Origin of the sequence: Nocardioides islandensis, assembly GCF_015352455.1 — a bacterium.
GTDB classification, from domain to species: domain Bacteria; phylum Actinomycetota; class Actinomycetes; order Propionibacteriales; family Nocardioidaceae; genus Nocardioides; species Nocardioides islandensis.
Genome location: NZ_JADKPN010000012.1, coordinates 57,672 through 173,014 on the forward strand (window position 1 = coordinate 57,672; position 115,343 = coordinate 173,014).

Sequence of the window (115,343 nt, forward strand, 5' to 3'; positions counted from 1 at the left end):
GGTGGCGGACATCGGACTCCCTCCGGATGTCTTACTACAGTAAGTCAATAGACGTTGTACCGTAGTTCGACACGCCGGCGGAACCGTCCAGGGTTTGGCGTCGTTCCTGCCGCTTTGGCGTCGCAGCAACGACGCCGAACGTCAGGGATACCCGCTCGAGCGGGTATCCCTGCCCATCACGCGACCGGCAGCCCGTGGGCCCTCCGGATGACGTCGACGATGCCGCCCATGATCGCGGTCAGCCCGAAGTCCTTGGGCGTGTAGACGGCGGCCACGCCGAGGTCCAGCAGCGCCCGGGCATCGGCGGACGGGATGATCCCGCCGACCACCACCGGGACGTCGTCCAGGCCGGCAGCGCGCAGGCCGTCGAGGACCGACGGCACCAGCTCCATGTGCGAGCCGGACAGGATCGACAGGCCCACGCAGTGCACGTCCTCGGCAACGGCCGCGGCCACGATCTCCTCCGGCGTCAGCCGGATGCCCTGGTACACCACCTCGAACCCGGCGTCCCGAGCCCGCACCGCCACCTGCTCGGCGCCGTTCGAGTGCCCGTCGAGGCCGGGCTTGCCGACGAGCAGGCGCAGCCGGCCGCCGAGCTCGTCGCCGGTACGGCGCACCCGCTCGCGCACCGACGCCAGCTCCTCGCCGGCCTCGGCGACACCCACCGCACCCGTGACGCCCGTCGGCGCGCGGAACTCGCCGAACACCTCGCGCAGCGTCCCGGCCCATTCCCCCGTCGTCGCGCCCGCACGGGCGGCGGCCAGGGTCGCGGCCATCAGGTTGGTGTCGGTCTTGGCGTCGGCGGCCAGCCGCTCGAGAGCGGACCTGACGGCGTCCTCGTCACGCTCGGCCTTCCACGCCCGCACGGACTCCATCGCGGCCGCCTCGGCCTCGGGGTCGGGGGCCTGGATGGCGGCGTCGAGGTCCGCGGTCAGCGGGGAGGGCTCGGTGGTCTCGAAGACGTTCACGCCCACGACCTTCTCGGCACCGGACTCGATGCGGGCCCGGCGCGCGGCGTGCGAGGCCACGAGCTGTTCCTTCATGTACCCGGACTCGACCGCCGCGATCGCCCCGCCCAGCGCCTGCACGCGGTCCATCTCCTCCCGGGCGCCGGAGACCAGCTCGGCGACCTTGGCCGCCACCACGGGCGAGCCGTCGAAGATGTCGTCGTACTCGAGGAGGTCCGACTCGAACGCCAGCACCTGCTGGAGCCGCAGCGACCACTGCTGGTCCCACGGCCGGGGCAGGCCGAGCGCTTCGTTCCACGCGGGCAGCTGGACGGCCCGGGCCCGCGCGTTCTTGCTCAGGGTGACGCCGAGCATCTCCAGGACGATCCGCTGGACGTTGTTCTCGGGCTGGGCCTCGGTGAGACCGAGGGAGTTGACCTGCACGCCGTACCGGAAGCGGCGCATCTTCGGGTCGGTGACGCCGTACCGCTGCTCGGTCAGCTCGTCCCACAGCTGCACGAACGCGCGCATCTTGCACATCTCCTCCACGAAGCGTACGCCGGCGTTGACGAAGAACGAGATGCGGCCGACGACCGTGCCGAAGTCCTCCTCCGAGACCTGCCCGGACGCCCGCACGGTGTCGAGCACGGCGATCGCGGTGCACAGGGCGTACGCCAGCTCCTGCTGCGGCGTCGCGCCGGCCTCCTGCAGGTGGTAGCTGCAGATGTTGATCGGGTTCCACGTCGGCATCTCGTGGACGGTGTAGGCGATCACGTCGCCGATCAGCCGCAGCGAGTGCTCGGGCGGGAAGACGTACGTCCCGCGCGACAGGTACTCCTTGATGATGTCGTTCTGCGTCGTCCCGGCGAGGTCGGCGGCGACGGCGCCCTGCTCCTCGGCCACCACCTGGTAGAGCGCCAGCAGCCACATCGCGGTGGCGTTGATGGTCATCGAGGTGTTCATCTCCGACAGCGGGATGCCGTCGAAGAGCTTGCGCATCTCGCCGAGGTGCGGGACCGGTACGCCGACCTTGCCGACCTCGCCGCGCGCGAGCGGCGAGTCGGGGTCGTACCCCGTCTGGGTCGGCAGGTCGAAGGCGACGGAGAGGCCGGTCTGCCCCTTGGCCAGGTTGGTGCGGTAGAGCGCGTTGGACGCCGCGGCCGTCGAGTGGCCGGCGTACGTGCGCATCACCCAGGGCCGATCCTTGCGCCTGTCCTTCTCGGGCATGTGCCCACGGTAGGACCGCGGCTACCGCGGGGTAACCGGCTCCGCGTGTGGGGTATCCGACCGTGAGGAACCGGTCACAGCGCACCCGTTGGTCGAGGAGGTTGCGCTAGCAACCGTCACGAGACCCGGTGAGAGATCCGCGGTCCGGTCACCGGGTCTCGTGACGGGACTTCGTCCCTCCTCGACCAGCGGTGCGGGTCAGGCGGAGGCGGCGGCGCGCTCGACGTCGACGAAGCGCATCAGGCGGGAGAGGTGCAGCATCCGGCGGACGGCCGGGCCGCAGCCGCGGAGCGTGACGTGGTTGCCGGAGAGGGAGGCCTCGCGGCTGGCGTAGGCCAGGACGCGGGTGGCGGTGACGTCCATCGACGTGACGGCCGTGAGGTCGACGACGACGTCCAGTTCGGTGCCGTGGAGCCGCTCGCGCAAGGCGTTGCGGACCTCCCACGTGCTGCGCGCGTCGAAGTCCCCGCTGAGGACCAACGTAGGTCCGTCGGTGACGATCTCCATCTGCCTACCCCGCTCTCCGGAACCCGAGATGTCCGGTGTTGGCGGGAGGCTCCCCCGTGGCGCCTCCCAGCACGGATCCGCGCGCGCGGGTCCGTACACCCACTATGACGCGCGACACGTCAAAACGGTTGCTCCTTTTCCGCCGCGAATTCTCACCGCGGAGCTCCCCACTAGAGTCCGACAGCATGGAGCGGCCATGGTGAACCTGACCCGCATCTACACACGCACGGGTGACGGCGGCCAGACCCGGCTCGGCGACATGAGCGTCACGTCGAAGAACGACACCCGCCTGCATGCCTACGCCGACGTCGACGAGGCCAACGCGCAGGTCGGGGTGGCTCTGGCGGTCGGAGGGGCGCACGACCTGGAGGAGTCGGTCCGCGCGGTCCTGATACACGTGCAGAACGACCTCTTCGACGTGGGCGCCGACCTGTGCACCCCGGTCGTGGAGAACCCCGAGTTCCCGCCGCTGCGGATCGAGCAGGAGTACGTCGACCGGCTCGAGGGCTGGTGCGACGAGTACAACGAGCACCTCCCGAACCTGCGCTCGTTCATCCTCAACGGCGGCACGCCCGCGGCGGCGCAGCTGCACGTCGCGCGCACCGTCGTACGCCGCGCCGAGCGCGCTGCGTGGGCGGCGTACGACGAGCACGGCGCGTCGATGAACCCGCTGGCCATCACCTACCTGAACCGGCTCTCGGACCTCCTGTTCATCCTGGCCAGGTACGTCAACCGGGAGCAGGGCGACGTGTTGTGGGTGCCCGGCGGCCAACGAGACGACCAACGAGACGACCAGCAGGCTGGAGAGGAGCTCGGGAGTGACTGACGACCAGCACCACGACCGCCACGGTCATCACCACGACAAGCGCCCCGAGCCCGTCGACGACCTCGTCGTCACCCACCACACGCTGCGGACGACCAGCGGCGAGATCACCTACACCGCGCGCACGGGCCGCATCGTGCTGCGCGAGGAGGAGGTGAAGAAGGACAAGTTCACCGGCTGGAAGGCCCGCGCGGAGCTTTCTATTACGGCCTACACGCTCGACGCGGACAAGGTGGGGGACGTCACCGAGCGGCCGATCTCGTTCGTGTTCAACGGCGGCCCGGGCTCGGCCTCGGTCTGGCTGCACATGGGCCTGCTCGGACCACGCCGGGTCGACGTCGGGGACGTCGAGGACCGCAACCCACCGCCGTACCAGCTGGTCGACAACCCCGAGACCCTGCTGGCGGTCAGCGACCTGGTCTTCATCGACCCGATGTCCACCGGGCACAGCCGGGCCGTCGCGGGCGGCAAGGCGGGCGAGTACCACGGCTTCGGCAAGGACGTCGAGCAGGTCACCGAGCTGATCCGGCTGTGGTGCACGCGCGAGGACCGGTGGATGTCGCCGAAGTACGTCATCGGCGAGTCCTACGGCACCACCCGCGCCGTCGCGGTCGCCGAGCGACTCGCACGGGTGCACGCGATGGGTCTCAACGGGCTGGTGCTGGTGTCCAGCGTCGTCGACTTCGGCAGCCAGGACTTCCAGTACCTCCGCGCCGACGAGGCCTGCCTCAACTTCCTCCCGACGTACGCCGCCATCGCCCACTACCACGGGCTGCACGAGGGACGGACGCTCGAGGAGGTCCGCGCCGAGGCCGAGGAGTTCGCGGCGGGGCCCTACCGGCTCGCACTCGCCCGCGGACACCGGCTGCCGGCCGAGGAGCGGGCCGAGATCGTCTCGACGCTGGCCCGGCTGGCCGGCGTCAGCGAGGAGTACGTCGACCGCTCCGAGCTGCGCATCGAGCACTGGCGCTGGTGCACCGAGCTGCTGCGCGACCGCGGACTGACCGTCGGCCGGATCGACGGGCGCTTCACCGGCCCGCTCTACTCCCGCATCGCCGAGAACATGGACGCCGACCCGTCCATCGACGCCATCGACGCGCCGTTCACCGCCGCCATCCACCACTACCTGCGCGGCGAGCTCGGGTCGAACCAGGACCTCCCCTACGAGGTCTTCGCCAACGCCATCAAGCAGTGGTCGTTCAAGGAGTTCGAGGGCAAGCCGATCAACGTCGCCGACAAGCTGGAGCGGCTGATGCGGGTCAACCCGCACCTGCGGGTGCGCATCGAGTACGGCTACTACGACCTCGCCACGCCGTACCACGCGGCCGAGGACATGGTCGCCCACCTCCGCATCCCCGCCGAGGCCTTCGACCGCATCGAGCACGCGTACTTCCCGACCGGCCACATGCCGTACATCCACGAGGAGTCCCGCATCCGCGAGGCCGAGGGCATCACGGCGTTCGTCACCGCCCACACCTGACCGATCAGCTGCGGGGCTCGTTCATGACCTCGGGCGGAAGTGCGTAGATGAGCCCCGAGCAGTGGACGATCACGGCTTGGTGGATGAGCACGCGCAGGTAGTGCTCCTCGATCGGGGGCGCGACGAGGGTCAGCTCGCCCGAGGCGATCCGGTCGCGGATGTGCGCGAGGATCGGCAGCCCGGCGATGGTGCGGTCCTTCATCCCGTTGCACACCGCCGTGAGCATCCGGCCGTACTGGTCGAACTGGGGCTCCGGGGTGATCGTCATGAGGGCGGACAGGTTGGTGCGGTAGACGTCCACGTGCTTGTCCAGGTCGGTCCGGTAGCCGAGGTCGTACTCGGGGCACAGGGCCGCCAGGGCGGACCGGACGACGGCCTGCGGGCCTGACCCGACGTAGCCCATCTCGGAGGCCAGCCGGCCCTCCGCCACGTCGGCGGTGAACCCCTGCGACTTCCACACGCAGACCCCGTACCCCGCGGGGAGGTCCCGATCGGCCCCCTGGCTGCTCCCCTCGGCCTCGTAGTCCATCCAGAGCAGGAACGTCTGCTGGGCCTCGGTGCTGGTGTCCACGAGGGACGGCAGGTCCGGGGGCACGTCGACGTCGGCCACCGAGACCAGGATGCCGGTCGCACTCGGTGCCTCGGACGGCGCCTCGGACGACGCGCCCGTTGCCGCCTCCGTCGGCGACGAGCTCTCCGCCGCCGGCTGCTCGGCAGCCGTGCTGCTGGACTCCGTACCGCACCCGCTCAGTGCCACCAGCATGATCGCCGCCAGCAGGCTGCCGCTCCCCCGTGCCATGGTCCCCCCGTTCGACGCTGCCCTGGTCGCGCCCCAGGGTCGCGGCTCGGGGGGTGTGACGCCTCATCCGTTCGGTTGGACTTCACCACCCCGGGGTCGTCAGGGGTCGCCGCCGTCGGAGGAAGCCCGCACGAACACGTCGGGGTCGAGGTCGAAGCGCAGGATCGTGCCCGCGCACACCAGCCCCGCGGCCTCGAGCGTGGCGCGCGAGGACCAGTTCTTCCACCAGCACCCCGCGACCGGGGTGAGGCCCGCGTCGCGCACCGCCCGGGCAGTCAGGGACAGGATCGAGGAACCGACGCCGTGGCGGCGCAGCACGGGGTCGACGTACATCCCGATGTCCACGACCCCGCTGTCCAGGGCGTGCCGCTCGTGGACGGCGATGCCCACCTCGCGGCCCTCGAGCCGGGCGATGCTCATCGCGCTCTTCTCGACGTACGACGCGAAGTCCGACTGCCAGCCCGTCGAATGGAGGTAGTCGAGGTCGGCGTGCGTGGCCAGCGTGATCTCCAGCCCGGGGACCGGCTCGCGCAGGTCGCCCGGATCGGGCAGGCGGAACTGGTAGGCCTGCGACCCGACACCGGTCGCATAGGCGCCAAAGGTGGTGACGTGGTGGGCGTCCCAGGACGCGAGGTACGCCGTGCGCGCACCACTCTCGTCGAGCACCACCTCCATGACCTGCCGGTCCAGCGCGATGGCGCGCCGGTCCAGGGTGAGCAGGCTGAGGTACGGCGACTCGTCGGCGGTCCAGCCGGCGACGCCCACGGGTTCGCCGTCGACGCAGATCGTGCGATGGGTGGCGTCCAGCCAGAGGTGAGCCATGAACGAGTCGCCACTCCAGTCCAGCGAGAGCTGGTGCGCATCGATCGCGGCGCGCGCCTCCTCGGGGGAGGTGGCCTCGAGGCTGATCGAGACATCCCTCCTGATCACGAGTCGAAGCCCAGGCCGGCGCGGTCCAGGGTCCGGAGCCAGAGGTTGCGCCTGCCGCCGTGACGGTCGGCGGCGGCCAGCGACCACCGGGTGAGCTGGACGCCGGCGTAGGCGAAGGGCTCGGGCGGGAACGGCAGAGGCTTGCTGCGCACCATCTCCAGCGACGTGCGCTCGGTCTGGCGACCGTCGAGCAGGTCGAGCATCACGTTGGCGCCGAAGCGCGTGGCGCCGACGCCGAGGCCGGTGTAGCCGAGGGCGTACGCCGCGCGGCCGGCGTACGCCGTGCCGAAGAACGCGAAGAAGCGCGTGCACGTGTCGATGGCGCCGCCCCACTGGTGGCTGAACCTGAGCCCCTCCAGCTGCGGGAACGTCTCGAAGAACTGGCGCGCGAGCAGGTCGAAGGTCTTCGGGCGCTGGTCGAGGTGGTCGTCGATCTTCCGGGCGAAGTGGTAGATCGCGTCGTACCCGCCCCAGAGGATCCGGTTGTCCGCGGTCAGCCGGTAGTAGTGGAACTGGTTGCCGCAGTCGTCGATGCCCTGCCGGTGCCGCCAGCCGATGGAGTCGAGCTGCTCGGCCGACAGCGGCTCGGTCATCAGCGCGTAGTCGTAGACGGGTACGGTGTGCCAGCGCACCCGCTTCACCAGCGCGGGGAAGGCGTTGGTGCCAAGGGCCACGCGCGCGGTGCGGACGCTGGCGCCGCCGGCGGTCCGGACCCGCATCCCCACGCCGTCCTTCTCGAGTGCGGTCACCTCGGTGTGCTCGTGGATGCGCACGCCGAGCCGCTCGGCGGCGTCGGCCAGCCCCCACGCCAGCCGGGCCGGGTCCACGAGCGCGTTGTCGTCACGGGTCCAGAGCCCGGCGAGGTACGTCGGGGACGCGACCTCGGCACGGACGGCGTCCCGGTCCAGGTAGGTGCCCTCGTCGGCGTCGCGCAGCCACGCGACCTGGTGCGGCTCGGTGGCCACCGACAGCGAACCGGTGAGCTCCCACGCGCAGTCGATGCCGTACCTGCCGACCGACGACTCGATCTCCGCGAGGTTCTGCAGTCCCATCCGCTCGAGGGTGTCGATCTCGCGCGGGAAGCGCTGCTCGCCGTTGTCCCTGCCGTGGGTCAGCGACGCCGAGCAGAAGCCGCCGTTGCGGCCGGACGCCGCCCAGCCAATGCGCTGCCCCTCGAGGAGGACGACCTCGCGGCCAGGGTCGCGCTCCTTGGCCAGCACGGCGGTCCAGAGCCCGGAGTACCCGCCGCCGACGACCACCAGGTCCGCCGTGGAGTCCGCGGACAGTGCTGGCCGGGCCTCGGGCCGGGCGGGAGTGTCCAGCCACGCCGAGGTCGGCTCGGCACCGGCGAGCGAGGGATGCACACCTCACCGTATTGGCCGGGTACGACGGCGTACCACCGGGTCCGCGGAGCGGCGAGGTCTGGTCCGCCGTTGTCCGAACGGTTGCGTTTTCCTCGATTCGCCCACAAACCTGTCAACGGGATGTCAACCTCCGAACAACCGACGGGCACACTCGGCGTGCCTGCCATCCCCCGAAGGACAGGCCCCCCATGTCCCAGTACCTCCGCCGTGTCGCGCCCGTGCTCACCGCCGCCCTCGTGGTCGCCGGCGCGCCGCTGCTGGCACCCGCACCCGCCACCGCGATCCCGTCCGTGCCCTCGCTCGGCTGCGTGACAAACCTGCCGGTGACGTCCCAGAACCTCACCGACGTCCCGATCCCGGACAACAACGTGGTGCTGCTGCTGAACAAGGCGACCAGCGTCATCAACGTGCCGGCCGGCGGCAGCCTCTCCTGGCTTCGGGTGCGGACGGACGTCCTGCACACCAACCCCGGCGACCTGCTGATGACCCTGACCTCGCCCCAGGGCGACGTGGTGACGCTGACCGACGGCTTCGGCGGGGCCAGCGACAACGTCTTCAACGGCACGTGGTGGGACGACGACGCGGGCGAGTCGATCGCGACCCCCGGCTCGGTCACCGAGGCCGTCTTCGCCAACAACGTGGTGCAGCCGCTGCTCGCCCCCGAGACCGCGCTGTCCTCGCTGCGTGGGCACGACGTCCAGGGCAACTGGGTGCTCACCGTGGGCGACCGGCTCATCGGGAACTCCGGCACCATCACCGGCTGGGCCATCGAGTACGCCACGCGCGGCGCCGACGGACCCAACGTCCGGACGGTCAGCAGTGGCCCCATCGGCGGTGGCACGGTGGCACCCGGGTCGCAGCAGTCCTTCACCTACGCGGCGCCCGTCAGCGGTCCCGGGGCCCTGCAGGACGTCGTCGCGAACCTCGACGTGGCCGGCCAGGCCGGATCCGTCCTGGCCACGCTGACCTCCCCCGCCGGCACGGTGATCACGCTGACCAACGGCAACGGCGGCCTCAACAGCCTGCTGGGCGGCACCACCTTCTCCGACCTGGGTGGCCTGGGCCTCGGCCCCATCACCTCGCTGCTCACCTCGCTCGCCGGCCGGATTCCGCTGTCCGGTCCGCAGGAGCCGCTCGGTGCGCTGACCGGTGAGGGCCTGGCCGGGGTGTGGACGCTGAACGTCACCAACCTCGGCGGGCTGCCGATCACCCTGAACGACTGGGGCTTGGACCTCACCGGCTCCACCTGCGGCCTGGACGGCGTGGTCACCTCGCTGACCCAGCTCCCGACGACCCTGCCGCTCGGCAGCACCGTCGCGTACGCCGTGTCGGTGACCAACAACCGGCTGGCGCCGCTGGACCTCAGCACGCTCAACCTCGCGCTCCCCAACGGCCTCGACCTGGTGTCGGTGACCAGCACGCTCGGGTCGTGCGCGGGCCTGACCTGCGTGCTCGGCACCCTGCTGCCGGGTGCCCAGGCGGTCGTGGTCTACCTGCTGAAGGCGGTCACCGACGGCGTCAAGAACGTCTCGGTCCTGCTCACCAGCGGCGGCACGGACGCCGTGCCGCTCAACAACGTGCTCAACATCGCGACCACCGTGCCGGCCGGCTCCGGCCCGGGCACGTCCGGCAACGACACCACCGCGCCGGGCCTGGTCCTGGTGCTCGGCAAGGACAAGCTGAAGACGGTGACCACCAAGGGCCTGCTGTCGGCGGCCGGCTGGACCGAGGCCGGCAAGCTCGTGCTGACCGTGAAGCTGCCGGGCAAGGTGGCCAAGAAGCTGAAGCTGCCCCGCGTCATCGGCAAGCGCACCATCGTCACCTCGAAGGCCGGCACCGCGAAGGTCCGGGTCAAGATCAGCAAGAAGGCCGCGAAGAAGCTGCTGAAGGCGCACAAGCAGGTGCGCCTGGTCGTCAAGGGCCAGATCCGCGACGCGGCCGGCAACCTGGGCAAGGCGTCGGCCGGAGGGACGTACAAGCCCTGACCCCGTACCACCCCCTGGAGCACCACTCCCCACGACGGGGCGCGACCGTCAGGTCGCGCCCCGTCGCGGTCTCCGCACCGCGGTGACGAGGAGGGCGGCGGGCACCATCGCGCCCATCACGACGTACAGCGAGTCCAGGGTGCCGACGTGGTTGCCGACGAAGCCCAGCAGCGGCGGGCCGGTGAGGAACGCGCCGTACCCGACCGTGGAGACGACCGAGACGCGGCGGGCGGCGCGCCTCGGGTCGTCGGCCGCGGCGCTCATGCCGACCGGGAAGCCGAGAGCGGCGCCGAGGCCCCAGATCGCGATGCCGACGGCGGCCAGCGCCGGCTGACCGCTGGTGATCACGAGCAGCAGACCGACGAACGCCGCGCCGGCCGACGCCAGCAGCACCGGCACCCGCCCGAACCGGTCCAGCAGCACCGGGCCGACGAGGCGGCCGGTGGTCATCGCGGTCACGAACAGCCCGAACCCGGCGACCCCGACGAAGTGCCGCGCGTCGTACCCGTCGACCAGCGCCAGGGCCAGCCAGTCGCCGGCGGCGCCCTCGGCCAGCGTGAAGGCCAGCACCATCGCACCGATCGCGACCGTGCGCGGCTCCAGCCACGGGGACCAACCCGGCGTCTCGGGCTCCTCCGCGTCGTCGTGCGGCGCGGCGGGGAGGAACGCGGCGGTCGCGACGACGACCACCGCGACCGCGGCGAGGGTGACGACGACGTGGACGGGCAGGGGTACGCCGACCCCGGTGGCGCCCGCGCCGATGCCCGCGCCGCCGATGGCCCCAAGGCTGAAGCCCGCGTGGAAGCGGGGCATGACCGTGTAACCGAGGCGGCGCTCGACCTCGGCACCCTCGACGTTCATGGCGACGTCCCACACCGCCGTACCGAAGCCGTAGCCGGCCAGCCCGACGGCCACGGTGGGAACGTTCTCGATCCCGGACACCCCGAAGGACGCCAACGCCAGGCCGACCAGCGTGAGGAAGGCTCCCCCGCGCACCACGCCGGTCGCGCCGATCTGCTCGATCAGCCGGCCGCTCGCCGGCAGGCCGAGCAGCGAGCCGATGGAGATGGACAGGAGCAGGAGCCCGAGGCGTCCGTTGCTGAGGTCCAGGTGCTCGCGGATGTCCGGCACGCGCGAGAACAACGTCGCGAAGAGCAGCCCGTTGAGGACGAACACCGTCGCGACGGCGTTGCGGGCACGCGCGTTCACAGGTGCTGGTGGGCGCTCGGCGGGGCGGCCTCCAGCCAGGCCTGGAAGCCCATCAGCGCCTCCTGGCTGAGGGCCAGCTCGATCTCGCCGTCCCGGCTGGTGCAGCGGATCACCACGTGGTCGGGGTACAGGGAGAGCTGCTCGACGCCGCCGGGGTCACGCCGGCCGGTGTACTCGAGGTCGCGGCGGTCCCAGACCCGCTTGGGACGGGGCGAGAGCGAGAAGATCCGGAACCACTCGAGGGTCTCGGCGGTGTAGCGGCCGAGCCCGAGAACCCAACCGCGCCCGACCTTGTCGGTCCGGGCGCGGTGGCTGAGCTCGAAGGTACCTCCGTGCCTGGCCAGCAGGCGACGGCGCACGATCAGGGCGATGCCGTAGACCAGGACGGCGACGAACGCGACTCCGGCGGCGTCGAGCAGCCACTGCCAGACCGGCATCGTCCACCTTTCCTGGACCGAACCGGCCCGTCATGAGCCTGGGTCAGCCCTGGGCGCTGCTCTCGTCGCGGGCCTTGCGCTCGTCGAGAAGGCGCTTGGCCTCCTCGTAGTCACTCTCGTGGGAGAGCTCGGCGTACTCGCAGAGGAGACGTACCTGGTTGTTGGCGACCGAGATGAACCCGCCGTCGACGGCGGCCACCCAGTGGCCGTCGTCGACCGTGCGGACGTCCACCTGGCCCGGGGCCAGCACCGACATGATCGGCTGGTGGTTGGCCATGATCCCGATCTCGCCGGCCAGGGTCCGGGCGTTGACCACGGTCGCCTCGCCGGACCAGACCTCACGGTCGGCCGCGACGAGGGACACCTGCATCGTGTTGGGCATCGGTCAGAGGCTCTTCTGGATCTCGTCCCACCGACGCTCGACGTCGTCCAGACCGCCGCACATGAAGAACGCCTGCTCCGCCACGTGGTCGTAGTCGCCGTCGGCGATCTTGTTGAACGCCTCCACCGTCTCCGACACCGGGACGGTCGAGCCCTCGATGCCGGTGAACTGCTTGGCGACGTAGGTGTTCTGCGAGAGGAACCGCTGGATGCGGCGCGCCCGCGACACGATGATCTTGTCCTCCTCGGAGAGCTCGTCGACACCGAGGATCGCGATGATGTCCTGGAGCTCCTTGTTGCGCTGGAGGATCTGCTTGATGCGGATCGCGCAGTTGTAGTGGTCCTGGCCGATGTACTGGGCGTCCAGGATCCGCGACGTCGAGGTCAGCGGGTCCACGGCCGGGTAGATGCCGAGCGACGCGATCTCGCGGGAGAGCTCGGTCGTGGCGTCCAGGTGCGCGAACGTCGTGGCCGGTGCCGGGTCGGTGTAGTCGTCGGCCGGCACGTAGATCGCCTGCAGCGAGGTGATCGAGTGACCACGCGTCGAGGTGATCCGCTCCTGGAGCGTGCCCATCTCGTCGGCGAGGTTCGGCTGGTAGCCCACCGCGGACGGCATGCGGCCGAGCAGCGTGGACACCTCGGAGCCGGCCTGGGTGAACCGGAAGATGTTGTCGATGAAGAGCAGCACGTCCTGGTTCTGCACGTCGCGGAAGTACTCCGCCATCGTCAGCGCCGACAGCGCCACACGTAGGCGGGTGCCCGGCGGCTCGTCCATCTGGCCGAACACCAGGGCGGTCTGCCCGATGACGCCGGCCTCCTCCATCTCCGCGATGAGGTCGTTGCCCTCGCGGGTGCGCTCGCCGACGCCGGCGAACACCGACACACCACCGTGGTCACGGGCGACGCGCGCGATCATCTCCTGGATCAGCACGGTCTTGCCCACGCCCGCGCCGCCGAACAGGCCGATCTTGCCGCCCTGGACGTACGGCGTGAGCAGGTCGATGACCTTGATGCCGGTCTCGAACATCTCGGTCTTCGACTCGAGCTGGTCGAACGCCGGCGCCTTGCGGTGGATGCCCCAGCGCTCCTTGACCTCGAGCTTCTCGCCCTCCTCGAGGTTGAGGCACTCGCCGAGGGTGTTGAAGACGCGGCCGAGGGTCGCGTCGCCGACCGGCACCGTGATCGGGCCGCCGGTGTCGACGACCTGCGCCCCGCGGACCAGGCCGTCGGTGGGCTGCAGCGAGATCGCGCGGACCATGCCGTCGCCGATGTGCTGGGCGACCTCGAGCGAGAGCGTCTTGGTCTCGTCGAGGATCGTCAGCTCGGTCTCGAGCAGGTTGTACATCTCCGGCATCGAGTCGACCGGGAACTCGATGTCGACGACCGGGCCGATGACCCGGGCGATGCGGCCCGTGCTCCCCTGGCCCGACTGGGTCTGGGTGTCTTCAACAGTGGCAGTCATGTCTTCTCACTCATTCCTGGGTGTCACTCGGCGGCGGCGTTGGCGTCGGCCAGCGCGTTCACGCCGCCGACGATCTCGGAGATCTCCTGGGTGATGCCGGCCTGGCGGGCCTGGTTGGCGATCTGGGTGTACTTCTTGATGAGCTCTTCGGCGTTGTCCGTCGCGGACTTCATCGCCTTCTGCCGGGCGGCGAGCTCGGAGGCCGAGGCCTGGAGCAGCGCGAAGAAGATGCGGCTCTGGACGTACTTCGGCAGCAGCTCGTCGAGGACGGTCTGCGGCGACGGCTCGAACTCGTAGAGCGGCAGCACCTCGTCCGCGTCCGGCTTCTCCTCGCCCTCGACGACCTCGAGCGGCAGCATCCGCACGCTGTGGGGCTCCTGCACCAGCATCGACCGGAACATCGTGTAGACGAGGTGGACCTCGTCGACGCCGTCCTCGGAGTCGGTGTCGGCCACGAACGCGCCGATCAGGGCCTCGCCGATGGCCCGCGCGTTCTCGTACCGCGGCTGGTCGGAGAAGCCCGTCCAGGTCTCGCGGACCGGCCGGCTGCGGAACCGGTAGTAGCCCTCGCCCTTGCGGCCGGCGATGAAGGTGACGACCTCCTTGCCCTCCGAGCGCAGCCGCTCGGCCAGCCGCTCGGCCTCCTTGAGCACGCTCGAGGAGTAGGCGCCCGCGAGACCGCGGTCGCTGGTCACGATCAGCACGGCGGCCCGGCGCGGGTTCTCCGGCTCCGTGGTCAGCGGGTGCTTGACGTTGGAGTAGGTCACCAGCGCCGAGACCGCCCGGGTGAGCTCGCGGGCGTACGGCGCGGCCTGCTGGGCCCGCTGCTGCGCCTTGATGATGCGGGACGCAGCGATGAGCTCCATGGCGCGCGTGATCTTCTTGGTGGACTCCACCGACTTGATCCGCGCGCGGTACTCACGCAGCGATACAGCCACAGGTACTAACCCCGCTTCTGCTTGACGATGGTCTCCTGCTCGAGCTCCTCGTCGGGCAGGGCCTCGGCGGGCGCTTCGTGACCGACCTTGATCGACTCGCCCTCCGAGGTCTCGAACTGGTCGAGGAACTTGTCGTAGGCCGCCTCCGCCGCGGAGGCCGTGTCGTCCTCGAACTTCTGCGACTCGCGGATGGTGTCGAGCAGGTCGGCGTGCGAGCGGCGCAGGAAGTCGAGGAACTCGTTCTCGAAGCGCAGCACGTCCGCGGTGGGCACCCGGTCGAGCCGGCCCGTCGTACCGATCCAGAGGGAGATCACCATCTCCTCGAGCGGGTACGGCGAGTACTGCGGCTGCTTGAGCAGCGCCATCAGGCGCTGGCCGCGGTCCAGCTGCTGGCGCGAGGCGGCGTCGAGGTCGGAGGCGAACATCGCGAACGCCTCCATCGCGCGGAACTGCGCGAGGTCGACCTTCAGCGAGCCGGTGACCGACTTCATGGCCTTGGTCATCGCGTTGCCGCCGACCCGCGACACCGACACACCGACGTCGATCGCCGGGCGCTGGTTGGCCGCGAAGAGGTCCGACTGCAGGAAGATCTGGCCGTCGGTGATCGAGATGACGTTGGTCGGAATGTACGCCGACACGTCGTTCGCCTTGGTCTCGATGATCGGCAGGCCGGTCATCGAGCCCGCACCGAGGTCGTCGGACAGCTTCGCGCAGCGCTCCAGCAGGCGGCTGTGCAGGTAGAACACGTCGCCCGGGTAGGCCTCGCGGCCCGGCGGGCGGCGCAGCAGCAGCGACACGGCCCGGTAGGCCTCGGCCTGCTTGGTGAGGTCGTCGAAGATGATCAGCACGTGCTTGCCGTCGTACATCCAGTGCTGGCCGATGGCCGAGCCGGTGTAGGGGGCGAGGTACTTGAAGCCCGCGCTGTCGGAGGCCGGTGAGGCCACGATCGTGGTGTACTCCAGCGCGCCGGCCTCCTCGAGGGCGCCACGCACCGAGGCGATGGTCGAGCCCTTCTGGCCGATCGCGACGTAGATGCAGCGGACCTGCTTGGCCGGGTCGCCGGTCTCCCAGTTCTGCTTCTGGTTGATGATCGTGTCGATCGCGATCGTGGTCTTGCCGGTCGAGCGGTCGCCGATGATCAGCTGGCGCTGGCCGCGGCCGATCGGGGTCATCGAGTCGATGGCCTTGATGCCGGTCGCCAGCGGCTCGTGCACCGACTTGCGCATCATCACGCCGGGAGCCTGGAGCTCCAGGGCGCGGCGCTCGTCGGACGCGATCTCGCCGAGACCGTCGATGGGAGTGCCGAGCGGGTCGATCACCCGGCCCATGAAGGCGTCGCCCACGGGGACCGAGAGGATCTCGCCGGTGCGGCGGACCGTCTGGCCCTCCTCGATCTTGTCGAAGTCACCGAGGACCACGACACCGATCTCGCGGGTGTCGAGGTTCAGGGCGATGCCGAGCGTGCCGTCCTCGAACTCGAGCAGCTCGTTGGCCATCGCCGAGGGCAGGCCGGCCACGCGTGCGATGCCGTCGGCACACTCGGCGACGGTGCCGACCTCTTCGCGGCTGGCCGCCGACGGCTTGTAGTCGTCGACGTACTTCTGGAGCGCGTCGCGGATCTCCTCCGGACGAATGGACAGCTCCGTCATGTCTGTTGCCTCTTCCCTGTTCTCTGCGGGACTCGGTGGTCTGGGTGCTAGCCGGCGATACGACGGCGGGCGGTGTCGAGCTTGGTGGAGACGCTGCCGTCGATGACGTCGTCGCCGATCTCGACCCGGAGGCCGCCGATCAGCGAGGGGTCCTCGACGACGTGCAGGTGCACGGTCGCGCCGTAGGTCTTGCCCAGGGCCTGCGTCAGCCGGCTGGTCTCCTGGTCGCTCAGCGGCTTGGCGGTGTGGACGGTGGCGATCAGCTCGTCCTGCACGGAGGCTGCGACGTGCTGGTAGTCCACCAGCGAGCGGACGACGGTGCCGCCGCTGCGTACGGCCTGGGTCACCAGCCGCAGCGTGGCCGGCAGCACCTTGCCGTCGAGCAGCCCGGTCAGCAGCCCGGCCTTGTCCTCGTCGCTGCGAGCGGGGTCCGAGAGGGCACCGCGCAGGCCGTCGGCGTGGTCGACCATCTGGACGATGGCGAACAGCTCGTCGCTGATCCGCCGGCCCTGGGCGCCGGCCGACCGGACGACCGCCTCGATGCCGAGGGTCTCCAGCACGTCGGGCAGGTCGCGCGAGCTGGTCCAGCGCTGCTGGACCGCCTCGGTGACCACGCCGAGCGTCGTGTCGCCGATCTTGCCCGAGAACACCTGCTGCGCGAGGCCGGCCTTGGCCTCGGTCGCGACCGACGCGTCGGTCGTGATCCGTCGCAGGGCCGGCTCGGCCCGCAGCACGCCGGCGACGGCCAGCAGCTGGTCGCCGAGGGTGGCGTTCTCGTCGAGGGTCCGCTGCGCGCCGACCTTGCCGGTCAGCACGGAACGGGCCTCGGCCGAGGCACCTCGGAGCATCAGCGGGTCCCGTCCGTCGCGGCGGCCTTGCTCGTCTCGAGCGCGTCCAGGTCGGCCAGGAAGCGGTCGACCACGCGGGTGCTGCGCTCGTCGTCCTCGAGGCTCTCGCCGACGATCCGGCCCGCCAGCGTGGTGGCCAGCGTGCCGACCTCGGCGCGCAGCGAGGCCACGGCCTGCTGCCGCTCCGCGGCGATCTGGGCGTGCCCGTTGTCGACGATGCGGGCCTTCTCGACCTCACCCTGCTGGCGCATCTCCGCGACGATCTGGGCCCCCTGCTCGCGCGCCTCCTCGCGGATGCGTGCGGCCTCGTGACGGGCGTCGGCGATCTGCGCCTTGAACTCCGCCTCGGCGGCGTTCGCGTCCGCACGGGCCGACTCGAGGTCGGCGAACTGCTTGCGGATCGCGTCCTGACGCCCCGTCATCGCCTTGTTGATCGGCGGGACGACGTACTTCGCCAGGATGTAGAACATCAGCGCGAAGGCGAACAGCTCCACGAAGAAGGTCCCGTTGGGGACCAGGAAGTTGCTCTCCATGGCCCTGGGGGCCAACACCTGGGTGGCGAGCTGAGCTGCCATCAGTCGGTTCCTTTGCTGAGTCTGGGCTGGTGAGCGGGCCGGTCTCCGGGCTGGGCCCGGATCAGCCCAGGACGAAGACGAACAGGGCCATGAACGCCAGGTTGATGAAGAACACGGCCTCACACAGACCGACCGTCAGGAAGAAGATCGTCTGGAGACGGCCCTGCGCCTCGGGCTGGCGCGCGACGCCCTGGATGTAGGACGAACCGGCCAGACCGTCACCGATACCGGCACCGATCGCGCCACCGGCCAGGGCGATACCGCCACCGACGAACGCACCGGCGAGCTTGACGGCCTCATCGCTTACTGCCATGGGTTTGCCTCTCCACTTCTTGGATCACTTGTGTTGGGTCGAGCTGGGTGGAACCTGTACCGCCGAGCGCGCTCAGTGCGCGAGAGCGGGAGTCTGTGCGGGGTCGTGCCCCTCGTCGTGCCGGTCCTCGTGGGCGTCCTCGTGGGCGTCCTCGTGCTCGTCTTCGTGCTCGCCGTGCCCGGCGCCGGCCATCGCGAAGTACAGGACGGTCAGCAACGCGAAGATGAAGGCCTGGATACCGCCGATGAACATGTCGAACAGCTTCCAGACGAGGTTGGGCGCCCAGAGGATGTAGGCGGGGATCAGCCCGATCAGCGCCAGCATGATGCCGCCGGCGAAGATGTTGCCGAAGAGTCGCAGCGCCAGCGTGAGCGGCTTGATCAGCTCTTCGAGGATGTTCAGCGGGAGCAGCACCGGGAACGGCTCGACGAAGTGCTTGAGGTAGCCCTTCAGGCCCTTCTGCCGAACGCCGTAGACCCAGACGCTCACCATCACCAGCAGCGCCATGGCGTAGGTGAGGTTGGTGTCAGCGGTCGGCGCCGGCGTCAGGTGCAGGTCGTGGTTGATCTCGGTGGGCAGCAGCTCGAGCCAGTTCGCGAAGAGGATGAAGAAGAACAGCGAGACGGCCAGCGGGGCGACGTACGGGTGCACCTTGCCGAGGTTGTCCTCGACCTGGGTGTTGACCTCGCCGACGACGGCCTCCCAGATCAGCTGCACCTTGGTCGGCACGTGGTCGTGGGTGTCCTTGGTCAGGGCGCGGCGGGCGATGAAGCCCAGCAGCAGCACCAGGCCGCCCGCGATCGCCGTCGTCCAGATCGTGTCCAGGTTGAAGCTGATGCCGCCGATCTTGCGGACGACGTGCTCACCGATGCTGATGTCGGACTCGAGGGGCAGGAACGAGGCGATCATGGGTTCTTCAGCTCCTTCAGCAGCACGAGGCTGGTCATCATCAGGGCGATCAGACGGAAGATGGCCAGGCCGAGCAGGAGGCCGATGCCGTCGGGCCAGAAGGCCACCGCGATCGCGACGGCCACCGCCGTCAGCACCGTCAGGCGCACCAGGGTCGAGGCGATCATCTGGTTGCGGGTCGGCTGCGCGCCGGACGTGATGATCCTGAGCAGCCACAGCTCGGTGGCCACGTGGTTGGCGAGACCGAGCGCGACGCCGCCGGCGATGCACGCCGCGAGGCCCCAGCGGTCGAGCTGGCCGCAGATCCAGAACGACGCGGCCGCCAGGGCCACGGCCACCAGCACCGTCTTGCGCTGGTCGCGCAGGACGCGGAGCAGGGACGCCTTCTGGGGTACGCCGCCGGGCGCGGTGTCAGTCGTGATCTCGGTCACGCCCTCGGTCATGTTCAGAGGCTGGTGCATGCGACCACCTCATGACGAGTCCGGGTCTCGGAGTGCGGAGCGCACGCGCAGCCAGAAGGCCCAGGCGCCGCCGACCATGCCGAGCGCGAGACCGGCGAGCGTGAAGGCCGGCATCGTGCCGGCGGCCTGGTCGACGAGGTAGCCGACGACCATCCCGCCGACGACGGCGCCGACGAGCAGACCGCCGAGTCCCAGGAGGTCGCGGCCCCGCAGACCGGTCGTGCCGTTGCGCGAGCCGTCATCGGCCATCCACCCAGATCACTTCCGTCGGGGACGTCGGTGCCACCGGCACGCGTTCCCCCTGCGGTCGTCACGACCGGCGACGGCGCGAAAGTACCACAGCGCGAGAGACCCCCATTTCGCGTCCGGACTCGGCCCGCGAGGGGGCCGGAGAGGTGTCCGGGGTGGAGGTTCGACATCATCGGTCGGCGGCCAATCTGGTCGTCGGTCGGGGTGCTTGTGAAAACTAGCACAAAGTCCCGATCGCGGTGAACGCGGGGGTGGTCCCCCACCCTATTCAGGCGGCTCTCAGGTTCTTCTCAGGGGGTGCTCGCCTCGTCGCGGTCCTCGCGGTCGAGCATCGCCGGCTTGCGGACGATCGGCAGCAGGAACGTCAGCGCGACCGTCACCACCGACATGGTGCCGAGCGAGAGCCACATCCACGGGCCGGTGTAGAGGCTGGCCAGCACCATGCCGAACGCGATCAGCGCCGCCCACATCCACATGATCAGCACCGCGCGACGCTGCGAGTGCCCGATCTCCAGCAGCCGGTGGTGGAGGTGCTGCTTGTCCGGCGAGAACGGCGAGCGGCCCGCGCGGGTACGGCGGACGACGGCCAGCACCAGGTCGGCCAGCGGGACCACCAGGATCGCGAGCGGGAGGAGCACGGGCAGCAGGGTGACCAGCAGGTTGGCCTGGCTGCCCATCGCGCCCTTGCTGATGTCCTGGGGCTGGAACTGGCCGGTGAGCGTGATCGCGCTGGCCGAGAGCACCAGGCCGATGAGCATCGAGCCGCTGTCGCCCATGAACAGTCGCGCGGGGTGGATGTTGTGGGGCAGGAAGCCGACGCAGGCGCCGGCGAGCATCGCGCACAGCAGCGCGCCGGTGGTCGCGACCGACTGGTCGTTGAAGCGGGCCAGCTGGTAGCAGAAGGCGAAGAACGCCAGCGCCCCGATGCAGACGACGCCGGCGGCCAGCCCGTCGAGGCCGTCGACGAAGTTCACGGCGTTCACCGTCGCCACCACGATGAACACGGTCAGCAGCGCCCCCTGCGCGGGGTCGACGGAGAACTGCACGTCGTTGCTGCCGAAGAAGTAGATGTACTGCACGTTCTGGGTCACCAGGAACGCCGCCGCGGCGATCTGCCCGCCCAGCTTGGTGAGGGCGTCCAGCTCGAAGAGGTCGTCGAGGGTGCCGATCGCGCAGATGAACGCGCCGGCGATCAGCACGATGCCCGCGTCGCGGAACACGAACGGACCGCTCCGGGTCGACAGGAAGGGCAGCTCACGGGCGATGAGGTACGCCGCCAGCAGCCCGCCCAGCATCGCCAGCCCGCCCAGGTACGGGATGGGCTCGGCGTGCACGTCCCGGTCCCGGACCTTCGCCACGGCCCCGGTGCGCAGCGCGATCTCGCGGGCGACGACGGTCAGCAGGTAGGTGACGGCGGCCGCCACCAGGAAGACGAGGGCGTACTCCCTCACTCGGTGCTAGTCCTCGTCCTCGATCGTGGCGTCGAGGCCCTCGAGCGCCTCGTTGAGCTCGTCGAGGGAGATCGCGCCGGTGCGGAGCACCTTGCCGCTCGCCCCGCGCACGTCGACGATCGTCGAGGCCGACCCCCCGGGCGACGGCCCGTCGTCGATGATCACGGCGACCGCGCCGCTGAGCATCTCCTCGGCCTGGTCGGCGTCGGTGGCGGCGGGGTGGCCGGTGAGGTTGGCCGAGCTGACGGCCATCGGGCCGGTGCGCTCGAGCAGCTCGAGGGCGACACGGTGGTCGGGCATCCGCACCGCGACCGTGCCCCGGGTCTCGCCGAGGTCCCACTGGAGCGAGCGCTGCTGGTTGCACACGATGGTGAGGGGTCCGGGCCAGAAGCGGTCGACCAGCTTCCTGGCGTACTCGGTCACGCCGGTCGCCAGCGCGTCCAGCGTCGTGGCCGAGCTGATCAGGACCGGCGGCGGCATCTCGCGCCCGCGGCCCTTGGCGTCCAGCAGCGCCTGCACGGCCTTCGGGTCGAAGGCGTCCGCCCCGATGCCGTACACCGTGTCGGTCGGCAGCACCACGAGCTCGCCGCGCTGGACGGCCGAGCTGGCCGCCGAGATGGCCTCCTCGCGGGCCTCGTCGCCGTCGGTGTGCAGCCGCCTCGTGCCTACGGGCTGCTCGGCCTCGGGCTCGGCGTCGGGCTCGGCCTCGGGCTCGGCCTCGGGCTCGGCCTCGGGCTGGACCTCGGGCTCGTCCGCTTGCTCCTGCTCCTCGGCGAGCTCCTCGGGTTCCTCGACTGGCCCATTCATTGGCACGGGGCTCATCGTGCCAGCCGGGCGGTGACAAATCGCGGACGGCCTGCCAGGTCGGGGTGGTCACGGACGTCCGTCCAGTGGCCGGTGCTCGCGAACACGGCTTGCGCCGACTCGCCCTGGATGTCCGCGTGCTCGACGCCCACCACTCCCCCGACCTTCAGCAGCAGGGCGGCGCGCCGCTCGACGACGCGGATCGCGTCCAGGCCGTCCTCGCCGCTCCAGAGCGCCAGGGCGGGGTCGTGGTCACGTACCTCGGCCGTCACCGACTCCCAGGCGTCCATCGGGATGTACGGCGGGTTGCTGACGATCACGTCCACCGTGCCGGCCAGGTCGTCGAACGCCGCGCCGAGGTCCCCGAGCCGCAGGTCGACGCCGGTGCCCTCGAGGTTGCGGGTCGCGTACGCGTGGGCGGACTCGTCCAGCTCGACGGCGTGCACCTGGGCGCCAGGTACCTCGTGGGCGATGCTCTTGGCCATCGCCCCGGAGCCGGTGCCGAGGTCGACGACGACCGGGTGCTCGATCTCGAGGGCGTGGTCGACGGCCCAGCCGGCGAGCACCTCGGTCTCGGGGCGGGGTACGAAGACGCCCGGGCCGACGGCCAGCTCGACGTGGCGGAAGTACGCCGTGCCGGTCAGGTGCTGCAGCGGCTCGCGGCCGGCGCGGCGCGCCACCAGCGCGTCGTACTCCTCCGACTGCTGCGACGAGACCTCGTCGACGAGGAGGAGCCGGTTCCGGTCGGTTCGGAGCACGTGGGCCAGCAGCGTCTCGGCGTCGGCGACCGGGCTGGCGACGCCGGCGTCGGTCAGGCGGCGTACGGCGTCCGCCAGGAGCGCACGCCGGTCCACTCCGTTCACTCCGGGGCCACGGCCGCCAGCCGCGCCTCGAGGTCGGCCTCGACCGCGGAGTCGAGCACCGGCTGGAGGTCGCCGTCGAGCACCTGGTCGAGGTTGTAGGCCTTGTAGCCGGTGCGGTGGTCGGAGATGCGGTTCTCGGGGTAGTTGTAGGTGCGGATCCGCTCGGAGCGGTCGACCGTCCGCACCTGGCTGCGGCGGGCCGCGCCGGCGGCGGCGTCGGCCTCCTCCTGGGCGGCCGCGAGCAGCCGGGCACGCAGGATGCGCATCGCCTGCTCCTTGTTCTGGAGCTGGCTCTTCTCGTTCTGGCAGCTGACGACGATGCCGGTCGGCACGTGCGTGATCCGCACGGCCGAGTCGGTGGTGTTGACGCTCTGGCCGCCGGGCCCGCTGGAGCGGAACACGTCGATGCGCAGGTCGTTCTCGTCGAGCTGGACCTCGATGGCCTCGGCCTCCGGCATCACGAGCACGCCGGCCGCGCTGGTGTGCACGCGGCCCTGGCTCTCGGTGACCGGCACCCGCTGCACGCGGTGCACGCCGCCCTCGAACTTGAGCAGCCCGTACGGCGCCTGGCCGGGCTCCATGGCGCCCTTGGCCTTGACCGCGACGGTGACCGACTTGAACCCGCCGAGGTCGGACTCGGTGGCGTCCAGCACCTCGGTCGTCCAGCCCTTGCGCTCGGCGTACCGCTGGTACATGCGCAGCAGGTCCCCGGCGAACAGCGCCGACTCCTCGCCGCCCTCGCCGGACTTCACCTCGACGATCGCGTCCTTGTCGTCGGCCGGGTCGCGCGGCGCGAGCAGGCGCTGCAGCTTCTCGGCCAGCTCGTCGCGGTGCGTCTGCAGCCGGTCGGCCTCCGCGTTGAGGTCCGGGTCGTCGAGCTCGCGCGCGGCCTGGATGTCCTCGCCCGCCTGCGTCCACTCCTGCCACGTGGTCACGATCGAGGTCAGCTCGGCGTACCGCTGGTTGAGCTTCTTGGCCAGCCGCGCGTCGGCGTGCGTCTCGGGCAGCGCGAGCTGGCGCTCGAGGTCGGCGTGCTCGTCGACGAGCGTGGCGACGGCCTCGAACATGCTGGCTCCTGTGGATTGCGGGCGGCGGGGCGATGGCGTTTGGGACCAAACGCCATGAAAACGGCCCGAACTGGTGGCGTTTGTGCCCAATGGCGTGCGGTCGGGCTGTGGAAAACGAACGACGCCGGCCCCGCGAGTCGCGGGAGCCGGCGTCGTGGGACAGCTACTTGGAGCTGCTGTCGGCCGTCTTCTTGGCGTAGCGGGCCTCGAAGCGGGCGACGCGGCCGCCGGTGTCGAGGATCTTCTGCTTGCCGGTGTAGAACGGGTGGCAGTTGGAGCACACGTCGGCGTGGATCACGCCGTTCTTCGCGGTGCTGTAGGTCTGGAACGTGTTGCCGCAGGTGCACGTGACCTCGGTCAACAGGTAGTCCGGGTGGATGTCCTTCTTCATGGGTGTCCTTTCAAGGGGCGCCGGGTCGTCCGCCTCGGACGAGAGGGACGTGAACCGGTACCGAACAGGCAGAGTTTGCCATCCGTGCCAACGCTCGGGCCAATCGTGGGATTCCCTCCGCAATCGGTGGTTGAGGTGCGAGAAGTCCCAGCGACGACCCTCGACCTCTGGATCGGTGGTTGAGGTGCGAGGAGCGCCAGCGACGAGCCTCGAAACCTCTTATCCGTTGACGTCACCCGTCGAGCCCACGACCCTGAGCCATGGCCGAGGCGTACGTCGTCCCTCCCGGAGGCGGTCGGCTGCTCGACCTCGGCAACTTCCGCGCCGAGGTGCTGGCCGGCGCCGAGCAGACCGACGGCGCGTTCAGCCTGTTGAGGACGCAGCAGGAGCCGACGGGGTTCGGGCCGCCGCTGCACAAGCACCACGACGCCGCCGAGGCCTTCTACGTCCTCGAGGGCGAGTACCTGATGTACCTCGAGGACCGGCAGCAGCGATGCCCCGCGGGCAGCTTCGTCTACGTACCTCGCGGCGTCGCGCACACCTTCCGGGTCACGTCGGCCACGCCGGGCACGAAGCTCAACCTGTTCTCGCCGAGCGGGATGGTCGGGTTCTTCGAGGAGCTGGCCCGTGCCGAGGCAGACGGTACGGCGACGCCCGAGCTGCTCGACGCGATCGCGGACCGGCACCACATGGAGATCGTGGGGCCGGTCCCCGACAGCTATCTGTAGGCCAGTCGAACGATCAGCCCTGCTGGACCTTGCGCAGCAGCTCGATGTTGGTCTGAGTGTTGCGGACCCGGCCGAGCAGCGACTCGAGCGCCTGGTGGGGCGGGAGGTCGGCGAGCTCCCGGCGGAGCTTCCAGACGATCTCGAGCTCCTCCTTGCCCATCAGCTCCTCCTCGTGACGGGTGCCGCTCTGCACCGCGTCGATCGCCGGGAAGAGACGACGGTCGGCCAGCTCGCGCCGCAGGCGCAGCTCCATCGTGGCGGTGCCGGCGAGGTCCTCGAAGATGACCTCGTCCATCGCCGAGCCGGTCTCGACGAGCGCGGTGGCCACGATGGTCAGCGAGCCGCCGTTCTCGATGTTGCGCGCGGCGCCGAAGAACCTCTTGGGCGGGTACAGCGCGGCCGAGTCGACGCCACCGGCCAGCAGGCGGCCGGACGGCTGCGGTCCCGCCAGGTTGTACGCGCGGCCCAGCCGGGTCAGCCCGTCCAGGAGCACGACGACGTCGTGGCCCAGCTCCACCAGCCGCTTGGCGCGCTCGATCGCGAGCTCCGCGATGGTGGTGTGGTCCGACGGCGGCTGGTCGAAGGTGGAGGAGATGACCTCGCCCTTCACGGAGCGCTCGAACTCGGTGACCTCCTCGGGCCGCTCGTCGATGAGAACGACCATGAGGTGCACCTCGGGGTTGTTCTGCGTGATCGAGGTGGCGATCGACCGGAGCACCATCGTCTTGCCCGCGTTCGCCGGGGCCACGATGAGGCCGCGCTGGCCCTTGCCGATCGGCGCGGCGACGTCGATCGCGCGGCCGGTCACGTTGTCCGCACCGGTCTCGAGCCGCAGTCGCTCGGTCGGCGACAGCGGGACCAGCTTCCCGAACTCCGGCCGGTGCTTGGCCGCCTCCGGGTCGGCGCCGTTCACGGCGTCGATGCGGACCATCGGGTTGAACTTCTCCTTGCGCTCGCCCTCGCGGGGCTGGCGCACCTGGCCGACGATGGCGTCGCCGCGGCGCAGGCCGTACTTGCGGACCATCGAGAGCGAGACGTACACGTCCTCCGAACCCGGGAGGTACCCGCTGGTGCGCACGAACGCGTAGTTGTCGAGCACGTCGAGGATGCCGGCCGCCGGCACCAGCACGTCGTCGTCGAGGATCGTGGTGTCGGGCTCGTTGCGCGGGCCGCGGCCGCTCTGCTGGCCCTGGCCCTGCTGGCTCGGCTGGGGCTGCGGCTGGCCGCCGCCCTGCTGCACCGGCTGCCGGTCCCGGTCACGACCGCGGCGACGCCGGTTGCGGCGGCTGCCGCCCTCGCCGTCGACCGGCTGCTGGCCCTGGTTCTGGCTCTGGGTCTGGGTCTGGGTCTGGGTCTGGGTCTGGTTGCCCTGCTGGTTCTGCTGCCGGTTCTGACCCTGGTCGGGCTGCGTCGTCGGCTGCTGGACGGGCTCCGGGGCCTGTTGCTCCCGCTGCTTGTCCTTCTTCTTCTCCGACTTCGGCTCGCCCGACTGGTCGCCGGAGCCCTTGTCCTTCTTCTTGCCGCCCGCCTGGGCGGCCTTGATCGCCTCGACCAGCTGCGGCTTCTTCATCGAGCCGGCACCGCTGATGCCGAGACCGTTCGCCATCGACTTCAGGTCGGCGACGAGCATGGTGCTGAGCCCGCCGGCGCGCTTCTTCGGCGCGGCCTGCTCGGCCTGGGGGGCTTCGGGTGTTTCGGTCACGTGAGTTCCTTCACGGATCAGTGCCGTCGGCAGACGCCGTCCGGCTGCGCCGATGACCGGCGGGAAGAGATGAGATACGCGACGGATCCGGGTCAGGGAAGACCGGGTCGCTGGTCGCGCAACAGACCCTAGCACCTAGCCGACGACGCGTACGCCGTCCCCGTCGATGTCCAGCCCGCGCGCCGTCCAGCCCTCCGGACACCGGTCCGCGACGTCCGCTATGTCCGGCCCGTCGGTCACGAACGCCAGCACGGTCGGCCCGGCGCCGGACACCACGGCGGCCACGCCGTCGGCGCGCAGCTGGTCCACGAGGGCCAGCGAGTCCGGCATCGCCGGCCGTCGGTAGGACTGGTGGAGGTAGTCCCGGGTCGCGGTGAGCAGGTGCTCGGGCGCACCGGCGAGGGCCGCGACCAGCAGTGCGGCGCGGCCCGCATCCGCCGCGGCGTCGGCGTGCGGCACGGTCTCGGGGATCAGCCCGCGGGCCAGCTCGGTGGACAGCGAGAAGGGCGGGACGAAGACGACCACCCGCACGCGCGGGTCGACGGGTGCGCGGACGGCGTACCACCGCTCCCCCTCACGTCCGGCGATCGTGAAGCCGCCGAGCGCCGCGGGCGCGACGTTGTCCGGATGGCCCTCGAGATCAGCCGCCAGGGCGACGAGCTCGGCGTCCGGGAGCTTGCGGTCCCCGTCGGCCACCAACGCTCTCGCCAGCGCGAGGCCGCCGACGATCGCGGCGGAGGACGACCCGAGTCCGCGGGCGTGCGGGATCGCGTTGCGGCAGTGCAGGCGGACGCCGGGCGGCGTGACACCCATCGCCGCGTACCCGGCCCACATCGACCGGACGACGAGGTGGGTCTCGTCGAGCGCCAGCGTGCCGGCGCCCTCCCCCTCGACGGTCACCTCGAGGTCGCCGTCGGTCACCTCGGCGGTCAGCTCGTCGTGGAGGTCCAGGGCGAGGCCGAGCGCGTCGTACCCGGGTCCGAGGTTCGCGGACGTGGCCGGCACGACGACGCGGACCGGCATCAGCTCGAGATCCTCTCGAGCCCGGCGGCCTCGGCCGCGGCGGTCACCTCGGCGTCGATCACCGTGTCGACGAGCGGCCCGAAGCCCTCGAGCGCGGTGGCGGTGTCCTTGAGCCCGTGGCCGGTGACGGTGACGACGACGGTGGCGCCGACGTACGTCTCCCGGCGGCTCAGGTCCTGGAGCAGCCCGGCGACACCGGCCGCGGACGCGGGCTCGACGAAGACGCCGTCGCGGGAGGCCAGCTCCTTCTGCGCGGCCAGGATCTGCGCATCTGAGACCGACTCGAACCGTCCCCCGGACTCGTCGCGCGCCTCCTCGGCCAGCTTCCACGACGCGGGGTTGCCGATCCGGATCGCGGTGGCCTTGGTCTCGGGGTCGGGGAACGGCTCGCCGGTGACCAGCGGCGCCGCACCCTCGGCCTGGAACCCGCGCATCACGGGCAGCTTGGTGGCGCGGCCGAGCTCCTTGTACTGGCGGTAGCCGAGCCAGTACGCCGAGATGTTGCCCGCGTTGCCGACCGGCAGCAGGTGGTAGTCAGGGGCGTCGCCGAGGAAGTCGACGATCTCGAACGCCGCGGTCTTCTGGCCCTCGAGGCGGACCGGGTTGACGGAGTTCACCAGCGCGACGGGGTAGTGCCAGGCCATCTCGCGCGCGATCCGCAGGCAGTCGTCGAAGTTGCCGCGGACCATGATCACCTGGGCGCCGTGCATGACGGCCTGCGCCATCTTGCCGGCGGCGATCTTGCCCTCGGGCACCAGCACCAGCGGCTTGAGGCCGGCGCGCGCGGCGTACGCCGCCATCGACGCGCTGGTGTTGCCGGTGCTGGCGCAGACGACGGCCTTCGCCCCTTCGGCCAGCGCGCAGGAGATCGCGGTGGTCATGCCGCGGTCCTTGAACGAGCCGGTCGGGTTGTCGCCCTCGACCTTCAGCCACACGTCGCCGCCGGACAGGCCGGAGAGCCAGGACGACGGCACCAGCGGCGTACCGCCCTCGCGCAGCGTGATCGCTGGGACGCCGGGCGGGAGGTCGAGCAGCTCGCGGTACTCCTCGATGACGCCCCGCCACTGGTGCGGTGCCGGCCTCACTCCTCGCCGCCCTCGACGCGCATGACGGAGGTGACCTCGCGGACGATGTCCATCTCGCGCAGCGCCGCGACGGTGGCCGAGAGCTGGGCGTCGGTGGCGGCGTGGCTGACCACGACGAGCTGCGCGTCCGCGCCGCGGCCCTCCTGGCGCACGGTCTGGATGGAGACGCCGTGGTCGGCGAAGGCCGTGGCGACGGCGGCGAGCACGCCCGCGCGGTCGTCGACGTCGATGGCCACGTGGTAGCGGGTGACGGTCTCCCCCATCGGCAGCAGGCGACGGTCGGCGTACGCCGACTCGCCCGCGCCGCGCGTGCCGGCCAGGCGGTTGCGGGCCACCGTGACCAGGTCGCCGAGCACGGCGCTCGCGGTCGGGGCGCCGCCGGCGCCGGGGCCGTAGAACATCAGCTGCCCGGCGGCCTCGGACTCCACGAACACCGCGTTGTACGCCTCGCGAACACTGGCCAGCGGGTGGCTCCTCGGGATCATCGCCGGGTGCACGCGCACGGCGACCGCGTCGTCGCGGAGCTCGGCGATCGCGAGGAGCTTGACGACGCTGTCCATGTCGCGGGCGCTGGCGACGTCGGCCGCGGTGACCTCGGAGATGCCCTCGCGGTGCACGTCGGCGGCGGTGACCCGGGTGTGGAAGGCCAGGCTGGCCAGGATCGCGGCCTTGGCCGCGGCGTCGAAGCCCTCGACGTCGGCGGTCGGGTCGGCCTCGGCGTACCCGAGCTCCTGCGCCTCCTCCAGCGCCTCGTTGAACCCGGCGCCGGAGCTGTCCATCTTGTCGAGGATGAAGTTCGTGGTGCCGTTGACGATGCCGAGCACGCGGGTCACCCGGTCGCCGGCGAGGCTCTCGCGGAGCGGTCGGAGGATCGGGATGGCGCCGGCGACGGCGGCCTCGTAGTAGAGGTCGCGTTCGTTCTTGTCCGCCGCCTCGAAGAGCGTCGGCCCGTCCTCGGCCAGCAGCGCCTTGTTCGCCGTGACGACGGACTTGCCGTGCTCGAGCGCGGAGAGGATGAGTGCCCGGGCGGGCTCGATGCCGCCGATCACCTCGACGACCAGGTCCACGTCGTCGCGGGCGACCAGCCCGGCGGCGTCGGTGGTCAGCAGCCCGGGAGGTACGTCGACGTCGCGCGGCGCGTCGATGCGGCGTACCGCGACGCCCGCCAGCTCCACGCGCGCGCCGGTGCGGGCCTCGAGGTCGTCGGCCTGCTCGAGCAGCAGGCGTACCACCTGCGAGCCCACGGAGCCGCAGCCGAGGACGGCCACCTTCATCGTCGTTTCCTCATCCCATGTCGGTTGCGAGGAGATCATCCTCGGTCTCGCGGCGCAGCAGCACCTGCGTCCCACCATCCCGGACGGCGATGATCGGCGGCCGCAGGGCGTGGTTGTAGTTGCTCGCCATCGAGCGACAGTAGGCGCCGGTGCCCGGCACCGCGATCAGATCACCCGGTTGCACGTCCGCGGGGAGGAACTCGTCCATCACCACGATGTCCCCCGCCTCGCAGTGCTTGCCGACGACGCGGGCGATGGTCGGCGGTGCCTCGCTGCGGCGGTTGGCGATCGTGCACGAGTAGTCCGCGCCGTACAGCGCCGTCCTGATGTTGTCGGACATGCCGCCGTCGACGGACACGTAGGTCCTGACCGCGCCGCCGTCGAGGGCGACCTGCTTGACCGTGCCGACGGTGTAGACGGTGCAGACGCTGGGGCCGACGATCGCGCGGCCGGGCTCGATGGAGAGGTGCGGCTCGGGGATCCCCAGCGCGCGGCACTCGTGCTCGACGATCTTGGACATCTCGGTGGCCAGCTGCGCGGGGTCGCTGGGGTCGTCCTGGGTGGTGTACGCGATGCCGAACCCGCCCCCCAGGTCGAGCTCGGGGAGGGTGACGCCGAGCTCCTCGGAGACGCGGTGGTGCAATGCCAGGACTCGTCGCGCCGCGACCTCGAAGCCGCTGCTGTCGAAGATCTGGGAGCCGATGTGGGAGTGGAGGCCCAGCAGCGTCAGTCCCTCGGCCTCCTGGACCTTCTGGATGGCCTGCCACGCGTCCCCGTTGGTGATCGAGAACCCGAACTTCTGGTCCTCGTGCGCCGTGGCGATGTACTCGTGGGTGTGCGCCTCGACCCCCGCGGTCACCCGGATCATCACGGCCTGCTCGCCGCCGATCTCGACCAGCCGGTCGATCTCCTGGAACGAGTCCACGATGATCCGGCCAACTCCGGCGTGGACGGCCCGTCGCAGCTCGGGGTACGTCTTGTTGTTGCCGTGGTAGCCGATCCGCTTCGGGTCCACGCCCGCTCGCAGCGCGACGGTGAGCTCGCCGCTCGAACAGACGTCGAGGTTGAGGCCCTCCTCCTGAACCCAGCGGGCGACCGAGGTACAGAGGAACGCCTTGCCGGCGTAGAAGACGTCGTAGTCCTTGAACGCGTCCCGGAACGCCCTGGCTCTCGCTCTGAAGTCGGCCTCGTCCAGCACGTACGCCGGGGAGTTGTGCTCCGCCAGCAGGTCGCGCAGGTCCACCCCGCCGACCTCGACTCCCCCGTCGTCGGCACGCCGCGCCGTACCGCTCCACAGCAGCGGGTGCAGCGCGTTGACGTCCTCGGGCGGCCGCAGCCACGACGGTCCCGCCAGCGCGCCGGCGGCGTGCGCCCACCCGGCCTCGTGCGTGGTCACATCCGCTCCGGCGCGGAGACGCCGAGCAGGGTGAGCCCGTTGGCGAGGACGATGCGCGTCGCGTCGACCAGCGTCAGCCGAGCCCGGTGCAGGTCCGTCGCCTCCTCGTCCCCCATCGGCAGGACCCGGCACGAGTCGTAGAACCGGTGGTACGACGCCGCCGTCTCCTCCAGGTACCGCGCCACCCGGTGCGGCTCGCGGAGGGTGGCTGCCGCCTGCACGACCCGCGGGAACTCGGCGAGCTGCGTCACCAGCGAGGATTCGGTGGTCGAGCCGCCGAATCCGCTGGTCGAGGAAGGCGCGCTAGCGCCTGTCACGAGACCAAGGTCCGCCGCATTCCGCAGGATCGACGACACCCGAGCGTGCGCGTACTGCACGTAGAAGACCGGGTTGTCGCTGGCCTGCCGCGTCATCTCCGCCGCGTCGAGCGTCAGCGGTGAGTCGGCGGGGTACCTCGCGAGCGTGTACCGCAGCGCGTCCACCCCGATCAGGTCCATCAGCTCGCGCAGGCTGACGATCGTCCCCGCGCGTTTCGACAGCTTGAGCTGCTCGCCGTTCTCGAGGATCGTCACCAGCTGCCCGATCAGCACCTCGATGTTCGCGTCCGGGTCGTCGCCGGCACACGCCGCCATCGCCCGCAGCCGCCCGACGTACCCGTGGTGGTCCGCCCCCAGCAGGTAGATGCACCGGTCGAACCCCCGGGTCCGCTTGTCCAGGTAGTACGCCGTGTCGCTGGCGAAGTACGTCAGCTCGCCGTTCGAGCGGATCAGCACCCGGTCCTTGTCATCCCCGAAGTCGGTCGTGCGCATCCACAGCGCCCCGTCCGCGTCGTACAGGTGCCCCTCTCCCCGCAGCTTCTCCAGCGTCTCCACCACGTCATTCGGTGGTTGAGGTGCGAGGCCGTCGTCTTTCGGTGGTTGAGGTGCGAGGGCCCCCCGGGCCCGAGCCTCGAAACCACCATGCAGATCCCGCTCGCTGAACCAGGTGTCGAACACCGTGTGGAACTCCGCCAGCTCCGCCTGCTGATTCGCCAGCTGGATCCGGTACCCCTCCTCCCGGAACCGCTCCCGCTGCTCGGCCTCCGGCAGCTCCAGGATCCCGGGGTTCGCCTCGAGCACCTGCTGAGCGAGGTCGTGCACGTACTCCCCGAGGTACCCGTCCTCCGGCGGCTCTGTTCCCGTTGCCCGCGCCAGGATCGAGTCCCCGAACTTGTCCATCTGCGACCCACGGTCGTTGATGTAGAACTCCCGGCTCACCTCCGCCCCGGCGGCCTCGAGCACCCGCGCCAGCGCATCCCCCACCGCCGCCCATCGCGTGTGCCCCAGATGCAGCGGCCCCGTCGGGTTCGCCGAGATGAACTCGACGTTGATCCGCTCCCCGTTCAGCGCGTCCGAGGTCCCGTACGCCGCCACGGCCGCCACGATGTCCGCCGCGATCCGCCCCAGCGCCCCGGCATCGACCGTGATGTTCAGAAACCCCGGCCCCGCGACCTCGACACCAGCGATCCCGTCGGCGCCCTCGAGCTCAGCAGCGATCTTCGCGGCCAGCTCTCGCGGGTTGGCCCCAGCCTTCTTGCCGAGCTGCAGGGCCACGTTCGTCGCATAGTCCCCATGCCCCTGCTGGCGCGGCCTCTCCACCGTCACTGCGGCAGGCACGCCGTCCGGCAGCGTCAGCTCACGTCGCTCGACGAGCGCCCTCAGGGCGTCGACGATCGCGTTCGAGATCTGCTCCGGAGTCACCGACGAAGGCTATCTGCGCTGGCAGGGACGCCTCGCATCAATACCGTCGGCCGGACTCGATGCGCCGAGTCCCTACCGAGCCTGCCAGGTCACCGTCTTGAATATTCGTCGAGCCAGAGGCGCAAGCGCGTCCAAACCGTGCATCGGATCTCCACCGGCGGTCAGGAACACGGTGATCGTGGTGCCGTCCCCCGCCGGTACGGCGAACACCTCGAGGCGAGAGGCCTCGTTCGTGTGGAAGCCGCTGTCCCCGAACATCACGGCCGCATCCGACCCGGCGCTGAAACCCTTGCCCCTCCGGAGGCCGATCACCACATCCCTGACCGGACCAGCCGTCAAGCCGGCGGTGGCCGTGAGACGCCGCACGGCGTGGGCCACGGACTCCTTGTGCCGGTAGGTGTGGTCGAACGTGATCTCGTACTCCTCGTTGCCGGCGTACACCTGGAAGGCCGACACGTCGCGCAGGACGGACTTCCACCGGGCAGGAATCCGTAGGGAGAAGGGCGGGTCGAATCCGGCATCCACTGGCTGCGTCAGCGGGGCACGAGGGCTGATCACCAGAGGTGGGTCGGCGGGTTCGGTCTCGGCGGCGAGCGGAGACGGCACGGAAGAGACAGTCGAGCTCGTCGGTCGCTTCGAGGTCGCCGCCGCTTCCGAACCACCTCCACAGGCGGTCGTGACCGCCCCCACGATCACGAGGAGGCCTGCTAGCCCAAGCCGTCCGGCGGACGTGAGAAGAGTCCCTTGTTTGTCTTGGCTGGTGGTCATGACCGTCGCTCCCTCGCGCTCTCACGGCGGACGCTCCGCCATTGCCTCAACGTGGCGGGGCGTGGTCGCACGGTGGTCGCAGCACGGTCGCAGCTCTCGGGAGCGAAATCCCGCCGGGCCTGCCGTGGGAGTGTTGCCGACCTCCGTCGCTGGCCGCCGGTTTCAAGCCCGACTGACGGGGCCGGTAAGGTCGTCCTCGCACCTGAGCCCCCGTAGCTCAGGGGATAGAGCACCGCCCTCCGGAGGCGGGAGCGTAGGTTCGAATCCTACCGGGGGCGCCGTCCGAATTTGGCTCTGACCTGCGGTTATGCCTCTCGTGCGATACACGGCCAGGTCGATGGCAGTTTGGCATCTACTTGCCTGGGCGTTTCGGCTGGTGTGCGGTTTCGGCTCATGCTTGACCATCTGATCCGGCAGGTGCTTTCCAGTTCCGGGGACCAGGACTCCAATTCTGTCGGACCCCTGCTCGAGGCTGTGCCATCGAGCAACAGACTTCACCGAACATCAAGGACACAGTGTGTTGAGAACGTCTTCGAGTGCGCGGTCTCGATGCGCCTCAGGCTGATAAAGCGGATACTGGCACGCGCGTGAGTGTGCTGGGGTCAGCATCGAGCCTCTGGCTCGGCCGAACCATCCCGAAGCGCACTGGTGCACGCTCCGTAACTGCATCCATTCGGTCGGAATTCGCCATTCGCCATTGACTAATGGCATCCGTTTGGTAGACCAGAGCGAGCACAGTTCAAGAGGTTCGACCCACCGGTGCTTGGGCACCGTCAACGGGCGAAATGGGGGACCCGGATGTCGTTTCTGAACGACGCAGGCAGCGCTGCGCTCGTGACGCCCGATTCACGGGTTCGAGCCGCTACCTGGCCCGGTTATACGGCAGTCATCACAGGATGCTGCTCAGCAGCGATGGCGTTCCTCGGCCACGCGAACTTGCTGATGCTCGGCCTTGGCTACGTTCTTGGCGCTGTGATCACCCCGGTGCTGGCGGTTTTCTACCGCGTCATTTTTGAGAATCGGCGGAAGGACCCTTGGTTCGTGCGGAGTACCAGGCCCGGTCGAGTGATGACACTCGGGGTCCTGTTTGGCGTGGCCGCGGGGATGGTCAACGCCTGGCTGTTGGCGACGGAGTTTGCGAAACGGTGAGGCTCCGGAGCTGGCTCAGCATCCTGGCGATGCTTGTGCTGTCATGCGCGGTCACGGCCATCGCAGGTCCGGCAAGCGCCGACGGCACGCGCGGATTCAGCGAGATAGCTGGTTGCCTCTCCCGAGGCGATCACCTGCTCGTATCAGTCGTCGTCGACGAGTCAGCGAGCCTCCAACAGACCGACCCACAAGCCCAACGTGTCCAAGGCATCCAGGCTGCGGTCGATTCGCTGCAACAACTCGCTCAGCTCTCACCACGACTAGACGTGGAGCTCGCACTCTCGACGTTTGCCCGTGGCTACGAGCTGGTCGTGCCATGGCAACAGCTCAGCACCACGACGGCCGACAACTTACGCGAGGCAGCAGCCGCGCAACTACCGCAGCGAAATAGCGGTGACGCGACCGACTACCGCCAGGCGCTGCTGGGTGCCAGGGCGCAGCTCGACGCTCGGGCCGAGTCGCTGGGCGACGCGAAGGCCTGCAAGGCGATCCTGCTCTTCACCGACGGCGCGCTGGATGTCGACTCTGCGACGTCTGTCGCCCAGACACAGTTGTGCCAGCCCGGTGGCATCCTCGACTCGATCCGCCAGGACAACATTTCATTGATCGCACTGGCCTTGTTCACGCCCGGCGGGGGCGTCACCCCGGCCCAACGCGACCTGCTCCAGGCGATGGCCGAGGGTCGAGGCTCCACCACCACCACCTGCGGTACGGTCCCAATCGCGGCGACCGACTCGCAAGGGGTCTACCTGCCGGCGAGCGACCCTGCCGCCCTTCAGTTCCTGTTCGCGCGATCGGGGGCCCAGGTCGCCGGTGGCTCACCGGCCCCAGAGGTAACGTGCCCTGGGCCCCAATGCCCGGGAGGCCGATACGCACTCCGCGTCGACCCTGGCGTGATCGGCGCACGCGTCATCGTCCGGACATCGGGGTCGCTCCAGGTGAGCAGCCCGGCGGGCAGGGCTGTACCACTGACCCAGGACCCCCGGCCGGTAGACGGAGCGCGGGTCAGCGCCCTTACGCGAGGGGCGTTGACCACGATCAACCTCACCTACGACGCGACGACCACTCAGGCTGACACGTGGACGATCACCACGCACGGTCGCAGCATCGTCCAGACCTACTGGTTCTGGGGTGCGAGCCTCCGCCAGGTCAGTCGCTCGGTAGCCGCCGGCCAGAACAACGAGGTGCAGCTGCAACTGGTCGACGGTCAGGGACACGCGTTGAGCCCGGAGCAATACGACTCCGTGACCCCGGTCATCGTCATTGGAGGAAATCCGGTCCCGGCATCCATGAACGACGAGGGCGCGATCACCGCTCGCTACCCGCTCGGCGTCGACCACCTCGCCCCGTCGTTTCTGCTATCGGCCACCCTCACTGCCCGCACCAGCCCCACGCACCACAACCTGGGACCTATACATCTCACGGGGAACATCGCTGTCACCCTTCCCCCAGCGTTCCCAACCGTCGTCCCGGCCCAGCTCGACTTCGGTCACCTGACGGGGGCCGGGTCCAAGAGCGCTCAGGTGACCATCACTGGCAGTGAGCTCGGCGCCACCAAGGTCTGCTTGAAGTCCTCGGAGATCTCCCTTCCGGGACAGACCAAGGGCGTCGACGCCGTCGCCAGCGAACACGACTGCGTGCAGGTGCCGAGGGCCGCCAAACGAACCCTGGACCTCACGATGACGCCGAAGGTTTCCGCCGACGGCATCGCGCGCGGGAACGTCGTTCTCGAGCTGCAGTCGTCCGATGGCCAGACACTTCTGTCATCGCTGCCGGCGTCGATGGAGATGTCGCGTCCGGTCGATCAGGGCAAGCGCTGGGAGATCGTGGTGGGGTTGCTACTCGTCGCGCTCTTGTTCCCCCTCCTGTTGTTGATCGGCAGCAACTACTTCATCCTGGGTCGATACTCGATGGCCTCGGGTACCCGCACTGCTCGACGCCCCGTAATCGTTGGTCCCGACGGACTACGGGCCGAGGACGGTGACCGCGTAGCCCTCGAGGCATCGGAGCTGCACAACGTCGCCATCTCGGGGATCGAGCGCGGCGTCCGCATACGAGTACCCGGGACCCCCATCACCCTTGTAGCGCGCCGTGTCCTCTCCTTGAGAGCACCCCGCGGCATCGCGGTGAACAACGCCCACACCAGGCTCTTCTCCGGCACGGAACCGCACACGGTGGCATCGCCCCGGTACGAGGCGCCGGTGACCCTGGGGCGGGTGGACGCCGTCTTTGTGAGTCTCGGCTCCGCCGGGGCCAACGATGAGCCACGCCGCGGCGAGCTCTTCGTTGTGGTGCCTCCAGGGGTGGACCTGGCTGACGCTCAGGAACGCATCGATTCGCTCTCGCGTCGGGTCGACTGGTCGGCACTCGTGGAAGAACTGCCGGAGGCCCCTGCTCTGACCGATCCCTCAGGGAGGATGGATCGCGACGACATCGATGCTCACGCGAGCCCGACACGCGAAGCGGCTTCAACCCCGTCATGGCTGGAGGACGGCGAGCCGGCCACCCCGGCGACCGGCGTTCGGCGTGACCCCCGCGGTCGCCGTGGGACCTCCTCGGGTACAGCGACACCGACCCCCGCCGTCCCAACGTCGCCGCCACCAGAACCGCCCGACGACCGACCCCGGCTGCCCGACTTCCTACGAGACGAGGACTAAGACATGTTGCGACCATTCTTATTGATCGGCGTCGGTGGATCGGGTGGAAAGACGCTTCGCATCGTCCACCACGAGCTCGAGCGTCTACTCGGGGAGATCGGCTGGGACGAGCCCTTTCCCGCGGGCTGGCAGTTCCTCCACGTCGACGTGCCCAGCGTGGCAGACGGTAACGACCCAGACCTGCCGGCCCAGCTCCAGCAGGGCGAATATGCCGGACTCGTCACCGCCGGCATCAACTACCGAACCATCGACACGGCATTGGCAGGCACAGGCCGCACGCGAGAGGGCGACTCGATCGCCGGCTGGCGCCCGCTTCCCGAGCACGTCAAAGTGCCGGTCGAGCGAGGTGCTGGGCAGTTCCGAGCACTTGGCCGGATCATCACCCTGGCGAACATGCGAAGTGTGAAGTCACGGCTCGACGATGCAATGCGCAACATCAGCGGCCGCGAGGTAACCGGCCAGCTCATGGAACTCACCCGACTGCTCGGTGGAACGCCTTCGAACGTGCAGAAGCCCCCGGTGGCCGTGGTCGTCTCGTCGATCGCCGGTGGGTCTGGGGCCGGGGCCGCGATCGACGTTTGCGATCTCCTCCGCGCTAGCGGCCCCGGGGTGTGGCCAAGCGAGTCCGTCGGCATCCTCTACTCCCCCGACGTGTTCGACTACCTCGACCCGGCGCGACGCCGCGGGGTGCGCCCCAACGCCCTCGCCACCCTTGCCGAGCTGGTCGCTGGCTACTGGAACAACAAGGGGCCTTCACAAGAGACCATCGGCATCCTGAACCGTCAGGGCGTTGCCGTCGGGGATGTCGACCGCCTCGGTCCCCGATACAGCTTTATCGTCGGCGCCAAGAACGACTACATCACGTTTCGGACGCAGAACGACATCTACGCTGCGATGGGACGTTCGCTTGCCTCGTGGGTCAGCAGCCCTGTGCTGCAGGACCGCATGGATGCCTACGTGTCGGGCAACTGGTCCGCGTCAGCGATCTCTGTGCCCGACGAACTCGGCATGAAGACCAATGAGATGGAGACCCCTTTCACAGCAATGGGCTCGGCACGCGTGGGTCTGGGGCGCGATCGGTTTCGCGACTACGCCGCCCAACGTCTGGCTCGTGGTGCTGTTGAGCTGTTGCTCAACCGTCACGAGCAGCGCCGAGCTCGCGGAGATGAGCGGCCTCCTTACGTGATCGCCCAAGAGATTGCGGACAACGCCTTCGCTGGATTCTTGGAGAACTCCAACCTCAACGAACGTACCGAGGAGAAGAACGAGATCCTTGACGCATTTCGGCCAACCGACCGGGAGGTCAAGATGCGGCAGCTGATGGACAGCATCTACGACCAGGTCACGTCCAACTCCCCGCCGAAGGGCCTCACGGTGTCCGAGTGGCGGGACCGCATTTCGCAGCGTGTCCGCGAGGTCATTGACCGGACGCTGGACGAGTTCGACGTTGAGAACCGGGCTCGCGGTCGTGTTTGGGTAACGGCGATGCAGCCCGACTTCCGCCGCCTTTCCGCCCGTACCCTGTCGCAGGAAGGCACGGTCGTCACCGCGCTGCTCTTGAGGAAGCTCGCCGACGAGCTGCGGGCCGTGCGAACCGAGCTAGAGCAGGAGGCCAGCAAGTATCTCCGCTCGGGGGAGAACTTCGAGGGCGAGATCGACAGTGCTCTGCGCAGCGCCGATGGTGACCTTCTGCCCAGGGAGCACCCGAGCGTGCGAACTGCGGTCCGTCGCGGGATAGCTGCAGTCCACTACCGCGCGGAGGCGAGGCTGCGACAGCTGGTCGTCGGCATCATTCCCGACCTGGTCAACAACGTCGTCATCAAGATGGCCGAGGAGATCGAGCGTGCAGGTCAGGGCCTACTGGCGGAGCGGAGCCCTGCCAACGCACAGCCTTCCGCGATCTCCTCCTGGCCCGAAGGCGAGGAGGTGCCGAAGGTACTGCGTCCGGCGGCCAACGAGTTCCTCCTCGAAGATCCCGACACCTTCGCGCAGTCGCTCAACCGTCTCATCCTTCGCAGCACAGAGGCCCAGGACCTGAACGGCGCATACCGGCGCACCCTCCGGGCGATCATCGAGGGCAGCGATGACGCATCAACCGAGGATCAGAGGGTCGTCAGGCAACCGTCGGCCTGGACTCCGGCTGCGAGCGAGCTACACGTGGAGCTGTCGTCGGCTCAGCGCGCCGACTTCGACGTCCGGATCTCGGCCGGAGAGCTCCTCGCGCGCGCCACAGCCTGGCTCACCCGACCCGGAACACCTGCCGGGAGCTTCGTCGCCGAGAGTCTGAACCACTATCTCTCCGACTCAGGGGCCGAGGCAGCCGAAGTTTCAGAGCGTCTTGCGCGCTTCGAGCAGCGACTCAACGGTGCTGTCGATGCGGCCCAGCCGTTGATCGGCATCAAGAAGTCGGTGCTGGTCGCGGTCCATGGCCGACACGAGATCAAGAGTGAGACCTTCTTTTCAGAGATCCCCGTCGCCTCAAGCTCCAATGCGGCAAAGGTCGTCCAAAAGGTCTTGGAGAGCAAAGGTCTCTGGTCAGCAGAGACGAGTAAGAACTTCGCCGAGTCCGAGCGCAGCTTCATCGATGCCTTCACGGTGCTTGTCGAACCATACGAACCCGTTGTCTTCGACTCGCTGATGAAACCTATCGCCGAAGAGTGGGGAGACCGGAGCAAGACTGCCGACGGACGTGAGGAATTCTGGCGATGGCGGCGGGCACGGGCACTTCCGGAGTTTGTTCCGGCGGCCCCGGCAGTCACAAAGGCGATGGTCCGTGGCTGGTTCACGGCTAACCTCTTCGGGCAGGTACGCCTGGAGGACTCAAGCGCCTCCATCTTCGTACCCAATCCCGTCGGAGGGAACGGCGCTTGGCGGTCGTTCCCCAAGCCGATGCTGGCTAGCGGCATCACTGCCAACCATGAATACCTACCTCTAGCCCTTGAGTCGTTGCCGCTGGCCTGGGTGGAGCTCAGCACGACAGCGGACCTGAATGTGATGGCCCCCTACAAGCGGCTACGCGATCTGGGTACCAGTGGGAGCGGCGGACTTGACGTCTACGAGGCACTTAATCCCGAGCTCTCCAGGTGGATCGCCGAAGCCAGGCTTCCTCAAGGAGCTCCCGAGCCGAACTCCGAATTTGCTGGAGCGGCGAACGACAAGGCCGAGGGGCGTCAGGCGGCCATCCTCGGGCGTCTCGAGACTCTCGCAGGCACCTATCGAACACTGTTTGACCAAGTTGAGCGTCGCAGTGAGCTGCTTGTCCCTCGAGCCGACGAGCTGCGAGACGAGATCACGACCGCCCTCGAGGAACTGCAGCGCGTGGTACGAGAGACCGACCCAAGTTCCTCAAGGACTGACGTATGGAATTGACCGCACCTCCTGCGCTCACCGTCCTGATCCTTGAGGACGATCCGGAAGGTGAGGCGGTCCTGGACATCGCCGAGGAGTGGTACGCCCAGCGGGTGCTCACTGACGTCGCAGTCGTCACGCCAGGGTGGGTCACAACCACCGGGCCCGGGCCAGCGACAGTGTCCACGCACCTGCTCGGCGGGGACCAACCGAACGATCTGATGACCTACCTCGGCTCACGGCCCCTGGGCCTGGTGCGACTCATCGTGCTCAATGTCTTGACCCACCAGGAGAAGAACAGCGATCGGTTGGTGAGTGCCTGCGACGAGGTTGCCACGCTGATCAGGCGCGCCATGCCTCTAGCGGTCGACGACAAGGGCTTGACCACTGGCGTCCGCCTCGTACGAGTCAACTTGATGGTGCCCGAGTCGAGCGTGGCTCTCCAGCAGCGCAGCCTGATCCAGCCCGGCTGGGAAGTAAACGCGGTGGTGTCTCCCGAGGATCGACCAGATCTGGACCGGATGAACGTCTTCGTGCGATCGGGTGTCAATCTCGCCGGACATGCGCTCACAGCCGCAGCGACCATAGGCGGACTGTGGGTGGGGATGGGGAAGGCGGCATTCGACGACATCGAGGTCGACTCGACGTACGGCGGTCTCGAGGTGCACGTGGTCCGCTGCCAGGCCAAGATGATCGTTGGTGATGACCGGGTCGAGCTTCTTGCGGGTGATGCGATCTCGCGCATCACCAGGACTCCGGACGGGGCGGTGCACTTCATCCGGTGGGGCTACGAGACCGACAGGCCGGATCAATGGGTCACGTCGACGTTGGGACGCTTGGTCGAACTTCCCGAGTGGAAGGCCGAGCAGCGACGGTCGGCTCCTCTGTCACGAGCTGAGATCCCACTAGGCACGCTGATTCGCGACTGGTTCCGATTCCAGGCCGCCCTACCGCTGGTCGCTTTGGGTCTGCTCGGCGCCAAGGCACGCGACACTCTGGAGCGAAGCGTCACGGGCGCTCTGGTCGGCGGTGATGCAGGCGTGGTCGGCCGTATCTACCCGGTGACTCCCGATCTCGCTGGCAAGGCCGCCGAAATTCGACTGGGCGAGCTCGCCCTCTCCTTGGAGCCACTTCGGCTCGAAGAGCACGCCGCCTCCTGGGGTCAGACGACGCCAACGGCCTGGCGTCGGATCAGAGACCTGGCCATCGGACTTGTCGACGGCTCAGACCTTCCTGATCCCTTTAACCGGCAATCCAAGGCCGAGCTCGTCGAGGTGCTCGCACCGAGCAGGGTCGTCGCCCCTCAGCGGCCAACGCGTTCGGAGCAGTCCCTCGAGGAGCCGCAGCAGAGCGGCGCGTCCGCCGAGGCCCCGCAGCTCGAACAGCCCTCCCAGACAGACACCCCTTCGACCGAACCTGCGTACGGGGTCTCAGGTCTCCTGGATCGCCTCGCGGAACATGTCCAGAGTTCAGAGGATCACGAGGCGAAGGCAGCTCAAGCGGCAAGCGAGGACATCGAGAGATACGGGTCAGCTCCTCCGACCAAGTCACTCCAACGAGCGCGCACCCTGTGCTTGGTTGCCTGGATCGCCGCCCTGGTGGTGTTGGTGATTGTCGGTGTCCGGCTGTGGTTGAGCATCCGTAACGGTCATGCCTTCGCCGACACCGAGGTGTGGAGCCGAGCGTTGTCGGGCCTGATTCTGGGCGCGGCAATATTCCTGATCGGTGGGCACCTTTATTACCGGGCCCTTCGGCAGTACGAGTGGCAGGTTCGACAGCGCATGCACGCGCTCAGGGTGGCCACCGACGAGTACGTCTCTGCACGTCAACAGCAGAAGCGTTGGGCCGTTATGGGACACGGCCTCAGCGACTGGATCAGAATCCTCCGTCAGCTCCTGCACGCACCCCTCTCAACCCGGCAGAACCCCGCACGGGCCGCTGTGCTCGAGTTCCGAGGGTTGCCCGCAGCCGTTGCGGTCGCAGTCGCCCGCGAACGCGTCAACGACACCGGTGCAGACCTGGGTCGTAGTGCAGCCGAAGCTCTCTGTACCCGGGGTTGGCTCCGCGAGGAGTTCGCACGCCTGGTCGCAGCGAGCCCGTCCAACAACCGCGAAGCGGGGGTCGTCGTCTCAGGCGACCTGCCAGCGGACCTCGATCTCGGCCTGAGACAACACGGTCCTCGGAGCGAGCTGGTCGACGTCGCCATCGGCGAACGCGTGAAGCGGGCGGCCACTGACGCCGCGGTGCACAAAGTGCACGAGATGGTCATTGAAGGACGCGTTCAAGTTCCGGATCTCACTGTCACGCGGACAGGCCCGTACTCCTCGGGACTGGTCGAAGACAACGTCAGCTTCTTGTCGTCATCTGTGATGCTGAGGGCTTCCTTCGCAGGGGAGATCTTCAGCGATCAGGCTCTGGTCGAAGGCCTGCAGATGCCGGAGCTGACAGTATTTAGTCTTCCGCCGGGCGTTCACGGCCGAGCGGGCGCGGACACGCGCATCGAACGCTCCGGGCTGTCGTTGATGACCAGGGTCGACGTCTCCAAGACACTCCGACTTGAGGACCTAACTCTGTTCGTCCGCAGGGCATCGCAAAGTCCTGTGGCTGAGCCCTCAGGGGCTGACGACTTCAATTAGATCTCGCAGGCAACCCCGTCGCCATCGCCGTCGAGGTCACGCCGGTAGCCAGGCTGTCCACGGTAGAGCGGGGCCACGCCGGCGGCCTCAGCCTCCGTGCAGTTGGCATACCACCTTCTGGGGACCATCAGTGGACGAGGCGTGGTCGCTCTGCTCCGTGGATTCGGCCGCATCTCTTGAGGCGTCTCCTGGTCAGGACATGTGCTGAGGATGCGGGCCATCGCGTCGTGTTCGGCGCGGGTCACCCACAGGCCGTAGCGGGCCTTCACGGCTACTTGCCGCAAGACATAAGCGCAGCGGAATGCTTTGTTCGGCGGCAGCCAAGTTGCGGCATCGCCAGCGCCCTTAGCCATATTGGTCGGGCCGTCAACCGCTAGCAGGTTCAAGGGGTCGTTGGCAAAGTCAGTACGGACGGCAAAGGACAATCTCTGAGCTCCTGTCTGCCAGGAGTTGCCCAGCGCCACCACGTGGTCGATCTCGACATCCGCCGACGTTGTCTCGCCTCGCACGAAGGGGATGACCTGCGCGGTGTAGGGGTCGACCAACAGACCTCCACGAACGACGCACCCGTGGGTGCCCCGGTCGATCACTTTGGCGACGAGATCGCGTCGGAGGACGTCATTGCGCGTATCGCACCCGTTGTGCCCCAACGGCGCGCGATTATCGTCGGTCCACGCGGGCCCGAACTGCTCTCGGCTATAAGACGTCATGGGGGCTCGCCCTCGGATCGGTAGCGTCGCGAGTACGGAGAGAGCCGGCGAGCCAGCGTCGTGCTCTTGCGCCCCAGCCGGTGCGGTCGAACCTCCGGTTGGCTCGCGGGATGGGTGATTCTGCGACGACGCGGTCCCGGATGACCTGCCTCCTGGGAAGGCCGATGACGTCGAGGGACTCGACTGCTCAGTGCTCGTGGCATCGGAACCCGCGACCACCAGGCCTCCGATGAGCACCACCGAAGCAGCGAGCGTGACGGACACCCCGGGGTGGCGCCGCACCCAACCACGTCCGGCTTTGCTGCCGGAATCGACGGGGGCCGTATGGCCGGGCCACGGCTCGACATCGGCGGCATCGGTCGAGGATGGCCGAAGCGCGAGCCATTCCTGCGGGTCGTCCGGATGTCCAGGATCATCCGGACGTACATTCTCCAGCTGGTGTGGGACTAAGCCGTGCGGTCTGTCTTCGGAAGGCTTGTCCCACATCAAGTCCAGCTCATCACCGGATGGAGGCGGCCGGTCAATCTCACCTCCGTGGCCACCTCTCCGGAGCGGTCCGGGCCGCCAGCTGAGCGAGGACCACCGCGCGCCCATGTCAACCTTTCGTCATCACCGGACGCGCCATGCGACCACGAGCGATCAAGATTGCCTGCACCGTCGTCGACCGGAACGACGTCCATTGCTTCATTCTCAGCGATGCTCGGACAGCAAATAGTAAGTCCGGAAGCGAGCCTGACACCCAACCTTGGGCGAATGTTCTTTGGCTGATTGGTTCCGCTCATCATTGGCCAACCGGGTCGCAGGGCAGGAGAAGTTGGTGACACTCGTCGGGTGAACCCTTTGCGCTGTCGGAGTAACGCCGCATGACAGAGATTGGGCGAGCCGGATGCGGCCGACACTGAGATGCCAAAGCCGATTGCACCGTCCCGGTCAGTCAGACACCGTGGAATGCTGGTCGCATGGTGAGCAGCACGTCGCCCTCGGTGTGGGAGCTGCTCCAGAACTTTGCTGCAACGCAGCGAGGAAGCTTCACAACTCAGGATGTCGTGTCGTGGTTTCGCCGCCACGCCCCTGCGAAGGCGAACGATCAGACGGTGCGCACGCACGTACGCGGTGCATGCTGGAACGTCGGAGATCGATCACAGTTCTCGCACCGGGAGCCGTTCCTGACACGGCTCGACCGCGGTGTCTTTCGTCGGGCGACGCTGGAGGAGATCGAGCGCTGGGCAGCCGACGAAAGCCACGACGGCGACCGCGCAACGTCACGGGTCGTTGCACCGCACCACCTTCAGGGCGCTGCCAGTGATACGTCTGGACTGTCGGACGAATGGCACACGGATGCCAACATCCAATCGGCACTGGTGACCGCGCTGGCCGTTGACGGCTGGCGCATCGTGTCCGTCGCCAACACTGCGACCAAGGAACACGGGATCGACGTCATCGCTGATCACGAGGGACAAACCGTCGGCATCGAAGTCAAAGGATTTCCCAGCCGCCAGTACGCCGACCCGGCACGGCGGATCGAGACCAAGCGCACCAACCCAAGCACCCAGGCTGCGCACTGGTACGCACAGGCGGTTCTGGCTGCCATGCGGCTTCGCGGCAAGGAGCCCACCTGGCGCAGCGTCATCGCGCTGCCCGACTTCCGCCGCTATCGCGACCTTCACGCCGAGACCGTGGGTTCGCTCTCTGCTGCACAGATCGACGTCTGGTGGGTCAACCAGGTCGGCGAGGTCGACCGCAACTGACCCTGCGAGCCTGGCAGAATTAGCTTTCGTTCCAGACGCCGCGCTGGAACGCGCCAAGGATCCGCTGGTGAGTCTGACGAGGTAAAGCACGGGTTCCTGGTTCTCCGAACGGCGTGCCAGGGCGGGCGGCGGCGTCGTCCAGCAGCTGGTCGAGCCCGGCCCGCGCCAATAGCAAAAGCCCGTGCGTTGCCCGGGTGCAGGTGACAGCCAGCCGGCCGAACGCGGAGTTGAAGTCATCCAGCCGATCGGCACCGGACAGCGGGTGCAGGGCGACAGTGATCCGGTTGGTCTGTCCCTGCCATGAGTCCACGGTCGAGGCAAGCAACACCCCGGACGGCAGGTCGAGCTCCTCGGTCAGGCGCTCGACGATCGCGGTCGCGTCGTCCACGGCCTGGTTGCGAGTCGCTAGTACGACGACGAGCGGGTCACCGTGCGGAGCCGACGACTCAACCCGGAGCTCATCGTCAGGGTCGCCTGCATCGTCATAGGTGCGCTCGACCGTCGCGAACCCTCCTTCGAGCAGGGGGCGCAGCAGCCGCTCCAGCACGTCGAGCAGGGGTTGGTCGATGTCCGGCGCCTCGGGATCGGGCAGTCCGGCTACCTCGAGGAGAGTGGGTCGGCCGCTGGCGACCGCGGCCCACACATCTGACGCCACGCCCGCCAAGGTGGGCAGCTCGATCGAGCGGTCGCCCGGGGCAGCCACACAGTCGAGCTGGTCCCAGTCGCCGTAGAAGGCACGCCACAGGGGCAGCTGCTCAGCCGTGGGTCGCCACACCGCGGGGAGGTCGCGCGAGAACGTCGACTCCTGACGCTCGTAAGCCGTAGGCCAGGCCCGGTACGGGTTGTACCCGGGGTCGCCGCGCCACGGGTTCTCGCTGGGGTCGATCGGGGGCAGCTGGCCGACGTCACCGACGCCGACCGCGACAGGCGCATAGCCTTCGACCCCGGTGAACAGGTGCAAGGGCAGCTGCCACGCCTCGTCGACGAAGAGCACGTCGAAGATCCGCTCACCGTTGGCACCGGCCCCGAGCCGGGCGAGCATGCGGTCGCGCTCGCCGAACACCCGGAACTTGTGCGACACCCCCAAGACCACGCGCACGTCCTCGGGGATGTCGCGAGACTTGGTGACCACCGTGAGGTCGTCGTCGATCCCGTCCGGGAGCTTGGGCCGCCACTTCTCGGACACGAACAGGCAGACCTGGCCCTTTCCGTAGACGGCTCCGAGCCGTTGCGCCAGGGGGATCACCTGCTTGTTGGCGAAGGCGGTCACCGCCACCCGGAGACAGTTTGGGTTGGCCAGGGCCTGGCCGACCATGGCCACCAGCGCGTACGACTTCCCAGCTCCGGCCGCCGCGCGCAGCAGGACCTTCTCGTACGGCGCCGTGCCGTGCAGCACCGCCATCAGCGCGTTGGTCGCCTCGGCCGCGGCGACGACGTTCTCCGCGGCGGCCTGGGAGTGGTGGCGCACATCCCCGAGCTCAGCCTCCGGCAACGTGAACTCGAGCCGGGTCACTCGACGTCGTCCATCGTCAGCCCGTCAGGTATCGGTCCGGGGTCCATGGTCGCGGTCTGGTCGGTGCTCTCGTCGAGGTCGAACCGCTCCTCGTCCACCACGGGCGGCCAGACCTCCGGGTTCAGCTCGCCCCGAGCACGACGCGCCGCGATCTCGTCGCTCCACTCCGCCTCGGCGACGGCGTGCGGTCGACAGCACCACTGGTGCGTCTCCGGGTCGGCGGCGTACGACGTGGGCGTGCACGTGGCCTTGGGCGCGGCGAGGCCGTCGAGCCCGGGTCGGGTCACGGCGAGCTCGTGACCAGACTTGTAGGGGTTGCCGAACCACTCGATCTCCGCGACCACCACGACATCTCCGACCGAGAGGGCGGGGTCGACGAGCGGCTCCCACAGCAGCCCGGGACCCTGTCCGTCGTCCGTCAGCGGTCCGAGTGGCACCTGGCCCAGCTTGAAGCTGGTCGCTTGTACGGTGAGCGTCACGGTCGGCTGCTCGACCGTCGCGCCCGAAGGAGAGTGCAAGAGCGCGACCCGAACGCCGTCGCCGAGTCGTCGCGATCCCACGTCGAGTCGCAGCGGCGCCGTCGCGGTTACCGTGGCCAGCGCCAGTTCCCGGACGCCGGCGACGGCGGCCCGGTCGCGGGCGACCTGTCCGTCTACGAGCGTCGCCAGCTGGTCCCGACACTTCCGGTCGGCGTCGAGCATGTCCACCTGGGCGTTGCGCCAGTACCGGTAGGTGCGCGAGAAGCGCACTAGATCGGAAGCCTGGAGGGCCAGTCTGCGACCCCACACGACCTGGGCATCGCTCTCGAGCGCGCGGTGGGCATCGCGGAGTCGCGACCGTGGGAACCGCTCCATGGCTGCGACCGCTCGGAGCAGGATGTCGATCCGGTACTCGAGTGCCTCGGTCACCATCCGCTCGTACGCGACCGGGTCACCCTTTTCTGGCCGTCCGGCCTCGTGGATCTCGTCCGAGGCGGCGTTGGACAGCCGAGCCCCGGGCGTGTGGCGCCGGTCCGCAATGTCGTCCGCCACGGCGCGGTGGTCCAGCGGCTCGGTTGCCTCCGCCCACGCCACGAGGAGGTCGAGACGACCCGCGTCGTACGCCGGTCCGCCCGCCACCAGGTGAGTCGCGAGCACAGCGCGTGCATCGACCACGGGCTGGCGCAGGTTGAAGGCCCGCGCTCGGTCCTCCTCGAGCAGGAGGCTGACTGCGATCCGTGCGTCCTCACCGAGCGCCATCGGCATGGTCGCGGGCTCACCGTCGAAGGTGAGGATCTCGCGTCCCTCGTCGAGGTCGCGCTGCCAGCGCAGCCGGCTCAGCTCCACCCCGGCCAGCGAGTCGGCCATCGACACGAGCAGGTCGGCCGTCGGCTTGTCGGGCACCACGAGGTGCACCGGCCCGTGGCCGAGCTCAAGCACTTCCCGGATCTCACGACCCAGGAGCGTCATGAGGTCGTGCCGGGTCTCGGTCGCGTTGGTGCGGTCGTACACACGGTGCTGCCACGGCTCGGCGCCCGATCCGTCCAGACGCTGGACCGCGACACCGTGCACACCCAGGGCGGCGGCATCGGACTTCACCAGCGCGACGTGGATGCTGCCCGGCAGGCCGATTGGGTCGATGCGACGTCGCCCGGTGGGCTGCCCCTCTCCGCTCGCCGTGGCGACCACCTGGGCGACCAGCGACTGTGGTGTGGAGGCCGGAGGCGCCACACCCGTGCCGCCGACCAACCCACGAAGCGCCGCTCTCTCCGCAGGCCGGACCCCGATCTCGGTCAGGACCGCCGCCGGGTCCTCCGAGGCGCGGAGTACTCCTCGGCAGTAGCGGAACAGGGAGCACGTCGGACAGGTGGCGGGGTCGAAGGTCGCCTCGACGTGCGCCACGTGCTCGCGCAGCTCGTCGTCAGTGGCGGCCTCGAGACGCGCCTCGTGGAGGGCGGCGATTCGCTCCCGCACCCGGACCCGTACCTCGCGCCGGTGGTCGGCGAGGTCCTCAACGGTGGCTTCGGGTCGTAGGTAGGCGTTGCGCGGGACGGCGAGGACGCCGTACCGGTGCACCTCCATGCCGTCGGGCCGCTGGTCCCAGCTGGCGGCGGACTCGGCACCGAGCGCGACCTGCAGGAAGCCCTTGAGCATCCGGCCGTCGTCGATCCGGGCACGTACCCGCTCGTAGTCCTTCGCGTCACCCACCACAAGCCAGGAGCCGACGACTTTCTCCTCGACCACCCGCGGGGCGACGATGGCGAAGTCGGGACGTACGTCGGTCGCTCGCTCCTCTCCCTCCAGCTCGAGGAAGGGGACGCGGAGGCCGAACAGCATGGTGGCCTCGCCAGCGTGCCGAGCCTTGAGATGCGCGCCGGCCAGCTCGCTGGCGGTGCCGGCGACCGAGTCGTGACCCGACCGCACCCGCACCCGCTCCGGCCGGTCGAGCTCCAGCAGCCCGACCGCACGGGTGAGGAGCTCGGACACGAACGCTTGGTCGTGGACCAGCCGCTCGAAGGCCATCGCTCGCACCCAGCGGGCCACGGGGATGCCCCCGCCGATGTCCGGGGCCTCCAGGGTCGTCGCCAGGGCTCGACGGGTCCGACCGGTGATCAGAGGGTCCGTGGCCCGGAACCGTGGGCAGCCAGCGTGCGCCGACGACGCCACGGCGCCGCTGCCGCCACCCGCGATGAGCGAACCCATGTCTCACCTCCCCCGTTACCTGAGCCTGCGCCGATGAGGTTAGGTGAGGGTCCGACACAAATCCGCCTGTTCGTCGGATGTAGGTGCGAATTCTCGCTCAACAGCGGCAATAGGCGGTTTATCACGGATGGGTGAGGTATTAACGAGGCCGTGACGTCCATCTACGAGGTTCTCGACCATCTGCGTGGCTCCGCACTGTCGGAGTACGACAAGGGCGCCAAGTTCGAGCGGTTGGTGCAGGCCTATCTGCGGGTGGACCCGGTGTACGGCGACCAGTTCTCGGACGTCTGGCTGTGGGGTGAATGGCCGGGCAACCAGGGCAAGCACGACACGGGGATCGACCTGGTGGCCAGGGACCGGGTCAGCGGCGGTCTCACGGCGATCCAGTGCAAGTTCTTCGCGCCCACCACCACAGTCTCCAAGCCGATGATCGACAGCTTCCTGTCCGCCTCGGGCACGCAGGCCTTCACCGACCGGATCATCATCTCGACCACCGAGAAGTGGGGCAGCAACGCCGAGCAGGCGATCAGGGACCAAAGCAAGCCCGTACGGCGTGTGGGCCTCAGCGACCTCGAGCACTCCCGGGTGGACTGGCAGTTCCTGGACCCCACCCAGGTGCGGATCGAGCTGGAGCTGCGCACCCGCAAGAAGCCCCGCGACTACCAGCGGGTCGCGATCGAGAAGGTGACCGCCGGGTTCGGTGAGCACGACCGCGGCAAGCTGATCATGGCGTGCGGCACCGGCAAGACCTTCACGTCGCTCCGACTGGCCGAGCAGAACGTCGGCCCGGGCGGCCGGGTGCTCTTCCTGATCCCCTCGATCTCCCTGCTCTCCCAAACCGTCCGCGAGTGGGTCTCGGAGGCCGAGATCCCGATCCGGCCGCTGGCGGTCTGCTCAGACGCCAAGTCCACCAAGCGCTCCTCGAACGACGAGGACATCAGCGCCATCGATCTCGCGTTGCCCGCCACCACGGACGTCGCCGTACTGCGCCAGCGGCTGTCCGCGGCCGCCACCGACACCGAGGCGATGACCGTCGTCTTCTCGACCTACCAGTCCATCGACGTGGTCGCTCAGGCCCAGCAGGACGCTTTCGACCTGGTCATCTGCGATGAGGCCCACAGGACCACGGGGATCACGCTCGCCGGGTCTGACGAGTCGGCCTTCGTCCGGGTGCACGACAACTCGTACCTGCCCGCCGTACGCCGCCTCTACATGACGGCGACCCCGCGGATCTACACCGACGCTTCGCGCACCAAGGCCGGCGACGCAAACGCGGTGCTCGCCTCGATGGACGACGAGGAGACCTACGGCCCGGAGTTCCACCGACTCGGCTTCGGGGAGGCCGTGGGCCTGGGTCTGCTGACCGACTACAAGGTACTGGTCCTGGCCGTGGACGAGGAGTCCGTGGCGCGCACCCTCCAGCACCAGCTCTCAGACGCGAACAACGAGCTCAACCTCGACGACGCGGCCAAGCTGGTCGGCTGCTGGAACGGGCTGGCCAAGATCGGCCGGGCCGAGCACAGCTTCGAGCCCGACATCGCGCCGATGAAGCGCGCCGTGGCGTTCGCCGGCAACATCAAGGACTCCAAGCGGGTCGCGGACCTGTTCAGCCAGATCACCGAGCACTACGCACGATCGGCCGGCCTCGAGGAAGACGGCGAGCTGCCGCTCACCTGCTCGGTGCAGCACGTCGACGGCACCTACAACGCTCTGGAGCGCAACAAGCTCTTGGACTGGCTCCAGGAGGAGCCCGCCGAGAACTCGTGCCGGGTGCTCACCAATGCCCGCTGCCTCTCCGAGGGTGTCGACGTGCCCGCCCTCGACGCGGTGATGTTCCTGTCACCCCGGAAGTCGGTCGTCGACATCGTCCAGTCGGTCGGCCGGGTGATGCGGCTGTCCGAGGGCAAGCAGTTCGGCTACATCATCCTGCCGGTCGGCATCCCGGCCGGGATGAGCGCCGAGTCGGCGCTCGCGGACAACAAGCGGTACGCCGTGGTGTGGGAGGTGCTCCAGGCGCTCCGCGCCCACGACGAGCGCTTCGACGCGATGGTCAACCGCATCGAGCTGACCACCGGCCGCGACTCGCGCATCAACGTCATCGGCGTCCACGGCGGGGGCGGCGAGACCGAACAGTTGGCGCTCCCGCTGGCCTTCCAGGACCTCGACCTGCTCCGCGACACGATGTACGCCAAGATCGTCGCCAAGGTCGGCAGCCGCCGCTACTGGACAGACTGGGCCAAGTCGGTTGCTGAGATCGCCACCCGGCAGACCACCCGGATCCACGCACTATTGAGCGACCCCGGCACCACCAATGTCCGTGAGGAGTTCGACCGGTTCCTGGCCGGCCTGAGGGGAAACCTCAACGACGGTATCTCCGAGTCCGACGCCATCGACATGCTGGCCCAGCACCTGATCACCCGGCCGGTCTTCGACGCGCTGTTCGCCGGATCGCAGTTCCTCGAGCACAACCCGGTGGCTCGACAGATGGAACGCATGCTGGCCACCCTCGACCAGCACAACGTCGACGACGAGAACCGCACCCTCGAGAAGTTCTACGAGTCGGTCCGGATGCGCGTCGACGGCATCAACAATGCTGAGGGTCGGCAGCGCATCATCACCGAGCTGTACGACACCTTCTTCTCCACTGCTTTTAAGAGGACCGTCGACAAGCTCGGCATCGTCTACACTCCGGTCGAGATCGTCGACTTCATCCTGCGCTCGGCCGACGTCGTGCTCCGCCAGGAGTTCGGCCAAGGCCTCACCGACGAGGGCGTCCATATCCTCGACCCGTTCACCGGCACGGGCACGTTCATGGTCCGCCTGCTCCAGCTCGGGCTGATCGAACCGCACGACCTGGCCCGTAAGTACGCCGAGGAGCTGCACGCCAACGAGATCCTGCTGCTGGCCTACTACATCGCCGCCGTCAACATCGAGACCACCTACTACGACGTCATGACCTCCGCCGCCGCCCCCGGCGGCGGGAAGCGCGCCGCCGACCCCGGCCACGAGTACGTCGAATTCCCAGGCCTCGTCCTCACCGACACCTTCCAGTCGTGGGAGGACGACGACACGCCCGACCTCGACGTCTTTCCGGAGAACAACGAGCGGCTTGAGCGGCTCAAGAGGCTCCCGATCACAGTGATCGTCGGCAACCCGCCCTACTCCGTGGGTCAGGACTCCGCGAACGACGACAATGCGAATGAGAAGTACATCTCACTCGATGCGGCAATCGAAGATACGTACGTAGCCCGTTCGTCCGCTACCTCCCGCCGCACGCTCTACGACTCCTATATCAGAGCCATCAAATGGGCCACGCTGCGGATTAGAGACCGAGGGGTCGTCGCCTACGTCACTAACGGTGGCTGGCTGGACTCCAACACGGCAGACGGAATGCGGCAATCGCTGGCCGAGGAATTCTCCTCCATTCACGTGCTCAACTTACGCGGCAACCAGCGCACCGCCGGTGAGCAGTCACGCAGGGAAGGCGGAAAGGTCTTTGGCGGAGGGAGCAGGGCGACCGTCGCGATCACCCTGCTGGTCAAGAATCCGGACGTGACCGGGCCTGCGATAATTCACTACACCGACATCGGCGACTACCTATCCGCTGAACAGAAACTGGCGAGGACCGCCGCCGCAGGCGACGTCACGGGGCTCGACTCCGTCGTGGACATCGTGCCGAATGAGTTCGGCGATTGGCTTGAGCAGCGTCGGGACGATTTCGACAAGTTCCTCGCGATCAGTGACAAGAGCGGTGGACTCGCGATCTTTCGACGAAGCACTCTGGGACTTGCGACAGGCCGTGATGCCTGGGTCTACGGATCGTCCAGGAGCCAGGTCGCGAAGCAAGTCACAGGCATGATCGGCTACTTCAACGCCGAGATTGCACGGGCCGAGGGCGAGCTTGGCTACCTGCCGAGTCGTGATCCAAAGCGTGTGAGTTGGAACCGGAACTTTGATCAGGCATTCGCCAAATTACGACGGTTGTCATTCACGGACCGCGTGATTCGAAGGGCCGCCTACCGTCCGTTCCTTCGACAATGGGTCGCGTTCGACCGCGACGTAAATGCGATGACGTACAGGCTGCCTCAGGTATTCGCATCGCCGATTGCACAAAGCCCTGGCATCTGCGTGACCGGACCATCCTCTCACTTCGATTTCTGCGCACTTGTTGCGGACGAGCTCCCCGACCTGCACCTACTAGACACGGGTCAGTTCTTCGCGCGTTGGCGTTTCGAGCCGCTCGACAAGGCGGAGGCACTCGACTTCGGCGGCGATGGCGAGGTCGTCGACGGCTACCGCCGAATCGACAACATCACCGACGAGGCGCTGCGGCGGTTCGTCGCGGCGTACGGGGATCGCACCACCAAGGACGACATCTTCCTTTACGTCTACGGGCTTCTGCACAGCCCGGAGTACCGGGTGACCTATGCGGCCGACCTGAAGAAGATGCTGCCCCGGATCCCTCTCGTCGAGGACCCGTGGCCGCTCGTCGAGGCCGGCCGGAGACTCTCCGAGCTGCACCTGGGCTACGAGTCCATGACGCCGTACCCGCTAGACGGCCTCGACGCCGAGCCGACAGCGGACGAGGATCCGTACGACTTCTTCCGGGTGCAGAAGATGGCCTTCGCGAAGATGCGAGACCCCGAGAGCAGCAAGCTCGTCGCCGACCGCACCCGCGTCGTCTACAACTCACGGATCACGTTGGGCGGGATCCCAGAGGACGCCTACCGCTACCAGCTCGGCTCGCGGTCGGCGATCGAGTGGATTCTCGACCGCTACCAGGTGAAGACCGACAAGGCCTCCGGCATCGTCAACGACCCCAACGACTGGTCCAAGGAAGTGTCGGACCCTCGCTACATCATTGACCTGCTGGCCCGCATGGTGACGGTCAGCCTCGAGACCATGGCGATCGTCGATGACCTCCCGGCTCTCGCGATCCGGGATCAGCAGAACCCCACGTAATCCACGTCCAGCCAGAGCACGTTCGACATTCCGCAGACGAGGAGTAACCGATGGACGACATCTCGAGGATGTCTCCCTACGAAAGGCGAGCCTGGACAGAGGCCATCGAGAGGCTAAACCGGCGGGACGAGAGCGCTGCAAGGCGTTTGGCATCCCGAGTCTCCGCTCCCGTCAAGTCGACAGCGGTGAAGGTCTGGGCCAAGGTGCCGCTGCACGGGGATGTAGAGGGCCTGGTGACTCAGTCACTCCAAGGTCTCTTCACGGTCACGTTCGGCCCCGCGATGAACTCCGTCAACCCCGCTAAGGTGGCCAAACGCGTCGGTTCGCCGTTTGAGCAGTTCCACACCTTGGACCTGCAGATGCTGGACAAGGCGGTGCCGCGGACGCGGTGGTATTACACGCTGGGCGCGATGGCCGAGGGAGGAACCACGGCAATCGTCGTCACTGGCGCTGAGGTTTCGAGCACCGTCTCCGGTGGCACGACCGCCGCTGTGGCGGTTGCTGCCGTCGCGACCGACATCGCCGCGTCCATCGGGATCATGGGCCGCATCGTGGCGAAGGTTGCCGCCCACTACGGGTATGACACCAGCCTCCCCGAGGAAGAACTGTTCGTGCTGGGGGTTATCTCGCTAGGGACTGCCGGCTCGCCAGCCTCAAAGACTCAAGCGCTGTCCTCGTTGTCGCGATTGACCCAACAGATGATGCGTCAGCCCACCTGGGCCCAGCTGAACAAGAACGCCTGGGTGCAATTGGTCCAGAAGGTTTTCGATGCCCTCGGACTCAAGCTCACACAGCAGAAGCTTGGCCAGGCCATCCCATTCCTCGGAGTCCTGGTCAACGGCGGCCTGTCGGCTGAGATGGCCGACCGCACCTTCCGGCGCGCCCGAGACGCATATCGGCTTCGGTTCTTGGCGGACAAGTACGGCATCGACCCCGCCGAGTGGCTGGTCGAGCCAAACGAACCCCCACCCGACGATGTCCTCTCGGCAGCCCTGGAAAGTCTGGAGACTAGGCAAGGCTACGACGACGAGAAGAACGCGCCAACGTCCGAAACGTCGTCAGCCGAGACCGAACGGTGACTAACGCACGTGAACACTGAACTCCCTAGCGCTGCTGACTACGACCGGTCGTCCGAGGTGAGGGCGATCCTCGACGAGGACGACACCCTGTTGGGTCAGGTGTACCGCCACGATCTCGCCGGCCTCACCCCGGCGCAGATGGCGGAGGCTGAGGGCAACGAGGGTGTCGGCTTCGTCTACACCTACCGAACCCAGATCCGAGCGCTCGTCGAGGGCGAGATCCCCACCAGCCCCACGATTGCGCAGCAGGCTGCTCGGCGGGTCCGCAAGTGGCTGAAGACCATCGCGATGAGCGCTGAGCTCAAGGCGGATCTGGAGGATCTCGAGTCGAAGCTCACCAGCCGCGCCGAGGACGTATCGGCGCAGAGCAAGGAGATCGAGTCTGCGGTAACCGCCACCGCCAAAGCAGAAGCGGTGGGGGCTCCCGGGATCTACGTCTACACGCTTCCGCACTACCTGAAGCACCCCGTCGACCCCGACACGGGCAAGACGCTGCTGAAGGTCGGCCACTCCGCCAGGGACGCCTACTACCGCGCGGGATCCGCCGGTCGGCTGACTGCGCTCCCTGAGGATCCGATCCTGCTGCGCATCTATCCCGTCGAGGAGTCGGCCGCGCGCGAGAAGGACTTCCACGGGTGGCTCCGCGACGCGGACCATAACGCGGGCAGGACGAAGCGAGGCGGCTCCGAGTGGTTCGTCACCTCGACCAAGTTCCTCGACCGCGTCGCCAAGTCGCTCGGACTGGAGATCCGCGTGGTCAACGACTTCGAGGCGGGCGAGGACTGAGGTCGATCAGCAGGTCCTCCATCGCCTGGGCGTCCTCGCCCAGGTAACGGAGCAGGTCCTCCTGACGCGGCTGTCCCAGGACGAGCCTGTAGGCACCTACCGTCCGCCTGAGTCGTCGGTAGGCATGCGCCTCGCGGCTCAGCGGCAGGGCCGGGACGTAGCGCTCGATGGCGTGACCCTTGGGGTCGGGGAACACCCAGTAGGGATGGATCATCGTCTGGTCGGGATCACGATCGGCTAGGGCCAGGTCGAACATCGCCTTCCAGGGGTCGTCGGCGGTGAGCACCTCGGACCGACGCCCGTAGGCGCGGGCGATGTTGCGGCGTACGGCGTGTCCCTTGTAACGGTGTACCCGGCCCTCACGCTGCTCGAGGTCGACCGGGTTGCTGGGCAGGTTCCAGTGGACGATGGCGTGGCTGTAGGGGTGGAAGTCCAGGCCCTCCTGGCCGACGCTGGTCGAGGAGAGAACGAACGGCCAGAACGGTGAGTTGAACGCCTGCCGGACGGAGCCTTCTCGCGCCAGGGACTGGTCCTCGGTGACGCCACGGCCGAACCTGACCGCGAAGTGGTGCCGGAGCGTGAACGGCTCCATCACGAGCTCACCGTCTCGCAGCGAGAGGTCTGTCGCCTTGTTGACGCTGGCGCGGATGCCGAGAGCCTCGCTCATCTCGCGGGCGATGGCTTCGGACTTCTCCGCGTCGCTCTTCTGGGCGACGCCGAGCGACTCATTGAGGACGTGGGCGTACTCGTCGAGCACGGCGCCCAGACCGCCGTCGACGCAGTGGCCCAGCACCCGTTGCCAGTACGCCGTCTCACGATCCGCGCCGCGGACCAGCGCCATCACCTCGGGCTGGTTGAAGGGGCTGCGGAGCGCCCAGGCGATCGTCGAGGCCCGGTCCCGGACCTTAATGTCACGAAGGTCCTCCAGGCTCACCGCGACGCGCCCGGCGGTCTCCTGACCGACCGTCACCCGGCTGAGCGCACGAAGGGCGCAGACGCCCAGCCCGCCGATCGCCATCGATGTCAGCACGTCCACCAGGTCGTCCGGACGGCGGCCGAGCTGCCCGGCGTCCACCCCGGCGGCACGTTGCAGGTGCTCGTCAAACGCCGACCTACTCCCCCGGCGATCACCGTCGGTGTCGTCCTGGCCACCGCCGTAGGTGAGCTCGACGGCTTCGTCTGGGGCGAGATCGAGGCGGAGCTGGTCAAAGAGAACCGGCGCGGCCCAGTACCAGGCGTCGTCGACCGTTCCCGACTCCGGACCTCGTGGCAGCTCGTCGAGCAGCTCCACTACCTGGGCACGCACGTGCTCCTCCAGAGTCGCGCGCCCGAGCGGGAGCTTGTGGCTGGTCGCCTGAGCGACGTACAACGGGTCGCCGACCATGGCTAGGGCAGCGCAGGGGTAGAGCAGGGCCAGGACCGGCATGCCGGTGAGGCGTTCCTGGTCGCGCGAGAAGGCGAGAAGCCCCCGTTGGCGGGTGTCCGAGTAGCGGCGGCCGCGTTGCTCGGCCAGCTCCTGAAGGCGGCGCTCGGCCTCGAAGCTGAGGACCGTCGAGATCGCCTTGGGGACCACGTTCCAGGCCGAGAAGACAAGCCGCTTCGTGAAGTGCCGCAGCGCCTCCTCGCCGTACGCCCCGGACAGCTCGTAGTACGGGAGTGACGGCGGGATCCACGCGAGTCGCCAGGCTCCGCTGTCGAGCACGTCGGCGGCGAGGGCGCGCATCTTGGCGTTCCCTGGGTCGAGCGCCTCGTAAGCGTCCACCTGGTCGCGGGACAGCAGTCGGGACGCCTGCTTGACCGCTGAGCGGACCTCGTCGCTGGCCGAGCCCGCTCGCTCCAGCTCCTTCTTCACGACGTACCCGTCCATGAGCTCGAGCACGTACGGCGAGCTGCGCCAGTACTCGAGCATGTCGGGCTGACCGAGCGCCTTGGCCACCCGCGAGACGAATCGGTAGTCGTGGAGGTCCTGCTCGACGAGCCTGAGCCCCGGCATCGGCTGCTCGCGGAGCATCCCGTCGCGGTCGGGGGTCGCCGCTAGTCGTTCGGTCCGGACGATGACGCGACGCAGCTCCGCCTCGACGTCGTTGCGCGCCTTCTCGGCGAGCGGACGATCGCCGGCCATCAGGCCACGCCGCAGGTCGGCCAGCCTGTCCTTGACCGTCTCGACACGGTCAGGCCCGGCGAGGAAGTCGACGGTCTCCAGGAAGCTGGAGTAGTGGTCCTCGCCCTCGGCGTCATCGGGCAGCGTGTACATCTTGAACGGCGTCGCGGACAGCAGCAGGAGCCGCGCCTCCCCGTGGTCGAAGAGCGCGCGCGCGAGCTCGGCACCAGGGGTGTCGTCCTGGAGCAGCGAGGTGAACCTCTGGAACTCGTCCAGGATGATGATGTCCGGCTCCAGGGCCGAGACGGCCGCGCGAGCCAGCTGTTGGCGCATCCGACCGATGAGGTTGTAACGCCAGCTGCGCAGGTGCCGGTCAGGAGCCCAGCCCTTGCGCTTGTACTTGAACTCCTCGACGCACGCGAACAGCTCTTCCAGCATGGAGGCGTAGCCGTGTTGTCCACCGGCCGAGTCCAGATCAGAGACCAGGGCCGCCGACATGGACTCGGGAATCGTGCTCTGGTCGAACCAGTCAACTTGGTTGCGGAAGTTCCTAAGTGAGGTACCGCCTTGGAAGAACTTCAGCCAGTAGCTTGCGGAAAGCTCGGGCAGCTGGGAACGCAGCATCCAGTACAGGAGCACTCTCTCGGCAGACTTTCCCCCACTCTCACCGACGTTGAAGGAGGTGCCGGGACTGAACGACACGAAGTTGAGCTTACGACCCTGGAGCTGGTCGATCCGGCTGGCCAAGAGAGTCAGGCGATCGGCGAAGTCCTGGCCCGTCTCGTCGCCGACGCGAAGGCGAGCGAGGTTCTGCCGCGCGATCTGAGCGTTTGAGCAGATGTAGACGACGTCGATCCGCTCGACGTCGTCCCACAGCCGGTCGATGGCCTTGGCGATGACGCCGCGGGCCACCAGCGTCTTGCCCAAGCCGACCTCGTCAGCCACCAAGAAGCGGCGGACCGGGTCGTCGCCCCACAGTCGCTCGTCGACGTACTCCACCGTGCGACGTTGGAAGTCCTTGAGCCCCTCGAGCTCTCGTTCGACGTCTGGCCGCTTCATCGAACCCCCCGAGCGTTCGAGACGGTCCGCCACAGATCGTCGAACTCCTCGCCCAGCTCCGGCAGACGACCATCGTCGTCACGCAGGTCGTCCAGCAGTCGCTCGACCCGGTCGAGAGAACCGTCCTCGCGCGCGAACGCCCGCACCAGGGGCTCGACCAGCACCAGGTCGTCGAACCAGCTCCAGCGCGAGGACCCGTCGCCGGCCGGGTCGTCGTTGCTGGCTTGCAGCAGGGTGCTGGCCACGTCGTCGAGGCCAGGATCCTTGAGGAGCAGCGCCAGGTAGCGAAGGACGTCCTCGATCTTGCTCAGGAGCTCGCGCAGGACTCGCTTGTCGCGGTCCTGCGGAGCGCCGACCAACGAGGCTCGCACCACGCTCGACCGCTCGACGGTGACTCCGTCACGCTCCAGCCGGGTGCGCACGGCCAGGAAGACGGTGATGTCGGAGAGCCCGAGCCCTTTCCACTGCCCGCCACTATCCAGCCGTCGTTCGAGCTCGACCTTGAGAGTGATCGGACGGGCCCAGCTCTCACCACCGAACGAGTCCGGTGTCGTCGCCCACGACAACCGCACTTCGAAGGCCTCTCCGTCCTGAGCGACGTGGAGCTCGGGTCCGCAGGTGGCCAGGTGCACGTGGAAGGCCTCGATCTCGCGCTCGAGCTCGTACTCGACGTCGGGCTGGGCCTCGGCCGACGGGGTGTGCGGCTGCAGGAGACGGACGAACCCGGTCTGCTTGTCGTCGTCCTTCATGAGCGCAGCGGCACCACATCGAGCCACAGGTCCACTAAGCAGGACGCCGAACTCCACGTTGCCACCGAACGCCGCCGACGTCGCGTTCGCGGAACCGGTGAGCAGGTTGCCCGTCGACCCGATGTCCCACGCCAGCACCTTGGCGTGCAGGCCGGACTTGACCTCCAGGGTCGGTTGAGCCTGGCGCCCGTCAGCCTCGGACTCCTCAAACGTCTCGGGCGGCGCATCGGCGTACGGCTGGAGCACCCGTAGGTCGAGTCCGCTGAGGGCCGCCGCGCCCAAGCGGTCGAACGACTCCGGGCGAGAGACGACCAGACTCCTCGTGGGCAACCGTCGAACGGTGGTCACGTCCAGGAACGGGGAGATCACCACGGCGCGGTCGGCTGACGCCGGCATCGGCCACTCGCCACCTCCGGGCGTGCCCATGGGGTGCAGCGAGCCGCTCGTGAATGGTCCCGGCACGGTCAGTGACACCTCCCGCAACGTGGTGGCGATGTCGTCGACCAGAACCCGCCGTTGGCCAGCGACCGGTCGCACGCTCATGCCCACCAAAGCCTGGATGAAGTCGGCGGCCGGGGCTGCAGGCATGTGGTTGTCGTCGGTCGTGCTCTCATCGGCAGCCAGGACCGTGTCCCAGGACCGGTCGCCGGTGAGGTTGCGGCTGAGGCACAACAGGCGATGGTTGAAGGCACCCGTCGCATTGGTGAACCTCAACACCCAGATCTTCGGGTGGAAGGTCCTCCCGGGTGGTGGCGCGACCTCGACGATGGACTGTTCAGCAAAGACCACCAGCTTGCGGTAGGTGCTCGGCACGTGGATCCCGCCCGCCTGGCAGAACACGGTCGTGCGCTCGGCGTACCGGCGGATCGCCTCGAGCAGCTCGTGCGGCGCCGCCTGATCGATTCCTTCCTCGGCGTGGTCGTACGCGGCCAGGGAGAGTGGGGCTAGCAGCAGGCTCGTGAGGTCGAGGGTGTACGTCGTGGCGACAGCGGCGTCCAGGCGCCATCCCGTCGGTGGGCGCAGGGCGTCCGTCAGCAGGTGTCGGGCATCCGGGTTCAGCACGTCAGTCCTCCAACCCGGCGGCGATGTCGTTCAGGTGTCCGCGCGCGATCTCCCAGCGATAGCTCAGGAGTCCGGTTCCCGCACCCGCGCTCCAGGTCGACCGGGCGTCCGGATAGGTGATCCGCGCACGACTGCGCTTGAGCATGAGCTCGCGCCGTTCCACGAGGTCTCTCGCCTCCTGGCTCTGATGCCGGCCCTGCTCCGCGAGCCGCCACCACTCGTCCAGGAACAGCCTGGTGGCGGGTCGGATCCTCGGGTTCAGGGCGAGCATCCGTGCCCAGAGTTGCTGACGGTCCCAGTCCTTGAAGACCTGGGTGCTCTCCACGGTGTCCGCCCAGTCCTGGAGGTGGTCGCGGTACTCGTCACGCACGTCGTCGTTGCCCGTGAGCTCGGCGAGCATCAGGTTGTAGAGGACCGCCGGGCCGGTCGCCGTCAGATGGACCCGCTCCGCCTCGTCGACCAGCGCACCGAGATCGGGAGGAAACGAGTCTCGCGCCTCGTGTTCCCAGATCCAGGTAGCGGAAGAGTCCGGGTGGTTCACCACCAGCCAGGCAAGCAGCGAGTCGCGCTGCGCTTCGGCGATCCGCGACTTCAGGAACTCGGCCTCGTCCGAGTCGAGGGAGAAAGTCGCGGTGTCGAGCAGGTCCGACGGCATCTTCGGAAGTGTGACCATGCCCAGGTGCTCGACGCGGCTGTCGTCGATGTCCGGATCGTCGCCGCGACGACCGTGCTGGATGGCATTGCGGAAGTAGCCCGCGGCGGACGTGCGCCAGCGTCGTACGCCGAGGTGCTCGAGGCTGGCCCAGTAAAGCGCGCTCGGCATCGTCTTGAGCGTGCTCCTGGCGTCCCGTCCGATCACGCCCTGGGTCTCACCGCCCGCGAGCAGGGCGTCGATGAGCTTGCTCTCGCGTGCTCGTAGCTCCGCCAGGGAACGCTCGACTGGCCAGCGGTGGCGAGCCACGTCGTTGACCAGCCAGGGGATGAAGAGGAAGTACTTGACGCGGGTGTGCAGCGTCGACGTACCGGGGAAGAGTGCGTTGGAGAACGTGTCCCGCACGCTCCCGATGCCCAGCTCATCGACGGTCGAGGTGTCCTCGAAGAGCTTGACGACCTCGAGCATGGCACTTCTTTGTGAATCGTCCCCGTCGAGCCATCCGAAGTAGCTCATGTCGATGCATGCAATCGGCCCTCAAAGGCTCCCGTCAAGCCCGTCATGCCGCCTGGGCCATCGACGTGACGTGAAAGCCGTGGCAAAGGACGCACTCATAGCAGCGCACGACCCGGAGCTTCGTCTTTCCGCCGTTCCGCTCGGCGGCGGACCGCGCGTTCTCAGCGTGGTGGAGAAAAGCCACCGCGTCACGGTGATCCCGGAATCGCTTCTTTCCAGTGGGACACCCATGTGCTTTTCGAGGGTAAGTCCGGCTCTTCATCATTCTTCTTCTCCTTCGGCTCGATGTGAGCCGACCTTGCATCGGACCTCCGAATCAATGGACGCCGCGACATCCGGTCGCGGGGCACTTAGGGTGTGGATTCCCTCAGGACGGAGGTGCCATGCCACCCGGACGCGACCCGCTCAAGGCGATGACGCGGCTCGTGCGCCTCATGGCAAAGCTGCACAACGCGGCCCCCGCCGGGGTGTTTCGCGACGAGCTGATCAGCATCGCGGGTTACGGCGAGTCAGACCCTGGCACCCAGCTGACCAAGGACCTGAACCACCTGCGACAACAGGGATGGCAGATCGACAACATCAGTCCCGCAGGGACCGATGCCTGCTATCGCATGGTCAGCCGCGACAACCGGTTGTGGCTCCGCCTCACCGCCGCCCAGCGTGACGCATTGCAGCGCGCCATCATCCTCGCCAACCGAACGGACATCGCCCAGCGACTCGGCGTCACAACCGCTTCACTGCCCGAGGGGCTGGGCAGCGCCGTGATCCCCACCGAGGAGACCGCTGAGCTCACCCTGGCTCTCCAGTCCCTTCGACTGCAGAGTCCCGTCCGGTTTCGCTACAAGGGCACGATGCGGACGGTTCACCCGGTCGCAGTCCGGTTCCAGCACGTGCAGTGGTACCTCAGCGGCGTCGAGGCGGGAGGTGTAGACGTCAAGCACTTCGCGATCGGCCGGATGAGCGACGTCTCCTTGGGGCCGCCTGGGGAGGGTCGGGCCGACGCCGAAGTCAGGAGGCTCCAGCTGCACCCACTGCTCTGGGAGGTGGACGAACCCCGCGAGGTCACCCTAGCCACCGCGCCCGACCACGTCCCGGACGTGGTCCGGTGGCTTCAGGAGCCCGCGAGCAGATTCGAACGCGGCGGCCTGGTCGAGATGACGTACGTCGTCACCAACCATCGCGCGTTCCGCGCGCGGGTGTACGTCCTCGGGACGCGTGTGCGAGTCGTCGCCCCAGACGAGTTTCGCGAGGAGCTGCTGGCCGAGCTTCGAGACCTGGTGGGCGCCTGATGGCCGCACCGAAGTTCGTCGAGCGCCTCGCTCGCCTCCCCGAGGTCTTCAGCGTGCTGGCAGCCTTCCCCGAAGGCCTCTCCTTGGAGGTGTTAGGCAAGCAGTTTGAGGTGAGCGCTGATGTGATGCGAGAAGACCTCGTCACGTTCATGGACGCGGAGTCCTGGGGTTGGATGCACCAGATCTTCAGGCCTCCCGTGCTGGAGTTCCTCGGCGCCGACGACGATGAAGACGGCAGCGGCGAAGACGTGGCATCAACGGTTCGGCTGGTCCACGACGCCCCTGCAGCGTCGCTCGGGGTGGAGCACTTGGCGGCGGGCGATCTCGCTGTGATCTACACGGCGGGGCTCGCTCTGCTCGACGTCGACGGGACCGACGCAGAGCTGCGCGGTGCGTTGGACGTCATCACCGAGACCATGTTCGGGCAGAAGAGTGAGCCGCCCGCACCAGCCGAGTGGAACCGCCTGCTCCCCGTGCTGCAGGAAGCACAAGCGACCCGGCGACGCGTCGACATCATGTACTCGCGCCAGTGGCAGGTCGGAATCGGAGAGCGCACCATCGAACCTCTGCGGCTGGTGCAGACCCAGCGAGGGTGGGAGGTCGACGCAGGGCCACCCGATGCGGAGGGCCGGTTGCGCACCTTCCTTCTCGCGAACATGCGGTCCGCTCACGTGCGTGAGGACCAATTCGAGCTGCCATCGCACCTCGAGTCGCGGCTGGCGCACCAGCGCGACACGTCCCTGGTGCGCATGGCCCTTGCCCAGGACGCTCGTTGGGCACCTGACATGTTTGCTGAGAAAGTGACTGTCATCGGGGACGACGAGGACGAGTTCATCGCCGACCTGGAGCTGCTCCCGCCCGTTGCTGAGCGCGTCGCGCTGTTGCTGCTCGCCAGCGGAGGCTCGTCGAGGGTCCTCGAGTCAGAGGGAGTCCTGGCCCCCGCACTCGAGTACGTCGAAGCCCTGCTCGCTCACCACGAAGCCCGCTGACTCGTCGCCACGCGAATCGACAGTGTCTTCGCTCCTTGTCGCGAAACACGTGATTGTTTCGGTGCCTGCCATTACCGTGTGGCCACTTGCAGACCAGTCAGCAGCGCGTGCTCGGGATGAGCATCTCCGCGTCCAGACCAGAAGGTTTCTCGATCACATGGCATCTCAGCTGGGCAAATGGGTGGTCCGCGCCCTCACCCTCATTCTCGTGTTCTGTCTTGCCGTCGGTGCGCTGTTTGTGGCCGGCACCGTGGGATGGCTCTCGGGCTTTGGTATCAAGACAGAGACTCATGACTCTCAGGTGATCCAAGCCATCGAGCGGACCCAAGAGGTCGCACTCCTGAGCCTGGGCATCCAGGGGATCAAGAACTCCGAAAGGTGTCGAGAGGCCTTCGGAAAGTGTGTGCCCGGGACGGGTGAGACCGTATTTCTCCAGTACAACTTCGCCGCGAAGCTGGGCATCGATGGCGCCAAGGTGTCAGTAACGAAGACAGGGGAGAACTCGTACCGCATCGCGGTTCCTGACTTCATCTTCATCGGTTACGACGAGCCGACCTTCAAGGTGGCCGTCGAGGACGGCAGCCTGCTCAGCTGGACCACGCCAGACATCGACAAGGTCGAGATGGTCAACGAGATCCTCGACGGCGACGCCCGCGCCAGTTACCTCGAATCCAACCGGGACCTCCTCCAGGACCAGACCAAGGTCTTCTACAACAGCCTGGTCACCAGCGTCGACCCCGCGGCCAAGACGACATTCGAGTTCCGCTCCTGACACCGATCGACACGCCGAGCCACCGAGCTTCCGCCCCGAACGAAACAGAGAGTGTGAGCGCCATCATGGGGTGACCATCCCCCGTAGTCAGGCCCGGCCGGCTCCTGGCTGCACCTCCTCCTCGAGGACGCGCCCGAGGCGGCGTACGTGGAGCTGGTGCACCTGATCCGGTGCCGGCTGGCGCTGCTCAAGCGCAGCGCCGAGGAGACGATGGTGCTCAACGACCTGGCGCGGCGGCTGGCGTCGCTGCGCTGGTCGTTGCCAGGACGCTAGGTGACCGCCGTCACCAGACCCATGGTGAATACCTCCGCCATCAAGGCAGTCTTATGGAGAGATCCTCCAATTTGGGCAGTCGCGGAACGTGTCGCCGATCGACGGACCATGAGGCGGTCGTCGGGTTAGGGTCGCCGCGTCAAGCGCGCGCATCTCGGGAGGAACTCGTGAAGAGGTTCGTCGTCGCCCTGGCTACGACTTCCGTCGTGCTGGGCGCAACACAGGCCACGGCGCACGCGGTTGCGACTGCGCCGCCGCACGCTCGGGCCACAGAGGCGGTGCGCGTTCGCGTTCCCAACTCCGTAGTCGAGGGCGAGCGGTTCAAGGTGGTCGTCAGGCTCGACCGGCCGGCGGCAGCGAAGATCGTCACGCTCGAACGGCAGGACGCGGACATCCTGGGAGACAAGGTGTGGACCGCGCTCAAGTCGGTGCGAGCCAAGGGACGGGCCAAGCAGGTGTTCACAGTGATCGCCGAGGAGACCAGCACCGGAAGGTTCCGAGCCCACGTGACCTTCCGCGACGCGAAGCCGGCCACCTCGAAGCCGGGGCGGACGACCGTCTGGCGGTGGACCTACCTCTACGCGTTCGAGTCGTACTACGCGACGACGGGCGTGTGGGGGAGGTACAGCGACGACTTTGCGATGAACGGGACCCAGTACAACGGCTGGCACACGTACGGCGACCAGCCCAGCTGGGAGGAGCGGTTCACACTGGGTCGGCACTGCAAGGCGATCCGGGGCGACTTCGGTGTCACGGACGACTCGAGTGACAGCACGTCGGCTCTGATCGCTCTGACCGCGGACGACGAACGGGCATTCACCTCGGGACCCTTGACGCCCGGGATGGTGCAGCGGGCCGAGGTGAAGCTGGACATGCCGTACCGGCTGTCGATCACGGCGGCCGAGACGTCGAGCAGCGACCTCAGGGTCTATCCGGCGATCGGCACGCCCGAGCTGCTCTGCACCGGCCTCTAGCTCTGGGCGAGTCTCACCACAAGCCGACCAACTGCGGCTCGTCAAGGGCGCGCCAGGACCGCCGGCGGGGATGCGTAGTAGAGGGAGGGGTCGGGCGGCACCGGGACGTCCCAGATCGGGCTGGCACGCTCGCAGTTGCCGTCGATGTCGCAGCGCACGATGGCGGACTTCCCGGCGTCGCTCTGGGCTGCGGTCAGGAAGTGCTGGTCGTCCTCCCACACCGCGTCCCAGTCGAGCCGCCCGGCGACCTTCGCCTGCCGGGCCGCCGTACGTCCGTCGATGACCCACCAGCGAGCGGTTCCTGCGGCGTCGAAGTAGGAGCACGTGGCGATCGCTCGCGTCCCGTCGGGAGACCACTGGTGCGGGTAGATCCGGCAGGTGCGCCACAGGGTTCGCCCGGGTCGCGACAAGATTGCGACACGGGTGCAGAACTCGCCGGCCGGGTTGTTGTCGAAGACGACCCGGTCGTTCCGGACGTCCGCGCCGATCGCGGCCTCGTCGTACACCCGTCTCCACGAGCCGCGTTCGAAGTTCCACCACACGGTCGCGGGGTCGTGCCAGCGGGCGCGCCGCCCGATGAGGACCTTGGTGTCCGTCACGGCGGCGAGCTGCGCATGCTCGAGGTGGCGGTGGGCGACGAGCCGTCCACTGCGCGCTCGCGAGACGTCCAGCCTCGTAGCGATCCCCACGGGGAACATGACCTGGGTCGCCACCGTCCTGCCGGTCGGCGACACCTGCACGTCGATCCATGCGTGGGTCCGGGCCACGGGTCGCCGCTCGCCCGTACGGCTGACGTAGGTCACCTTGGTCCATCCCGGCCGCCCGACGTCGAGGTCGCGCAGCAGGTAGCCACCGTCGACGACCCAGATGGCGTCGTGCTGGCCCCGTTCCGTCGCGGGCACCCTCAGGTCGCCGTCCCTGATCGTGTTGCGCACCAGGTACACGACTCCCGGGTTGTCTCCGCGAGCCAGCGCGGCCGGATCCAGGTGCGGCACGTCGCCCCCCGCCCCGGGCGAGGCCAGGGCGACGGGCAGGGCGACGGGCAGGGCGACCGGCAGGACGCCGGCCACGAGGGCCGTCGCCGCGAGGTGCGCGAGCCGCCGCGGTCCTCGCCGATGCCGTGCGAACACGCTCATGTCTCCCCCTTCCGCGGGGTCCGTGCGTCCAGCATGTGCCCGGCGGCCACCCGGGGTCAGGGCTCAAGGTCCCGGTCCGACAGGTCTTCGGTCGCGGGGCGGTGACAGGGCAGCCCCGCCCGCCTAGCGTGGAGGCTCCTTCTCGGTCAGGAGCACGCCATGTCGCCACTCCCCCTCGTCACCGCACGTCGTCGGCTCGCATCGGGGCTGGTGGCGGCCACCACGGTCGCGGCGTCGCTGACGGCGACACCCGTGGCGGCGGCGCCACCGACGACCGCTCGCGCGGCCGAGGCCGGGGAGGCACCCGAGAGCGGCGCTGACGTGGGCTCCGTGCCCGCGATCGAGTGGAAGACCTGCCCGGACGACGAGATCCTGCAGTGCGCGACGTACTCCGTCCCGCTCGACTACCAGCACCCGGACCGCGGCACGGTCGAGCTCGCGGTGAACCGGCTGCCGGCCAGCGGGCCCGACCGCATCGGGTCGCTCTTCCTCAACCCGGGTGGGCCGGGCGGGTCGGGGGTGGACGTCGTGGCCGGCGTGACGGGCATCCCGCAGACCAAGGAGCTGCGCCGCCACTTCGACCTGGTCGGCTTCGACCCGCGCGGCACGAACCGGAGCACGCCCAGCATCGAGTGCGAGCCGGTCGCCCGGTCGGTACGCCGGTTCGACCAGGCCCTGGGTCAGCCCGGCGGGGAGCGCACGACGGCGGACGCGCTGCAGGAGGCGCGGGAGTACGTCGCGAGCTGCCAGCAGCGCAGCGGCGACCTGCTGCCGTTCATGGGCACCGAGTACGCCGCCCGCGACATGGACCTGCTGCGCGCGGCCGTCGGCGACGACCAGCTCACGTACCTCGGGCTGTCCTACGGCACGTACCTCGGCGCGGTGTACGCCGACATGTTCCCGGGTCGCGTGCGCGCGGTTGCCCTCGACGGGTCGATCGACCCGTTCCAGTACGGCGACGACTACCTCGGGATCCTCGGGGCGAACTACCGGGCGAGCGAGCGGTCGGTCGACGCGTTCCTCGCCTGGTGCGACCGCCACGCGACGACCTGCAAGTTCGGCCACGGTGCGGCGGGCGATGCGCTGGACGCCCTCGTCGCGCGCCTGGACGACCACCCCCTGACGCGGGGCAAGGGCGCCGACCGGGTGACGACCAACGGCTACACCGTCCTCTACCTCCTCTACCTGCTCACGGGGTCGGGCCGCCAGGCCTGGCCGCAGACCGGCAAGCTCCTCGGCCGGATCGCGTCCGGGCTGCCGGACATCAGCAACCGCGACCTGCTCGGTGCCGCGGGCGGCGCGACCAACATCGTCATCGAGTGCACCGACGCCGCGGGCAGCGTGACGCAGGGCGGCTTCGTCCGCTTCGCCCGCCGCAGCGCCGCGATGGCGCGGCGGCTGGGCCCGGCCCTGGCCTACGGGCCGCCCAGCTACGACGGTGCGAACGCCGCCGCGTGCAGCGTCTGGCCCCTCAAGAACCCACCGAGCGACTGGCGCGGCGACTTCCGCGCCCAGGGCTCCGACCCGGTGCTGGTGGTGGGGTCGGTGGGCGACCCGTCCACGCCGTACTCCGGCGCGGTCTCCCTGGCTGCCACCCTCGACCACGCGCGTCTGCTCACCGAGGGCGGCGGACCGGGCGCCACGCACACGTCGTTCTTCGACAACACCTGCATCCAGGGCAAGGTCACCGAGTACCTGGTGTCGCTGGAGCTCCCGAGGGCTGGCACGAGGTGCCCCGAGGAGTAGGTCGGGTCAGGTACGACGCCAGCGCGCGTGCATGCCCTGCATGACGGGGACGTCGGGCAGGACGCGCTTCGGCACCTTGGCGACGACCGTGTAGTTGGTGTCGACCACGTTGGCGACCGGCGTCAGCGCGGTCTGGCTGACCAGCTGGTAGGCGTCCATGTCGGAGAGGCCGGCCAGCTCCTGGACCCAGCGGACCATCTCGGTGTGCGCGATGCGGAAGGCGTCCTCGAGGGGGCGGGCAGAGCCGGTGGTCATGATGAACGTGTCGTCCTCGAGGCGCGGCCACGGCGTCGGCGTACCGCCCTTCACCAGGTCGACGACAAGCACGGTGTCCATCGCACACTCGACCGCGACGCCGCAGGTCTCGCCCTCGCCCTGGCGGGCGTGGCCGTCGCCGAGGCTGAACAGGGCACCGGGGACGTTGACGCCCAGGTAACAGGTGGTGCCGGCGCGCATCTCGGGGGTGTCCATGTTGCCGCCCCAGCTGCCCGGGGTCAGCGACGAGCGCACCTCGCCGAGCGCGGGCGCGACGCCGACCGTCCCGTGCATCGGGTCGAGGGGGAGGTCGACCTGGTACGGCGAGTCGAGGGCGTCGTAGCGCACCACCCCCGCCGCGGTGTCGATCGCGTAGACCCAGGTCCGCTCCGGCAGCGGCGGGTGCAGCATCGCCGTGAACCCGGTGGCCGTCAGCGAGCCGAAGAGCGGGACCGTGGTGCTGACGCCCTGCGCCTCCCGGGGCGTGATGGAGCGGAAGTGCACGACGAGGGTGTCCCCCGGCTCCGCGCCCTCGACGAAGAACGGGCCCGTCTGCGGGTTGAGGAACCGGGGGTCGCACACCTCGGAGACCAGGTCGGACGTCGAGCGCACCCGGCCGGCGAAGCAGTCCATCGTCCACGTGGACACGGTGGTGCCGGGACGGACGCTGACCAGCGGCTCGAACCCGCCGAAGGTGTACGCCAGCTTCGTGGGGTCACCTTCGGCGTCGGGCTCGAACCTGAGGACGCCCGTGGGTTGGTCGGTCACGAGCGCGTGTGGGACTCCTCGAACACGGTGCGGCCGATGGCGTTGTAGACCTCCGGCTTGCGGGCCCGCAGGTACAGCACGCCGAGCAGCCCGACGACCGCCGTCAGCACCACCAGCCACGGGATCAGGTCGAAGAACGTCGACCCGGCCGCCAGGCCGCCCGCGAACTTGATGTTGTCGATCAGCAGCCACACCACGTAGACCATCCCCAGGCCGCCGAGCGCCGGGATGAGCCCGGTGGTCAGCATGTTGCCCGGCTGCACCTTCTTCACGTGGAAGTACCAGATGACGGCCAGGCAGGTGATCGCCTGGACGATGAGGATCGCCATCGTGCCGAGGATGGCCAGCAGGCCGTACTGGAAGATGTAGGCGCCGGTGAACGGGTCGTCGCCGTTCGTGGTCAGCACGTAGAAGCCGAGGGTGAAGGCCAGCGTGATGATGCTCTGCACGACCGAGGCGACGTGCGGCGTGTGGTGCACACCGTGGGTCCGGCCCAGCGAGTTCTTCGTCAGCGGGACCTCGCGCCCGATCGCGTAGAGGTAGCGGCTGGCGGCGGTGTGGAAGGCCAGCCCGCAGGCGAACGACCCGACCACGATCAGGAACAGGTAGATGTCGCCGATGAAGGCGCCGCCCAGCTTCTTCTCGGCCAGGTCGACCCACAGGCCGATCGAGTCGGTGTTCGACTTCGAGATCGCCACGTCCTTGCCGTTGCCAGCGATCATCATCCAGGACACGAACGTGTAGAACGTGCCCAGCCCGATCACCGCGATGAGGGTGGCGCGGGGCACGATGTGCCGCGGGTTGCGCGACTCCTCGCCGTAGACCGCCGTGGTCTCGAAGCCGACCCAGGACCAGAACGCGAAGAACACGCCGATGGCCGCGCTGCCGGCGGCGATCTGGGTGCCGCCGATGGTCGTGGCGTCGAGTGACTTGAACGCGTTGACGGGGTTGATGGCCTCGGGGACCAGCCCGTCGGGGCCACCACCGGAGAACAGCACCGAGAAGGCCAGGGCGAGCAGCAGCACGACCTCGCACACCAGCGTGACGCCGAGGAACGCCGCGGCGATGTTGATGTCGTAGTAGCCGAACAGGCCGATGACCGCGATCCCGACGATCGCGATGAGCAGCCAGTTGACGTCGATGCTGAACCAGTTGTTGAGGGCGTTGTTGGTGAAGTAGGCGAAGATGCCGATCAGCGAGCCCTCGAAGACGACGTAGGCCATCGTCGCGAGCGCACCGGAGACCATGCCCCACACCTGGCCGAGGCCGTGGGTGATGAAGCCGTAGAACGCGCCGGCCGTGGTGATGTGGCGCGCCATCGCGATGAAGCCGACCGTGAACAGCGTCAGCACGATGGTGGCGACGAGGAAGCCGGCCGGCGCCCCGATGCCGTTGCCGTAGCCCAGGGCGATCGGGGTGTTGCCGGTCATCGCCGTGATCGGTGCGGCGTTCGCGACGGCGATGAAGAGGACCCCGCCGAGTCCGATCGCGCCGGGCTTCAAAGCGTTCGAGTGTGGCACCGGGGCCAGATCAAGTTCCTTCTCGCTGCTCGACACGTGGTACTCCGTCCTATCGGGCCCCCAGGGGCAGACCGCAGCAAACCGAAGAGCCCCCAGCAGCGGACCCATTCGCCGTGTCCCAAGCCACCTTGCGGCATGGTGCCAGCGCCGGGTCTGCGCTGACAAGAGCCACACCCGCCACCCGTTCGTTCCGGAGACGTCCCGAAGGTGTTGACCGGACCATTCGCGCGCTGGTACAAACCGTAAAGCAGACCATTAACACAATTGGTATGCCCAGCGCTGGATCGGCGGACAGGGAGGCCATGGGCTTCGACTACGGCGAGTTCTCCTTCGACTCCAAGCAGGAGATGCTCGAGAAGTCCCGGGAGTACTGGAACCCCGGCAAGACCGACTTCTGGGTCGAGTCGGGCGTCCCCCTGGTCATCGACCGGCGCGAGGAGTACTACATCTACGACATGTCGGGCAAGCGGCTGCTCGACGTGCACCTCAACGGCGGCACCTACAACCTCGGGCACCGCAATCCCGAGGTCGCCTCGGCCGTCGCGTCGGCGATGTCGCACTTCGACATCGGCAACCACCACTTCCCCGCCCTGACGCGGACGGCGCTCGCCGAGGCGCTGGTCAGCACGGCGCCCCCCGGCATCACCAAGGTGGTCTACGGCAGTGGGGGCGGCGAGGCGATCGACATCGCGCTGAAGACCGCCCGCCACACCACCCAGCGGCGCGTGATCGTCTCGGTCGTGAAGGCCTACCACGGACACACCGGCCTCGCGGTCGCCACCGGCGACGAGCGGTTCAGCAAGCTCTTCCTCTCCGACCGGCCCGACGAGTTCGTGCACGTCCCCTTCAACGACCTCGCGGCCATGGAGGAGGCGCTGCGCGGGAACGACGTCGCCGCGGTGATCATGGAGACCATCCCGGCGACGTACGGCTTCCCGCTGCCCGACCCCGGGTACCTCGAGACCGTCAAGCGGCTCTGCGAGAAGCACGGCACCCTCTACATCGCCGACGAGGTGCAGACCGGGTTGATGCGCACCGGCGAGCTGTGGGGGATCACCAAGCACGGGATCTCCCCCGACATCCTGGTCGCGGGCAAGGGCCTGTCCGGGGGCATGTACCCGATCTCCGCGGTGCTGCTCGCCGAGCACGCCGCCGGCTGGCTGACCGAGGACGGCTTCGGCCACATCTCGACGTTCGGCGGCGCGGAGCTGGGCTGCATCGCCGCGCTGAAGACGCTGGAGATCTGCACCCGGCCCGAGACCCGCTCGATGGTGCACTACATCAGCGACCTGGTCGGCCGCGGGCTGCGCGAGATCCAGGCCGACTACCCCGACTGGTTCGTGGGCATCCGCCAGAACGGCGTGGTGATGGGGCTGGAGTTCGCGCACCCGCAGGGCGCCAAGTACGTCATGCGGCACCTCTACGAGAACGGCGTCTGGGCGATCTTCTCCACCCTCGACCCGCGCGTCCTGCAGTACAAGCCGGGCATCCTGCTGCGGCCCGAGCTCTGCGAGGAGCTGCTCGACCGCACCGAGGTGGCGATCCGCAAGTCGTGGGCCGAGGTCCGCGCATCCGGGTGGCGCGCAGCATGACCATCGAGTACGACCTGCCGCCGATCGAGGCCGCCGGCGTGCCGCGCGCCCGGCAGATGCTCGAGCGCGCTCGCTGGGCGACGCGCGCCTTCGCGACCTACGACCGCGACTCCGTGCTCCGGATCGTGGAGGCGGTGACGCGGGCCGCGGAGGAGAACGCGGAGAAGTACGCCGAGTGGGCGGTGCGCGAGACCGGCTTCGGCGTGGTGGCCGACAAGGTCGTCAAGAACCGGCTCTGCTCGCGCGGCATTCTCGAGGCCTACCGCGACCACGACTACGTCACGCCGCGCATCGACGCCGACCGCAAGATCGTCGAGGTGCCGCGGCCGGCGGGCGTGGTGTTCGCGCTGACGCCGTCGACGAACCCCGTGTCGACCGTCTACTTCAAGGTCATCCTGTCGCTGCTGACCCGCAACGCCGTCGTGGTGAGCCCGCACCCGGCGGCCAAGGAGTGCTGCTCCGACGCGGCCCGGGTGCTCGGCGAGGCGGCCGTGGCCGCGGGCGCGCCGGACGGCGTGGTCCAGTGGGTCGAGGAGCCCTCGGTCCCGCTGATCGACGCGCTGATGACCGACCCGCGCACCGACGTCATCCTGGCGACCGGAGGCGTGGCGGTGGTCCGGGCGGCGTACTCGTCGGGCAACCCGGCCATCGGCGTCGGGCCGGGCAACGTGCCCGTCCTGGTCGACGCGACCGCCGACCTGCCGCGCGCGGCGAGGAAGCTGGTGGACAGCAAGGCGTTCGACAACTCCGTGCTGTGCACCAACGAGAGCGTGCTCGTCGTCGAGGACGCGGTCGCGGACCGGCTGCTGCGCGAGATGGCCAAGCACGGCGCGCACCTGCTCGACGACGCCGAGCGCGACCGGGTGCGCGACGCGGTCTTCCCCGGCGGCCGGTTCGACACCTCGATGGTCGGGCGTGACGCGGCCACCATCGCCGAGCGGGCCGGCGTCCGGGTGCCGCCCAAAACGCGTGTGCTGCTCGCGCCGTTCGACCTGGCCGTCAAGGAGGAGCCGCTCGCGCACGAGAAGCTCTGCCCCGTGCTCGGCGTGACGCGGGTCCCGAACGCCCGGCGCGGGATCCGCACCGCGGAGGCGCTGCTGCGGATCGGCGGTGCCGGCCACTCCGCGGTGATCCACAGCAACGACCCGCGCACGGTCATGGAGTACGCCGCCGCGGTCGACGTCCTGCGGGTCACCGTCAACGAGGGCGGCAGCACCGGCAGCGCGGGCTTCACCACCAACCTCGCCCCGTCGATGACGATCGGCACCGGCTTCGTGGGCCGCAGCTCGCTCAGCGAGAACCTCGAGCCCAAGCACCTGGTCAACCTCACCCGGATCGCCTACAGCACGGACCCGAGCGAGGTGCTGCCGTCGTTCGCCGGGGTGCAGCCGTGGGCCGCGCCGACCGGCCCGGTGCCGGCGTACCCGCTGGCGAGCAACCTGGCCGACCACCAGGCCCCCACACCCACCCGTGCTCCGAGCGAGGGGACGGAGGAGATCCGCGAGGAGCTCCGCCGGCTCATCATCGAAGAGCTGACCAGCATCATCAAGGGCTGACATGGGCGACGCCGAGCTGCGGTCCTTCATCTTCCTGGACCAGCTGCAGCCCCAGACCATGTGCTACCTCGGCACCTGGATCAAGGGCAGCCTGCCGCGCTCCGACATGGCCGCGCAGGTCATCGAGGTGGCGCCCGGGCTCGACATCGAGCCGCTCACCGACGTGGCGCTCAAGCACACCGAGGTGCAGGCCGGGATCCTCGTGGTCGAGCGCCAGTTCGGCTACCTCGAGATCCACTCCCGCTCCACCGAGGCGGTCCGGTCGGCCGGCGCCGCGGTCCTCGAGGCGCTCGACGCCAAGGCCTCCGACGCCACCCGGCCGACCATCCTGGCCTCGCGCATCGTCTCCCGCCTCGACGCGCAGCACGCCTTCCTCATCAACCGCAACAAGATCGGCTCGATGGCGCTCAAGGGCGAGTCGCTGTTCGTGCTGGAGATGCAGCCGGCGTCGTACGCCATCCTCGCCACCAACGAGGCCGAGAAGGCCGCCGCGATCAAGGTCGTCGACTACCGGATGGTCGGCGCGACCGGCCGCGTGTACCTCAGCGGCACGGAGTCCGACGTCCGCGCGGCCGCCGACGCCGCCGAGCGCTCGCTGGGGTCGGCGTGAGCGGCCTGTCCGGCCTCAGCGCCGAGGAGCTGCGTGCCGCCGTACGGGCGGTGCTGCGCGAGGTGCTGCCGGCCGACGTGGTCGCCGACCCGGGGACGCGCTCCCACGACGTCACCATCGCCTCGGACGCCGACCTGACCGCGTTCGTACGACGGGTGGCGGCGCTGTGCGAGGACGACCGGGTGCGAGCGGCGATGCAGGCGGGCGAGCACGGGTTCCGGCTCGCGGGTACCTCACCGGGTCTCGTGACGGTCGCTGCGCAACCTCCTCGACCAGCGGAGTTGCGGGTCGAGCGGGGGGCCGTCACCGAGCGCACCGTCATCAAGGCGGCGGCCGAGGGCGCGCGGCTGGTGCTGGGGCGGGGTGCGGTGCTGACCCCGCTGGCCCGCGACAAGGCCCGCTCGTTGGGCGTCGAGATCGAGAAGGAGCGCTGATGCTGAAGGCGAAGGTGGTCGGCAGCGTGTGGTCGACCAAGAGGGTCGAGGGGCTCCCGAACGGGGCCTTCCTCGAGGTGGAGGTCGACGGGGACGGCCAAGGAAATGCCCAGCGGCTCGTCGCCTTCGACGTGCTCGGCAGCGGGATCGGCGAGCGGGTGCTCGTCGCGACGGGGTCGGTGGCCGCGGCGTACTTCCCGGACCCGCATCCCCCGGTGGATGCACTGATCATCGGTTCCATTGATGAGGAATGAGGAGAAGACAATGGCGGGACAACAGGGCCAAGCCATCGGCATGATCGAGACCAAGGGGTACGTCGCGGCACTCGCCGCCGCGGACGCCATGGTCAAGGCGGCCAACGTGACCATCGTGGGCCGAGAGGAGGTCGGCGACGGCCTCGTCGCGGTGACGATCGTCGGCGACGTCGGGGCGGTCAAGGCCGCCACCGAGGCCGGCGCGGAGACCGCCGGCCAGGTGGGCGAGCTCGTGTCGGTGCACGTGATCCCGCGGCCGCACCCCGAGCTCGGACGGCACTTCGAGACCTCGTCCTCGGAGTGATCCGGCCCGAGCTGCGGGTCTACCTCCTGCTGGAGGACCTGCAGCGCCAGTTCGCGGCCTACATGGGCACGCCCTCGCGCGCCCGCGGCTACCCGCCGTTCGAGGGGCAGCACTCCCTCATCGTCGAGGTCGCACCCGGGCTCGCGATCGAGCGCGTCACCGACCTGGCGCTGCGCGCGGTACCGGCGGTGGAGCCCGGCATCCTGTTCGTGGAGCGGCAGTTCGGCGTGCTGGAGGTGCACGCCGCCGACCCGGACGACGTACGCCGTGCGGGTGAGGCGATCCTGGAGGGGCTCGGGGCGTCGGCGGCCGACCAGCTCCGTCCCCAGGTGCTCTTCCACGACGTTATCGAGGACGTCACCGACCAGCACGCCGTGATCATCAACCGCACCCGGCAGGCCTCGATGCTGATGCCCGGCACGACGCTGCTGGTCTACGAGATGACCCCGGCGCTCTTCGCGACGGTCGCGGCCAACGCCGCGGAGAAGGTCGCCCCGGACGTCACCCTCGTCGACGTCTCCATGATCGGCGCCGCCGGAAGGGTCTACATGAGCGGCAGCACCCCCGATATCCTCCGCGCACGCGACGAGATCACGCGCGTGCTCCAGGAGGTGGAGGGTCGCGAGCATTGAGCACCCATGACCTGTCCGCCGAGGGCTCTGCCGCTCGGCTCGAGACAGTGGCGCGGCGCGCCCTCGCCGAGTACGACGTGTCGCCGGACGCGGCGCTGACCCTGCTCAACGTCAGCGAGAACGCGACGTACGCCGTCGACGACCCCGCCACCGGCGAGCGCACCGTGCTCCGCGTGCACCGCCACGGCTACCACGACGGCCCGGCCATCGAGTCGGAGCTCGCGTGGCTCGACGCCTTGCGTGAGGACACCGGCGTGCGCACGCCGCGGGTGCTGCCCACGCGCGACGGCCGGCGGCTGCTCGCGATGCCTGAAGAGGGACAGCCCGACCCCCGCCACGTCGTACGTTTCGAGTTCCTGCCCGGCGTCGAGCCCGAGGAGGCCGGCGAGAGCCTGCCCGACTCGTTCGAGCTGCTCGGCGGCATCACGGCCCGGATGCACGACCACGCGCTGACCTGGCAGCGGCCGCCGGGCTTCACCCGCTTCGCGTGGGACTACGACGGCGCGTTCGGCACCGTGGCCCGGTGGGGACGCTGGCAGGACGGCATGGCCGTCGGCCCCGCCGAACTCGAGGTGCTCGGCCGGCTCGACGACGTGCTCGAGGCCCGGCTCGCGCGCTTCGGCAGCGGACCGCACCGGTACGGCCTGGTGCACGCCGACCTCCGGCTGGCCAACCTGCTGGAGGACGGGGACCAGCGCTACGTCATCGACTTCGACGACTGCGGGTTCGGCTGGTTCCTCTACGACTTCGGCACGGCGGTGAGCTTCTTCGAGGACGACCCGCGCGTCCCCGAGCTGACCGACGCGTGGGTCCGCGGCTACCGCGCGGTGCGCGACCTGCCGGCCGAGGACGAGGCCGAGATCCCGACGTTCGTGCTGATGCGGCGGCTGCTGCTCGTGGCCTGGATCGGGTCGCACTCCGGCACCGACCTCGCCCGGTCGATGGGCGCCGACTACACCGCCGCCAGCTGCGACCTGGCGGAGAGCTACCTCTCCCGCTTCGGCTGAGTCCATGTCATCTGCAGAGCACCCGAGGAGACACTGATGTTCACATCGCTGAAGGGCCGGTCGGTGATCGTCACCGGTGGGAGCAAGGGGATCGGCAAGGGCATCGCCCGCACGTTCGCGCGCGAGGGGGCCGACGTCCTCATCGCCGGTCGCGACGAGGCCTCGCTGAGCGCCGCGGCCGCAGATCTCGCCGCCGACACGGAGGGCCGGGTCGAGACCGCGGTGTGCGACGTCTCGAAGGTCGACGACTGCCGGGCGCTGGCCGCGACCGCACTGGAACGGTTCGGCCGGATCGACGTGCTGTGCGCCAACGCCGGCATCTTCCCGGACAAGCCGCTGGCCGAGCTGACCGAGGCCGACATCGACCTGGTGCTCGGCTGCAACCTCAAGGGCACCATGTTCTCGGTGCAGGCGTGCCTCGACGCCCTCGAGGCGAGCGGTCACGGGCGGGTGGTCGTCACGTCCTCGATCACCGGCCCGATCACCGGCTACCCGGGGTGGTCGCACTACGGCGCCAGCAAGGCCGCCCAGCTCGGGTTCCTGCGCACCGCCGCGATCGAGCTCGCGCCGAAGCGGATCACCATCAATGCGATCATGCCCGGGAACATCGCGACGGAGGGGCTGGCCGACATGGGCGAGGAGTACATCCGCGGCATGGAGGCGGTCATCCCGCAGCACCGCCTGGGCACCGTCGAGGACATCGGCCACGCCGCGCTCTTCTTCGCCAGCGACGAGGCGGGGTACATCACCGGGCAGACCCTGGTGGTCGACGGCGGTCAGGTGCTGCCGGAGTCGCCGGCGGCCCTGGAAGGGATCTGAGCTTGGCCGACTCCGTGGTCTCGATCGGCCCGGCAGCCGAGCGGGTACGCCGCCAGCTGCTGGACCAGATCCAGCACGGGCTGCTGCGTCCCGGCGAGCGGCTGGGGGCCGAGCGCAGCCTGGCCGAGAAGATGGGCGTGAGCCGCTCCACCATGCGGCAGGCGCTCGGGGCGCTCGAGAGCGCGGGCGCCGTACGACGGGTCCCCGGACGTGGCGGAGGTACGTTCGTGCGCGCCCAGAAGGTGGAGCGCGACCTGTCCCGCGTGGTGGGCGTGCCGGCGCTGCTGCGCGCGCAGGGGATGACCTCGGGATCGCGGATCATCAACACCGCGATCACCGAGGCCGACGAGGAGACTCTTGCCGCCTTGGAGCTCGGGGATGGGGCCTACGTCGTCGACGTGGTCCGGATCCGGCTGGCCGACGGCCTGCCGATCTCGCTCGAGCACGTCCGGCTGCCGGCCGAGAGGTTCCCCCAGCTGCTCGACCTGCCCCTCGGCGGGTCGCTCTACGACCTGCTGGAGAAGCACTACGCGACCGTCCCGGGTGAGGCCGAGGAGCACATCGAGGTGGTCGCCGCCAGCGACGACGAGGCCTCGATCCTGGGCACCGACCCGGGGGCACCGCTGCTCTCCATCACCCGCACCACGAAGGACGCCGACGGCGTGGTGTTCGAGTACTCCCACGACCTCTTCCGCGCCGACCGCACCGTCATCAGCGTCCGGACGCCGGCCACGCCCCGCAGCACCCAGGACGGCGCCGGTCGGGTGGTCGCTCTCCGCCACCGCGTGAAGTCCTGATCCGGAGCCGGTCTCCGCGGCCCCAGAACGCTTGTAACGCGGTGTTAGGTGTACTTCCCACGCGTTGCAACGCGTGGGAAGACGGCATAACACCGCGTTACATGGAGCTGGCGGCCTCGAGCAGGGCGAGGCCGTAGGCGACGGCGTACCGGTGGCCGAGGGTGCCGGCGACGTCGCCACGGCCGACCGCGGTGCCGGGCGGGAGGGCGCCGGAGACGGCGGCGAGGATCTCGTCGTCGCCGGCGAGCCCGCCCACGACGACGACCGAGCGCGGCTGCTCGCCGAGGGTGCGCAGGCCGCGGGCGACGTTGCCGCCGACCAGCTCGACCTTCAGCCGGATGCGCAGGGCGCGCCACTCCCCCGGCGCCATGGTCCGCGAGAACGGCAGCAGCCCGGCCGGGCCGGGCACGACCAGCCGGCCCACCGACTCGGCCGGGGCCGGACGCTCCTGGAAGGCCCGGGTGCCGTCCTCGGCGAGCAGCACCTGGGGCGCCTCGACCCGGTACGCCGGGGCGCGCTTGACCCACTCCGCGGCGGCCGACGTGATCCCGGTGAGGGCCGCCACCGCCTCGGTGAGCTGGTCCCCGGCCCCCGCCGCCACCACGTCACCCGAGGACGAGACGGTGTCGACCGTCCCGCCGCCGAGGTCCACGACCAGCGACCCGGACCCCGCTCCGGGGGTGGACATCGCCCCGCTCCACGCCGCGCGGGCCTCCGCACCGGCCGCGTGCACCGGCACGTCGAGGAGGTCGGCGAGGGCGTCCGACGGGTCGGCGTACGGCGCCGCGGAGCGCAGGGCGGCCAGCGTGACGGGCCGGTGGCTGGCCGCGCCGACCCGGGCCTGCACCGACGCGGCGACCGCGGCCAGGTCGACGGTCCACAGGTCGTCGACCTCCTGCCGCGAGCAGTCCGGCGGCACGCCGTAGGCCCGAGCCACGCCCACCACCGCGCCCCGCACCAGCTCGTGCCCCTCCAGGAACGGCACCGACCCGCCGTCCGCGACCTCGATCCACCCGGCGCACTCGGTCTCGGTGGCGCGCACCGGCCCGCCGACGGTGACCACCGCGTTGCCCGAGTCCTGCAGCAGCCGGGCCAGCTGGGCCGCGTCGGCGAGCTCCGGCTCGGCGAGACCGAGCGCGGTGCGCAGCTTGAGCGGGTCGGTGAGCACCTGCATCGGCTGCCCGGCCGCGGCCACCTCCAGGGCTACCCGCTCCGCGGCGAGGACGACCGCGACGTCCACCTCGTCCACGACCGGTACGCCGGCCGGCAGCCGGTTGGCCAGCAGCACCGCTTCGTCGTCCTCGACCAGCACGGCGGCCACCCGCCCGGCCGCGACCAGGGGCGCCAGGCGGGCCGCGACGGACTCGAAGCCCGAACCCGACGGCACCACCACCACGACCGGTTCGCCCTCCGCAGGTACGTCGTCCAGCAGCACGGGCGGCCCGGCGCCGAACCCGCGGCCGGCGGCGGTCGCCGAGCCCACCGCGACCAGGGCGAGCCGGCCGGTGTCCGGCACGTCCTCCGGCAGCAACGCCCGGCTGGTCAGCACCGGACGCAGCGGTGCGGCCACCGCGCGGTCGGCCCGCACGCCGTACTGCCGCTCCAGGCGCCGAACCAGCGCGGCGGCTCCTGCGAGGCTCTCGGGCGAGCCCTTGGCCCGGCGGGTCGGCGACCGGCCGACGCCGACGACCTCGACCCGGCCGCCACCGACGTGCGCGAGCAGCACCTCCGTGGTGGAGTTGCCGACATCGATACAGGCCAGCAGGGTCAACGCAGCAGCCCGCGACGGGCGTAGACGTCGCCGGCCTCGCGCACCAGCGCGGCACACAGCGGCGCCGGCACTCCCTCGAGCCGGGTCGCCAGCGCCTCGAGCTCCTCGGCGGTCGCCCGGTGTGGCCGGAGCGCCTCGTAGAGAGCGAGCACGTCCGCCTCCGACATCAGCGCCAGCTCGGCGGCCCGCCGGAAGTTCGCCGCCAGCTGCGGGTTGTCGTGCTGCTCGGCGACCGCGGCCTGGTGCTCGAGCGTGTCGGGGTGGATGCGTACGTCGTCGGCCTCGAGCTCCTCACGCGCCAGCCGGTCGAGGGTCAGCTCCTCGGAGTCGCGGCCCGAGAACGCCCGCGTCATCGGGTCACCTCGATGTCCTCGTTGCCCAGCGACCGGTCGACGCAGGACCGCTCGAGCGCCACCAGGGCGATGACGCTGGTGTGGTACCTCGCCTCGATCGCCTCGTCGGTGTACGGGTTGCGCGCCGGCACCGGGGTCGCGCCCTTGGCGTGCCGGCCGGCGTTGGTGCCGAGCAGCCGGTACAGGTCGGGGGTGATGATCGGGGCCATGGAGTAGAGCTCCAGGTTCGCCAGCGGTGGCAGGTCGCGGCGGTGGATGAGCGCGGTCCCCTTCCCCTGGAGGCCGATGCCGATCCCGGACCCGGCCAGCCGGGCGGCGGTCAGCCCCACCATGCCGAGGTCGAGGGTCCCGTTGACGCGTACCACGCGGGCGAGGCAGCCCTCCTCCTCCAGGCCGGCGAGCAGCTCGCGGAGCGTGTCCACGACCGAGAGCCCCGACAGCGTCTGCCACACGGTGCGGCCGATGCCGGGCGAGAGCCCGATCACCACCTCGCGCGGGTCGCTCCCGGCGGCCGCCGGACCCACCACCCGGAACGAGTCGTCGGCGAGCAGCGCTTGGTCCTTGCGGAGGTCCTCCACGCCACGGGCCTGGCGGATCCCGTCGATCTCCGCCTGTCGCGCCGCGCTCGGCTCGTAACCGGTCCCCGGTCCCGCGTAGTCGTTGGGATCGGTGACCAGGCTCAGGACGTTCATCGACTCGTCGAAGATGGCGGCGGTCTGGAGGTGGTCGCCGTGCACCCGCGCGGCGAGCATGTCGAGCACCCGTCCCGCGGCCGCCTCGTAGCCGCACTCCTGCAAGGCCCGGGCAACCTCGAGCGAGCCGAGGCCCGAGCTGCGGATCGCCTGCGCGGCACCCAGCACGACCATCGCGTCGGGCTCGACCCCGTCGACGACGAGGTCCTTGGAGCCGACCGCGTCGACGGCCCGGTCGACGTGGTCGTCGGTGAAGTCGGCCAGGCCGAGGTAGCGGTAGACGTCCCGGCAGGCCTCGGCCGCCTCCCGCCGCAGCCGCCCCACCTCGGCCGGCGCCGCGGTGCGCAGCCCACCGTCGACGCCCCAGTCGCGCTGCATGGCCAGCCAGTCGTCGAAGTCCTCGGCGTTCCACTGCGACGGGCCGAACATGTTGTCGTAGCGCTGGATGCTCCCGAAGCCGCTGCACACGTAGTCGCTGCCGGCGAGCAGGATCGGCAGCGTGCGCGAGGTGCGGCGTACGTCGGATTCCGACATCAGCGCGTCGTTCCCGGTGCAGGCCTCGAGGTTGCGGGCCATCACCATGACGTTCTCGGCCATCAGCTCACGTACCCCCCGGGGTACGGAGGCCGCCACGCTGGCGCCGTCGATGCCGCCGTTCTGCACGCCCTGCACGCCCATCGCTCGCGCCAGGGAGACGCAGCGGGACTCGAGGTAGAGCATCGAGCACTGCTCGGCGCCACCCATCAGCACCTCGGCTCCCGCGCCCGAGGAGACCCGCATCTTCACGCCGCGGCTGGCGTACGCCGCGGCGAGGATCGCCTTGCTGTACGGCGTGTCGTCGCCGTCGACGAAGACCGGCTCGGTGCCGTAGAGGCTGACGGTCTCGGCGTAGGAGACCAGGCCGCGGATGCCCATCTCGAGCTCCATCGCCTCCTCGACCGAGCACTGGACGAGCACGCCGGGCGAGGCGATCGCCGCACCGACGGTGACGGCCACGGCGTTCGACGGGGCGTCGGCCAGCACGGGCACGGTCGTCTCCACCTCGCGGAAGCCGTACGCCGCCGCGGTCGCCGCGTCGGCGGCGAGGAGCAGCGGGTCGTCGAGGCGGTTGGTGACGTGCGCCTGGTTGCTCGGCGTGCGCCGGGCCCGCATCTTCGTCATCGCCATCGTCAGCTCGGCGGGGCGCAGGAGGGCGATGACCTGGGCGAGCTTGGCCGGCGTGGTCCCGGACACCAGCCGGACGACCTCGGCGCGCGGGACGGCGGGGTCGACGAACAGCCGCGCGAAGGCCACGTCGTCCAGGGCCATCGCCTCCTCGGCGACCGACAGGTCGATGCCGTGGCCGGCGATCAGCGCGTCGAGAGCGTCGAAGTCCTCGGCGCTCCGGCCGTCCATCTCGGCGACGCGGCCGTCTCGCAGGACCAGCGAGGGCTTCGGGTCGTGCGGACTGGCCATGGCGACGAGGCCCAGCCCGACGTCCTCGTGGGCGAACCCGTCGAGGTTGACCCGCTGCTGGTCCATGAACCGGATGCGGCCCACCGGCTGATCGGACATGCGCCGAATCTAGGGGGCTGACTGGTCACTCAGGAAGGACTCGTACACCGCGTGGCCGGCCCGGGCGCACTCCACGTCCTCGGCGGCCGTCCCGCCGCTGACGCCGACGGCCCCGACCACGAGCCCGTCGTGCCAGCACGGGATGCCGCCGCCGAACACGACGTACCGTCCTCCGCCGTTGGCCGGCAGCCCCCAGAGGTCCCCTCCGGGTTGGGTGAGCGGGCCGAGCTCGGCGGTCTCGATGCGGTGCGCCACCGCGGTGTACGCCTTGTCGACGGCCAGGGTCGGACCGGCGATCTCGGCCTTGTCCATCCGCTGGAAGTGGACCAGGTGGCCGCCCTGGTCCACGACGGCCGCCGACACCAGCGCGCCGATCTCGGCGGCGCGGTCGACCGCTGCCTGCGTCATCCGGGCGGCCAGGGCGAGGGTGATCACGAACGCACGCTAGGGCACGCCTTCAGGCCGGCGGGAGCCCGGCGACTGCTAGGCCGTGCAGCGGACCGCCTTCTTCACCAGCGAGCAGGTGACCGTGCGGAACGCCGAGGGGAGCGACGACCGGCTGTCGCTCAGGGTGACGCTGTAGCTGCCGGCGGCCTTGTACGTGACCGACACCGGCGAGCCCGTACCTTCCGAGCCGTTGCCGAACGACCAGTGCAAGGTCCCGGTGCCCGTGCCCCGGAACGTGCACTTGGCGCCGCTGCACGAGGCCGCGGTGATCGCCGCCGGCGTGGGAGGGGCTGCGACGGTGACCGGGCCGGTGCCGGCGGCGACGCCACAACCGACGCTGTTGCAGGCGCGGACGGCGTAGTAGTACGTGCCAGGAGCAGGCTGGTCGGTGGAGCCCGGAGCCGCACCGCGGTAGAGCGGAGCACCGGACGTGGGGACAGGTGTCGACGTGCCCCTGAAGAGCTCGTACGTCGTCACCGGAGCGCCGCCGTCGGAGGCCGGCGCCGACCACGTCAGCGACACCGTCGACCCGGAGACCGACGACGAGAAGGCTGCGGGAGCCGACGGGGCCGTGGGCGCGCCGGTCATCCGGGCGGCCACCTGGGTGCGGATCCCGGGGAGCTGGGCGTAGAGGTTGCCACCGGGGCAGGCGGTGGCCTCCCAGTCGCGGTGGCCGGAGATGGTGGCGACGTCCCTGGTGGCGCCGCTGACGGGGTTGACGTAGTGGACGCTGCCGGTCGGGTTCAGGCCGTGGCGGGTCGCGAGGGAGGCGAGGAGGTTCTCCAGCCCGTCGAGCGCGGCGGCCGGCGGGGTCGTGCTGCCCGAGCACTCGGATGTCGGCTCGTAGCAGCCCATCAGGGCGACACCGATGTTGCCGGAGTTCATGTTGGCGACGTGGGCGCCGGTCACCGCGTCGTCGGTCGTGGTCTGGTGGGCGAAGTCGGCGCCCGTACCGCCCCCGGTCAGGCACGACGTGCTGGTGTGGCCCGAGCTGCGTCCCTCGTAGACCTTGCCGGTGCCGTCGACCAGGTACTGGTAGCCGATGTCGGACCAGCCGTTCGTCTGCACGTGGTAGCTGTAGATCGCGCGCACCGTGGCGGCGTAGTCCTGGCTCAGGAGGTTGGAGCCGGCCGTGTGGTGCACCGTCAGCGCCTGCACGGGGTAGTACGTCTGGACGTCGCCCCTGGCCCATCCGGAGATGGACTCGTCGGCTCCCCAGTCGGCGCGGGACATGCAGGACGAGGTCGCGGCGACCGCGGCGTCGCCGCGTCGCTGACCCACCACGACGGACGGGCCGTCGGTGGTGTTGATGGCCGCCGCCCGCCAGTGGTCCGCACCCCTGGGGAGACCGCGGACCTGGTAGGCGTCGGCACGGTCGACCGCGACGAGCGCGCCGGTGAAGTGCCCGGGCTGCTGGGCGCCGTCCTGGTCGAGGGCCTGCCAGTCGGTCCAGCGGCCGCCGACACGGAAGCGCGCCTCGCCGTACGGCGCATGGCCGCGGCCGACCAGGTGGCTGCGGGTGGTGGGCAGGTCGCCCACCACTCCGAAGTACTCGATCGGGAAGTCGACCGAGACGGGCGCCGAGCCGACCGCGCGCGTGTCGTTGAGCGCCCGGTGGCTCGTCACGGCCAAGGCCTGGGGCGTGGAGATCACGGTCGTGATGGCGACCACGCCGGCCAGGACGGCGACGATGCGAACGAGAATCCTGAGCTTGCTGACCATGTGCGGTTCCCCCCGAGCAACGGTGTCGCAGGCCCACATCCTCACATGCTGACGGCGGCACCGTCCCTAGCGGCCGGCGTCAGGGTGTCCGCCACCAGGCCCGAACAGGCCATTGCCCCCAGGAGTCCTTGATCCGTACGTTGCCGTGAGGGGTGTGGGGAGGCTCGGACCGACGCCAGTCTGGGGCGCGAGAAGCGATGACGTGGTCTCGTGGGTCTCGTCGGCCCAAGCGCGGCTTGGGCTCCTCATCGATCACGATCGCCGGGGGCCTCGGATGTCAGCTAGCGCCAGGGGCAGGGTTGCCGTCCTGCTCGTCGGCGTGCTGTCCCTGTGCGGCTTGGGAGCCGCCGAGTCGTTGACGGGTAGCGCCTACGGTCTGCCCGTCGCCGCCGCGCCGGCGGCGGCGGCGACACCCGTGTTCCAGCAGGCCAACGCGCGGGAGATCACGTCCGGCACCGTGAACAGCGTGGCGTTCACGAACGCCAACACGGCCGGCAACCTGATCGTCGTCTATGCGGTGTGGGGCAACACCGGTTCGGTGACGCTGAGCGACACGGCGGGCAACACCTACGTGTCGGTCCAGGCCGCGACGACGTGGGGAAGAACGAGCAGCTGGCGGGCCCAGGTGTTCTACGCCAAGAACGTGGCCGGGGGCGCCAACACGGTGACCGGTACGTTCTCGAGCAGCGTCTCGGGGTCGTTCGGAGGGATCTACGTCCACGAGTACGCCGGCATGGACAAGGTCAGCCCGCTGGACGTCGTCAAGTCGGCCAAGGGCACCGGCACGGCCCTGAGCAGCGGCGCCGCCGTCACGACCAACGCCAACGACCTGATCTTCGGGGCGGGCGCGACCGCTGGGGCGATCACCTCGGCCGGCGCCGCGTACAGCGTCCGCTCCACGGTGTCGGGCAACTGGACCATGGACAGGAACGTCACGACGACGGGCAGCTACGCCGCCACGGCCACGGCCACCAGCGCCCGGTGGGTCATGCAGCTGGTGGCCTTCAAGGCGCAGGCAGGGACGGACTCCACCCCGCCCTCGACCGTGCTGACCGCGCCGACCTCTGGGTCCACCGTCTCGGGCACGATCGCGGTCTCCGCGACGGCGACCGATGACGTAGCTGTCGCGGACGTCGACTTCCTGCTCGATGGAGTCAGCATGGGCGTGGACACCACCGCGCCGTACTCGGTGCAGTGGAACACCACCACAACGTCGAACGGCCTGCACAGCCTGTCGGCGCGGGCCCGCGACTCGTCCGGCAACTTCGGCGTCACGAGCGGCGTGGTGAGCGTGATGGTGTCCAACTCGGCACCCCCACCGCCACCGTCAGGCATGGTGGCCGCCTGGAACTTCGACGAGAACGGCGGCACCACCGCCGCTGACGTCACCAGCAACGGCAACACGGCGACGCTGGTCAACGGAGCGTCATGGGTCACCGGCAAGAACGGCAGCGGCATCAAGCTCAACGGCTCCAACCAGTACCTGTCGGTCCCCAGCTCGCCCTCGATCAACATCTCCGGCAACGCCCTGGCGTTCTCGGCGTGGATCAACCCGGTGTCGTCGAGCGGTGACCGGGTGGTGTTCGCCAAGTTCTACAACGCCACGATGTCCTCGCCCTACTACCAGTACGGCCTCGAGGTGCGCGGGACGAGCAACACCCCCGTCTTCCTGATCGGCACCAGTGGCGGCATCCGCGAGGCCCCCATGGGAGCCGGCCTCACGGCTGGGGTGTGGGCGCACCTCGCCGTGGTCTTCAACGGCTCGCTCGTGCAGTTCTACAAGAACGGCACGCTGACGAGCTCCGTCGGCCTGGCCACGAGCATCACGGCCCGGACCAGTGCGTTGTACCTGGGCGCCGACGTGTCGCCCGGCCAGTTCCTGAACGGCTCGCTCGACGACGTGCGGCTGTACGCCACGACCCTCACCGCCGCCCAGGTCCAGAGCGACATGAACACCCCGGTCGTCGGGTCCGTCGACCCGGGGGCGCCGACGGTGTCCATCACCAGCCCGGCGAACGACGCCCAGGTGAGCGGCATGACCACGGTCCAGGCGGACGCCGACGACGACGTCGGCGTGGCAGGCGTGCAGTTCTTCGTCGACGGCAGCGCCCTGGGGGTGGAGGACACCACGACGCCGTACGCCGCCACCTGGGACACCCGCGCGTTCCCGAACGGCGCCCACACCGTCACCGCCCGCGCCCGCGACGCGAGCGGGCACACCACGGTGTCGCGACCGGTCAACGTGAACGTGGTGAACGGCGACTACTTCCAGAACGAGATCCTGGCCACCGGCCTGGACCTCCCGACCGCGATGAAGTTCCTGCCCGACGGCCGCATGCTCGTGGCCGAGCTGCAGGGCCGGATCAAGGTGTTCCCGCCGCCGTACACGACGGCCGACCCGGGGCTCTTCCTCCAGATCTCGACCGGTGCCTCGGGCGTGCAGCAGGGCATCTTCGACTTCGCGCTCGATCCGGGCTTCGCGACCAACCACTACTACTACGTCTTCTTCACCGCGCCGGACGGGCACGACCAGCTGTCCCGCTTCACGGCCAACGCGGCCGTCACGGGGACCGTCGCCGGCAGCGAGCTGGTGCTGTACCGGGATCCCGATGTCGCGCACGCCGAGCACCACGGCGGGGCGATCAACTTCGCCAACGACGGCAAGCTGCTGCTGACCACCGGCGAGCACTTCGACTCGGCCCTGTCGCAGGACCTGTCCAGCCCGCGCGGCAAGATCCTGCGGTTCAACCCGGACGGCACCGTCCCCACGGACAACCCCTTCTACGACGGCACCGGCCCGCACTACGACGCGATCTGGGCGCTGGGCCTGCGCAACCCGTACCGGGCCTACTACGACGCGCCCACCGGACGGCTGTTCATCGGTGACGTGGGCGGCAACGACCCGCCGACATCCCAGGAAGAGGTGGACCTCGGGGTCCGGGGCGCCAACTACGGCTGGCCGAACTACGAGGGCGCCTGCACGGGGTCCTGCACGAGCCCGCTCTACTCCTACGCGCACAACGGCCGTGACGCCTCGGTGACCGGCGGGTTCGTCTACCACGGCACCCAGTTCCCGGTCGGCATGCGGGGCAACTACTTCTTCGCCGACTACGCCCAGAACTGGATCCGGCGGATGACGTTCGACGCCAACGGCGCCATGACGGGCGTCTTCAACTTCGAGCCCGCGGACGGCACCTTGGACGGACCGACGGGTGACATCGTCTACCTCACCGAGGGTCCAGACGGGGCGCTGTACTACATCGACCTCGGCTACTCGGACGTCACCGGCACGTTCGGCGTCAGCAAGGTACGGCGGATCCGCTACCAGCAGTCCAACCAGGCGCCGATCGCCGTCGCGGGTGCCACGCCGACGTCCGGACCGGTCCCGCTGGCCGTCTCGTTCTCGAGCGCCGGGTCGAACGACCCCGAGGGCCAGCCGATCACCTACGTCTGGGACTTCGGTGACGGCACCACCTCCCCGGCGGCAAATCCCACGCACACCTACGCGGCGGCCGGCGTCTACACGGTGCGGCTCACGGTGTCGGACGGCGCCAACAGCACGTTCGCGCCTCCCATCACGGTGACGGTGGGCAGCCCTCCCCAGGCAACGATCGTCGGGCCCGCCGACGGCAGCACGTTCAGGGCCGGCCAGGTCATCAGCTTCACCGGGGAGGGCACCGACCCCGACGACGGCACCCTGCCGGCCAGCGCCTTCGGCTGGAGCATCGACTTCCTGCACGACGGGCACGTGCACCCGGTCCAGACCCTGGTCGGCGTGAATGACGGCTCGTTCACCATCCCCACCAGCGGCCACGACTTCAGCGGGAACACCCGGTACCGCATCAGCCTGACCGTGACCGACTCCAACGGCCTGACCGACACCGAGTCGGTCGTGGTGTGGCCGGAGAAGGTGAACCTGACGTTCAGCACGACGCCGGCCGCCGGGCTCACGCTCTACCTCGACGGGATCGCCAAGACCGCGCCGTTCACCTACGACACCCTGATCGGGTTCGCCCACACGATCGAGGCCCGCGACCAGACGGTCGGGGGCAACAACTACACCTTCAGCGCGTGGTCCGACGGCGGCGCCAGGACCCACACCGTGACGGTCCCAGCCACGGCGCAGTCCTACACCGCCACCTACACCGCGACACCGGCTGCACCCCCCGGGCTGGCCGCCGCGTGGGGGTTCAACGAGGTCTCGGGCGCCACCGCCACCGACGCGTCGGGCAACAGCAACACCGCGACCCTGCTCAACGGCCTCGGACGGGTGGCCGGGAAGTACGGCAACGGCCTGAGCTTCGACGGCACCAACGACTACCTGACCGCTGCCAACAGCACGTCCCTCAACGTCTCTGGCACCGCGCTGACGCTGTCGATGTGGCTCAAGCCTGCGGGAGGCAGCGGTGACCAGGTGCTGGTGGGCAAGCACTGGAACACCGGCATGACCTCGCCGTACTACCAGTACGGCCTGGAGCTGCAGTCCGGTGGCACCAGACCGGTCTTCATGGTCGGTACCACGGGTGGGGTGCTGGCGGCGACCATGGGCAGCACCCTCCCGACCACCCAGTGGAGCCACCTGGCCGTCACCTTCGACGGCACGACGGTGCGGTTCTACGTGAACGGCACGCTGGTGGGCTCGCAGGGCCTCGGCGCCTCGATCACCGCGAGAGCCAACCCGCTCCGCATCGGCGCGGACGCCAACACCAGCCAGTTCTACAAGGGTCTGCTGGACGACGTCCGCATCTACACCCGCACCCAGAGCGTGGCCGACATCCAGGCGGACATGAACACGGGGCTCTAGCAGCCCCCTAGGACTCCTCCGCCTCGCCGACCAGCACCACCTGGCCCGAGGACGTCTGGTCGCCGTCCGCGACCTCCTGGGTGATCGTCATCGTCGAGAACGCGCTGGGGGGCACGCCCGCCCAGAGCGTGACCTCACGGCCGTCGTTGAACGTGCCGATCGGGACCAGGAGTCCGCTGTCGTCCTTGAGCCAGGCCTCGTAGAACTCGCCGTCCTCGCGTCGGGGCAGTCCGGTGGCGTGCAGGCGGATGTCCCACCCGCTCGGGGTCTTGGTCATGGTCACGTCGCCGGTGGCGTCTGGGGCGAGCTCGGTGCCGCTCAGCGATGCTGCGAACTGGACCGGGTCGTCGCGAGTCAGCTGGACGCCGACGGTCACGCCCACGGCCAGGAGAACAGTGGCGGCGACGCCGACGAGGGCCAGGCGGAGACGGCGGCGCCGAGTGAGGGCACCGGACTCGGCGGCGACGGCTGCCACCACGGCCTCTTGCAGGTGGGCGGGCGGCTCCATCCAGACGGCCTCGTCGGCGAGGACGTGGTCGATCCGCTCGATCTCGGCGCGCTCCGCCGGGGTCAGGTCGGAGTCATCCATCTGAACCCCCTTCCGGCCGGACCGACGGGGACGAGTCTCCCGGGTCGGCGCGCAGGTGGGCGAGCAGACCCGCGAGGCGACGGTGGGCCCGGAACGTCCGGGACTTCACGGTGCCCAGGGGGATCTCGAGCTCGCGGGCGATCTCGGCGTGGCTGAGCTCGTCGAAGTGCTGCATGCGGATGAGGTCGCGGTCGGCGCTCGGGAGCTCGTCGAGCGCCCGACGTACCTCGGCCACGTCCTCGAGCTGGTCGAGCGACGGAGGCAGGGTGATGAGTGCTGGGTCATCCGCGGTGTCGACGTCGACGAGGTGGCGGTGCTTGCGCTCGCGCCGGTAGAAGTCGATGGCGACGCGCTTGGCGATCGTGGTGATCCACGCACCGAGGGGCCGGTTCGGGTCGTACGACGAGGCGCCGCGCCAGGCCTGCACGAACGTCTGCTGGGTGGCGTCCTCGGCGAGGCCGGTGTCGCCCAGGACCCGGTAGGCGACGGAGAAGACCAGCCGTCCGTAGGTCTGGTAGAGGACGCGGACCGAGTCCGCGTCACCGGATGCGAACCGCGACGCCAGCTCGGCGTCGTCCATGGCCACGGTCGTCACGCTAGCCCACCGTTCTGCGCGTGACCCGTCGGCTTCCGAGCGCGCGGGAGCCGATGTGCGCGAAGCCGGGCTGAGTCCCACAGGCCTGCTTACGCGGCCGGTCGCCGATCGGTTCCCGGGGAACCGGCAGCGGTGTGCCGCCGTAGAGGGGCCAGCGGTCGGCAGGGGCCGACCATCAGACGAGAGAGCAGAACATGAGAATCCAGAACAGGGCCGCAGCTGCGGCCGCGGCGACCGCGATCGCGGCGACCGCGACGTTGGCCGGCGTACCGGCCCAGGCGGTGCCCGCGGGTGCGGGTGCGAGTGTCGTCGGCGACGTTCTCACGGTCACCGGCACGAACGCAGGCGACGCGATCAGCATCGACTTCTCCCCGCTCGACTCCGTGGTCGTGGACCTGGGCGGCGGCAACGGGACGCGACGCTTCGCTGCGGGCACGTTTCACTCGGCGGGCGTGGACCTGCGCAACGGCGACGACCAGCTCCGCACGGTCAGCGGAGGCGTGCTGGCCGACGTACCGATGACGGTGACGGCCGGCAACGGCGACGACGTCGTCGCGACCGGCGCGGGCGGCGACCTCCTGGACGGCGGGAACGGCGACGACCTCCTCCTCGGCGGAGCGGGCACGGACCGGCTCGTCGGCGCGAACGGGTCGGACGTCGTCAACGGCCAGGTCGGCACCGACGTCGAGGTGCTCGGGAACGGCGACGACACCGCCGCCTGGAACCCCGGCGAGGGCAACGACGCCGTCGACGGAGGCCTCGGCCGCGACACCCTGGCCTTCAACGGCTCCAACGGGGACGAGCAGATGTCCCTGTCGGCGAACGGCCGGAGCGCGGTCTTCCTGCGCGCCCAGGGCACCATCCGGATGGACCTCGACGGCGTCGAGCGGCTGGACCTCGCGACGTTCGGCGGCGTGGACACCGTGACCATCGGCGACCTGAGCGGTACCGAGGTCACGACGGCCGACATCGACCTCGCCGGCACGAACGGCGCCGCGGACACGCGCGACGACACCGTGCTGGTGACCGGTACGGCGGGGTCCGACGCGGTCGGCGTCTCGGCCGACGGCGATGCGGTGGCCGTCGACGGGCTGCCCGCCCGGACCAGCGTCAGCGGCGGCGACCCGACCGACGTGCTCCGCGTCGACACGTCCGGCGGCGACGACCAGGTCGCGGTCAGCGACCAGGCCCGGGCGCTGCTGGACATCCAGGTCTCGTGACCGGCCTCCGGCCTGCCTCGACCGGAGAAGCAACCACCACCACACCACCACCAAGGAGATCCACCATGTTCCCCGGCATCACCCACATCGCCGTCACCGTCAGCGACCTGGCCCGCAGCACCGCTTGGTACGCCGACCTGTTCGGCAGCGCTCCGGTCCTCGACGAGGACGTCGAGGCCGGCGCCTTCCACCACACCGTCTTCGCGCTCGGCGGCGGCCACCTCTTCGGCCTGCACGAGCACGTCGCACCAGGTGCGGCGCCGTTCGACGAGCGCAGCCCCGGCCTCGACCACGTCTCGTTCGCGTGCGAGGACCGGGCCGAGCTCGAGAAGTGGAGCGTCCGCCTCGACGAGCTCGGCGTCGCCCGAGGCGAGATCGTCGACGCGCACTACGGGTCGGGCCTGTCGTTCCGGGACCCGGACGGCATCGCGCTGGAGCTCTTCGCTCCGCCCGCGGCCTGACCCACCGCGGCCGCGTCATTCGGGGGGAGACGCGGTCAGGGGCGGCGTCCGTCAGGGCGCCGCCCCTCGGGCTTCAGTCGCGGAACTCCAGGGCACCCCGGAGGCGCCGGCCGTCCGCGACGACGTCCGCGGCCAGCGACTGGCGGATGCCCTCCCCGAGGTCCGCGAAGCTCTCGTCGGCCGCCTGGCAGTCCACGTCGGCGGCGAACCGGCGAGGCCGCCAGGCGCGCACCCGTGCCGCACCCGGGGCGCCGGGGGTGCTGCGCACGAGACCGTTCAAGGGCATCACCGCCAGCACCGGGCGCCCCGCGGGAGGCTCGCCGGAGCGCCAGAAGTAGCCGCAGGTGACCGCGAGCGGGGTTCCCCAGATGCGGCTGCTCAGCACGGTCGACTCCAGCCGGGGCTCCGTCGCCTCCCCGGTGACCGACACCCAGGTCCAGCGGCGGGGCAGCGCCCGACCCCAGTAGTGGCTCACCATCCCCGGGCGTGACTCCAGCGTCCAGGTGCGACCACCGATGCTGATCGAGCCCGTGAAGCGTGCCGTCGGACGGCTCACGAGCTGCATGTCGAAGGGACGGAGCCAGGACAGGGCCGGGGGCAGCGGCCGGATCCGGTCCGGCCCGAGGTCGACGTCGAGGGACCAGGCGATCTCCCCGACCCACCCTCGGGTGGTCGACGCGCCGAGGTGGCTCTCCCCCGCCCGGATGCCCTGCGCGTCGGCGGACCAGGTGTCGCTGAAGGCTCGCTCCACACCGGCGACGTCGCCGACACGGGACGCCACGCGTGTCTCCGCCCGGTGCTCACCGCGACGCACGATCAGGTCGACCAGGAACGACAGGTCCCCGCTGTCGGTCCGGAAGAACCAGTACTCCAGCGGCGCGCCACGGGCCGCCAGGTCATCCACCCGACGTCACGCGCGCGTTCCCGTGGAGCAGGTCGGTGGGGTCGTACTTCGCCTTCAGCTCGACGAGGCGCGCGAACTTGGCGGCGCCGTACGCCGCGGACACCGGGTCCACGTCGTCGAACTCCGACGAGCCGTTGACATAGGACCCGTCGGCGGCGGCGTACGGCCGCATCGCCTCGGCCAGGGACCGGACCCAGGCCTGTTCGCCGGGCAGCATCTCCGGTGCCGGGCAGACGCCGATGATGAACACGCCGAAGCGCGGTGAGCGACCGCCGCTGAAGGCGGTGGCGTCCTCGGGGACGGCGGAGTACGCGCCGTCGAGGCGGTAGAAGAGCACGATCGAGAGCGGCGAGACCTTCTGGGGGAAGTGCTCGGTGAGGGCGTCGATGACACCGTCGGACAGCTCCTGCACGTAGCAGCCCTTGTCGTAGCAGAAGAAGCCCCAGCCGTTGGCCTCGTCGAGCATCTTCTGGAGCTCGACGTACGGCATCGGCGTCGCGAACTCGAACGCCGGCGGGACGGCGGAGCGGGCCTGCTCGAGCACGGCGGCGTGCTCCTCGGCCGACCCGAAGCCGACGACCACCATGGCGTACCCGGGCTGGAGCTGGTGCTCGGCCGGCACGAAGGGGGCCGGAGGGGCGTTCAGGCCGCCGACGACGACGTTGACGTCGGGCGGCAGCGAGTCGATGACCGTGCGCGCGTGGCGCAGCACCTCACCGCCCTGGTCGAGCGTCCAGAACACGATGCCGAACTGGATCATCGGGCCGGCCTCGTGCAGCGCGAACTCGAACTCCGTCACGACCGCGAAGTTGCCGCCGCCGCCGCGCAGGGCCCAGAAGAGGTCCGGGTTCTCGGTGTCGGAGGCGGTCATCAGCTCGCCGGCGGAGGTCACGACCCTGGCAGAGACCAGGTTGTCGATGGCCAGCCCGTGCTTGCGGCTGAGCCAGCCCATGCCGCCGCCGAGCGTCAGGCCGCCGACGCCGGTGTGGCTGATCAGGCCGACGGGTACGGCGAGCCCGTGCGCCTGCGTGGCCGCGTCGAGGTCGCCGAGCAGGGCACCGCCGCCCACCCTCGCCCGCCGGGCGTCCGGGTCGACGTGCACCTGGTTCATCGCACCGAGGTCGATGACGAGACCGTCGTCGACCACCGAGGCGCCGGACATGCTGTGGGCGCCGCCGCGGACGGCGACCTCCAGGCCGTGCGCCCCGGCGAACCGCACCGCCGCCTGGACGTCCGCCTCGTCGGCACACCTGACGACGGCCAGCGGGCGCCGGTCGATGGCGGCGTTCCAGACCTTCCTGGCCTCGTCGTAGGCCAGGTCACCGGCCTCGACGACGTCGCCGTGCAGCTGGCTGCGCAGGTCCGAGATCGGGGCGCTGGCGGTCTGGGTCATGGCGTGCCTCCCTGGAGTCGTGCGCGGGGGGCGGAAGAACTCTAGGCCCGTAGCTCCCCCCGGCACATCCCCTCGACCCACCGGGTTCCCCGAGCTCGGTCACGCGCGGCCCAGGGCCGCCAGGGCGTCGAGCTCGGCCTGCGTGCCGAGCGCGATCAGGACCGACCCCGCGCGGACGAGGCACTCGTCGCTCGGGTGCGGCACGAACTGCTCGCCCTCGCCGCGCCGCAGCGCCAGGACCAGGCCGCCCGTGCGGGTGCGCAGGTCGAGCTCGCCCAGCGAGCGGTCCGCGAGGTCGGACCCGGCGTCCACGTGGACGTCCTGGATGCGGAAGTCGAGGTCCTCGTCGTGCATCACGACGTCGAGGAACTCCGCGACCTCCGGCTGGAGGGCGAAGACCGCCATCCGGCGACCGCCGATGCGCTGGGGGTTGATCGCACGGGTGGCGCCGGCCAGGCCCATCTTGACCTTCGACCCCGTCGTCCGGGCCCGCGCGATGATCACCAGGTCCGGCCGGAGCGCGCGAGCCGACAAGGTGACGTAGACCGTGTCGGCGTCGGTGTCGAGCGCGGCGATCAACGCCCGGGCGCGCTCGATGCCGGCAGCGCGCAGCACCGCGTCGTCGGTGACGTCACCGACGATGTACGCCGTGCCCTCGAGCGTGGCGAACCGCTCCGGGTCGCTGTCGACGACGACCACCTCGTGACCCATGCCGGTCAGGAAGTCGGCCGCCGCACGGCCCACCCGTCCGTAGCCGCAGATGACGACGTGGCTCGTCATCGCAGCGATGTTCTTGTCCATCCGACGCCTCCTCAGGTGCTCGCGCAGGTGACCCTCGGTGACCGCCTCGAGGATCACGCCGAGGTTGTAGAGGACCGTGCCGACGCCGACGACGATCAGCACGATCGTGAAGACCTGACCCGCCGGGCCGAGTGGGTGCACCTCCCGGAAGCCGACGGTGCCCACGGTCGTGACGGTCTGGTAGAGCGCCTCGAGGAGGGTGAACCCCAGCAGCAGGTAGCCGAGGGTGCCGAAGACGGTCACGCCGACCAGCCCGACCACGGCGGTGCGGATCCGGAGCAGTCCCTCCATCGCTGCCGCCCCTCACCCGGCGTACGACTGCCTGATGATCGTCCTCAGCTTCTCCGGGGCCGCCCGGCGCGGGTCACCGAGGTAGATCTCGTGGTGCCGGTGCCGGCGCCCGTCGAAGACCAGCCCCTGCTCGGCCAGGAACGCGTGGAGCCGCGCGATGGTCGGACCCTCCGCGGCGTACGGCCCCACGTGCAGCACCTGTGCCGCCGGCCCCTCCTCCCAGGTGACGAGGCGGACGTCGACCAGTGCGGCGATCCCCCGCTTCCGCGACGCCTCCTCGGCCACCCGGCCGACGAGCTCGCCGTCGACCTCGTCGGGCTGGCGGATCATCAGGCGCCAGCCCCACGCGCTCTTGTCGCCGCGGATGAAGACCGCCGGGTCCTCGGCCCAGAACAGGCCTTCCAGCGGGGAGACGCGGTAGACCGGTCCGCCCGCCTTCTTGAGCGCGAACTTCGCGCCGTACGACAGCGTGTACAGCGCCTGGACGGCCCCGGCGAACTCCGGGCTGTCCGGGCCGCCCCGGCCGTCCAGGCACAGGAACTTCAGTGGCGGGACCCGGACCAGCCTCGGGGTCTCGGTGGCGCGGTACAGGGACTCGACGGTGTCGGTGCGGACGTCGTTCATCGCAATGCCCTCCTGCTCCGAGCGTCCCGCCGCCCGGGGGCCCTGGCCAGGGTCGGAGGACCCGGGCCCAAGGGCCTCACGCCCGCACGGGCTCCGCGGGCCGTGACACCGCCACGGGCACCTCGGTCGTCCGCCAGACCTTGGCCCGCATCAGCACGACGACGGCCATCGCGGCGCACGCGCCGAGGGTCGCGAAGCCGGTCTCGCCGGCGACGTACACCAGGCTCGCGGGCGAGCTGGCCACCACGAGGGAGGCACCCATGTCGAACACCGTGTTGACCGAGTTGTGGGCCACGGCGACGGGCCAGATGCTGCCTGAACGGTCGCGGAGCCAGGCGTAGAAGACGCCGCCGGCGGTGATGGTGACGACGGCCGCAGGGGCGGTGATCCAGCGGTTGCCGCCCGTGTCGTAGGTCGTGGCCAGGCAGATCAGCGGCAGGTGGAACAGCCCGTGCATGAGTCCGGTGAGGACGGCGGCGCGGCGCTTGTCGGTGAGCTCCTGCACCCGCGGCAGCAGGTAGCCTCGCCAGCCGATCTCCTCGCCCATGATGACGACGGTCATGATGACCAGGCCGACGACCAGGTTGAGGGTCCAGTCGAGCGCGCCGGCGACGGTGACGTGCACGTCGGTCAGCTCACCGGCCCCGACGAGCAGCGCCGTTCCGTACGCCGCCCCGCACAGGAGGAAGGGCAGGAAGAGGGCGGGCAGCCAAGTGCGGAGACCGAGGCGGCGCAGCCCGAACGAGCCCCAGAGTGCGCGGCGCTCCCCCTTCTCGAAGTAGGTGAAGGTCAGGATCGTGACGGCCACGGTCGGCACCATCACGCTGAGCAACAGGTTGATCTGGGCGTCGGGCAGGGCGACGGCGACGGCCAGGGCGAGGCCGTAGGCGAGGCCGGCGTACGCAGCGATCTCGCGGAGGGGCGAGCGGGTCCGGGTCGGGTTCGTGTTCATGTCCCGAAGCCTCGCGTCGAGGCCAGGTCCGGCGCGTCTGCCGGGAGGCCCGACCTGACCACGTCTCCAGACAGAGTCACGAGGCGGTCAACCGCGTCCCGGGACCGCCAGTCCGGACTCGTAGGCGTACATCACCAGCTGCGCTCGGTCGCGGAAGCCCAGCTTGGTGAGCAGGTGGCTCACGTGCGTCTTCACGGTGCCGTACCCCAGGTGGAGGGAAGCGGCGATCTCCTGGTTGGACAGCCCCTGTGAGACCGCGAGCAGCACCTCGCGCTCCCGGTCGGTCAGCCCGTCGTCGACGGCGGAGCGTCCGGACGGCAGGGCGGCGAACCGCTCGATCAGCCGTCGGGTGACGCGGGGGTGCAGCAGTGCCTCCCCGGCCGCCACGACCTCGATGGCCTCGAGCAGCTGCTCGGGCCGGGTGTCCTTGACCAGGAACCCGCTCGCCCCGGACCGCAGCGCCTCCAGCACGAGGTCGTCCTCCTCGAACGTCGTCAGGACCAGCACGCGGGTCGCGGCGCAGGCCGGGTCGGCCAGGATCGTCCGGGTCGCGGCCAGGCCGTCGAGGTGCGGCATCCGCACGTCCATCAGCACCACGTCGGGCGCGGTACGGCGGCACAGCGTCACCGCCTCCAGCCCGTCGCGCGCCTCTCCCACGACCTCGATGCCGGGCGACGACCCGAGCAGCAGCACGAACCCGGCGCGCACGAGGTCCTGGTCGTCGACCACCGCGACCCTGATGGGCGTACTCACCGGCCGCCGCCGACCGGGAGCGACGCGTGCACGAGGAAGCCGTCGCCGCGGTCGCCGTACGTCAGCACTCCCCCGACCAGCCGGGAGCGCTCGTCGAGCCCGCGGAGGCCGTGACCACCCGAGGTACCGCCCGGTCGTGGCGGCCCGGGGTCGCTGACGTCGATCTCCAGACGGTCACCCGAGAGGAAGACCGCGACCGTCGCCGTCGACGCGGCCGAGTGCTTGATGACGTTGGTGAGGGACTCCTGGACGATGCGGTACGCCGCCAGCGACACCGCCGGGTCCAGTCCCTCCACCGTGCCGGGCGCGTCGAGCCCGACCGACAGCCCGGCGGCGCGGACGTCCTCGATGAGGGACGGCAGGTCGTCCAGTCCTTGGGTCGGGGGCCGGGCACCGTCCTCCCCCTGCTCGCGGAGCATGCCGAGCATCGACCGCGTCTGCTCGAGGGCCTTCCGGCTGGTGTCCGCGATGACGCCGAGGGACTGCTCCGCGGCGTCCGGGTCGGTCCGGATGACGTGCGCCCCGACGCCTGCCTGCACGGCGATCAGCGACATGCTGTGCGCCACGACGTCGTGCAGCTCGCGCGCGATCCTCAGCCGCTCCTCGGTGACCGCGGCCCGCACGCGCTCGCTCTGCTGTTCGCGGCGCGCCCGCAGCGCCTCGGCCATCGCCCACGCCGCCACCAGGAGGGAGAGGGCCAGCAGCACGTCCTTGGTCCGCAGGTCCGGCACGCCCGCGAGCCCCAGCCCGACGAAGCAGGCGATCCCCGCGCCGAGGCCGACGACCCCCTCGCGGCGGCTGCCGTAGGTCGCCAGCGAGAACAGGCTGAGCAGCATCAGCACCGACAGCAGGCCGATGTAGTGGAAGGTGCCGCTGACCACCAGGGCGCCCGTCACGAAGACGGCGTACGACGCCACGGGCCGGCGTCGCCGCCAGGCCAGCGAGCCCGCCGCGAGCACCGTCGCCACCGCGGACAGCACGTCGGGGTCGTGCAGGCGCGGGTCGATGCTGTCGGGGTCGGTCATCAGCAGGGACGCCAGCGCCAGGGCCACCGCGACGACCGCGATCAGCGGGTCGACGAAGCGGTCGAGGCGTCTCATGGCGCGAGGCTACGCGGGGCGGGCGTCGGCCCACCTCTGTCTGGAGACCTAGAAGGCCGGCGCACGTTCCGGGATCGACGGGCACCGTCCGTCGTCGAACCCGCACACGGACACGTCGCACCATCGGCAGAGGTGGCGCGCCTCGGCCCGGGTGGTGGCCGCCTCCGCCAGGAGGGTCGACCCGGCGCCCGCCAGCGCACCGACCTCGGCCGCCGAGAGCGAGGACAGGGCATCCTGCAGAGCCGCCTCGCGGGCCTTCAGCACACGCGTCGCTGCGCGCCGGCCCTGGGCGGTGAGGGCGACGACGGCCCGACGGCGGTCGGCCGGGTCACGGCGGCGCACGACGTCGCCTCGCGCCTCCAGCGCGTCGACGACGCGGACGGTACGGGAGTGGCTGAGGTGGAGGCCGGACGCCAGCGCCTCGATCGGCAGACCGTCGCCCCAGGCGAGCAGGGCCGTCAGGGCCGACGCGGTCTCGCCCCGGAGCCGCGTCGTCGCCTCGACCGCGGCCCGCATCCGGTCGGCGAGGAGCAGCGCGGCCGCGCCGATGACGTTGACGTCGTGGTCCACGGTGGAAATGTATGCCACGAGCACATATTGTGCGACGGATGAGGCGGATCCTCGGGGTGGCGGTCGCGGCGCTCACGCTGGTCGTCGCCGGCTGCACGGACGAGGACTCGAGCCGGGCGTCGGCTCCGTCGACCAGCCCGACGGCCACGGCCGGGCACCAGATGAGCGCGGCCAAGGCCCGGGGGATCCTGGCCGGGCTGACCGCGCCGGCCGGCGGGAGCTTCGACGGTGGCACGTTCTACGTGGGCCACCCGATCCCCGGGCCGACGACGGTGCTGGAGGGACGGCTGGCCTCCATGTCGTGGGACTTCTACTACCTGCTCGACACCGGCAAGCGCGGGTCATGGGGCGCGGCCGTCAAGATCTTCCGCACCCCGGCGCAGGCGACGAGGGCGGCCGACGCGTTCGCCGTGTTCTGGGGCTGCGACGGGGCGCGCACGGTGATCGGCGACATCGACACCACGGCGTACGACGAGCTGATGGCGACGTCCTGCAAGCGGGCCGGCGGCACGGACTACCTGGCGACCGTGAGCGCCGTGCACGGCCGGGTGACCTCGAACCTGACGGTGGCCGCGACGACGCCCGAGCTGGCCGTGGCCGAGCTCGAGGCGGCGTGGTCATCCCTCACCGAAACGTCACAACAGGCCGCCCGCGACCTGGGCTGACCGCGCGTACCCTCGTGGCGTGGGTGGCCCTCAGGGTCTCGGGCGCGTCCGGCTGGCGGAGATCGTCGCCGCCCTGTCGCTCGGCGTCGACCTCGGGTTCGACCAGCCGATGGAGCACGTGCTCCGTCAGTGCCTGATCGCCCTGCGGCTCGCGGAGCGGGTGGGGGTCGAGGAGGACGGGCGGGTCGCCGTCTACTACACGGCCCTCCTCACGAACGTGGGGTGCCACTCGGACGCCCACGAGCAGGCGAAGTGGTTCGGCGACGACATCTTGCTCAAGGCGGACAAGTACACGCACGCCCACCACAAGCTGCAGGGCGCGGTGGCCACCCTGCGGCAGTTCGGGTCGGGCGGGGGGATGGCGCACCGGTTCCGGTTGGGACTGGAGTTCGCGGTGTCGGGGCACCGTGACCTGAGCACCATGATCGAGCACCATGCCCGGATGGCCCGGCGGCTCGGCGAGGACCTCGGGCTGGCGCCGGATACCCTGGCCGCGCTGGACGCGTCGTACGAGCAGTGGGACGGCCGCGGGTACCCCGGCGAGCTCGGCGGCGACGACGTCCCTCTCGCCGCCCGGCTCGCTCTCATCGGGGAGTTCGTCGAGGTCGCGCACCGGGTCGGCGGGATCGAGGGCGCCCGCGCTCTGCTGCGGAACGGGAAGGGCAAGGAGTTCGACCCGTACCTGGCCGACGCCCTGGTCGGCGAGGCGGACCTGCTGCTGGCCGAGCTCGACACCGTCGACGCGTGGGACGCGGTGATCGGCTCGGAGCCGGCGCTGGCGATCGTGCTCACCGAGGACGAGGTCGACGCGGCACTGCTGGCGGTCGCGGACTTCGTGGACCTCAAGTCGCCGTACTCCCTCGGCCACGCCCGGGCGGTGGCGGAGCTGGCGGCCGAGGCGGGTAGGGCGCTCGGACTGCCCGAGGGCGACGTACGCCTGCTGCGGCGGGCCGGGCTGGTGCACTGCTTCGGCAAGCTCGGCGTCTCCAACGCCATCCTCGACAAGCGGACGCCGCTGACGCGCGGCGAGCGCGAGCGGCTGCACCTCGTCCCGTACCTCACCCACCGGATGCTCCGGCAGTCGCCGGCGCTGCGTCCGGTCGGGGACCTCGCGGCACAGTACGCCGAGCGGCTGGACGGCTCCGGACACCCGGCCGGCCTCGCCGGACCGGCCGTCTCGCTGCCGGCCCGGGTGCTGGCGGCCGCCCACGCGTTCCAGGCGCTGCGGGAGCCGCGTGCGGACCGCGAGCCGCACCCGCCCCGGGAAGCCGCCACGCGGCTGCGCGCCGACGTACGGGCCGGACGCCTCGACGGCGCTGCCGTCGAAGCGGTGCTGTCGGCGGCCGGCCAGCCCGGCTCGCGCCGGGTGGCCGGGCCGGCCGGGCTGACCGCGCGGGAGGTCGACGTGCTCTCCCTGGTGGCGCGCGGGCTGACCACCAAGGAGATCGCGGACCGGCTGGTCATCTCCCGCAAGACGGTGGCCAACCACGTCGAGCACATCTACGCCAAGATCGGCGCCTCGACGCGGACCGCGGCCGCGTTGTTCGCGACCCAGCACGGGCTGCTCGTCACGCCGACTGCATCGCCGCCAGGTTCCGCTCGAGCACTGCGTTGACCGGGGCCATCTGGTCCTCGGGGCTGAACATCACGTACTCGGTGCCGGCCTCCATCGTCGGGCTGTGCCCCGGTCCGACGTAGAACCCGTCGCCGGCCTCGAACGTCTCGGCGTGGTCGGCGAACGTGAACGTGATCCGCCCGGCCGTGACGTACCCCCAGTGCGGGCAGGTGCACCGGTCGCCCGGCAGCCCGCGCAGCAGGGGGGCCAGGTCGGCCTGTTCGCGCAGGCTCAGGAAGGCGATCTCGTGCCCGTCCACGACCTGCTGCCACACCGTGCCCACGCCGATCTCCTCGCCCGGCACCGTCTGCTTCGACACCTTCGGCATCGCTGTCTCCTCTCGCTGGTTGTCCCTCGGACCTCCAGCGTCGGCCGGCGCAGGCCTGTGCTCATGGGGCGTTTACCCCATCTTTCGCGTCAGCGGCGCACCCGGTACCGCAGGTGCGTGACGCCGTCCCCCTCGACGACGCGCACCCGGTCGAGCTCGTGCGGCCCGAGGCCGAGACCGGCGAAGAGCGGCCGACCCTCCCCCATCAACGCCGAGACGAGGTGGATCTCGAGCTCGTCGAGGACCCCCGCCTGCAGGGCCCGGACGGCGACCGCGGCGCCGTGCACGAGCACGACGCCGTCGCCGGCCGCCTCGCGCGCCGCGGCGAACGCCGCCTCGACGTCGTTGCCGTAGGTGACCAGCGGCCAGTCCTTGGTCCAGTCCGGGCGCGGTCGCCGGCTCAGCACCCAGATCGGGATCCCGTCGTGGTGGTCGCCGCCCCAGCCCTCCGCGGGCTCGAACGTGCCGCGGCCGGCGACGATCGCCCGGCACGCCATCATCTCGTCGACCACCTGCCGGTCGGCGTCGCTGGTCGGGCCCTCGAGGATCCAGTCGTGCAGGCGCAGGCCGCCGTCGCCGAGACCGTGGTCGTCGGTCTCGTTCGGGCCGGCGATGAAGCCGTCGAGGGACATGGACATGTAGAGGCGGGTGGTGGCCATGGGGTGCTCCTGGGTCGATGGGTGGGTGTCTGCTGTCTCCACGAACGAGTACGGCACCGTCCGACACCCAGCCGATCATTAGGCTGTGCCCGTGCCCGTGACGCGTGGCTTCTTCCGCAAACGTCCCGAGGGCCCGGAGGGGCGGCTGCCACCCGGGCAGTACGACACCGGCCAGGGCTGGCCGGTGCTCACCGCCGAGGCGACGCCGCGCGTCGACACCGACACCTGGACGCTGACGGTCGACGGGCTCGTCGACAACCCGACGACCTGGGACTGGCGGCAGGTCCACGCACTCCCCGGGTCGACGTACTTCGGCGACATCCACTGCGTGACCACGTGGTCGAAGTTCGACACGACGTTCACCGGCATCAGCGTGGACACCCTGCTGGAGATCGCGCGACCCGGCGACGACGCGAAGTTCGTGATGGCGCACGCGACGACCGGGTACACGACCAACATCCCGCTCGAGGACGTCACCGGCGGCAAGGCGTGGATCGTGTGGGAGCACGACGGCCGGCCGCTGCCGCGTGAGCACGGCGGGCCGGTGCGGATGCTGGTGCCGCACCTGTACTTCTGGAAGTCCGCGAAGTGGATCACCCGGCTGGAGCTGATGGCCGAGGACCGGCCGGGGTTCTGGGAGCGCAACGGCTACCACGACCGCGGGGACCCGTGGCGCGAGCAGCGGTACCAGGGTGACTGACTCCCCTGCCTCCGCCTCGATCGAGGACGTCACGCCGCGGCCCACGGTGTGGACGACCGGGCGGATCATCGAGAAGGAGCTGCCGACCCCGACGACCGTGCGGCTGCGCATGTACGTCGAGGACCGCCAGCGCCTCTGGCCGGGCCAGCACTACCTGATCCGGCTGCGCGCGCCCGACGACTACACCGCGCAGCGCTCGTACTCCGTCGCCTCCGACGACAGCGACCCGCTCGTCGAGTTCCTGGTCGAGAAGCTGCCCGGCGGCGAGGTCTCGGAGTTCCTCGCGGACGTCGCCGAGGTCGGCGACGTGTTCGAGCTGCGCGGACCGATCGGCCGCTGGTTCACCTGGGACACGCGCACTCCGGCCCTCTGCGTCGTCGGGGGCACCGGCGTCGTCCCCGCCGTCGCGATGACCCGCGCCGCCCGTCGGTCCGGCCAGCCGGGCCTGGTGCGCGTGCTCGCGGTGGGGCGCAGCGAGGAAGAGCTCCCGTACGTCGACGAGCTGCGGCGCGCGGGCGCCGTCACCGCCTTCACCCGATCGCCGTCGTCGGGCCGACCGCCCGGGCCCCCGACCGCGGCGGAGCTGATGCCGCTGCTCGACGGGGTCGAGGTCGTGTACGTCTGCGGGTCCTCGCGGTTCGCCCAGCTCGGGGAGGCGCTGCTGATGGAGTGCGGCGTACCGGTGGATCGGATCCGGGTGGAGCAGTTCGGCGCGACGGGCTAGGCGTCGAGGTTCGGCACGCTCAGGCCCGGCGGCACCCGTCGGCGTCGACGAGCGGCAGCGTCGCCCGGCCATCGGCGGAGTCGCTGAGGAAGAGGCTGCACTCGGCGGGGTCGGTGCAGCCGCACGTCCGGGCGACCTGCAGCCACTCCTTCATCGCGGCTGCGCGGGCAAGGGTGGCCTCGACCTCGGCCAGCTTCTGCTCGGCCAGCACCTGCATCGCCGACGCCAGGCCGGATGCGTTGGTGTGTGCGGCGAGGACCTGGATCTCCTTGAGCGTGAAGCCGGCGGCCTGGGCGACGGCGATGAAGGCCAGCGTGCCGAACACCTCGTCGGAGTAGCGCCGCTCTCCGTGCAGCCGCGGTGGGGTCGGCAGCAGACCCAGCGACTCGTAGTACCGGACCGCGCTCGGCGCGAGGCCGGCCCGGTGAGCGACCTCACCGATCGTCAGTCCGGACACGGGACCCATCAGACCTCTTGCCTTCAAGCGCGCTTCAACCGCCACGGTAGCGCCGTACGACATCCCGATGAAGGAGGAAGAGATGACGATCCGGACAGGCAGGACCTTTGACGCCGCGGGGTACGCACGCGGCTTCGACACGTGGGACATCGAGGCGCTGCTGGCGCAGTACGCCGATGACGTCGAGCTCACCATGGTCACCCCCGACAACCCGCCCGGCCGGCCGCTGACGCACCGGGGCAAGCAGCCGCTGCGGATGATGTGGCAGCACGCGGTGTCCGCCGGCGCGAAGGTGTCGATCCGCCGGGCGGTCGTGACCGATGACGCCGCCGCGTTCACGTTCGACTGCGAGTTCCCCGGGCAGCACGTCGTGGTGTCCAACGTGCTGGCCGACCTGGCCGACGGGCTCATCGTCCGCCAGCACGAGGTGATGGTGGGCGCCCCCGTCGAGGCGGTGGCCGCTGCCGGTGCCTAGATTCACCCCATGCCTCGTCCCCTGAAGATCGGCGTCCAGCTGCCCGAGGTGGAGCGGTTCGTGCCGTGGCCGGAGTACCTCGACCTCGCCCGGCTGGCCGAAGCCAGCGGCTTCGACTCGATCTGGGTGGGCGACCACCTGCTGTACGACCTGAAGGACGGCAGCACCCGCGGGCCCTACGAGGCGTGGACGACGCTGGCCGCGATCGCGACCGTCACCGAGCGCGTCGAGATCGGACCGCTGGTCGCGTCGACCAGCTTCCACGCGCCGGCGATGCTGGCCAAGCAGGCGGCTACCGTCGACGCGATCTCCGGGGGCCGGCTGATCGTGGGGCTCGGAGCGGGCTGGAACCAGCGCGAGTACACGGCGTACGGCTTCCCCTTCGACCGTCGGGTGAGCCGGTTCGAGGAGGCGCTGACGATCATCGAGCGGCTGCTCCGCGAGGGACGGACGACGTTCCACGGCACGTACTACGACGTCGAGGACTGCGTGCTCGACCCGCGGCCCGTCGCGCCCGGCGGCCCGCCGATCATGCTCGGATCGAACAGCCCGCGCATGCTGTCGATCGGGCTGCCCGTCGTGGACCAGTGGAACGTGTGGTGGAGCATCTACGAGAACCGCGTGGACCGGTTCGCCGAGGTCAAGGCCGAGGTGGACGCGGTCATGCCGGAGGGCAGGTACGTCGAGGCCACCTGCGCGGTGCTCGTGACGGTCGGCGGGACGGGGCGGCTGATGGGCAACGAGTACGACGCCCGCGTCGCGACCGTGGCCCCGGACGGGCTGGCCGACCACCTGCGCGGGCTGGCCGACGCCGGCGCGACCCACGTCCAGCTGTGCCTCGACCCGATCACCGCCGACTCGATCGAGCTGGTCGGGCGGGTGTTGGCGGACCTGGACCGGTAGTACGTTCCGGACATGCACACCGCCCTCGCGGGTGCGATTCCCGCGCGCACCGCTCTCCGCCTGTCAGCAGTCACCGGCCTGATGGCCCTCAGCCTCGTCGGCGTCGACGAGGAGGCCCGGGCCAGACCCGCGGCGGCGAAGGCCGTCGCCCCCACGGTGATGTCCAGCCACGCCACGGTCGAGGCCTGTGCCAACGACGCGACGATCGTGGGCGCGCCAGGCTGCGACGAGAAGAGCGAGACGGGGTGGACCAGCTTCTCGGCCGGAGGCTCCTCCACCGAAGGCGCCGTCCACGCGGCCGGAAGCCTCGCCGTCTCCACCCAGACGACATCGGTCGGGCTCGAGATCACAGCCAAGGGCTCGAGCGGCATCTCCTCCGGAGTGAGCCTCAGCTCCGCGAGCAGCGTGTCCGAGTTCGGGATGGACTTCGCGGTCGGAGCGCTGCCGGTCAACGTGGCGGTGACCGGGACGATCGACGTGTCGGGCGCACCGTGCACCGACAGTGCGGCGCACGCACGCGTCACCCCCGGTGACGGCTCTCCTATCGAGGTGACCTGTCCCGGGCCCGGACAGAGCATCGACTTCCACTTCACGGCGGGCGCGGGCACGACGATCACCTTCGAGGGCGCCGCGTCCGCGGGCCTGATCAACGAGTCGGAGTCGGCGAGCGCCTCGTTCGACCTGCAGATGCTCATCGGTGACTGCACGCACATCGGGACGGCCGGCCCCGACGTCCTGGTCGGCACCCCCGGCAACGACGTGATGTGCGGCCTCGGCGGCGATGACACCCTTCGCGGGCTCGGTGGGGACGACCGGCTCGTCGGCGGCGACGGCCGGGACGTGCTGTTCGGTGGGGAGAACGACGACACCCTGGAGCCCGGCGGCACCGCCGGCGAGCTCTCGTTCGGCGGCCCTGGCAACGACACGATCACCGGCGGCACGTGGCAGCTCGGCGGCAGCGGCACGGACATCATGATCGGCAACGACCTCGCCCAGGCGGCGTACGGCTGTGGTGGAGACGACCAGCTCACCGGCGCGGGGGGTGACGACGGGCTCACCGGCGACCGTCCGGCGGTCAGCGACGCCGACATCCTGGCTGCGCTCGGCGTCACCGGTCAGCCAGCCGAGGTGGACTGCTCGACGAGCACGCAGGCCGACGGCAGCGACACGCTCCTCGGCCAGGCGGACGACGACTCGCTCAACGGCGGCGCCGGCAACGACCTCCTGGCGGGCGGTACCGGCCTCGACACGCTCACCGCCGGCGAGGGAGTCGAGGACCTGCTCCTCGGCGGCCCCGACCACGACGTGCTTAACGGGGGGCGGTTCATGCTCGGCGGCAGCGGGCCGGACACCATGGAGGGCAGCGACACGCGCAACGCGATGTACGGCTGCGGCGGCAAGGACACCATGAACGGCAACGGTTTCTCGGACCTGATCATCGGCGGCAGCACGGGCATCCCCGACGCACAGTTCCTCCAGATCCACGGGATCGCCGGCCTCGCGTTCTCCGAGGTCGACTGCTCGCTCGCCGGCGAGAAGGACGTCAAGGACGTCATCAAGGGCGGCCAGGGTGACGACGAGGTCGAGGCCGGCCCCGGCAACGACGACGTGGACGGCCAGAGCGGCGACGACGACATCAAGGGCGAGGACGGCGACGACCACCTCCGTGGGGGCACCGGCCGGGACAAGCTGCGTGGTGGCGAGAACAACGACAACCTCGCGGGCAACAAGGCCTTCGACATCATGGACGGTCAGGGCGGGAGGGACACCTTGCTGGCCAACGACGGGGTGAAGGACAAGGTGCGCGGCGGGCCGGGCAAGGACAGGGCCAAGGTCGACAACGTGGACGAGGTCACCAAGGTCGAGACTCTCATCTGATCCTGTCGGCGGGCTGCGTCAGGATGGTTCCATGGCGTACGACGAGGACCTGGCCGACCGCATCCGCGCCGAGGTCGCGGGCGAGAAGAACCTCACCGAGATGAAGATGTTCGGCGGGCTGGCGTTCCTGATCGGCGGCCACATGGCCGTCGCGGCGAGCGGCCAGGGCGGGCTGATGCTGCGCTGCGACCCCGGGGAGACCGAGACGCTGCTGGCCGAGCCGGGCGCGCGGGAGTTCGAGATGCGCGGCAAGGGCATGGCCGGGTGGCTGCGGGTGGACGCCGATGCCGTCGAGGACGACGACGTCCTGGCGACCTGGGTCGCGCGCGGGGCGGCGTACGCCCGGTCGCTCCCGCCCAAGTGATCGCTGGTCGAGGAGGTCGCGCGAGCGAGGTCCAGAGGTCTCGTGGCGGGACTTCGTCCCTCCTCGACCAGCGGGTCAGTGCGACGTCGGGAGGACCTGGTACGGCTGCTCGATGAGGCGCGGGGTGGGCAGCGGTTCCGAGGGGACGGCGATCTTGGTGAAGCGGCCGCTCGAGGTGAGGACCATCTTGGGGCTGATGTCGTACTCGCGGACCAGCTTCTCGGTGACGATCGGGTAGATCGTCAGCCGGCCGTCGGGCGAGAGCTTGATGCGCAGGAAGCCCTTGCCCTCCTCGATGGCCTGGCCCATCATCGCCCAGGCCGTCAGCCCCTTGCTCATGTAGATGACGATCCAGACGCCGAGGAAGAACGCGCCGATCACGCCGCCGACGACGGACACCCCGACGATCACGATGAAGAACTTGAACCAGGCCGCGAGCCCGCCGAAGATCCCCGACGGCAACAGGCCGAACCCGACGAAGCAGGCGCACGCGGTGCCCAGCTGGCTGAGCACCAGCATCATCGCCTTGATCGGGAGCAGGGGTGGTCGACGCCGGAGCATCGGCAGCAGGCAGATCGCGAACGCCAGCAGCAGCACCGCCAGGAACCCGCCGGTGAACCGCAGCAGGACTTCCGGCGAGGCGGAGATGTAGGCGTCGATGATCCGGCCGTTGTTCTTGGCCTGGATGCCCTGCCAGAAGATCAGCAGCAGGAGCAGGAAGAACGTGAACTGCGCCATCGCGAACACCGTGAACACTCCCGGGTTGCGGCGCACGATCCACTCCGCGCGCCAGGGCATCCCGAGGCGGCCGACCCAGGCGCGGGACTCGTCGATGCTCGGGTACGTCGCGGGCTGCTGCACGAACTTCGCCTCGCTGTCGCCCTCGCGCCAGTTGCGCGACGCGTTGGGCAGCAGCTGGAGCTCCTTGGCGAGCTCGTGCGTGGTGTCGAGGTAGGCGCCGCCGAGGCCGCAGGTGACCATCTGCCGCGCGGTCTCCGGTGCCTCCCCGGGCTCGAGCTGCTCGGCGTAGCGCATGTAGTGGTGCTTGTCGCCGCTCAGCCAGAGCCGGACCTGCGCGCCGGTCGGCTCGGGGTCGCTGCCGTGCACCTTGCGGCTGGTGACGAAGTTGCGCTCGAACCACTCCAGTCCGTTGAACGCGTCCGGGTGCCCGGAGGACGACTTCAGCCAGGCCGGCGTCGCGGCGCAGACGATCACGCTGTCGCCGGGCTGGAGGTTGGCGGTGAGCGTCTCCTCGAAGTACTTCAGCTGCGGGTCGTCGAAGTACGCGTCGAGCTGGCTGTCCAGGCCGACCAGCCACCAGCGGTGCGGCAGCTGGACGGTGAAGTAGCTGCGCTTCTGCTCGGTGCGCCAGCCGCCGATCGTGCGGTCCTGGGTGAACAGCCGCAGGAACGCCGTCAGCCCGTCGTACCAGTCGTGGTTGCCCGGCAGCGCCAGCATCAGCGGCTGCGGCGTCGCCCATGGCATCGCCGAGCGGTACGGGCCGACGGTGCGGTCCTCGTAGGCCTTGGTGTTCGCGCGCGGGTAGACCTCGTCGCCGCCGAGCACGAGCATCCTGCCGCGCGGCAGCTCGCCGTCGTACCCGTCGACGCGCAGGGTGTCCTGACCGAGCAGGGCGGCGACCGTGTACGTCGCCTCGAACCCGTCGCCGACGTCGGCGGTGTAGTCGATCCAGAGGTCCTCGCCCTCCGCGAGCTCCTCGCCCTCGGCCGGGATGGTGATCAGGTTGCTGTCGAAGACCTTCTGGAGCTCCCGCTTGTCGGCGTAGTTGCCGAAGATCATCGACAGCGTCGAGGCCAGGAACGTGCGCAGCTCGCTCGGGGAGAGCCAGCGGCAGGCGTCCTGGGGCTCGAAGTTCAGCTCGATGAAGTGCTCGGCCAGCTCCGCTCGCTTCACCGCGCCTCCTCGGGCTCGACCTCGTCGTGGGTCGCGAACCGGCCGTAGACCTCCCACAGCTGCCCGAGGAAGAGCTTCCCGAAGCCTTCCATCGCGCCGATGCGATGGTCGCCCCACGTCCGGAAGGTGGTCAGCTGTTTCATGAAGTCGGGGATGTGGATGGTGATGATGCCGGCGCCGAGGACGGGTACGCCGTCGTCTCCCGCGTCCGGGTCCACGTGGCCCTCCAGCACCCTCACGTAGAGCGTCGAGGTGTCCCGCCAGACGTCCAGGCCCGGCTCGTCGCGGACCTCCTTGAACCCGGTGAACGTCATCGGGTTGCCACCGGGGCCGGTCAACCACAGCCGGTAGAGCATCTTGCGCTCGTCGGGGTCGTCGGCCTCCACGAACAGGTTGAACCAGCCCCGCTCCACGTCCAGCCGGCCGCCGAGCAGGTCGCACTCGACGTACCCCTCGGCGCGGCCCTGGTGTCCCGGCTCCGACACGAACCGGTCGACGTCGTCGACGCTGATCGTGAGCTCGAACATCATCCGCTCGCGGGCCTTCTTGCCCGCGTCGTGCCCGGCCTGCGGGTCGTCGACGCCGAGGGCCGCGAAGCCCTTCATCTGCTCGGTGAACCTGATCCCGCTCGCTCCCGCACTGCTGGTCGAGGAAGGCGCGCTAGCGCCTGTCACGAGACCCGGTGCGACGTCTTCGGCCTGCGGTTCCGACGTGGCCTGAGGGAGGTCCTCGGCCGGCGCGGGCGCGATGTGGGACGACGCGGCGGTCGTCTCCAGCAGGTGGGTCGACGCACGGTCGGCCACGGCGGCGATGGTCAGGGACGGGTTCGCGCCGACGGGGCCGGGCAGCAGCGCGCCGTCGAGCACGTAGAGCCCCGGGTGGCCGTAGACCTCGCCGTAGGAGTCGCAGACGCCCTCCCGGTCGTGGCGGCCCATCGGGGCGCCGCCGAGCGGGTGCACGGTGATGACGCGCTTGACCCACCACAGCGGGTTGTCGGCGTACGTGCCGCCGAGCTGCTCGGCGATGGTGCGCATGGTCCCGCGGACGCCGTTGAAGTACTCCAGCGACGTCTCGGTCGTCCAGTCGACCTCCAGCCGGCCCTCGCGCAGGCGCAGCACGCCGTCCGGGACGTCGCGGCCCATGCCCAGCAGCGGGAGCGAGGTGCTGGTCAGCCGGGCGTCGCCGAGCAGCAGCGCCAGGTCGGCGCCGACGCTCGTGGCGTCGGAGTCGGTGAGGGTGCCGACCAGGCGCTCCGTCGCGAACTTGGCGGCCCGTCCGACCGTGCCGAGCGCGCCGGTCGTCTCGGCCAGCCAGGCGCCGAACGCGGGGTACCCCGCGTCCTCGATGTAGTGGCCCCTCGTTCCGTCCCCGTCCGACTCGCCATCCATGTCATCTGGCACGCGGATCGCGCTGGTGATGACCGGCCCCGTGTTGGCGGCGAGCTGGCGGCCCACCTCTCCGTCCATGGCCTGCATCACGAACCCGAGGAGGTCGCCGTTGCCCGAGAAGCGGGTGCCGAGCGCGTCGCTCAGGCCGGGCAGGGCCGCGCGGTTGCGGAGCAGGAGGTACGACGACCCGAACGTGCCGGCGGCCAGCACCAGGCGCTCGCACTCGATCGTCTGGACGGGCAGGTCGACCGCGGGCTCGCCGTCCTGCCCGGTGTGCACGACGTAGGTGACCTCGTAGCCGCCACCGTCCAGCGGCCGGAAGCCCTTGACCTCGTGACGGACGCGGATGTCCGCGCCGGCGTGCTGCGCGGCGGACAGGTAGGTGTGGTCGAGGGTGTTCTTGGCGCCGTAGTTGCAGCCCAGGTCGCACTCGCCGCAGCCCACGCAGGTGGCCCGCGGGAGGCCGTGGACGTTGCCGTACTCCGGGTCGGGGATCTCCCCCATCCGCACCGGCTCCTCGCCCGGGCGGCGGGAGAAGCTGATGGCCAGCGGTGGCAGCATCATCGACAGGCCCGCCCCGTCGGCGGCCTCGCGCATGGCGTTGGTCTTCGGGGTGTCGGTGTAGGGGTACGCCGAGGCGCCGATCATCCTCTCGACCTCGTCGTAGTGCGGGTCGAGGTCGGCGCGGGAGATCGGCCAGTTCTCGTAGCCGCCGTTCGGCAGCGCCTGCTCGTGCACGAACCACTTCTCGTCCTTGC

The 115,343-nt window shown here is 69.8% G+C and carries 97 protein-coding genes, 1 tRNA gene and 1 pseudogene (1 of these 99 only partly in view); 40 read left to right on the forward strand and 59 right to left on the reverse strand.

The features are described from left to right. Positions 1-176: 176 nt before the first annotated feature. Both ISU07_RS17685 and ISU07_RS17690 read right to left on the reverse strand, forming a co-directional pair. Complete coding sequence (locus ISU07_RS17685; protein WP_194708154.1) at positions 177-2,174, reverse strand: protein meaA; 1,998 nt, start codon at positions 2,172-2,174, stop codon at positions 177-179. Positions 2,175-2,372: 198 nt separating this feature from the next. Next, positions 2,373-2,681: an STAS domain-containing protein gene (locus ISU07_RS17690; protein WP_194708155.1), complete on the reverse strand. Its 309-nt coding sequence runs from the start codon at positions 2,679-2,681 to the stop codon at positions 2,373-2,375. 196 nt (positions 2,682-2,877) lie between these two features. On the opposite strand from ISU07_RS17690, the gene ISU07_RS17695 reads away from it, so the two are divergent. Together ISU07_RS17695 and ISU07_RS17700 are read left to right on the forward strand one after the other, a co-directional pair. Beyond that, the gene (locus tag ISU07_RS17695) at positions 2,878-3,507 is read left to right on the forward strand and encodes a cob(I)yrinic acid a,c-diamide adenosyltransferase (protein WP_194708156.1); all 630 of its coding nucleotides are present in this window, start codon (positions 2,878-2,880) and stop codon (positions 3,505-3,507) included. Then, positions 3,500-4,984, forward strand: a complete 1,485-nt coding sequence (locus ISU07_RS17700) for a S10 family peptidase (RefSeq protein ID WP_194708157.1) — start codon at positions 3,500-3,502, stop codon at positions 4,982-4,984. The genes ISU07_RS17695 and ISU07_RS17700 overlap by 8 nt, the downstream gene beginning before the upstream one ends. 4 nt (positions 4,985-4,988) lie before the next feature. On the opposite strand, the gene ISU07_RS17705 is transcribed toward ISU07_RS17700, so the two are convergent. From ISU07_RS17705 to ISU07_RS17715, 3 genes are all read right to left on the reverse strand, one after another. Then, a complete protein-coding gene (locus ISU07_RS17705) occupies positions 4,989-5,783 on the reverse strand; it encodes a hypothetical protein (protein WP_194708158.1) in 795 nt (264 codons plus the stop codon). Positions 5,784-5,882: 99 nt separating this feature from the next. Next, a complete protein-coding gene (locus ISU07_RS17710) occupies positions 5,883-6,713 on the reverse strand; it encodes a GNAT family N-acetyltransferase (RefSeq protein WP_194708159.1) in 831 nt (276 codons plus the stop codon). Then, the gene (locus tag ISU07_RS17715; RefSeq protein WP_194708160.1) at positions 6,710-8,077 is read right to left on the reverse strand and encodes an NAD(P)/FAD-dependent oxidoreductase; all 1,368 of its coding nucleotides are present in this window, start codon (positions 8,075-8,077) and stop codon (positions 6,710-6,712) included. The genes ISU07_RS17710 and ISU07_RS17715 overlap by 4 nt, the downstream gene beginning before the upstream one ends. A gap of 188 nt (positions 8,078-8,265) precedes the next feature. On the opposite strand from ISU07_RS17715, the gene ISU07_RS17720 reads away from it, so the two are divergent. Then, on the forward strand, positions 8,266-10,062 hold the full coding sequence (locus ISU07_RS17720; RefSeq protein ID WP_194708161.1) for a proprotein convertase P-domain-containing protein: 1,797 nt from the start codon (positions 8,266-8,268) through the stop codon (positions 10,060-10,062). 48 nt (positions 10,063-10,110) lie between these two features. Here the strand turns inward: ISU07_RS17720 and ISU07_RS17725 are convergent, their stop codons facing one another. The 17 genes from ISU07_RS17725 to rpmE form a co-directional block, all read right to left on the reverse strand. Then, positions 10,111-11,271: an MFS transporter gene (locus tag ISU07_RS17725; protein ID WP_323742688.1), complete on the reverse strand. Its 1,161-nt coding sequence runs from the start codon at positions 11,269-11,271 to the stop codon at positions 10,111-10,113. Further along, positions 11,268-11,708: a DUF2550 domain-containing protein gene (locus ISU07_RS17730; protein ID WP_194708162.1), complete on the reverse strand. Its 441-nt coding sequence runs from the start codon at positions 11,706-11,708 to the stop codon at positions 11,268-11,270. Before ISU07_RS17730 ends, ISU07_RS17725 begins: the two co-directional genes overlap by 4 nt. A 43-nt stretch (positions 11,709-11,751) precedes the next feature. Beyond that, positions 11,752-12,090, reverse strand: coding sequence for a F0F1 ATP synthase subunit epsilon (locus ISU07_RS17735; RefSeq protein ID WP_194708163.1), 339 nt, complete (start codon positions 12,088-12,090; stop codon positions 11,752-11,754). 3 nt (positions 12,091-12,093) lie between these two features. Next, positions 12,094-13,551, reverse strand: coding sequence for a F0F1 ATP synthase subunit beta (gene atpD / locus ISU07_RS17740; RefSeq protein WP_194708164.1), 1,458 nt, complete (start codon positions 13,549-13,551; stop codon positions 12,094-12,096). Positions 13,552-13,574: 23 nt separating this feature from the next. Then, entirely contained in the window at positions 13,575-14,489 is a 915-nt protein-coding gene (locus ISU07_RS17745) for a F0F1 ATP synthase subunit gamma (protein WP_194708165.1), read from the reverse strand. A gap of 5 nt (positions 14,490-14,494) precedes the next feature. Continuing rightward, on the reverse strand, positions 14,495-16,138 hold the full coding sequence (gene atpA / locus ISU07_RS17750) for a F0F1 ATP synthase subunit alpha (RefSeq protein WP_194708166.1): 1,644 nt from the start codon (positions 16,136-16,138) through the stop codon (positions 14,495-14,497). A gap of 47 nt (positions 16,139-16,185) precedes the next feature. Beyond that, positions 16,186-16,986 carry a F0F1 ATP synthase subunit delta gene (locus ISU07_RS17755; RefSeq protein ID WP_194708167.1) on the reverse strand — a complete coding sequence of 267 codons (801 nt, stop codon included), beginning with the start codon at positions 16,984-16,986 and terminating at the stop codon, positions 16,186-16,188. Beyond that, entirely contained in the window at positions 16,986-17,561 is a 576-nt protein-coding gene (locus ISU07_RS17760) for a F0F1 ATP synthase subunit B (protein WP_194708168.1), read from the reverse strand. Before ISU07_RS17760 ends, ISU07_RS17755 begins: the two co-directional genes overlap by 1 nt. Before the next feature lie 61 nt (positions 17,562-17,622). Next, entirely contained in the window at positions 17,623-17,874 is a 252-nt protein-coding gene (locus tag ISU07_RS17765) for a F0F1 ATP synthase subunit C (RefSeq protein ID WP_194708169.1), read from the reverse strand. A 72-nt stretch (positions 17,875-17,946) separates the two neighbouring features. Continuing rightward, positions 17,947-18,783 (reverse strand): F0F1 ATP synthase subunit A, encoded by an 837-nt coding sequence (gene atpB / locus ISU07_RS17770; protein ID WP_194708170.1) that lies wholly within the window; start codon positions 18,781-18,783, stop codon positions 17,947-17,949. After that, a complete protein-coding gene (locus ISU07_RS17775; protein WP_194708171.1) occupies positions 18,780-19,226 on the reverse strand; it encodes a hypothetical protein in 447 nt (148 codons plus the stop codon). Before ISU07_RS17775 ends, atpB begins: the two co-directional genes overlap by 4 nt. Before the next feature lie 27 nt (positions 19,227-19,253). Then, positions 19,254-19,493 carry an AtpZ/AtpI family protein gene (locus ISU07_RS17780; protein ID WP_194708172.1) on the reverse strand — a complete coding sequence of 80 codons (240 nt, stop codon included), beginning with the start codon at positions 19,491-19,493 and terminating at the stop codon, positions 19,254-19,256. A 290-nt stretch (positions 19,494-19,783) separates the two neighbouring features. Continuing rightward, the gene (locus ISU07_RS17785; protein ID WP_194708173.1) at positions 19,784-20,944 is read right to left on the reverse strand and encodes a glycosyltransferase family 4 protein; all 1,161 of its coding nucleotides are present in this window, start codon (positions 20,942-20,944) and stop codon (positions 19,784-19,786) included. Between the two features lie 6 nt (positions 20,945-20,950). Continuing rightward, a complete protein-coding gene (locus ISU07_RS17790) occupies positions 20,951-21,751 on the reverse strand; it encodes an L-threonylcarbamoyladenylate synthase (protein ID WP_194708174.1) in 801 nt (266 codons plus the stop codon). A gap of 11 nt (positions 21,752-21,762) precedes the next feature. Then, positions 21,763-22,602, reverse strand: coding sequence for a peptide chain release factor N(5)-glutamine methyltransferase (prmC, locus tag ISU07_RS17795; protein WP_194708175.1), 840 nt, complete (start codon positions 22,600-22,602; stop codon positions 21,763-21,765). Between the two features lie 5 nt (positions 22,603-22,607). Further along, positions 22,608-23,678, reverse strand: coding sequence for a peptide chain release factor 1 (prfA, locus tag ISU07_RS17800; protein ID WP_194708176.1), 1,071 nt, complete (start codon positions 23,676-23,678; stop codon positions 22,608-22,610). 163 nt (positions 23,679-23,841) lie between these two features. Next, positions 23,842-24,069: a 50S ribosomal protein L31 gene (gene rpmE, locus ISU07_RS17805; RefSeq protein WP_194708177.1), complete on the reverse strand. Its 228-nt coding sequence runs from the start codon at positions 24,067-24,069 to the stop codon at positions 23,842-23,844. Positions 24,070-24,329: 260 nt separating this feature from the next. On the opposite strand from rpmE, the gene ISU07_RS17810 reads away from it, so the two are divergent. Next, a complete protein-coding gene (locus tag ISU07_RS17810; protein WP_194708178.1) occupies positions 24,330-24,797 on the forward strand; it encodes a cupin domain-containing protein in 468 nt (155 codons plus the stop codon). Positions 24,798-24,810: 13 nt separating this feature from the next. On the opposite strand, the gene rho is transcribed toward ISU07_RS17810, so the two are convergent. The 7 genes from rho to ISU07_RS17845 all read right to left on the reverse strand — a co-directional run bounded on the left by rho (position 24,811) and on the right by ISU07_RS17845 (position 33,712). Further along, entirely contained in the window at positions 24,811-26,427 is a 1,617-nt protein-coding gene (gene rho, locus ISU07_RS17815; protein ID WP_194708244.1) for a transcription termination factor Rho, read from the reverse strand. A gap of 207 nt (positions 26,428-26,634) precedes the next feature. Beyond that, on the reverse strand, positions 26,635-27,522 hold the full coding sequence (gene thrB, locus ISU07_RS17820) for a homoserine kinase (protein WP_194708179.1): 888 nt from the start codon (positions 27,520-27,522) through the stop codon (positions 26,635-26,637). Continuing rightward, a complete protein-coding gene (gene thrC / locus ISU07_RS17825) occupies positions 27,522-28,607 on the reverse strand; it encodes a threonine synthase (protein WP_194708180.1) in 1,086 nt (361 codons plus the stop codon). The genes thrB and thrC overlap by 1 nt, the downstream gene beginning before the upstream one ends. Beyond that, positions 28,604-29,881, reverse strand: a complete 1,278-nt coding sequence (locus ISU07_RS17830; protein WP_194708181.1) for a homoserine dehydrogenase — start codon at positions 29,879-29,881, stop codon at positions 28,604-28,606. The genes thrC and ISU07_RS17830 overlap by 4 nt, the downstream gene beginning before the upstream one ends. A 10-nt stretch (positions 29,882-29,891) precedes the next feature. Beyond that, positions 29,892-31,277, reverse strand: a complete 1,386-nt coding sequence (gene lysA / locus ISU07_RS17835) for a diaminopimelate decarboxylase (protein ID WP_194708182.1) — start codon at positions 31,275-31,277, stop codon at positions 29,892-29,894. Beyond that, a complete protein-coding gene (locus ISU07_RS17840; protein WP_194708183.1) occupies positions 31,274-33,016 on the reverse strand; it encodes an arginine--tRNA ligase in 1,743 nt (580 codons plus the stop codon). The genes lysA and ISU07_RS17840 overlap by 4 nt, the downstream gene beginning before the upstream one ends. 72 nt (positions 33,017-33,088) lie before the next feature. Further along, the gene (locus tag ISU07_RS17845) at positions 33,089-33,712 is read right to left on the reverse strand and encodes a hypothetical protein (RefSeq protein WP_194708184.1); all 624 of its coding nucleotides are present in this window, start codon (positions 33,710-33,712) and stop codon (positions 33,089-33,091) included. 278 nt (positions 33,713-33,990) lie between these two features. Here ISU07_RS17845 and ISU07_RS17850 point away from each other — a divergent pair. The 5 genes from ISU07_RS17850 (at position 33,991) to ISU07_RS17870 (ending at position 43,574) form a co-directional block, all read left to right on the forward strand. Further along, a tRNA-Arg gene (locus tag ISU07_RS17850) sits at positions 33,991-34,062 on the forward strand. Positions 34,063-34,582: 520 nt separating this feature from the next. Further along, a complete protein-coding gene (locus tag ISU07_RS17855; RefSeq protein WP_194708185.1) occupies positions 34,583-34,933 on the forward strand; it encodes a hypothetical protein in 351 nt (116 codons plus the stop codon). A 29-nt stretch (positions 34,934-34,962) separates the two neighbouring features. Beyond that, positions 34,963-37,590 carry a vWA domain-containing protein gene (locus ISU07_RS17860; RefSeq protein WP_194708186.1) on the forward strand — a complete coding sequence of 876 codons (2,628 nt, stop codon included), beginning with the start codon at positions 34,963-34,965 and terminating at the stop codon, positions 37,588-37,590. 3 nt (positions 37,591-37,593) lie between these two features. Further along, positions 37,594-40,959, forward strand: a complete 3,366-nt coding sequence (locus tag ISU07_RS17865) for a tubulin-like doman-containing protein (RefSeq protein ID WP_194708187.1) — start codon at positions 37,594-37,596, stop codon at positions 40,957-40,959. Then, positions 40,950-43,574, forward strand: coding sequence for a hypothetical protein (locus tag ISU07_RS17870; RefSeq protein WP_194708188.1), 2,625 nt, complete (start codon positions 40,950-40,952; stop codon positions 43,572-43,574). Before ISU07_RS17865 ends, ISU07_RS17870 begins: the two co-directional genes overlap by 10 nt. Here ISU07_RS17870 and ISU07_RS24160 read toward each other — a convergent pair. Together ISU07_RS24160 and ISU07_RS24165 are read right to left on the reverse strand one after the other, a co-directional pair. Then, positions 43,571-43,747, reverse strand: a complete 177-nt coding sequence (locus ISU07_RS24160) for an excalibur calcium-binding domain-containing protein (RefSeq protein ID WP_323742696.1) — start codon at positions 43,745-43,747, stop codon at positions 43,571-43,573. The genes ISU07_RS17870 and ISU07_RS24160 overlap by 4 nt on opposite strands. 6 nt (positions 43,748-43,753) lie before the next feature. Next, positions 43,754-44,521: pseudogene (locus ISU07_RS24165) on the reverse strand (HNH endonuclease family protein); the annotation flags it as partial. Positions 44,522-45,243: 722 nt separating this feature from the next. Between ISU07_RS24165 and ISU07_RS17880 the strand changes: the two are divergent. Then, entirely contained in the window at positions 45,244-46,032 is a 789-nt protein-coding gene (locus tag ISU07_RS17880) for a DUF7669 domain-containing protein (RefSeq protein WP_194708189.1), read from the forward strand. Between the two features lie 19 nt (positions 46,033-46,051). Here the strand turns inward: ISU07_RS17880 and ISU07_RS17885 are convergent, their stop codons facing one another. Both ISU07_RS17885 and ISU07_RS17890 read right to left on the reverse strand, forming a co-directional pair. Then, the gene (locus ISU07_RS17885; RefSeq protein ID WP_194708190.1) at positions 46,052-47,545 is read right to left on the reverse strand and encodes a hypothetical protein; all 1,494 of its coding nucleotides are present in this window, start codon (positions 47,543-47,545) and stop codon (positions 46,052-46,054) included. Then, positions 47,542-50,226: a hypothetical protein gene (locus ISU07_RS17890; protein WP_194708191.1), complete on the reverse strand. Its 2,685-nt coding sequence runs from the start codon at positions 50,224-50,226 to the stop codon at positions 47,542-47,544. The genes ISU07_RS17885 and ISU07_RS17890 overlap by 4 nt, the downstream gene beginning before the upstream one ends. A gap of 150 nt (positions 50,227-50,376) precedes the next feature. Between ISU07_RS17890 and ISU07_RS17895 the strand changes: the two genes are divergently transcribed. From ISU07_RS17895 to ISU07_RS17905, 3 genes are read left to right on the forward strand one after another with little or no spacing between them, the layout of a single operon-like run. Then, on the forward strand, positions 50,377-55,188 hold the full coding sequence (locus ISU07_RS17895; protein ID WP_323742690.1) for a DEAD/DEAH box helicase: 4,812 nt from the start codon (positions 50,377-50,379) through the stop codon (positions 55,186-55,188). Between the two features lie 50 nt (positions 55,189-55,238). Beyond that, positions 55,239-56,267 (forward strand): EcsC family protein, encoded by a 1,029-nt coding sequence (locus ISU07_RS17900; RefSeq protein ID WP_194708192.1) that lies wholly within the window; start codon positions 55,239-55,241, stop codon positions 56,265-56,267. 57 nt (positions 56,268-56,324) lie between these two features. Further along, on the forward strand, positions 56,325-57,053 hold the full coding sequence (locus tag ISU07_RS17905; protein WP_194708193.1) for a hypothetical protein: 729 nt from the start codon (positions 56,325-56,327) through the stop codon (positions 57,051-57,053). Here ISU07_RS17905 and ISU07_RS17910 read toward each other — a convergent pair. From ISU07_RS17910 to ISU07_RS17920, 3 genes are read right to left on the reverse strand one after another with little or no spacing between them, the layout of a single operon-like run. Next, positions 57,025-60,213, reverse strand: coding sequence for a DEAD/DEAH box helicase (locus tag ISU07_RS17910; protein WP_194708194.1), 3,189 nt, complete (start codon positions 60,211-60,213; stop codon positions 57,025-57,027). The two genes, ISU07_RS17905 and ISU07_RS17910, sit on opposite strands and share 29 nt — an antisense overlap. Next, complete coding sequence (locus ISU07_RS17915) at positions 60,210-62,024, reverse strand: phospholipase D family protein (RefSeq protein ID WP_194708195.1); 1,815 nt, start codon at positions 62,022-62,024, stop codon at positions 60,210-60,212. The genes ISU07_RS17910 and ISU07_RS17915 overlap by 4 nt, the downstream gene beginning before the upstream one ends. A 1-nt stretch (position 62,025) precedes the next feature. Continuing rightward, positions 62,026-63,192 (reverse strand): DUF6361 family protein, encoded by a 1,167-nt coding sequence (locus ISU07_RS17920; protein ID WP_194708196.1) that lies wholly within the window; start codon positions 63,190-63,192, stop codon positions 62,026-62,028. A 413-nt stretch (positions 63,193-63,605) separates the two neighbouring features. On the opposite strand from ISU07_RS17920, the gene ISU07_RS17925 reads away from it, so the two are divergent. From ISU07_RS17925 to ISU07_RS17940, 5 genes are all read left to right on the forward strand, one after another. After that, positions 63,606-64,481 carry a WYL domain-containing protein gene (locus ISU07_RS17925; RefSeq protein ID WP_194708197.1) on the forward strand — a complete coding sequence of 292 codons (876 nt, stop codon included), beginning with the start codon at positions 63,606-63,608 and terminating at the stop codon, positions 64,479-64,481. Then, positions 64,481-65,470, forward strand: coding sequence for a WYL domain-containing protein (locus tag ISU07_RS17930; RefSeq protein ID WP_194708198.1), 990 nt, complete (start codon positions 64,481-64,483; stop codon positions 65,468-65,470). Before ISU07_RS17925 ends, ISU07_RS17930 begins: the two co-directional genes overlap by 1 nt. Positions 65,471-65,627: 157 nt before the next feature. Further along, positions 65,628-66,242: a hypothetical protein gene (locus ISU07_RS17935; RefSeq protein WP_194708199.1), complete on the forward strand. Its 615-nt coding sequence runs from the start codon at positions 65,628-65,630 to the stop codon at positions 66,240-66,242. Between the two features lie 147 nt (positions 66,243-66,389). Next, positions 66,390-66,515, forward strand: coding sequence for a hypothetical protein (locus tag ISU07_RS24530; RefSeq protein ID WP_267238960.1), 126 nt, complete (start codon positions 66,390-66,392; stop codon positions 66,513-66,515). A 167-nt stretch (positions 66,516-66,682) separates the two neighbouring features. Beyond that, positions 66,683-67,489: a hypothetical protein gene (locus ISU07_RS17940; protein WP_194708200.1), complete on the forward strand. Its 807-nt coding sequence runs from the start codon at positions 66,683-66,685 to the stop codon at positions 67,487-67,489. Between the two features lie 41 nt (positions 67,490-67,530). Here the strand turns inward: ISU07_RS17940 and ISU07_RS17945 are convergent, their stop codons facing one another. After that, entirely contained in the window at positions 67,531-68,625 is a 1,095-nt protein-coding gene (locus ISU07_RS17945; RefSeq protein ID WP_194708201.1) for a hypothetical protein, read from the reverse strand. A 159-nt stretch (positions 68,626-68,784) separates the two neighbouring features. On the opposite strand from ISU07_RS17945, the gene ISU07_RS17950 reads away from it, so the two are divergent. Then, positions 68,785-70,371 carry an alpha/beta hydrolase gene (locus ISU07_RS17950; protein ID WP_194708202.1) on the forward strand — a complete coding sequence of 529 codons (1,587 nt, stop codon included), beginning with the start codon at positions 68,785-68,787 and terminating at the stop codon, positions 70,369-70,371. Between the two features lie 6 nt (positions 70,372-70,377). Here the strand turns inward: ISU07_RS17950 and ISU07_RS17955 are convergent, their stop codons facing one another. Continuing rightward, positions 70,378-71,394: an acetamidase/formamidase family protein gene (locus ISU07_RS17955; RefSeq protein ID WP_194708203.1), complete on the reverse strand. Its 1,017-nt coding sequence runs from the start codon at positions 71,392-71,394 to the stop codon at positions 70,378-70,380. Then, entirely contained in the window at positions 71,391-72,896 is a 1,506-nt protein-coding gene (locus ISU07_RS17960) for an APC family permease (protein WP_228522125.1), read from the reverse strand. Before ISU07_RS17960 ends, ISU07_RS17955 begins: the two co-directional genes overlap by 4 nt. 287 nt (positions 72,897-73,183) lie before the next feature. On the opposite strand from ISU07_RS17960, the gene ISU07_RS17965 reads away from it, so the two are divergent. The 10 genes from ISU07_RS17965 to ISU07_RS18010 are packed head-to-tail and all read left to right on the forward strand — an operon-like array spanning position 73,184 to position 80,919. After that, positions 73,184-74,506 (forward strand): class-III pyridoxal-phosphate-dependent aminotransferase, encoded by a 1,323-nt coding sequence (locus ISU07_RS17965; protein WP_228522126.1) that lies wholly within the window; start codon positions 73,184-73,186, stop codon positions 74,504-74,506. Further along, positions 74,503-76,062 (forward strand): aldehyde dehydrogenase family protein, encoded by a 1,560-nt coding sequence (locus ISU07_RS17970; RefSeq protein WP_194708205.1) that lies wholly within the window; start codon positions 74,503-74,505, stop codon positions 76,060-76,062. The genes ISU07_RS17965 and ISU07_RS17970 overlap by 4 nt, the downstream gene beginning before the upstream one ends. Position 76,063: 1 nt before the next feature. Beyond that, a complete protein-coding gene (locus tag ISU07_RS17975) occupies positions 76,064-76,672 on the forward strand; it encodes a BMC domain-containing protein (protein ID WP_194708206.1) in 609 nt (202 codons plus the stop codon). Beyond that, on the forward strand, positions 76,669-77,106 hold the full coding sequence (locus tag ISU07_RS17980) for a hypothetical protein (protein ID WP_228522127.1): 438 nt from the start codon (positions 76,669-76,671) through the stop codon (positions 77,104-77,106). Before ISU07_RS17975 ends, ISU07_RS17980 begins: the two co-directional genes overlap by 4 nt. Continuing rightward, positions 77,106-77,360 (forward strand): EutN/CcmL family microcompartment protein, encoded by a 255-nt coding sequence (locus ISU07_RS17985; protein ID WP_194708207.1) that lies wholly within the window; start codon positions 77,106-77,108, stop codon positions 77,358-77,360. The genes ISU07_RS17980 and ISU07_RS17985 overlap by 1 nt, the downstream gene beginning before the upstream one ends. A gap of 10 nt (positions 77,361-77,370) precedes the next feature. Then, positions 77,371-77,664 carry a BMC domain-containing protein gene (locus ISU07_RS17990; RefSeq protein WP_194708208.1) on the forward strand — a complete coding sequence of 98 codons (294 nt, stop codon included), beginning with the start codon at positions 77,371-77,373 and terminating at the stop codon, positions 77,662-77,664. Further along, the gene (locus ISU07_RS17995) at positions 77,661-78,296 is read left to right on the forward strand and encodes a microcompartment protein (protein WP_194708209.1); all 636 of its coding nucleotides are present in this window, start codon (positions 77,661-77,663) and stop codon (positions 78,294-78,296) included. Before ISU07_RS17990 ends, ISU07_RS17995 begins: the two co-directional genes overlap by 4 nt. Continuing rightward, on the forward strand, positions 78,293-79,303 hold the full coding sequence (locus tag ISU07_RS18000) for a phosphotransferase enzyme family protein (protein WP_228522128.1): 1,011 nt from the start codon (positions 78,293-78,295) through the stop codon (positions 79,301-79,303). Before ISU07_RS17995 ends, ISU07_RS18000 begins: the two co-directional genes overlap by 4 nt. 36 nt (positions 79,304-79,339) lie before the next feature. After that, entirely contained in the window at positions 79,340-80,122 is a 783-nt protein-coding gene (gene fabG, locus ISU07_RS18005) for a 3-oxoacyl-ACP reductase FabG (RefSeq protein WP_194708210.1), read from the forward strand. Positions 80,123-80,124: 2 nt separating this feature from the next. Beyond that, positions 80,125-80,919 (forward strand): GntR family transcriptional regulator, encoded by a 795-nt coding sequence (locus ISU07_RS18010; RefSeq protein ID WP_228522129.1) that lies wholly within the window; start codon positions 80,125-80,127, stop codon positions 80,917-80,919. Between the two features lie 97 nt (positions 80,920-81,016). Here the strand turns inward: ISU07_RS18010 and ISU07_RS18015 are convergent, their stop codons facing one another. The 5 genes from ISU07_RS18015 to ISU07_RS18035 are packed head-to-tail and all read right to left on the reverse strand — an operon-like array spanning position 81,017 to position 87,458. Beyond that, the gene (locus ISU07_RS18015; protein WP_194708211.1) at positions 81,017-82,690 is read right to left on the reverse strand and encodes a diol dehydratase reactivase ATPase-like domain-containing protein; all 1,674 of its coding nucleotides are present in this window, start codon (positions 82,688-82,690) and stop codon (positions 81,017-81,019) included. After that, positions 82,687-83,043, reverse strand: coding sequence for a diol dehydratase small subunit (locus tag ISU07_RS18020; RefSeq protein WP_194708212.1), 357 nt, complete (start codon positions 83,041-83,043; stop codon positions 82,687-82,689). Before ISU07_RS18020 ends, ISU07_RS18015 begins: the two co-directional genes overlap by 4 nt. Continuing rightward, positions 83,040-85,289: a propanediol/glycerol family dehydratase large subunit gene (locus ISU07_RS18025; protein ID WP_194708213.1), complete on the reverse strand. Its 2,250-nt coding sequence runs from the start codon at positions 85,287-85,289 to the stop codon at positions 83,040-83,042. Before ISU07_RS18025 ends, ISU07_RS18020 begins: the two co-directional genes overlap by 4 nt. A gap of 9 nt (positions 85,290-85,298) precedes the next feature. After that, the gene (locus tag ISU07_RS18030; protein WP_323742691.1) at positions 85,299-85,724 is read right to left on the reverse strand and encodes a GlcG/HbpS family heme-binding protein; all 426 of its coding nucleotides are present in this window, start codon (positions 85,722-85,724) and stop codon (positions 85,299-85,301) included. A 48-nt stretch (positions 85,725-85,772) separates the two neighbouring features. Next, positions 85,773-87,458, reverse strand: coding sequence for an N-acetylmuramoyl-L-alanine amidase (locus tag ISU07_RS18035; protein WP_194708214.1), 1,686 nt, complete (start codon positions 87,456-87,458; stop codon positions 85,773-85,775). A gap of 274 nt (positions 87,459-87,732) precedes the next feature. Between ISU07_RS18035 and ISU07_RS24890 the strand changes: the two genes are divergently transcribed. Next, positions 87,733-92,262 carry a LamG-like jellyroll fold domain-containing protein gene (locus tag ISU07_RS24890; protein WP_194708215.1) on the forward strand — a complete coding sequence of 1,510 codons (4,530 nt, stop codon included), beginning with the start codon at positions 87,733-87,735 and terminating at the stop codon, positions 92,260-92,262. A 7-nt stretch (positions 92,263-92,269) separates the two neighbouring features. Here the strand turns inward: ISU07_RS24890 and ISU07_RS18045 are convergent, their stop codons facing one another. Both ISU07_RS18045 and ISU07_RS18050 read right to left on the reverse strand, forming a co-directional pair. Further along, positions 92,270-92,851, reverse strand: coding sequence for an anti-sigma factor (locus ISU07_RS18045; RefSeq protein ID WP_194708216.1), 582 nt, complete (start codon positions 92,849-92,851; stop codon positions 92,270-92,272). Beyond that, positions 92,844-93,446: an RNA polymerase sigma factor gene (locus tag ISU07_RS18050; protein WP_323742692.1), complete on the reverse strand. Its 603-nt coding sequence runs from the start codon at positions 93,444-93,446 to the stop codon at positions 92,844-92,846. The genes ISU07_RS18045 and ISU07_RS18050 overlap by 8 nt, the downstream gene beginning before the upstream one ends. Positions 93,447-93,640: 194 nt before the next feature. Between ISU07_RS18050 and ISU07_RS18055 the strand changes: the two genes are divergently transcribed. Together ISU07_RS18055 and ISU07_RS18060 are read left to right on the forward strand one after the other, a co-directional pair. Further along, the gene (locus tag ISU07_RS18055) at positions 93,641-94,666 is read left to right on the forward strand and encodes a calcium-binding protein (protein ID WP_194708217.1); all 1,026 of its coding nucleotides are present in this window, start codon (positions 93,641-93,643) and stop codon (positions 94,664-94,666) included. A 65-nt stretch (positions 94,667-94,731) separates the two neighbouring features. Then, positions 94,732-95,127: a VOC family protein gene (locus tag ISU07_RS18060; protein ID WP_194708218.1), complete on the forward strand. Its 396-nt coding sequence runs from the start codon at positions 94,732-94,734 to the stop codon at positions 95,125-95,127. 73 nt (positions 95,128-95,200) lie between these two features. Here ISU07_RS18060 and ISU07_RS18065 read toward each other — a convergent pair whose 3' ends face one another. From ISU07_RS18065 to ISU07_RS18100, 8 genes are all read right to left on the reverse strand, one after another. Next, positions 95,201-96,031: a hypothetical protein gene (locus ISU07_RS18065; protein ID WP_194708219.1), complete on the reverse strand. Its 831-nt coding sequence runs from the start codon at positions 96,029-96,031 to the stop codon at positions 95,201-95,203. After that, positions 96,024-97,424 (reverse strand): FAD-binding oxidoreductase, encoded by a 1,401-nt coding sequence (locus ISU07_RS18070; RefSeq protein ID WP_194708220.1) that lies wholly within the window; start codon positions 97,422-97,424, stop codon positions 96,024-96,026. Before ISU07_RS18070 ends, ISU07_RS18065 begins: the two co-directional genes overlap by 8 nt. Positions 97,425-97,523: 99 nt before the next feature. Beyond that, entirely contained in the window at positions 97,524-98,516 is a 993-nt protein-coding gene (locus ISU07_RS18075) for a potassium channel family protein (RefSeq protein WP_194708221.1), read from the reverse strand. Positions 98,517-98,528: 12 nt separating this feature from the next. Next, on the reverse strand, positions 98,529-99,140 hold the full coding sequence (locus ISU07_RS18080) for a GyrI-like domain-containing protein (protein WP_194708222.1): 612 nt from the start codon (positions 99,138-99,140) through the stop codon (positions 98,529-98,531). Positions 99,141-99,216: 76 nt separating this feature from the next. Then, on the reverse strand, positions 99,217-100,092 hold the full coding sequence (locus ISU07_RS18085; RefSeq protein WP_194708223.1) for a CPBP family intramembrane glutamic endopeptidase: 876 nt from the start codon (positions 100,090-100,092) through the stop codon (positions 99,217-99,219). Between the two features lie 87 nt (positions 100,093-100,179). Then, on the reverse strand, positions 100,180-100,845 hold the full coding sequence (locus tag ISU07_RS18090) for a response regulator (RefSeq protein WP_194708224.1): 666 nt from the start codon (positions 100,843-100,845) through the stop codon (positions 100,180-100,182). Beyond that, entirely contained in the window at positions 100,842-101,945 is a 1,104-nt protein-coding gene (locus ISU07_RS18095; RefSeq protein WP_194708225.1) for a sensor histidine kinase, read from the reverse strand. Before ISU07_RS18095 ends, ISU07_RS18090 begins: the two co-directional genes overlap by 4 nt. 48 nt (positions 101,946-101,993) lie before the next feature. Continuing rightward, entirely contained in the window at positions 101,994-102,515 is a 522-nt protein-coding gene (locus ISU07_RS18100; protein WP_194708226.1) for a MarR family winged helix-turn-helix transcriptional regulator, read from the reverse strand. Between the two features lie 38 nt (positions 102,516-102,553). Here ISU07_RS18100 and ISU07_RS18105 point away from each other — a divergent pair, with 38 nt between their 5' ends. Together ISU07_RS18105 and ISU07_RS24895 are read left to right on the forward strand one after the other, a co-directional pair. Beyond that, positions 102,554-103,180 carry a hypothetical protein gene (locus ISU07_RS18105; RefSeq protein WP_194708227.1) on the forward strand — a complete coding sequence of 209 codons (627 nt, stop codon included), beginning with the start codon at positions 102,554-102,556 and terminating at the stop codon, positions 103,178-103,180. A 19-nt stretch (positions 103,181-103,199) separates the two neighbouring features. Continuing rightward, positions 103,200-104,795, forward strand: a complete 1,596-nt coding sequence (locus ISU07_RS24895; protein ID WP_323742693.1) for an HD domain-containing phosphohydrolase — start codon at positions 103,200-103,202, stop codon at positions 104,793-104,795. On the opposite strand, the gene ISU07_RS18115 is transcribed toward ISU07_RS24895, so the two are convergent. Together ISU07_RS18115 and ISU07_RS18120 are read right to left on the reverse strand one after the other, a co-directional pair. Continuing rightward, positions 104,749-105,123 carry a cupin domain-containing protein gene (locus tag ISU07_RS18115; protein ID WP_194708228.1) on the reverse strand — a complete coding sequence of 125 codons (375 nt, stop codon included), beginning with the start codon at positions 105,121-105,123 and terminating at the stop codon, positions 104,749-104,751. The genes ISU07_RS24895 and ISU07_RS18115 overlap by 47 nt on opposite strands. Positions 105,124-105,212: 89 nt before the next feature. Then, the gene (locus tag ISU07_RS18120) at positions 105,213-105,782 is read right to left on the reverse strand and encodes a dihydrofolate reductase family protein (RefSeq protein WP_194708229.1); all 570 of its coding nucleotides are present in this window, start codon (positions 105,780-105,782) and stop codon (positions 105,213-105,215) included. Positions 105,783-105,873: 91 nt separating this feature from the next. Here ISU07_RS18120 and ISU07_RS18125 point away from each other — a divergent pair, with 91 nt between their 5' ends. Further along, positions 105,874-106,482: a sulfite oxidase-like oxidoreductase gene (locus ISU07_RS18125; protein WP_194708230.1), complete on the forward strand. Its 609-nt coding sequence runs from the start codon at positions 105,874-105,876 to the stop codon at positions 106,480-106,482. Continuing rightward, the gene (locus tag ISU07_RS18130) at positions 106,475-107,206 is read left to right on the forward strand and encodes an FAD-binding oxidoreductase (protein ID WP_323742694.1); all 732 of its coding nucleotides are present in this window, start codon (positions 106,475-106,477) and stop codon (positions 107,204-107,206) included. The genes ISU07_RS18125 and ISU07_RS18130 overlap by 8 nt, the downstream gene beginning before the upstream one ends. 19 nt (positions 107,207-107,225) lie before the next feature. Here the strand turns inward: ISU07_RS18130 and ISU07_RS18135 are convergent, their stop codons facing one another. Continuing rightward, on the reverse strand, positions 107,226-107,663 hold the full coding sequence (locus tag ISU07_RS18135; protein WP_194708231.1) for a MerR family transcriptional regulator: 438 nt from the start codon (positions 107,661-107,663) through the stop codon (positions 107,226-107,228). Positions 107,664-107,745: 82 nt separating this feature from the next. Here ISU07_RS18135 and ISU07_RS18140 point away from each other — a divergent pair, with 82 nt between their 5' ends. The 4 genes from ISU07_RS18140 to ISU07_RS18155 are packed head-to-tail and all read left to right on the forward strand — an operon-like array spanning position 107,746 to position 111,283. Continuing rightward, positions 107,746-108,138, forward strand: coding sequence for a nuclear transport factor 2 family protein (locus ISU07_RS18140; RefSeq protein ID WP_194708232.1), 393 nt, complete (start codon positions 107,746-107,748; stop codon positions 108,136-108,138). A 9-nt stretch (positions 108,139-108,147) separates the two neighbouring features. After that, on the forward strand, positions 108,148-109,041 hold the full coding sequence (locus tag ISU07_RS18145; protein WP_194708233.1) for an LLM class flavin-dependent oxidoreductase: 894 nt from the start codon (positions 108,148-108,150) through the stop codon (positions 109,039-109,041). Positions 109,042-109,053: 12 nt separating this feature from the next. Next, the gene (locus ISU07_RS18150) at positions 109,054-110,919 is read left to right on the forward strand and encodes a calcium-binding protein (RefSeq protein ID WP_194708234.1); all 1,866 of its coding nucleotides are present in this window, start codon (positions 109,054-109,056) and stop codon (positions 110,917-110,919) included. 31 nt (positions 110,920-110,950) lie between these two features. Then, positions 110,951-111,283 carry a TfoX/Sxy family protein gene (locus ISU07_RS18155; RefSeq protein ID WP_194708235.1) on the forward strand — a complete coding sequence of 111 codons (333 nt, stop codon included), beginning with the start codon at positions 110,951-110,953 and terminating at the stop codon, positions 111,281-111,283. A 75-nt stretch (positions 111,284-111,358) separates the two neighbouring features. Here the strand turns inward: ISU07_RS18155 and ISU07_RS18160 are convergent, their stop codons facing one another. Beyond that, entirely contained in the window at positions 111,359-113,197 is a 1,839-nt protein-coding gene (locus ISU07_RS18160) for a metallophosphoesterase family protein (protein WP_194708236.1), read from the reverse strand. Continuing rightward, positions 113,194-115,343, reverse strand: partial view of a GMC oxidoreductase gene (locus ISU07_RS24900; RefSeq protein WP_323742695.1) — the 3' portion only. It continues 286 nt past the right edge of the window; the window shows 2,150 of its 2,436 coding nt (coding positions 287-2,436); the start codon falls outside the window, past its right edge; it ends in the stop codon at positions 113,194-113,196. The genes ISU07_RS18160 and ISU07_RS24900 overlap by 4 nt, the downstream gene beginning before the upstream one ends.

Bases quoted from the DNA above. Each gene is read 5' to 3' on its own strand.
- ISU07_RS17685 (WP_194708154.1), bottom strand. From the start codon at position 2,174: ATGCCCGAGAAGGACAGGCGCAAGGATCGGCCCTGGGTGATGCGCACG.
- ISU07_RS17690 (WP_194708155.1), bottom strand. From the start codon at position 2,681: ATGGAGATCGTCACCGACGGACCTACGTTGGTCCTCAGCGGGGACTTC.
- ISU07_RS17695 (WP_194708156.1), top strand. From the start codon at position 2,878: ATGGTGAACCTGACCCGCATCTACACACGCACGGGTGACGGCGGCCAG.
- ISU07_RS17705 (WP_194708158.1), bottom strand. From the start codon at position 5,783: ATGGCACGGGGGAGCGGCAGCCTGCTGGCGGCGATCATGCTGGTGGCA.
- ISU07_RS17720 (WP_194708161.1), top strand. From the start codon at position 8,266: ATGTCCCAGTACCTCCGCCGTGTCGCGCCCGTGCTCACCGCCGCCCTC.
- ISU07_RS17730 (WP_194708162.1), bottom strand. From the start codon at position 11,708: ATGCCGGTCTGGCAGTGGCTGCTCGACGCCGCCGGAGTCGCGTTCGTC.
- ISU07_RS17735 (WP_194708163.1), bottom strand. From the start codon at position 12,090: ATGCCCAACACGATGCAGGTGTCCCTCGTCGCGGCCGACCGTGAGGTC.
- atpD (WP_194708164.1), bottom strand. From the start codon at position 13,551: ATGACTGCCACTGTTGAAGACACCCAGACCCAGTCGGGCCAGGGGAGC.
- atpA (WP_194708166.1), bottom strand. From the start codon at position 16,138: ATGACGGAGCTGTCCATTCGTCCGGAGGAGATCCGCGACGCGCTCCAG.
- ISU07_RS17755 (WP_194708167.1), bottom strand. From the start codon at position 16,986: ATGCTCCGAGGTGCCTCGGCCGAGGCCCGTTCCGTGCTGACCGGCAAG.
- ISU07_RS17760 (WP_194708168.1), bottom strand. From the start codon at position 17,561: ATGGCAGCTCAGCTCGCCACCCAGGTGTTGGCCCCCAGGGCCATGGAG.
- ISU07_RS17765 (WP_194708169.1), bottom strand. From the start codon at position 17,874: ATGGCAGTAAGCGATGAGGCCGTCAAGCTCGCCGGTGCGTTCGTCGGT.
- atpB (WP_194708170.1), bottom strand. From the start codon at position 18,783: ATGATCGCCTCGTTCCTGCCCCTCGAGTCCGACATCAGCATCGGTGAG.
- ISU07_RS17775 (WP_194708171.1), bottom strand. From the start codon at position 19,226: ATGACCGAGGGCGTGACCGAGATCACGACTGACACCGCGCCCGGCGGC.
- ISU07_RS17780 (WP_194708172.1), bottom strand. From the start codon at position 19,493: ATGGCCGATGACGGCTCGCGCAACGGCACGACCGGTCTGCGGGGCCGC.
- ISU07_RS17790 (WP_194708174.1), bottom strand. From the start codon at position 21,751: ATGAATGGGCCAGTCGAGGAACCCGAGGAGCTCGCCGAGGAGCAGGAG.
- prfA (WP_194708176.1), bottom strand. From the start codon at position 23,678: ATGTTCGAGGCCGTCGCCACGCTCGTCGACGAGCACGCCGACCTCGAG.
- rpmE (WP_194708177.1), bottom strand. From the start codon at position 24,069: ATGAAGAAGGACATCCACCCGGACTACCTGTTGACCGAGGTCACGTGC.
- ISU07_RS17810 (WP_194708178.1), top strand. From the start codon at position 24,330: ATGGCCGAGGCGTACGTCGTCCCTCCCGGAGGCGGTCGGCTGCTCGAC.
- rho (WP_194708244.1), bottom strand. From the start codon at position 26,427: ATGCTCGTCGCCGACCTGAAGTCGATGGCGAACGGTCTCGGCATCAGC.
- thrB (WP_194708179.1), bottom strand. From the start codon at position 27,522: ATGCCGGTCCGCGTCGTCGTGCCGGCCACGTCCGCGAACCTCGGACCC.
- ISU07_RS17830 (WP_194708181.1), bottom strand. From the start codon at position 29,881: ATGAAGGTGGCCGTCCTCGGCTGCGGCTCCGTGGGCTCGCAGGTGGTA.
- ISU07_RS17855 (WP_194708185.1), top strand. From the start codon at position 34,583: ATGTCGTTTCTGAACGACGCAGGCAGCGCTGCGCTCGTGACGCCCGAT.
- ISU07_RS17860 (WP_194708186.1), top strand. From the start codon at position 34,963: ATGCTTGTGCTGTCATGCGCGGTCACGGCCATCGCAGGTCCGGCAAGC.
- ISU07_RS17865 (WP_194708187.1), top strand. From the start codon at position 37,594: ATGTTGCGACCATTCTTATTGATCGGCGTCGGTGGATCGGGTGGAAAG.
- ISU07_RS17870 (WP_194708188.1), top strand. From the start codon at position 40,950: ATGGAATTGACCGCACCTCCTGCGCTCACCGTCCTGATCCTTGAGGAC.
- ISU07_RS24160 (WP_323742696.1), bottom strand. From the start codon at position 43,747: ATGCGGCCGAATCCACGGAGCAGAGCGACCACGCCTCGTCCACTGATG.
- ISU07_RS17880 (WP_194708189.1), top strand. From the start codon at position 45,244: ATGGTGAGCAGCACGTCGCCCTCGGTGTGGGAGCTGCTCCAGAACTTT.
- ISU07_RS17890 (WP_194708191.1), bottom strand. From the start codon at position 50,226: ATGGGTTCGCTCATCGCGGGTGGCGGCAGCGGCGCCGTGGCGTCGTCG.
- ISU07_RS17900 (WP_194708192.1), top strand. From the start codon at position 55,239: ATGGACGACATCTCGAGGATGTCTCCCTACGAAAGGCGAGCCTGGACA.
- ISU07_RS17910 (WP_194708194.1), bottom strand. From the start codon at position 60,213: ATGAAGCGGCCAGACGTCGAACGAGAGCTCGAGGGGCTCAAGGACTTC.
- ISU07_RS17920 (WP_194708196.1), bottom strand. From the start codon at position 63,192: ATGAGCTACTTCGGATGGCTCGACGGGGACGATTCACAAAGAAGTGCC.
- ISU07_RS17925 (WP_194708197.1), top strand. From the start codon at position 63,606: ATGACGCGGCTCGTGCGCCTCATGGCAAAGCTGCACAACGCGGCCCCC.
- ISU07_RS17930 (WP_194708198.1), top strand. From the start codon at position 64,481: ATGGCCGCACCGAAGTTCGTCGAGCGCCTCGCTCGCCTCCCCGAGGTC.
- ISU07_RS17935 (WP_194708199.1), top strand. From the start codon at position 65,628: ATGGCATCTCAGCTGGGCAAATGGGTGGTCCGCGCCCTCACCCTCATT.
- ISU07_RS17945 (WP_194708201.1), bottom strand. From the start codon at position 68,625: ATGAGCGTGTTCGCACGGCATCGGCGAGGACCGCGGCGGCTCGCGCAC.
- ISU07_RS17950 (WP_194708202.1), top strand. From the start codon at position 68,785: ATGTCGCCACTCCCCCTCGTCACCGCACGTCGTCGGCTCGCATCGGGG.
- ISU07_RS17965 (WP_228522126.1), top strand. From the start codon at position 73,184: ATGCCCAGCGCTGGATCGGCGGACAGGGAGGCCATGGGCTTCGACTAC.
- ISU07_RS17970 (WP_194708205.1), top strand. From the start codon at position 74,503: ATGACCATCGAGTACGACCTGCCGCCGATCGAGGCCGCCGGCGTGCCG.
- ISU07_RS17975 (WP_194708206.1), top strand. From the start codon at position 76,064: ATGGGCGACGCCGAGCTGCGGTCCTTCATCTTCCTGGACCAGCTGCAG.
- ISU07_RS17985 (WP_194708207.1), top strand. From the start codon at position 77,106: ATGCTGAAGGCGAAGGTGGTCGGCAGCGTGTGGTCGACCAAGAGGGTC.
- ISU07_RS17990 (WP_194708208.1), top strand. From the start codon at position 77,371: ATGGCGGGACAACAGGGCCAAGCCATCGGCATGATCGAGACCAAGGGG.
- fabG (WP_194708210.1), top strand. From the start codon at position 79,340: ATGTTCACATCGCTGAAGGGCCGGTCGGTGATCGTCACCGGTGGGAGC.
- ISU07_RS18020 (WP_194708212.1), bottom strand. From the start codon at position 83,043: ATGACGCGGGCGTTCTCGGGCCGCGACTCCGAGGAGCTGACCCTCGAC.
- ISU07_RS18025 (WP_194708213.1), bottom strand. From the start codon at position 85,289: ATGTCCGATCAGCCGGTGGGCCGCATCCGGTTCATGGACCAGCAGCGG.
- ISU07_RS18035 (WP_194708214.1), bottom strand. From the start codon at position 87,458: ATGGTCAGCAAGCTCAGGATTCTCGTTCGCATCGTCGCCGTCCTGGCC.
- ISU07_RS24890 (WP_194708215.1), top strand. From the start codon at position 87,733: ATGTCAGCTAGCGCCAGGGGCAGGGTTGCCGTCCTGCTCGTCGGCGTG.
- ISU07_RS18045 (WP_194708216.1), bottom strand. From the start codon at position 92,851: ATGGATGACTCCGACCTGACCCCGGCGGAGCGCGCCGAGATCGAGCGG.
- ISU07_RS18055 (WP_194708217.1), top strand. From the start codon at position 93,641: ATGAGAATCCAGAACAGGGCCGCAGCTGCGGCCGCGGCGACCGCGATC.
- ISU07_RS18060 (WP_194708218.1), top strand. From the start codon at position 94,732: ATGTTCCCCGGCATCACCCACATCGCCGTCACCGTCAGCGACCTGGCC.
- ISU07_RS18070 (WP_194708220.1), bottom strand. From the start codon at position 97,424: ATGACCCAGACCGCCAGCGCCCCGATCTCGGACCTGCGCAGCCAGCTG.
- ISU07_RS18075 (WP_194708221.1), bottom strand. From the start codon at position 98,516: ATGGAGGGACTGCTCCGGATCCGCACCGCCGTGGTCGGGCTGGTCGGC.
- ISU07_RS18080 (WP_194708222.1), bottom strand. From the start codon at position 99,140: ATGAACGACGTCCGCACCGACACCGTCGAGTCCCTGTACCGCGCCACC.
- ISU07_RS18085 (WP_194708223.1), bottom strand. From the start codon at position 100,092: ATGAACACGAACCCGACCCGGACCCGCTCGCCCCTCCGCGAGATCGCT.
- ISU07_RS18095 (WP_194708225.1), bottom strand. From the start codon at position 101,945: ATGAGACGCCTCGACCGCTTCGTCGACCCGCTGATCGCGGTCGTCGCG.
- ISU07_RS18105 (WP_194708227.1), top strand. From the start codon at position 102,554: ATGAGGCGGATCCTCGGGGTGGCGGTCGCGGCGCTCACGCTGGTCGTC.
- ISU07_RS18115 (WP_194708228.1), bottom strand. From the start codon at position 105,123: ATGCCGAAGGTGTCGAAGCAGACGGTGCCGGGCGAGGAGATCGGCGTG.
- ISU07_RS18120 (WP_194708229.1), bottom strand. From the start codon at position 105,782: ATGGCCACCACCCGCCTCTACATGTCCATGTCCCTCGACGGCTTCATC.
- ISU07_RS18140 (WP_194708232.1), top strand. From the start codon at position 107,746: ATGACGATCCGGACAGGCAGGACCTTTGACGCCGCGGGGTACGCACGC.
- ISU07_RS18145 (WP_194708233.1), top strand. From the start codon at position 108,148: ATGCCTCGTCCCCTGAAGATCGGCGTCCAGCTGCCCGAGGTGGAGCGG.
- ISU07_RS18150 (WP_194708234.1), top strand. From the start codon at position 109,054: ATGCACACCGCCCTCGCGGGTGCGATTCCCGCGCGCACCGCTCTCCGC.
- ISU07_RS18155 (WP_194708235.1), top strand. From the start codon at position 110,951: ATGGCGTACGACGAGGACCTGGCCGACCGCATCCGCGCCGAGGTCGCG.